General features: G+C 59.2%; 108 protein-coding genes and 9 pseudogenes (1 of these 117 only partly in view). 44 read left to right on the plus strand and 73 right to left on the minus strand.

Going from position 1 to position 113,721, the window contains the following annotated elements; genetic code table 11:
• Positions 1-385: 385 nt before the first annotated feature.
• The 4 genes from C5L10_RS24535 to C5L10_RS24555 form a co-directional block, all read right to left on the minus strand.
• Positions 386-646: a DUF982 domain-containing protein gene (locus C5L10_RS24535; RefSeq protein ID WP_105431790.1), complete on the minus strand. Its 261-nt coding sequence runs from the start codon at positions 644-646 to the stop codon at positions 386-388.
• Between the two features lie 525 nt (positions 647-1,171).
• Entirely contained in the window at positions 1,172-1,588 is a 417-nt protein-coding gene (locus tag C5L10_RS24545) for a hypothetical protein (RefSeq protein WP_105431791.1), read from the minus strand.
• Positions 1,589-1,620: 32 nt separating this feature from the next.
• Positions 1,621-1,788, minus strand: coding sequence for a DUF982 domain-containing protein (locus tag C5L10_RS34970; RefSeq protein ID WP_172717147.1), 168 nt, complete (start codon positions 1,786-1,788; stop codon positions 1,621-1,623).
• 110 nt (positions 1,789-1,898) lie between these two features.
• Positions 1,899-2,726, minus strand: a complete 828-nt coding sequence (locus C5L10_RS24555; RefSeq protein WP_105431793.1) for a manganese catalase family protein — start codon at positions 2,724-2,726, stop codon at positions 1,899-1,901.
• A gap of 152 nt (positions 2,727-2,878) precedes the next feature.
• On the opposite strand from C5L10_RS24555, the gene C5L10_RS24560 reads away from it, so the two are divergent.
• The gene (locus tag C5L10_RS24560) at positions 2,879-3,763 is read left to right on the plus strand and encodes an MBL fold metallo-hydrolase (RefSeq protein ID WP_105431794.1); all 885 of its coding nucleotides are present in this window, start codon (positions 2,879-2,881) and stop codon (positions 3,761-3,763) included.
• 32 nt (positions 3,764-3,795) lie between these two features.
• Positions 3,796-4,008 carry a DUF2934 domain-containing protein gene (locus C5L10_RS34975; RefSeq protein WP_105431795.1) on the plus strand — a complete coding sequence of 71 codons (213 nt, stop codon included), beginning with the start codon at positions 3,796-3,798 and terminating at the stop codon, positions 4,006-4,008.
• A gap of 53 nt (positions 4,009-4,061) precedes the next feature.
• Here the strand turns inward: C5L10_RS34975 and C5L10_RS34445 are convergent, their stop codons facing one another.
• On the minus strand, positions 4,062-4,355 hold the full coding sequence (locus C5L10_RS34445) for an IS110 family transposase (protein WP_245448153.1): 294 nt from the start codon (positions 4,353-4,355) through the stop codon (positions 4,062-4,064).
• A gap of 27 nt (positions 4,356-4,382) precedes the next feature.
• Complete coding sequence (locus tag C5L10_RS34450) at positions 4,383-4,892, minus strand: transposase (RefSeq protein ID WP_371411985.1); 510 nt, start codon at positions 4,890-4,892, stop codon at positions 4,383-4,385.
• 348 nt (positions 4,893-5,240) lie between these two features.
• Between C5L10_RS34450 and C5L10_RS34455 the strand changes: the two genes are divergently transcribed.
• The 3 genes from C5L10_RS34455 (at position 5,241) to C5L10_RS33790 (ending at position 6,257) form a co-directional block, all read left to right on the plus strand.
• Positions 5,241-5,435 carry a hypothetical protein gene (locus C5L10_RS34455; RefSeq protein WP_105431882.1) on the plus strand — a complete coding sequence of 65 codons (195 nt, stop codon included), beginning with the start codon at positions 5,241-5,243 and terminating at the stop codon, positions 5,433-5,435.
• A gap of 1 nt (position 5,436) precedes the next feature.
• A complete protein-coding gene (locus C5L10_RS24580; protein WP_105431796.1) occupies positions 5,437-5,652 on the plus strand; it encodes a hypothetical protein in 216 nt (71 codons plus the stop codon).
• Positions 5,653-5,975: 323 nt separating this feature from the next.
• Positions 5,976-6,257, plus strand: a complete 282-nt coding sequence (locus C5L10_RS33790; protein WP_172717148.1) for a hypothetical protein — start codon at positions 5,976-5,978, stop codon at positions 6,255-6,257.
• A gap of 1,710 nt (positions 6,258-7,967) precedes the next feature.
• Here the strand turns inward: C5L10_RS33790 and C5L10_RS34980 are convergent.
• A complete protein-coding gene (locus tag C5L10_RS34980; protein WP_371411982.1) occupies positions 7,968-8,156 on the minus strand; it encodes a hypothetical protein in 189 nt (62 codons plus the stop codon).
• Positions 8,157-8,305: 149 nt separating this feature from the next.
• Between C5L10_RS34980 and C5L10_RS24595 the strand changes: the two genes are divergently transcribed.
• Positions 8,306-9,151, plus strand: a complete 846-nt coding sequence (locus C5L10_RS24595; RefSeq protein ID WP_105431799.1) for a Crp/Fnr family transcriptional regulator — start codon at positions 8,306-8,308, stop codon at positions 9,149-9,151.
• A gap of 854 nt (positions 9,152-10,005) precedes the next feature.
• Here C5L10_RS24595 and C5L10_RS24600 read toward each other — a convergent pair.
• The 3 genes from C5L10_RS24600 to C5L10_RS24615 all read right to left on the minus strand — a co-directional run bounded on the left by C5L10_RS24600 (position 10,006) and on the right by C5L10_RS24615 (position 12,359).
• Entirely contained in the window at positions 10,006-10,221 is a 216-nt protein-coding gene (locus C5L10_RS24600; protein ID WP_172717149.1) for a hypothetical protein, read from the minus strand.
• A gap of 1,044 nt (positions 10,222-11,265) precedes the next feature.
• Positions 11,266-12,045: an SDR family oxidoreductase gene (locus C5L10_RS24610; RefSeq protein WP_105431801.1), complete on the minus strand. Its 780-nt coding sequence runs from the start codon at positions 12,043-12,045 to the stop codon at positions 11,266-11,268.
• The gene (locus tag C5L10_RS24615) at positions 12,042-12,359 is read right to left on the minus strand and encodes a nuclear transport factor 2 family protein (RefSeq protein ID WP_105431802.1); all 318 of its coding nucleotides are present in this window, start codon (positions 12,357-12,359) and stop codon (positions 12,042-12,044) included. Before C5L10_RS24615 ends, C5L10_RS24610 begins: the two co-directional genes overlap by 4 nt.
• A gap of 94 nt (positions 12,360-12,453) precedes the next feature.
• Between C5L10_RS24615 and C5L10_RS24620 the strand changes: the two genes are divergently transcribed.
• The gene (locus C5L10_RS24620) at positions 12,454-13,359 is read left to right on the plus strand and encodes a LysR family transcriptional regulator (RefSeq protein ID WP_172717150.1); all 906 of its coding nucleotides are present in this window, start codon (positions 12,454-12,456) and stop codon (positions 13,357-13,359) included.
• 223 nt (positions 13,360-13,582) lie between these two features.
• Here C5L10_RS24620 and C5L10_RS24625 read toward each other — a convergent pair whose 3' ends face one another.
• From C5L10_RS24625 to C5L10_RS24635, 3 genes are all read right to left on the minus strand, one after another.
• Positions 13,583-15,184, minus strand: coding sequence for a GMC family oxidoreductase (locus tag C5L10_RS24625; protein ID WP_105431804.1), 1,602 nt, complete (start codon positions 15,182-15,184; stop codon positions 13,583-13,585).
• Positions 15,185-15,251: 67 nt separating this feature from the next.
• Positions 15,252-16,214: a tripartite tricarboxylate transporter substrate binding protein gene (locus C5L10_RS24630; protein ID WP_105431805.1), complete on the minus strand. Its 963-nt coding sequence runs from the start codon at positions 16,212-16,214 to the stop codon at positions 15,252-15,254.
• Between the two features lie 145 nt (positions 16,215-16,359).
• A complete protein-coding gene (locus C5L10_RS24635) occupies positions 16,360-17,856 on the minus strand; it encodes an aldehyde dehydrogenase family protein (protein ID WP_105431806.1) in 1,497 nt (498 codons plus the stop codon).
• 67 nt (positions 17,857-17,923) lie between these two features.
• Here C5L10_RS24635 and C5L10_RS24640 point away from each other — a divergent pair, with 67 nt between their 5' ends.
• The gene (locus C5L10_RS24640) at positions 17,924-18,904 is read left to right on the plus strand and encodes an NAD(P)-dependent oxidoreductase (RefSeq protein ID WP_172717151.1); all 981 of its coding nucleotides are present in this window, start codon (positions 17,924-17,926) and stop codon (positions 18,902-18,904) included.
• Entirely contained in the window at positions 18,885-20,504 is a 1,620-nt protein-coding gene (locus C5L10_RS24645; RefSeq protein ID WP_172717152.1) for a GMC family oxidoreductase, read from the plus strand. The genes C5L10_RS24640 and C5L10_RS24645 overlap by 20 nt, the downstream gene beginning before the upstream one ends.
• A 42-nt stretch (positions 20,505-20,546) precedes the next feature.
• On the opposite strand, the gene C5L10_RS24650 is transcribed toward C5L10_RS24645, so the two are convergent.
• A complete protein-coding gene (locus C5L10_RS24650; RefSeq protein WP_172717153.1) occupies positions 20,547-21,521 on the minus strand; it encodes a tripartite tricarboxylate transporter substrate binding protein in 975 nt (324 codons plus the stop codon).
• Positions 21,522-21,717: 196 nt separating this feature from the next.
• Here C5L10_RS24650 and C5L10_RS24655 point away from each other — a divergent pair, with 196 nt between their 5' ends.
• On the plus strand, positions 21,718-22,818 hold the full coding sequence (locus tag C5L10_RS24655) for an NAD(P)-dependent alcohol dehydrogenase (RefSeq protein ID WP_105431883.1): 1,101 nt from the start codon (positions 21,718-21,720) through the stop codon (positions 22,816-22,818).
• A gap of 364 nt (positions 22,819-23,182) precedes the next feature.
• Here C5L10_RS24655 and C5L10_RS24660 read toward each other — a convergent pair whose 3' ends face one another.
• The 6 genes from C5L10_RS24660 to C5L10_RS24685 all read right to left on the minus strand — a co-directional run bounded on the left by C5L10_RS24660 (position 23,183) and on the right by C5L10_RS24685 (position 29,986).
• Entirely contained in the window at positions 23,183-24,172 is a 990-nt protein-coding gene (locus tag C5L10_RS24660) for an aldo/keto reductase (RefSeq protein ID WP_105431810.1), read from the minus strand.
• A 73-nt stretch (positions 24,173-24,245) separates the two neighbouring features.
• Positions 24,246-25,025: an enoyl-CoA hydratase-related protein gene (locus C5L10_RS24665; RefSeq protein WP_105431811.1), complete on the minus strand. Its 780-nt coding sequence runs from the start codon at positions 25,023-25,025 to the stop codon at positions 24,246-24,248.
• Between the two features lie 42 nt (positions 25,026-25,067).
• Positions 25,068-25,478, minus strand: a complete 411-nt coding sequence (locus C5L10_RS24670; RefSeq protein WP_172717154.1) for a Zn-ribbon domain-containing OB-fold protein — start codon at positions 25,476-25,478, stop codon at positions 25,068-25,070.
• Between the two features lie 16 nt (positions 25,479-25,494).
• Positions 25,495-26,637, minus strand: coding sequence for a thiolase family protein (locus C5L10_RS24675; RefSeq protein WP_105431813.1), 1,143 nt, complete (start codon positions 26,635-26,637; stop codon positions 25,495-25,497).
• Positions 26,638-26,666: 29 nt separating this feature from the next.
• Positions 26,667-28,790 (minus strand): acetate--CoA ligase family protein, encoded by a 2,124-nt coding sequence (locus tag C5L10_RS24680; protein ID WP_172717155.1) that lies wholly within the window; start codon positions 28,788-28,790, stop codon positions 26,667-26,669.
• Positions 28,791-28,948: 158 nt separating this feature from the next.
• Positions 28,949-29,986 (minus strand): LacI family DNA-binding transcriptional regulator, encoded by a 1,038-nt coding sequence (locus C5L10_RS24685; RefSeq protein WP_172717156.1) that lies wholly within the window; start codon positions 29,984-29,986, stop codon positions 28,949-28,951.
• Between the two features lie 245 nt (positions 29,987-30,231).
• On the opposite strand from C5L10_RS24685, the gene C5L10_RS24690 reads away from it, so the two are divergent.
• Genes C5L10_RS24690 through C5L10_RS24705 form a run of 4 tightly spaced genes read left to right on the plus strand, consistent with a single transcriptional unit; the run spans position 30,232 to position 34,153 of the window.
• Complete coding sequence (locus C5L10_RS24690) at positions 30,232-31,209, plus strand: tripartite tricarboxylate transporter substrate binding protein (RefSeq protein WP_105431816.1); 978 nt, start codon at positions 30,232-30,234, stop codon at positions 31,207-31,209.
• 46 nt (positions 31,210-31,255) lie between these two features.
• Positions 31,256-31,741: a tripartite tricarboxylate transporter TctB family protein gene (locus C5L10_RS24695; RefSeq protein ID WP_105431817.1), complete on the plus strand. Its 486-nt coding sequence runs from the start codon at positions 31,256-31,258 to the stop codon at positions 31,739-31,741.
• A gap of 4 nt (positions 31,742-31,745) precedes the next feature.
• Positions 31,746-33,251 (plus strand): tripartite tricarboxylate transporter permease, encoded by a 1,506-nt coding sequence (locus C5L10_RS24700; RefSeq protein WP_105431818.1) that lies wholly within the window; start codon positions 31,746-31,748, stop codon positions 33,249-33,251.
• Positions 33,252-33,307: 56 nt separating this feature from the next.
• Complete coding sequence (locus C5L10_RS24705) at positions 33,308-34,153, plus strand: fumarylacetoacetate hydrolase family protein (RefSeq protein WP_105431819.1); 846 nt, start codon at positions 33,308-33,310, stop codon at positions 34,151-34,153.
• A gap of 376 nt (positions 34,154-34,529) precedes the next feature.
• On the opposite strand, the gene C5L10_RS24710 is transcribed toward C5L10_RS24705, so the two are convergent.
• Positions 34,530-35,297: a transporter substrate-binding domain-containing protein gene (locus C5L10_RS24710; RefSeq protein WP_245448171.1), complete on the minus strand. Its 768-nt coding sequence runs from the start codon at positions 35,295-35,297 to the stop codon at positions 34,530-34,532.
• A gap of 209 nt (positions 35,298-35,506) precedes the next feature.
• Here C5L10_RS24710 and C5L10_RS24715 point away from each other — a divergent pair, with 209 nt between their 5' ends.
• Both C5L10_RS24715 and C5L10_RS24720 read left to right on the plus strand, forming a co-directional pair.
• Positions 35,507-37,855, plus strand: a complete 2,349-nt coding sequence (locus C5L10_RS24715; RefSeq protein ID WP_245448157.1) for a bifunctional diguanylate cyclase/phosphodiesterase — start codon at positions 35,507-35,509, stop codon at positions 37,853-37,855.
• A gap of 94 nt (positions 37,856-37,949) precedes the next feature.
• Entirely contained in the window at positions 37,950-39,179 is a 1,230-nt protein-coding gene (locus C5L10_RS24720) for an MFS transporter (protein WP_245448173.1), read from the plus strand.
• Between the two features lie 431 nt (positions 39,180-39,610).
• On the opposite strand, the pseudogene C5L10_RS34460 reads toward C5L10_RS24720, so the two are convergent.
• Both C5L10_RS34460 and C5L10_RS24730 read right to left on the minus strand, forming a co-directional pair.
• Positions 39,611-39,760: pseudogene (locus C5L10_RS34460) on the minus strand (VOC family protein); the annotation flags it as partial.
• Between the two features lie 131 nt (positions 39,761-39,891).
• On the minus strand, positions 39,892-41,337 hold the full coding sequence (locus tag C5L10_RS24730; RefSeq protein WP_105431823.1) for a phospholipase D-like domain-containing protein: 1,446 nt from the start codon (positions 41,335-41,337) through the stop codon (positions 39,892-39,894).
• Between the two features lie 617 nt (positions 41,338-41,954).
• On the opposite strand from C5L10_RS24730, the gene C5L10_RS24735 reads away from it, so the two are divergent.
• Complete coding sequence (locus C5L10_RS24735; protein ID WP_105431824.1) at positions 41,955-42,215, plus strand: hypothetical protein; 261 nt, start codon at positions 41,955-41,957, stop codon at positions 42,213-42,215.
• On the opposite strand, the gene C5L10_RS24740 is transcribed toward C5L10_RS24735, so the two are convergent.
• From C5L10_RS24740 to nadE, 3 genes are all read right to left on the minus strand, one after another.
• A complete protein-coding gene (locus C5L10_RS24740) occupies positions 42,212-42,823 on the minus strand; it encodes a transglutaminase-like cysteine peptidase (protein WP_105431825.1) in 612 nt (203 codons plus the stop codon). The genes C5L10_RS24735 and C5L10_RS24740 overlap by 4 nt on opposite strands.
• Before the next feature lie 290 nt (positions 42,824-43,113).
• On the minus strand, positions 43,114-44,388 hold the full coding sequence (locus tag C5L10_RS24745) for a cytochrome P450 (protein ID WP_105431826.1): 1,275 nt from the start codon (positions 44,386-44,388) through the stop codon (positions 43,114-43,116).
• Positions 44,389-44,427: 39 nt separating this feature from the next.
• On the minus strand, positions 44,428-45,249 hold the full coding sequence (gene nadE, locus C5L10_RS24750; protein ID WP_105431827.1) for an ammonia-dependent NAD(+) synthetase: 822 nt from the start codon (positions 45,247-45,249) through the stop codon (positions 44,428-44,430).
• A gap of 139 nt (positions 45,250-45,388) precedes the next feature.
• Here nadE and C5L10_RS33795 point away from each other — a divergent pair, with 139 nt between their 5' ends.
• Positions 45,389-45,709 (plus strand): hypothetical protein, encoded by a 321-nt coding sequence (locus C5L10_RS33795; protein ID WP_172717157.1) that lies wholly within the window; start codon positions 45,389-45,391, stop codon positions 45,707-45,709.
• Positions 45,710-46,194: 485 nt separating this feature from the next.
• On the opposite strand, the gene C5L10_RS24755 is transcribed toward C5L10_RS33795, so the two are convergent.
• The 6 genes from C5L10_RS24755 to C5L10_RS24785 all read right to left on the minus strand — a co-directional run bounded on the left by C5L10_RS24755 (position 46,195) and on the right by C5L10_RS24785 (position 54,418).
• A complete protein-coding gene (locus tag C5L10_RS24755) occupies positions 46,195-46,341 on the minus strand; it encodes a DUF1127 domain-containing protein (protein ID WP_105431828.1) in 147 nt (48 codons plus the stop codon).
• Positions 46,342-46,503: 162 nt separating this feature from the next.
• Positions 46,504-47,484, minus strand: coding sequence for a 3'-5' exonuclease (locus C5L10_RS24760; RefSeq protein ID WP_172717165.1), 981 nt, complete (start codon positions 47,482-47,484; stop codon positions 46,504-46,506).
• A gap of 581 nt (positions 47,485-48,065) precedes the next feature.
• Complete coding sequence (locus tag C5L10_RS24765) at positions 48,066-51,320, minus strand: error-prone DNA polymerase (RefSeq protein ID WP_105431829.1); 3,255 nt, start codon at positions 51,318-51,320, stop codon at positions 48,066-48,068.
• Complete coding sequence (locus C5L10_RS24770; protein WP_172717158.1) at positions 51,317-52,828, minus strand: DNA polymerase Y family protein; 1,512 nt, start codon at positions 52,826-52,828, stop codon at positions 51,317-51,319. Before C5L10_RS24770 ends, C5L10_RS24765 begins: the two co-directional genes overlap by 4 nt.
• Entirely contained in the window at positions 52,749-53,501 is a 753-nt protein-coding gene (locus C5L10_RS24775; RefSeq protein ID WP_105431830.1) for an ImuA family protein, read from the minus strand. Before C5L10_RS24775 ends, C5L10_RS24770 begins: the two co-directional genes overlap by 80 nt.
• Positions 53,502-53,908: 407 nt before the next feature.
• Positions 53,909-54,418: an SOS response-associated peptidase family protein gene (locus tag C5L10_RS24785; RefSeq protein WP_172717159.1), complete on the minus strand. Its 510-nt coding sequence runs from the start codon at positions 54,416-54,418 to the stop codon at positions 53,909-53,911.
• A gap of 51 nt (positions 54,419-54,469) precedes the next feature.
• Here C5L10_RS24785 and C5L10_RS24790 point away from each other — a divergent pair, with 51 nt between their 5' ends.
• The 4 genes from C5L10_RS24790 to C5L10_RS24805 all read left to right on the plus strand — a co-directional run bounded on the left by C5L10_RS24790 (position 54,470) and on the right by C5L10_RS24805 (position 59,438).
• The gene (locus C5L10_RS24790; RefSeq protein ID WP_105431831.1) at positions 54,470-55,060 is read left to right on the plus strand and encodes an SOS response-associated peptidase; all 591 of its coding nucleotides are present in this window, start codon (positions 54,470-54,472) and stop codon (positions 55,058-55,060) included.
• A gap of 228 nt (positions 55,061-55,288) precedes the next feature.
• Complete coding sequence (ligD, locus tag C5L10_RS24795; RefSeq protein WP_105431832.1) at positions 55,289-57,961, plus strand: DNA ligase D; 2,673 nt, start codon at positions 55,289-55,291, stop codon at positions 57,959-57,961.
• 57 nt (positions 57,962-58,018) lie between these two features.
• Positions 58,019-58,930, plus strand: coding sequence for a hypothetical protein (locus tag C5L10_RS24800; RefSeq protein WP_105431887.1), 912 nt, complete (start codon positions 58,019-58,021; stop codon positions 58,928-58,930).
• On the plus strand, positions 58,896-59,438 hold the full coding sequence (locus tag C5L10_RS24805; protein ID WP_105431833.1) for a GXWXG domain-containing protein: 543 nt from the start codon (positions 58,896-58,898) through the stop codon (positions 59,436-59,438). The genes C5L10_RS24800 and C5L10_RS24805 overlap by 35 nt, the downstream gene beginning before the upstream one ends.
• Before the next feature lie 145 nt (positions 59,439-59,583).
• Here the strand turns inward: C5L10_RS24805 and ligD (C5L10_RS24815) are convergent, their stop codons facing one another.
• The 3 genes from ligD (C5L10_RS24815) to C5L10_RS24825 are packed head-to-tail and all read right to left on the minus strand — an operon-like array spanning position 59,584 to position 62,339.
• Positions 59,584-60,618, minus strand: a complete 1,035-nt coding sequence (ligD, locus tag C5L10_RS24815; RefSeq protein WP_105431834.1) for a non-homologous end-joining DNA ligase — start codon at positions 60,616-60,618, stop codon at positions 59,584-59,586.
• The gene (locus C5L10_RS24820; protein WP_105431835.1) at positions 60,615-61,427 is read right to left on the minus strand and encodes a Ku protein; all 813 of its coding nucleotides are present in this window, start codon (positions 61,425-61,427) and stop codon (positions 60,615-60,617) included. The genes ligD (C5L10_RS24815) and C5L10_RS24820 overlap by 4 nt, the downstream gene beginning before the upstream one ends.
• Positions 61,428-61,439: 12 nt before the next feature.
• On the minus strand, positions 61,440-62,339 hold the full coding sequence (locus C5L10_RS24825; protein ID WP_105431888.1) for a Ku protein: 900 nt from the start codon (positions 62,337-62,339) through the stop codon (positions 61,440-61,442).
• A gap of 214 nt (positions 62,340-62,553) precedes the next feature.
• Between C5L10_RS24825 and C5L10_RS24830 the strand changes: the two genes are divergently transcribed.
• Both C5L10_RS24830 and C5L10_RS24835 read left to right on the plus strand, forming a co-directional pair.
• Positions 62,554-62,736, plus strand: coding sequence for a hypothetical protein (locus tag C5L10_RS24830; protein ID WP_105431836.1), 183 nt, complete (start codon positions 62,554-62,556; stop codon positions 62,734-62,736).
• A gap of 160 nt (positions 62,737-62,896) precedes the next feature.
• Positions 62,897-63,196 carry a hypothetical protein gene (locus C5L10_RS24835; RefSeq protein ID WP_105431837.1) on the plus strand — a complete coding sequence of 100 codons (300 nt, stop codon included), beginning with the start codon at positions 62,897-62,899 and terminating at the stop codon, positions 63,194-63,196.
• Between the two features lie 84 nt (positions 63,197-63,280).
• Here the strand turns inward: C5L10_RS24835 and C5L10_RS24840 are convergent, their stop codons facing one another.
• From C5L10_RS24840 to C5L10_RS24850, 3 genes and pseudogenes are all read right to left on the minus strand, one after another.
• Positions 63,281-63,649 (minus strand): hypothetical protein, encoded by a 369-nt coding sequence (locus tag C5L10_RS24840; protein WP_105431838.1) that lies wholly within the window; start codon positions 63,647-63,649, stop codon positions 63,281-63,283.
• 2 nt (positions 63,650-63,651) lie between these two features.
• Positions 63,652-64,569, minus strand: a complete 918-nt coding sequence (locus C5L10_RS24845) for an AraC family transcriptional regulator (protein ID WP_105431839.1) — start codon at positions 64,567-64,569, stop codon at positions 63,652-63,654.
• 258 nt (positions 64,570-64,827) lie between these two features.
• Positions 64,828-65,208, minus strand: a pseudogene (locus tag C5L10_RS24850) (transposase family protein); the annotation flags it as partial.
• Between the two features lie 629 nt (positions 65,209-65,837).
• Here C5L10_RS24850 and C5L10_RS24855 point away from each other — a divergent pair.
• Complete coding sequence (locus tag C5L10_RS24855) at positions 65,838-66,356, plus strand: LysE family translocator (RefSeq protein WP_245448175.1); 519 nt, start codon at positions 65,838-65,840, stop codon at positions 66,354-66,356.
• 120 nt (positions 66,357-66,476) lie between these two features.
• On the opposite strand, the gene C5L10_RS34465 is transcribed toward C5L10_RS24855, so the two are convergent.
• The 3 genes from C5L10_RS34465 to C5L10_RS24870 form a co-directional block, all read right to left on the minus strand.
• Positions 66,477-67,076: a hypothetical protein gene (locus tag C5L10_RS34465; RefSeq protein ID WP_245448159.1), complete on the minus strand. Its 600-nt coding sequence runs from the start codon at positions 67,074-67,076 to the stop codon at positions 66,477-66,479.
• Between the two features lie 322 nt (positions 67,077-67,398).
• On the minus strand, positions 67,399-67,653 hold the full coding sequence (locus C5L10_RS24865; RefSeq protein WP_245448161.1) for a hypothetical protein: 255 nt from the start codon (positions 67,651-67,653) through the stop codon (positions 67,399-67,401).
• Positions 67,654-67,848: 195 nt separating this feature from the next.
• A complete protein-coding gene (locus tag C5L10_RS24870) occupies positions 67,849-69,552 on the minus strand; it encodes a BTAD domain-containing putative transcriptional regulator (RefSeq protein ID WP_105431841.1) in 1,704 nt (567 codons plus the stop codon).
• Positions 69,553-69,809: 257 nt separating this feature from the next.
• Between C5L10_RS24870 and C5L10_RS24875 the strand changes: the two genes are divergently transcribed.
• The gene (locus C5L10_RS24875; RefSeq protein ID WP_105431890.1) at positions 69,810-70,265 is read left to right on the plus strand and encodes a hypothetical protein; all 456 of its coding nucleotides are present in this window, start codon (positions 69,810-69,812) and stop codon (positions 70,263-70,265) included.
• Positions 70,266-70,311: 46 nt separating this feature from the next.
• A complete protein-coding gene (locus tag C5L10_RS24880) occupies positions 70,312-70,587 on the plus strand; it encodes a DUF4242 domain-containing protein (RefSeq protein ID WP_105431842.1) in 276 nt (91 codons plus the stop codon).
• A gap of 351 nt (positions 70,588-70,938) precedes the next feature.
• On the opposite strand, the gene C5L10_RS24885 is transcribed toward C5L10_RS24880, so the two are convergent.
• On the minus strand, positions 70,939-71,121 hold the full coding sequence (locus C5L10_RS24885) for a DUF1127 domain-containing protein (protein ID WP_172717160.1): 183 nt from the start codon (positions 71,119-71,121) through the stop codon (positions 70,939-70,941).
• A 283-nt stretch (positions 71,122-71,404) separates the two neighbouring features.
• Here C5L10_RS24885 and C5L10_RS24890 point away from each other — a divergent pair.
• Positions 71,405-71,712: pseudogene (locus C5L10_RS24890) on the plus strand (histidine/lysine/arginine/ornithine ABC transporter ATP-binding protein); the annotation flags it as partial.
• A gap of 23 nt (positions 71,713-71,735) precedes the next feature.
• On the opposite strand, the gene C5L10_RS24895 reads toward C5L10_RS24890, so the two are convergent.
• The 3 genes from C5L10_RS24895 to C5L10_RS24905 are packed head-to-tail and all read right to left on the minus strand — an operon-like array spanning position 71,736 to position 74,521.
• Positions 71,736-72,734, minus strand: coding sequence for a LacI family DNA-binding transcriptional regulator (locus C5L10_RS24895; RefSeq protein WP_245448163.1), 999 nt, complete (start codon positions 72,732-72,734; stop codon positions 71,736-71,738).
• Between the two features lie 44 nt (positions 72,735-72,778).
• Complete coding sequence (locus tag C5L10_RS24900; protein WP_105431844.1) at positions 72,779-73,768, minus strand: ABC transporter permease; 990 nt, start codon at positions 73,766-73,768, stop codon at positions 72,779-72,781.
• Between the two features lie 12 nt (positions 73,769-73,780).
• Positions 73,781-74,521 (minus strand): ATP-binding cassette domain-containing protein, encoded by a 741-nt coding sequence (locus tag C5L10_RS24905; RefSeq protein ID WP_105431845.1) that lies wholly within the window; start codon positions 74,519-74,521, stop codon positions 73,781-73,783.
• Positions 74,522-74,676: 155 nt separating this feature from the next.
• Between C5L10_RS24905 and C5L10_RS24910 the strand changes: the two genes are divergently transcribed.
• From C5L10_RS24910 to C5L10_RS24930, 5 genes are all read left to right on the plus strand, one after another.
• A complete protein-coding gene (locus C5L10_RS24910) occupies positions 74,677-75,657 on the plus strand; it encodes an NAD(P)-dependent oxidoreductase (RefSeq protein ID WP_105431846.1) in 981 nt (326 codons plus the stop codon).
• Positions 75,658-75,697: 40 nt separating this feature from the next.
• Positions 75,698-76,690 carry a substrate-binding domain-containing protein gene (locus tag C5L10_RS24915; protein WP_105431847.1) on the plus strand — a complete coding sequence of 331 codons (993 nt, stop codon included), beginning with the start codon at positions 75,698-75,700 and terminating at the stop codon, positions 76,688-76,690.
• Between the two features lie 142 nt (positions 76,691-76,832).
• A complete protein-coding gene (locus tag C5L10_RS24920; RefSeq protein WP_105431848.1) occupies positions 76,833-77,780 on the plus strand; it encodes a sugar-binding protein in 948 nt (315 codons plus the stop codon).
• 83 nt (positions 77,781-77,863) lie between these two features.
• Entirely contained in the window at positions 77,864-79,369 is a 1,506-nt protein-coding gene (locus C5L10_RS24925) for a sugar ABC transporter ATP-binding protein (protein WP_105431849.1), read from the plus strand.
• A gap of 12 nt (positions 79,370-79,381) precedes the next feature.
• A complete protein-coding gene (locus C5L10_RS24930; RefSeq protein WP_105431850.1) occupies positions 79,382-80,380 on the plus strand; it encodes an ABC transporter permease in 999 nt (332 codons plus the stop codon).
• On the opposite strand, the gene C5L10_RS24935 is transcribed toward C5L10_RS24930, so the two are convergent.
• The 4 genes from C5L10_RS24935 to C5L10_RS24950 all read right to left on the minus strand — a co-directional run bounded on the left by C5L10_RS24935 (position 80,271) and on the right by C5L10_RS24950 (position 82,795).
• Entirely contained in the window at positions 80,271-80,525 is a 255-nt protein-coding gene (locus tag C5L10_RS24935; RefSeq protein ID WP_245448177.1) for a hypothetical protein, read from the minus strand. The two genes, C5L10_RS24930 and C5L10_RS24935, sit on opposite strands and share 110 nt — an antisense overlap.
• Positions 80,526-80,902: 377 nt before the next feature.
• A complete protein-coding gene (locus C5L10_RS24940; protein ID WP_105431851.1) occupies positions 80,903-81,322 on the minus strand; it encodes a type II toxin-antitoxin system VapC family toxin in 420 nt (139 codons plus the stop codon).
• The gene (locus C5L10_RS24945) at positions 81,319-81,573 is read right to left on the minus strand and encodes a plasmid stabilization protein (RefSeq protein WP_105431892.1); all 255 of its coding nucleotides are present in this window, start codon (positions 81,571-81,573) and stop codon (positions 81,319-81,321) included. The genes C5L10_RS24940 and C5L10_RS24945 overlap by 4 nt, the downstream gene beginning before the upstream one ends.
• Before the next feature lie 286 nt (positions 81,574-81,859).
• A complete protein-coding gene (locus C5L10_RS24950; protein ID WP_105431852.1) occupies positions 81,860-82,795 on the minus strand; it encodes an NmrA family NAD(P)-binding protein in 936 nt (311 codons plus the stop codon).
• A gap of 73 nt (positions 82,796-82,868) precedes the next feature.
• Here C5L10_RS24950 and C5L10_RS24955 point away from each other — a divergent pair, with 73 nt between their 5' ends.
• Complete coding sequence (locus C5L10_RS24955; protein ID WP_105431853.1) at positions 82,869-83,693, plus strand: helix-turn-helix transcriptional regulator; 825 nt, start codon at positions 82,869-82,871, stop codon at positions 83,691-83,693.
• Between the two features lie 204 nt (positions 83,694-83,897).
• Here the strand turns inward: C5L10_RS24955 and C5L10_RS24960 are convergent, their stop codons facing one another.
• The 4 genes and pseudogenes from C5L10_RS24960 to C5L10_RS24975 form a co-directional block, all read right to left on the minus strand.
• Positions 83,898-85,067: a M20 aminoacylase family protein gene (locus tag C5L10_RS24960; protein ID WP_105431854.1), complete on the minus strand. Its 1,170-nt coding sequence runs from the start codon at positions 85,065-85,067 to the stop codon at positions 83,898-83,900.
• A 2-nt stretch (positions 85,068-85,069) separates the two neighbouring features.
• Positions 85,070-85,708, minus strand: coding sequence for a GntR family transcriptional regulator (locus C5L10_RS24965; RefSeq protein WP_105431855.1), 639 nt, complete (start codon positions 85,706-85,708; stop codon positions 85,070-85,072).
• A gap of 100 nt (positions 85,709-85,808) precedes the next feature.
• Positions 85,809-86,282, minus strand: a pseudogene (locus C5L10_RS34470) (winged helix-turn-helix domain-containing protein); the annotation flags it as partial.
• A gap of 48 nt (positions 86,283-86,330) precedes the next feature.
• Complete coding sequence (locus tag C5L10_RS24975; RefSeq protein WP_105431857.1) at positions 86,331-87,242, minus strand: NmrA/HSCARG family protein; 912 nt, start codon at positions 87,240-87,242, stop codon at positions 86,331-86,333.
• A 101-nt stretch (positions 87,243-87,343) separates the two neighbouring features.
• On the opposite strand from C5L10_RS24975, the gene C5L10_RS24980 reads away from it, so the two are divergent.
• On the plus strand, positions 87,344-87,793 hold the full coding sequence (locus tag C5L10_RS24980) for a helix-turn-helix domain-containing protein (protein ID WP_245448165.1): 450 nt from the start codon (positions 87,344-87,346) through the stop codon (positions 87,791-87,793).
• Positions 87,794-87,980: 187 nt separating this feature from the next.
• Here C5L10_RS24980 and C5L10_RS24985 read toward each other — a convergent pair whose 3' ends face one another.
• From C5L10_RS24985 to C5L10_RS25005, 5 genes are all read right to left on the minus strand, one after another.
• Entirely contained in the window at positions 87,981-88,721 is a 741-nt protein-coding gene (locus C5L10_RS24985) for a DUF3313 domain-containing protein (protein WP_245448167.1), read from the minus strand.
• A 224-nt stretch (positions 88,722-88,945) separates the two neighbouring features.
• Positions 88,946-90,268 carry an MFS transporter gene (locus tag C5L10_RS24990; protein ID WP_105431859.1) on the minus strand — a complete coding sequence of 441 codons (1,323 nt, stop codon included), beginning with the start codon at positions 90,266-90,268 and terminating at the stop codon, positions 88,946-88,948.
• Between the two features lie 132 nt (positions 90,269-90,400).
• Positions 90,401-91,705, minus strand: coding sequence for a patatin-like phospholipase family protein (locus C5L10_RS24995; RefSeq protein WP_371411983.1), 1,305 nt, complete (start codon positions 91,703-91,705; stop codon positions 90,401-90,403).
• 63 nt (positions 91,706-91,768) lie between these two features.
• Entirely contained in the window at positions 91,769-93,031 is a 1,263-nt protein-coding gene (locus C5L10_RS25000) for an MFS transporter (protein WP_105431860.1), read from the minus strand.
• A gap of 580 nt (positions 93,032-93,611) precedes the next feature.
• Complete coding sequence (locus C5L10_RS25005) at positions 93,612-94,058, minus strand: MarR family winged helix-turn-helix transcriptional regulator (RefSeq protein ID WP_371411986.1); 447 nt, start codon at positions 94,056-94,058, stop codon at positions 93,612-93,614.
• Positions 94,059-94,145: 87 nt separating this feature from the next.
• Between C5L10_RS25005 and C5L10_RS25010 the strand changes: the two genes are divergently transcribed.
• Positions 94,146-95,660 (plus strand): FAD-dependent oxidoreductase, encoded by a 1,515-nt coding sequence (locus C5L10_RS25010; RefSeq protein ID WP_105431861.1) that lies wholly within the window; start codon positions 94,146-94,148, stop codon positions 95,658-95,660.
• A 32-nt stretch (positions 95,661-95,692) separates the two neighbouring features.
• Here the strand turns inward: C5L10_RS25010 and C5L10_RS34475 are convergent.
• Together C5L10_RS34475 and C5L10_RS25020 are read right to left on the minus strand one after the other, a co-directional pair.
• Positions 95,693-95,946 (minus strand): annotated as a pseudogene (locus C5L10_RS34475) (hypothetical protein).
• A gap of 501 nt (positions 95,947-96,447) precedes the next feature.
• Entirely contained in the window at positions 96,448-97,395 is a 948-nt protein-coding gene (locus tag C5L10_RS25020; protein WP_105431862.1) for a DMT family transporter, read from the minus strand.
• Positions 97,396-97,498: 103 nt separating this feature from the next.
• On the opposite strand from C5L10_RS25020, the gene C5L10_RS25025 reads away from it, so the two are divergent.
• Positions 97,499-98,083 (plus strand): ABATE domain-containing protein, encoded by a 585-nt coding sequence (locus tag C5L10_RS25025; protein ID WP_245448179.1) that lies wholly within the window; start codon positions 97,499-97,501, stop codon positions 98,081-98,083.
• 143 nt (positions 98,084-98,226) lie between these two features.
• On the opposite strand, the pseudogene C5L10_RS25030 reads toward C5L10_RS25025, so the two are convergent.
• The 3 genes and pseudogenes from C5L10_RS25030 to C5L10_RS25040 all read right to left on the minus strand — a co-directional run bounded on the left by C5L10_RS25030 (position 98,227) and on the right by C5L10_RS25040 (position 99,527).
• Positions 98,227-98,521: pseudogene (locus C5L10_RS25030) on the minus strand (type II toxin-antitoxin system RelE/ParE family toxin).
• A gap of 24 nt (positions 98,522-98,545) precedes the next feature.
• A complete protein-coding gene (locus C5L10_RS25035) occupies positions 98,546-98,845 on the minus strand; it encodes a hypothetical protein (protein ID WP_105431864.1) in 300 nt (99 codons plus the stop codon).
• Positions 98,846-99,059: 214 nt separating this feature from the next.
• Positions 99,060-99,527 (minus strand): helix-turn-helix domain-containing protein, encoded by a 468-nt coding sequence (locus C5L10_RS25040; protein ID WP_105431865.1) that lies wholly within the window; start codon positions 99,525-99,527, stop codon positions 99,060-99,062.
• 103 nt (positions 99,528-99,630) lie between these two features.
• On the opposite strand from C5L10_RS25040, the gene C5L10_RS25045 reads away from it, so the two are divergent.
• On the plus strand, positions 99,631-100,845 hold the full coding sequence (locus C5L10_RS25045; protein WP_105431866.1) for an MFS transporter: 1,215 nt from the start codon (positions 99,631-99,633) through the stop codon (positions 100,843-100,845).
• Positions 100,846-100,912: 67 nt separating this feature from the next.
• Here the strand turns inward: C5L10_RS25045 and C5L10_RS25050 are convergent, their stop codons facing one another.
• On the minus strand, positions 100,913-101,581 hold the full coding sequence (locus C5L10_RS25050) for a YidB family protein (protein ID WP_245448169.1): 669 nt from the start codon (positions 101,579-101,581) through the stop codon (positions 100,913-100,915).
• A gap of 748 nt (positions 101,582-102,329) precedes the next feature.
• On the opposite strand from C5L10_RS25050, the gene C5L10_RS25060 reads away from it, so the two are divergent.
• Positions 102,330-102,938 carry a J domain-containing protein gene (locus tag C5L10_RS25060; protein WP_105431868.1) on the plus strand — a complete coding sequence of 203 codons (609 nt, stop codon included), beginning with the start codon at positions 102,330-102,332 and terminating at the stop codon, positions 102,936-102,938.
• Positions 102,939-103,013: 75 nt separating this feature from the next.
• On the opposite strand, the pseudogene C5L10_RS25065 reads toward C5L10_RS25060, so the two are convergent.
• Positions 103,014-103,791: pseudogene (locus tag C5L10_RS25065) on the minus strand (GSU2403 family nucleotidyltransferase fold protein); the annotation flags it as partial.
• On the opposite strand from C5L10_RS25065, the pseudogene C5L10_RS25070 reads away from it, so the two are divergent.
• Positions 103,783-104,075, plus strand: a pseudogene (locus tag C5L10_RS25070) (PIN domain-containing protein); the annotation flags it as partial. The pseudogenes C5L10_RS25065 and C5L10_RS25070 overlap by 9 nt on opposite strands.
• Positions 104,076-104,127: 52 nt before the next feature.
• Here C5L10_RS25070 and C5L10_RS25075 read toward each other — a convergent pair.
• Positions 104,128-104,238: pseudogene (locus C5L10_RS25075) on the minus strand (HlyD family type I secretion periplasmic adaptor subunit); the annotation flags it as partial.
• Positions 104,239-104,429: 191 nt separating this feature from the next.
• A complete protein-coding gene (locus C5L10_RS25080; RefSeq protein ID WP_105431869.1) occupies positions 104,430-105,332 on the minus strand; it encodes a LysR substrate-binding domain-containing protein in 903 nt (300 codons plus the stop codon).
• A gap of 89 nt (positions 105,333-105,421) precedes the next feature.
• On the opposite strand from C5L10_RS25080, the gene C5L10_RS25085 reads away from it, so the two are divergent.
• Positions 105,422-106,438, plus strand: a complete 1,017-nt coding sequence (locus tag C5L10_RS25085) for an NADP-dependent oxidoreductase (RefSeq protein WP_105431870.1) — start codon at positions 105,422-105,424, stop codon at positions 106,436-106,438.
• Between the two features lie 305 nt (positions 106,439-106,743).
• Here the strand turns inward: C5L10_RS25085 and C5L10_RS25090 are convergent, their stop codons facing one another.
• Positions 106,744-107,064, minus strand: a complete 321-nt coding sequence (locus C5L10_RS25090; protein WP_105431871.1) for a DoxX family protein — start codon at positions 107,062-107,064, stop codon at positions 106,744-106,746.
• Between the two features lie 134 nt (positions 107,065-107,198).
• Complete coding sequence (locus C5L10_RS25095; RefSeq protein ID WP_105431872.1) at positions 107,199-107,777, minus strand: flavodoxin family protein; 579 nt, start codon at positions 107,775-107,777, stop codon at positions 107,199-107,201.
• Positions 107,778-107,924: 147 nt separating this feature from the next.
• On the opposite strand from C5L10_RS25095, the gene C5L10_RS25100 reads away from it, so the two are divergent.
• From C5L10_RS25100 to C5L10_RS25115, 3 genes are all read left to right on the plus strand, one after another.
• A complete protein-coding gene (locus C5L10_RS25100) occupies positions 107,925-108,836 on the plus strand; it encodes a LysR family transcriptional regulator (protein ID WP_105431896.1) in 912 nt (303 codons plus the stop codon).
• A 266-nt stretch (positions 108,837-109,102) separates the two neighbouring features.
• The gene (locus C5L10_RS25105) at positions 109,103-109,447 is read left to right on the plus strand and encodes a hypothetical protein (RefSeq protein ID WP_105431873.1); all 345 of its coding nucleotides are present in this window, start codon (positions 109,103-109,105) and stop codon (positions 109,445-109,447) included.
• Positions 109,448-110,807: 1,360 nt separating this feature from the next.
• Complete coding sequence (locus tag C5L10_RS25115) at positions 110,808-111,683, plus strand: cytochrome c (RefSeq protein ID WP_105431897.1); 876 nt, start codon at positions 110,808-110,810, stop codon at positions 111,681-111,683.
• On the opposite strand, the gene C5L10_RS25120 is transcribed toward C5L10_RS25115, so the two are convergent.
• The 4 genes in view from C5L10_RS25120 to C5L10_RS25135 are tightly spaced (each overlapping or abutting the next) and all read right to left on the minus strand, a layout consistent with a single transcriptional unit that may run on beyond the window.
• Entirely contained in the window at positions 111,684-112,094 is a 411-nt protein-coding gene (locus C5L10_RS25120) for a cytochrome c family protein (protein ID WP_105431874.1), read from the minus strand. It lies immediately after the preceding gene.
• Positions 112,069-112,962, minus strand: a complete 894-nt coding sequence (locus C5L10_RS25125) for a cytochrome c oxidase assembly protein (protein ID WP_105431875.1) — start codon at positions 112,960-112,962, stop codon at positions 112,069-112,071. Before C5L10_RS25125 ends, C5L10_RS25120 begins: the two co-directional genes overlap by 26 nt.
• A complete protein-coding gene (locus C5L10_RS25130) occupies positions 112,950-113,261 on the minus strand; it encodes a hypothetical protein (protein WP_105431876.1) in 312 nt (103 codons plus the stop codon). Before C5L10_RS25130 ends, C5L10_RS25125 begins: the two co-directional genes overlap by 13 nt.
• A protein-coding gene (locus tag C5L10_RS25135) for a cytochrome c oxidase subunit 3 (RefSeq protein WP_105431877.1) crosses the window boundary here: on the minus strand, positions 113,258-113,721 show its 3' portion. Its footprint extends 139 nt past the window's final position; only the last 464 of its 603 coding nucleotides appear in the window; the start codon falls outside the window, past its right edge; its stop codon occupies positions 113,258-113,260. The genes C5L10_RS25130 and C5L10_RS25135 overlap by 4 nt, the downstream gene beginning before the upstream one ends.

A 113,721-nucleotide genomic window follows, 5' to 3' on the forward strand; every position in this document is an offset into this window, starting at 1 on the left:
AGGAGCATGATATCGGGCCATTCAAAACCAAAGCTGCAGCGATGACTGAAGCAGAGCGCCTTGCTGCCCTGCAGTGACAATGAAACCAGTCAAGCCCTGAATACCCTGGTGTCAGAACAGCGCTTACGAAGCAGCGGCAGGAGGGGCCTCAGAAAATTCGGAAGCGACGAGGTCGGACGACGCTCCGGAACACCAAGATCACGCTGGATTCGGACATATTCGTGCGGCAATGACGATGTGGACCACGATACACCGCACCTCGCGCACACGTAGCCTCTGCTCCGGCTGACAGCCGAACCTCATTCTGCAAATTTCATGAAGTGCTTCCTCGATCACTCGCCGCTAACTAAGGGGGAGTGACAAATGTTCGTGACTACCAAACCGCCTACGCATCCAGATGAGCTTGCCTGGTCGCAGTGATGAACGACTGCCGCGCCGCATCACAGCTTGCTTCTTTCCGGAGAGCGGCAACACAGGTGTGTTTCGCGCGATCGAAAGCCGCGTTATCCACGACGGGCGAGCGGCGCGTGAGATATTGCAGAGCCTGGCGGGGACCGCGTACAGCCTCGGGTGTACCTGCAGCAGTCTTAACCCAGACAGGTTCTCGCCAGCGGACGTCGAATTTTGTTTCGATGACGATAGACATTCAGCTCTCCTATGTGTCGGATGGGACGAACAGGGGAAGCGGAGAGAAGTTTCACGTTCGTACGATACCAGACGTGGAATGGTGAACTAAGGTCCTCGCGACCGGAACCATCATCGCCGCCATCAGTTCGATCGCCTCCAACAGAGGAGAAACGACGACGCCTGACCAGTTCGGCGCCAACAATTCCAGCTTGAAGGATCTTGCGCTGTCCCTCTTCGGGGGCATGGCGACGATGGGACACACATTGGCCGGGAGATCCTCAAGAACTAGTTTGCAAACTTCGCCGTTGAACACTTTGAGATCGACGCGTACAAATCACTGCTGATCCTGGCCGAACTAGCCGGCATGGGAATGCCACTTCAACCTTATTGGCCAACCTCAAAGAAGAGGAGGCCATGGCGCGGCGGCGGGACGAAAACCTCCCAGCCGTCACGACGCGGTTCGCCAGCCTCAAAGAGGAAGGACGGCCTGCGAAAGTCTGATCGACCGTGATGCCCGTCACCGCAAACTTCGGAGATGGGTATTTCAGACAGATCTCAGATGGGAAATCGCCCCACCCTTCACGAATGGCGTTATCTTCTCGATCAACGAGGCCGGAACGGTTATCTCCGCACCGAACTGGCCGGCGAGACGAAGTTTGATGCTCTTGCCCATCTCGATGCCTTCAACCACCGCGGCCAAATTCTCACCGGCGCCAACGACATCCCTCGCATATTCCGAGACCTCCGACGGTTCCATAAAGCCCTGGTCCATCGCGGCCGCGAGGCAGAGCAACATCGCAGCATCCCAGGTTGTGACGGCGCGCTGAGGGAGAATGAAGGGCAACTCCTCGCCCTCGGGAGGCTCGTCGCTGGGAAACAGCAGCTCCGCGCTGAGCAGGAAACTACTGTGGTGAAAGCCCATTTCGTCGGCGAGCATGCCGCAAAACTGTCCGAACTTCATGACTTACAGCAACCTCCAGATTGTTGGGATCATCATGAGCGTCCAGGTCCGACGATCGGAATGTCAGCCTCTCGCGCGGCAGCAAGGAGAGCAAATCGTGCGTGTTCAGGATCTGCTTGTCCTTTGAGTGCAGCCCAGCACACGCAGAGTGCGGCTTCATAGGCTAGGCCACGGTTGCGTGGCCACTCATCGGCAAGCACCTCGCGGCGTCTTTTGCGCTCGAGACCACCCGATAATGCTGCTGCCTTGGTGACCCTTCTTGTCGTTTTCGGCAGCCGTTGCCGTCGGTTGACGTCGTTGGAAACCTGACTTACATCTGTTCTTGTTGCGCTCCGCCACCCGGCTTGGCCGGACCAAGTACCGGTTTCTGCCCCAGAGCCGCCGTCATCGGCATTGGCCGGAACTGGCCCTTGCCATCCATGGAAGATCCCTGCGACCAACGACCGGCTACTGGATCGCTGCCATCCGCCTGGAAGCCCAGGAAGGCGTAGCTGAATTCCTGGTTTTCCTGCTCCTGCGGAAAACTGTTGGGAATCGGGAAGGCGCCGGCCGCGCCGCCAAGCTCTTCGAGCGCGGCCATCCACTGGTTCTGGTGCATCGTGTCGCGGGCGATCAGGAAGGACAGCATGTCCTTCATGCCGGGGTCGCTGGTCATGTTGTAGAGGCGGACGGCAAGTACGCGGCCGGTCGACTCGGCGGCAACGTTGGCCGTCATGTCTGCTGCAATGTTGCCGCTCGCATAGATATGCGACATGTCGAACGGCACGCCATCGGAATCGACCGGCATTGCTGACAAGCCAGCAGACAGAAGATTCTTCAAGTTGATACCGCCCAGCACCGCGCCGCCGACCGGATCGGCGGCGATTTCCTCCTTGAGCTTGAGGGGAGCGCCTTCCAGGTTCATAGCAACTGCCGTCGCCAGCATCTCGATATGGCCCAGCTCCTCAGCCGCTGTATTCATCAACAGATCCCGGAACTTCGGGTTCCCGCGCGCACCACATGCCTGGAAGAAATATTGCATGGCAACTCGGATTTCGCCTTCAATCCCACCGATCGCCTGCTGCAGCGCTCGTGCGAACAAAGGGTCGGGGGTCTCGACGCGAACCGGATACTGCAACTTGCCGTCGGTGTAGAACATGACGCTCTCCTTTTCTTGATGAGGATCCGCTCGAACAGCCGAGGCCGGTCGGAGTTTCGCGAACGTCCCGATTTTTTTGTCGCGACGCGTCGTCCGGGATGAAACTTCACGCAGCCAACACCGTTTGCTGCACTTCGTCGAAGGAGATAATAATGGTTGTCCAACTCTCGCTTCAAGACAGCGATCTGGCCCCCACAACCGAAGCCGGTTCCGGCACACTGGCCGTCGGTCAGGATCTAGCCTATATACGCCTGTCGATCGTCAACGTTGTTTTCTACGGCGACGCCTCCAGGGGGAATCACTGGGTGCTGATCGACACGGGATTGCCGACGTCCGAGAACGCCATTATCGAGGCAGCCGAGCATCGTTTTGGCCGCGACGCCCGCCCCGCGGCCATCCTCATGACCCACGGACATTTCGACCATGCCGGCTCCTTGGAAAAGTTGGCGCGTCGATGGGACGTTCCGGTTTATGCCCATCCGCTGGAATTTCCCTATCTGAACGGGCGTTCGTCCTATCCGCCGGCAGACGCCCTTGTCGGTGGCGGCGCAATGGCTCTCCTTTCGCCCCTGTTTCCGCGATCGCCCGTGAACGTCGCGGCCTGGCTGAAAACGCTCCCGGCCGACCAGAGCGTCCCTCAGATGCCCGGATGGAAATGGCTGCACACGCCTGGCCACGCGCCGGGGCATGTTTCTCTGTGGCGGGAAGAAGACCGCGCGCTGATCGCTGGAGATGCCATTGTGACCACCGGTCAAGAGTCGATTTATGAAACACTCACTCAAAGGCCTGAGATGCACGGCCCGCCCAGCTACCTGACAGCGGATTGGGACGAAGCCGAACGGTCGGTCGCGCTCCTGGCCGCCTTGGAGCCGGAACTTCTGATCAGTGGACACGGACGTCCCATGAAGGGCGAGCATATGCGAAAGCGCCTGCACGAACTATCGATCAATTTTCGAGAAATTGCGGTCCCCAAAGGACGAGCGTATGCGCGCGATCCAGCGAAACCGGGCAAAAGCAGCAATGACGCCTATAGATAGAAACAGCAACAAAGAAAAGGAGGAACGAATGGATGGGCGAGCCGAGGCGACCCGGCTGCGCGCATACCAGGGAAAGCGAGGGGCGGCCCGAAGGTCGCGATGCGGATCACTGGCAGCGGGCTCGGGAGCAGCTTGGCTCCAGTTCCTCGCCGGTTCCAGCACCGGTCGCGATCGTCTTTATCCCAGTTCCTTCAGAAGGGCTGGGAGCGACTCCCGATGCGTCCAAGCATCCGGAAGCAGATTGAGATTTCGATGTTGTTCCACCGGCGCATCCAATCGGCTTCAGTGGCGAAGACTTTTACTTGCGCCTTTGGTTCGCCCATTCTGTGGCGTAATGACCATAGCTCGGCTTCCAAACCTCCGTCACAGCGCGGCGATCGGGGGGCCACCGCCTCGACGAAGGCCAGCGCAGCCATCTATTGCCCTGCTTGATGATCTTGCCGTGATAGGTCTTGCCGCCGCTCGAATAGGTCGAGGGTACCAGACCGGCATAGGCGGCAAGCTTCTTGGCATTGCGGAACGGCGATATGTCGTCGATCTCCGCGTCGATCAGCCGGGCGAAGAACTCGCCGATGCCAGGGATCGTCTTCAACAGCTTCACATTGGCATTTGGCCTTGGTCATCGCCCGGATCGGTCAATTTCCGAGACCTTCACTTGCGCCAGCTGGACACGGCCGGCCTTGCCGAACAGGTCGCCGAGCTTCTTCATTTGAGCCGTCTGCTCCGGATAGCGATCAAACACCGTGACAAGGCGGTTCTTCGTCATCGTGCGCAGCCGCACGTAAAACATCCGCTCGCGCAGGGCGACGCGCAGCTCCCGTGACTTCTCGGTTGGCGCCCAGGCCTCCGGCACCAGGTCGGCCCGCAGCAGATGCGCCAGAACCGTCGCATCGATCTTGTCGGTCTTGATTTTGGCGTCGGCGATCGCCTTGACCTTCAACGGATGAGCGAGACCGACATCATCACAAATGTCGTCGAGCCAGTCGTACATCACCATCCAGTAACGGGTCTCCTCGACAACAGCATGCGAGTTCTCGCGATATCGCTCCAGAAACCCGCCATGCGACTGGCGGTCGTTCTTCACCCGGCGGGATCTCAGCGTCCTGCCGCTGCTGTGCTGGACAACCAGGTGGCTGTAGGATTTGTGTTAGTCCACGCCGATCTGGTATTCATAACAGGCAGTCATGCTTCCAACTCCCTTATTGAGATCTGCCAAACCCGATACGGTAAGCCGAAAGGCTGGAATTGTGACTATCTGTCGATCTTCACCTGCATCTCAGTGATCCGTTCTCTCAGTGGGAGTGGCCTCTTTCATGCCACCTCCTTTCCGCTGAGGGTAACGCTTGGGAAGTTTCCAGAGCTAATGTCTTTCTTGACCGTTAGCGGACCAATTTTATTCTTCCGACCGGTCGCAGAAAGGAACTCCTGGCGGGCTTGCCTGTTGGATTGAAATCAACAGGAGGATGAAAAAATGGGAATGAACTCCCCTAAGGCCGGGCCGGCCGGAACGACGAGCCAGTCTCCACGATGGGAAGGACCGGAGGAAAGTCGTCCACGCGGCTATCTTCCGGCATCGGACAATCCAGACCAAGACCGAGACGCGTTGGGAGAGAACAATGCCGATCCGTCACGGGAAAAATTATCTGATGCGGGCAAGACGAAAGGCGATTGAAATGTCTAGTCCAACGGCAGATGCAAGGGGCCAGTATGCAAAGTCGCAAGCAGATCCCCGGTCTACTGGCGTAGCCAGCGCCAAGCCTACCGCCATTACCGGTTCTGAAGATGCGACAGCGCACAAGACACCGCCGGGCAAGAACCCAGTTAAGGAATGGGAGGTCGGCTATGACCCTTCGGAAATGAACGAAGGTAGCTTCAGGGGCCATCGCTGACGGGCGGCTGCCAGGCGATCCAGCAACGCCCCCGTCCGCCGAGCGTCAAAGTGCCGAGCTCTGCGCCTTGAGATCCGACGATCTGAGCATGCTGGCGCCCTGGTACCCGTTGCGGTGTTCCATGTTCTGATTCGGAAGCCGGCGGATCAAGTGCCTTTGACGAGCTGGCTTCTCCTTGATGGGGAAGGTCCGCTTCGGTGGGCCTTTCTTTTTCGTTTGCGGCCGCTGGTAGAAAGCGGACGCCTTTGTCCGTACGTCACCGTACGGAAACTATCGTCGCAGCCGCGAGTTCGGGCAGCTTCGCGCCGAACAAGGAGCGGCTGATGCAAATGTATTTTCTCCACCTCAACGTCGCGCAGGAACATGTAGTTGATACCGATGGAGTGGAGCTTTCCGATCTGGAGGCTGCCAAAAGTGAAGCGCGCGAGACCATCCGCGAACTCGCAGCTGAGTACATCAAAATGGGCAAGCCACTCACACTGTGGAGCATTCGTGTCTGCGATGCGGATGGCCGCCTTCTGGCCGAAGTCGCCGCCGCAGAGGCGCTTCACGAAGTCATTGCACCTGTATTCGATGGACCGCGTGGCCCTGACGGTCACCTATGATTGGACGTTGGCACAGTCTCATGCGGTTGCGCCGGAACAGCACGTTTCCACGGAAGTCCGGTTGCTCAAATCCAGGAAGAACGCACGCCCCGGCATTACTTCCGCGCCCGAATGCACGGCCTCCATGAGAAAGACCCTGAAGGTAGCGAATTTGCATCGGCGGATCTCGCCTATGATGAGGCCCTCAAAGGTATTCGGTGCCAACGGCGATATTGTCGCCATCCTTGCGATCAAGTCGGTTGTCAGGTTCGAGTGACGCACACACAGCGATTTGAGATGCGGGCGGCACAAATCATCCTTGAGACGCTTGTGAGGCGGCCTGCCCCGTCGGGGCCCAGCGGCTTGCCGCTCCAGGAGGCCAGCCTTGATGCCTGGTTATTTGGAGGGCGGCGTACGGAGCCGACGATCTTGGGTAATGAAGTCGACCTTGTTGTAAGCCCGTGGTCTCCCACGAACTGCGCCAGAAGGCGACGTCGTGGTGTGGACATTCACCGCTTGATAACCAAGACACAATGCGGAGTCGCAGAGACAAACTGCGCCTGATAAAAATCCGCCACCGCAGTGGCCCCTCTGGCCATACCCCCCTGCGGGAGAGGCCTTGCACGGCACCTCTGCCGTTGCGGACCTCCCTGAGACTCTGGGATCGAATTGCGAGCTGTATTCTTCCATGAGCTTCAGGGCCGCGCACGAGAGCTCATGCCCACCGTTCCGGTTGTGCGTATGAACGCCGACAGCAGCCACGATTGGCGGTGGGAGTCCAATAGCATTATCTTGGGCAGGCTTATCGCCGTGGCACAGCTCACGGTAGCTGTCTCGCAGCGGATTGGTCCGATAACGCACTCAACCAGACTCCTTCGCTCACCCGTGTATATTGTGCTTCCACGTACTCCAGAGCCAGGAGAGGCAGCTATGTCGTGTGATCATCCTTTATTTCCGCACGCAATGAACCCGCACGATCTGAGAACGATGCGAGATGCGGTGTGCCGTGCCCTCGAACTCAGCGACGAACCAGACGGCGCGGAGAAAGAACAGCTCGCGAAGATCGTCTACCGCTTCTATAGGCGCGGTCTGGTCGATCCGGAGAAATTGGCAGGCATGGCAGTGTTCTTGTCCAGTTCTCGCACATTTCACCGAGAGACATCGCATACGGATGCCGGGGCCGAGGGTTGCGCCAGGAACCCAACGTTATCGTAGCACTGGCTTATTGGCTGCAGTACACTGTCACCTGGTTCACCCGGTTTTGGCATCTTGGTCTGGTCATGCCCCAGGCACTCCGCCTTCGCCCAAAGCCGGCACCGCAATCCCTGCAACAGTGTCGTTGATACCTTCTTAGTCGGCTGGCGCCGCACCACCAAGGAAAGCGTCAGGAGTAGCGTTTGCCGTTCGAATACTCGAAGCGGACTGGCCTCAAAAAGAAGCCCGCCGAAGCGGGCCAAGTCGAGGGATTGTCTGGAGTAGTCTGGAACGTAGCGGAGCTCGGGGAAGTGCTGATGAGCGGAAGGGCTGTCGCCACGTCGGTTGTTCCAACTGCGACTGAAGCCAAACGTTCCGCCGTCGGCCAACAAGCCGAGGGAGCGCGACGTATATTAGCGGTGCAGGCCCCCGTCTGGCGGTCTCCGATACGATGCCGTATTAAATCCTCCAGGTCGAAGACCTCTTCTAGAGCTTCCATAGTGGTCACCTCAGCGAGTTTGGTTCCTTCTGCATCGCCTATGAGCACGCTGCGCAGAGTGAACGTACGCATTCACGAAGGCGGTGGGCGGCCAGGTCGCGGATTATCTGGCGCGCCTCGTGCTTCGCTGCATCCAGGTCGCAAAGCTCTGAACCTTCGTCATCGGATATAACGTCGTGACCATGATTGAGATTGAAATGAAACTGCAACGTAGTCTCCTCCCGCAACTAATGGAGGGCTCCTTTCGATGTTCCCGTGCGTTAACGTACAGAAGCAACAAAGACCTAGCTATTGTTTGGAGAACGCTTACAGTTGATCTCTCGCCGCCGGATACTGAAACTGTACGAGCACCCGCTCCTACTGCGAGGAGCATGCTATGAAGCAGGATCAGGTCCGCAACAGGCTTCTGAAAGCCCTCCCAAGCTGGGTCTTCGAGCTGCTACAGCCCCACATGGCAGCCGTTGAACTGCCACTTAAGACGGTGCTGGTGGAACCGAACGAGATCACCTCGCACATCTACTTCATAGAGTCAGGGCTTGGATCGATAATCGCGACCAGCCCAGACGGCGAAGTGACTGAGGTTGGGCATGTTGGTTTTGAAGGCATGTCGGGAAGTCACATCGTCTTGATGAGCCAGCGAGTCCCCAGCACCACTTTGATGCAAGTTGCGGGGTCTGCCACGGCCCTTCCCAGTGAGGCGTTTTTCGACATCATCGAGAGAAGCTTTGACGCACGTCGGATCCTACTCCGATATGTCCACGCCTACCAGATCCAACTGGCATACACTGCGCTTGCGAACGTTCGATACGACATGCCGCAGAGGTTGGCCCGATGGCTGCTGATGAGTCACGACCGGCTGCAAGACGATGACATGCCGCTCACCCATCAATTCCTATCGATCATGCTGGGCGTCCGCAGGTCGGGAGTAACTGATCAAATTCACGTTCTTGAAGGACTCCACGCAATCAGGTCTACGCGCGGCGTTGTCCACATTCGCGACAGGGGCAAGCTCCGAGAAATAGCAGGTGGCTGCTATGGCGTGCCTGAGAAAGAATATGAGCGGCTAGTGGGCGAGGCCCTGAAGCCAGCCGACACGGACGATGCGGCACCTCCAAATGGGATAGATGCGCCCCGACAGTCACGAACGCACATGCAAAGCAGGACACCCCCGCTGCGCGACCCCATAGCAGTCCATTACGAGCGGGAAAAGACGTCTCACTAGCGCACGCCTCCGGACGTTGGAAATCCTTATACAGCCGCAACAACCGCGCGAGGGGCCACTGGGAAACCGCGCGTTCTTCTACTTCGATTGCCCGCTCAGTTTTCCGCTGAAATCAAAGCCGCCTGATCCGCAGCCCGATATTCTTTGGGAATTCCTGCTCTGGAGTGCCAAATGATCCGCCGGCGACGTCCATCAGCTTTAGCCGATCCAGCACTTTGAGCGGCGCCGATCCGAAACGCTGGCGAGGCTCGCCATCATGCCGAACCGTGGTTATGCCCCGGCCGCATCGGGGCCGCCGGGCCGGTCGAGGTGTATTGGACGCGATGAAAAAAGAACGGGCTGAGGAACCAGCGGCTCATTCCCGCATTTTTGGGACATCGCGAGCGCGAATCCCCCGTCCCCGATTAGATTGTTCGCCCCAACACGCTCTCACGACGCTCTTCTCTTCGGTGTAAGCCGATATCTTCGTCACCCCGCAATTTGGGTTCCCCGCGCCCTTGGCGACGACACCTATGAGGGTGTTGCTTCTCCGGGGACTATATGGAATCGGTCGTGTTTGGCTACCAGATCACGCCTGGCCAGGACGAGCCCTTAGCATTTGCGTCTCCCCTTGAAGAATGCCAACGGGACACCCTGTCCGAGCGTGAAGAGCTTCGGCGGAGTGACCCGGATCTTGGGCCGCTTGGCGCGATGGCGATCTACCGGTTCACCTTGACCTGGTACCGACGAGCTGCTTGCCGTGTTGAACGAGAACCCGCTGCTCGACGCCATTGTCATCGATCGCACGCATGGAGGCCTGGTGGCGGACTGAATGCCATGCTCTTTGAGTGAGAGCTGGTAGGTAGCATCATTTCTCAGCCAAGATCTGCCAGTAGCCCTGCGGTAAGATCAACATAATTGACCTCGTGGCAAAATATCCCGTGCAGCGATTGATGCTCTGCGAATGCACCGCCCATCGTGGCGAACAGGGTGGCGGGTAGCGCGCAGATCATCATGACAAGCAAGACTAGCCGCAAAGCCCTTTCCGAGCGACTAAGCGTGTGGTGAATTGCCGTTTCCTGTCGCTTCATGCGCCCACTCCCTGTCATTGATCGACTCTTCGGCTGATTCTGCCGATGTGTCGACTACTTCCTGTGGCCGGAGCGGGCCTTGCACAGTGTGACGGTAAACCCGTAATGCTGGAACGCGATACATAAAACCGGGCTAATTGGCTAGGTGACGAACCACGGCCGCGCCTTCGCAAGGTAAAGCCCCCGTCAATCCGCGGAGGCGCGGGCTTTCGCAGCCGGGGCTCTTTTTATGCCCTACCAATTCCTCAACGAAAGACTGGACCCCTGAAGACATCAAATTTCCCGAAAAGGGTACCAACGGTTTAGAAAGAGGGCTCCATGTGAGGTGCTAACGAACGCAATGACAAAAGAGGCCCGCCAAAGCGGGCCCCAATCTTACGATAGGTTCGTTGGTGAACGCGGAAGTTTTTTGGGGAGCAAGGCTTCGAGGAGAAGAACCTCCGCGTTCCTGCATTTAACCGAGGGGGTAACCATTAGTTTCAGGCACAAGAAAAATTGGCGACTTAGTCTGATATCGGACCAAGCGAGAGTTATTCTTGCCAGACCACAAGGACCGGATTAATGCCCAATTGCAGGGAGGCAGCGCCCTGTAGAATATCGCCCATATTAACGAAGCTTCCTCCAGATCTCTCCGCTCGGTGTGAAACGTCGGGACCTCACTATGGGGTTACTCATCAGTTGTGGTCGTCCGCTATGTTGGTCGAGAGCGCGGCGACGGAAGAGCGCATCTCCGACGATATCGCCACCATCAAAGACTCGATCTGCTTGAACCCGAAGCGCATTTCGCTCTCCAACTGGTATTCACGGCGATTGAGATTAGAACCCCGCTCCCCGAGTTGGGCGGTCGTGGCATCCGAATAAACTCTGTGTTCCGCGCCATTGGTCCTGCTGCCCTTTCAATGCGTCAGGGTGAATTTTGGTTGTTCCAGTTCCGGTCTCGTTGACCAGGCGGCCGGCGACTGCATTTGTCGGTCGACAGCGGAGGCGCGATCATGTCCCAACATGGCGGGTGGGACGCACCCGCCTGATATGCAGGAGCTGCGCCTATGCTGTCGGGACAGTTCCTCCATCGATCGTATGCTCGCTACCGGTAATCGATGCAGCCCGGTCCGAGGCGAGGAAGGCAATCAGGTTCGCGACTTCTTCCGGTTTTGCGGGACGACCGAGCGGTATGCCGCCCAACCCGTCCATAATGATCTTTTTGCCCCCCTCAAGGTCTGTTCCGGCCTGCTTCGCCAGGCGCTCTGCAAGGTGGACAGAAGCTTCCGTTTCGATCCAGCCCGGCGACACCCGGACGACACGAACACCTTTGGGCGAAACTTCCTTCGACATCGCCTTGCTGTAAGTGGAAAGCGCTGCCTTGGCCGCAGCATAGGCCGTCGTCGATTCCGGAAGCGGCAGGACTCTCTGGATGGATGTCACATGTACCACCACACCGTTTCCTCGAGCGATCATGTCCGGAACCAGTTGCCGATCCAGGCGAACGGCGGGAAAGAGGTTGAGCGACAGTTCCTTATGCCAGTCGTTTTCCGACAGTGCAGAAAATCCACCTCCGGCCGCTGAAGAGCCACCCAGCATATGGACGATGACGTCGACGCCGCCAAGGCGCCGCCGGGTGGCCTCTGCGACGATGGCACATCCCTCTTCGGTGGTCAGGTCCGCTTCCACGAACTGCTCCTCCGACAGGCTTTCCGGACGGGCCCGAGCGGTTGTCAGCACCTTTGCGCCGAGCTCCCGAAACAGACTGACGGTCGCAGCGCCGGCACCCTTGGTTCCAGCCGTAATGAGTGCACGTTTGCCCCGCAGGTTGAGAAAGTCGGTCACGGACGAATCTCCAGTCTGACGATCCTGTCGTCCTTGATGGTGAAGGCGTGGGTGAGCATCACAGGGGGAAACCGGCCGCTCACCCTCGCCCAGACGAGTGCCTTATCGCCGCCAACCGTGGATTCCACGGGTTCTGCACGATATTGGGTCGCCTTCTTTGCAGCCAACCACCATTCACGGACTGCAATACTTCCCTGATGGCGCACATTTTCGTCCTCGACCACCGCTTCGACCGCAAGGGTTTTCAACAGCGCATCGACATCATTGCGACTGTCGGCAACAAAATACATGTCCACAATAGAGGGCATATCCATCAATTTCTCCTTCTGAGCTGCCCCTAAGTTAGCGCTCGACCATTGCCTGGATAAGTGGGATAAACCGGCATGGGGTATTGACCAGATCGGGATAATGGAACACGCCAGCCTGAAGGAACTCGAAGCGGCTGTTGCGATTGCCCGGCGCGGGACATTCCGCGCAGCGGCCATTGATCTCGGCATGTCGACGACCGCGCTGAGCCACACGATAGGAAGGCTTGAGGCGGGGCTGGGTGTGCGATTGTTCAACCGCACCACGCGCAGCGTGTCCCTGACAGATGCCGGCAGACTCTTTGTGCAGCAGGTCGCGCCATCGCTCCAGGATCTTCATTCCGCCCTGGATCTGGTACGTTCGCAACGCGAGACACCCTCCGGAACGATAAGGATCAACGCGGCCCCGTTTGCGGCGCGCGCTATAATTTCACCGCTCGTGCTTGAGTTCCTGCGCCGCTATCCCGACATGAATATCGATATCGTCACCGAAGGGAAAATGGTGGATATCGTCAAGGATGGTTTCGATTTGGGCCTCAGGGTTGCAGGCCTCGTTCCCAGCGACATGATCGCCGTTTCGCTCGGCCGGCCTCAACGACACGCCGTGGTTGGTTCTCCTGACTATTTCGAGCAGCACGGCAAGCCCATGGTTCCTCCTGATCTTCTCAATCACAGATGCATTCGTGTTCGGTTGCCGGACGGCTCCTTGTTTAGATGGCGTTTTGAGAAGGACGGCGAGCAGGTGCAGATTGATGTGCGGGGACCGATTGCACTCGATGAAGCCAGCCTGACGAGGACTGCAGTGCTTGAAGGTGCCGGCGTCGGTTATATCTTTGAACAAGACATTCTTACGGAGATCGAGGCGGGGCGCGTCATCCGTATTCTGGAAGATTGGACGCCCCCGTATCCGGGGCTTTGCCTGTATTATCCCGGCCGCCGAAACCTCTCGGCCGGAGTCAGAGCGTTCCTGGAACTCGCTCGTGAACTCTCGCGACCGGCAGACGGGTGAACCGCTCACGAAGCGCCGTTAAAACCCAACTGCCTCGCCTTGAACCGTCCCGAACCGTCAGTGGGTCGTTTCGCCCACCGCAGGTAAGTGTCATGAAGACGTTCCTGCCACATCAGTGCTCAGGCTTTTCTCTTGCCGTCGGGGATCCGCTGGCGGGTGTCTTCCCGACCCCGAGCCGCGACAAGACGCGCCATTGGTAACTGGAATTTTGCCCACCGCCGGCTCAAGGACTGCGGATCATATCAGAGGCTTTTTCGGCGATCATGATCGTCGGTATGTTGGTGTTTCCGCCTGGCTCTTCCGGCATGACCGAGGCATCGACGACGCGCAGCCCTTCAACGCCGTGAACCTTAAGCTTGGCGTCGACTACGCTCTCGCCTGTGACGCCGATGGCGCAGGTTCCCAAAGCATGTTGGCGTACAAGTGCCGTATTGCGGATGACAGCCTCGAGCTCAGCGTCGGTCTTCACGTCCTTGCCTGGAAACATCTCGTCTTCGATCAGATCCTTTTGCCGGCCAGAATTGTAGATCTCGCGCGTCAGCCGCATAGCCTTGATCATATCGTCCATGTCGGAACGCTCAGTAAAGAGATTGAACTGAATGCGAGGGGAGGCCTCAGGGTCTGCGGATCCGAGCTTTACCCAGCCTCGCGAACGTGGATAGAGGATTCCGACACGCGCCGTGAAAGAATGGATGGCCGGCGGGGCGACACCCGGGAACCACAGTTTTGCATCATTGGCTACCGAAGAGCAGACAAGCTGCACATCCGGACGGTCGACATGCGGCTCGGTCCTGGCGAAGATCACCGCGGCAGCCCCGTTGTTGGTAAATGGGCCGTTGCGAAAGAGATGCCAGCGCGCGCCTGAGACGACCGCACGGTCGAGCCGGAGCTGCTCCAGGAACGTGCCCCGGCTCTTTGCCTTGAAGATCGCCAGCATGTTTGGATGCTCGGAAAGGTTCTGTCCAACGCCCGGCAGATCGTGGATCACATCTATGCCGACTTGCCGCAGATGGTCTGCCGGCCCTATGCCCGACAGCATCAGCATTTGTGGCGACTTGTAGGGTCCCGCGGACAGTATCACTTCGCGGTCGGCCCAAGCTGTCCGAAGCTCGCCGTCCCGCTTGTATTCGATACCGATCGCGCGGCCATTTTCGATCAGGACCCGGCGCAAGGCGGCCGCGGTCTCGACCGTCAGGTTGGCACGGGAAAGGGCCGGCAGGAGATAGGTCTTGGCGGTGCTCTGGCGTACGCCGTCGCCGACCGCGAGCTCGATCTTGCTGATACCTTCCGTATCCGCGCCGTTGTAATCGTCCCGTTCGGGAAGACCATGCGTGACCGCGGCGTCGCGCAAGGCGTCATAGAGCATCTGGGGGTGTCGGGTCTGGCAGACCTTGACGGGGCCTTCCGCGCCGTGGAATTCGCCTGCCCCGCGCCAACTGTTTTCGAGCCGCTTGAAATAGGGGAGCACATCCCGATAGCTCCATCCCTCGGCGCCGCTCTGGCGCCAAGTATCGTAATCGCGTGGATTGCCGCGGGCGAAGATCATCCCATTGATCATCGAGGTCCCGCCCAGCGCACGGCCGCGGCGCAGGAGGATACGACGACCGTTCAGGCCCGGCTCCGGCTCGGTTTGGAACTGCCACGTATATCGCTTGTTGAACGACATCATGTAAAAGGCGATCGGCATCTGAAGCCAGGGATGGCGAGCTCGCCGTCCCGCCTCGATAAGCAGGACGCGTGTCGTGCCGTCTTCGGTAAGCCGGTTGGCAAGCACGCAGCCTGCGGAGCCCGCGCCGACGATGATATAATCATAGGTGGCGGTCATGCTTGTGTTCCGGCGCTTCGAGGAAATTGGCTCCCGTCCCGAGGGCGGGAGCCGGGCGCAAGGCCGGTCAGCCGGCCTGCGGAATATTGGCGATGCGGATGAATTCACGCCACTCGTCGATCGCCTTGATCAGCATCTGCTGGGAGTTTTCGGGAGAATTCGCCCATGGATCGCCACCGGAATCGTTGAGAAACTTGATCGTATCGGGCTGCTTCAAAGCGCTTCCGAACCAGCTGTTGATCTTGTCCACGACGGATTTCGGCGTGCCAGCCGGAACGGCTGCCGAGAACCAGGTGGTGACATCGATCGGCAGCCCTTTTTCCTTCAACGTCGGAATATCGGGAATGGATGCCAGTCGTTCGGCGCTGGCAACGGCGAGCACGCGCAGGCGACCTTCGCGCTGCTGTGCCAGCGAGAATACCGGGTCCAGCGCTCCGAACAGGAGCCGGCCGGACAGGAGATCGTTCAGCGACGCCGCAGCGGATTCGTATTTCACTTGGACGGTTTCAAGTTTGGCGGCCTGCTTGTAGAGTTCCCCGAGAACCATGCCGGAATTGGCGGCAGCCGCATAGGACGCCTTGGCGCCCTCGGCCTTCAGCTTTTCCGTCAGTTGCTCCAGCGTTTTGAGGTCGGTCCTGGCATCCACGACGATCATGAATGCCTGGCGATTGATGGTCGCGACCATCTGCAGGTCCTTGGCGACGTCGATTGGCGGCTGCTTGAAACGCGACATGATCGAGGCGATCGTGGTGCCTGCATCCATCAGGATGGTATGGCCGTCGGCCGCCGAGCGCGCCACGAATTGGGTGCCGATGCTGCCGGCCGCGCCCGGCTTGTTTTCCACAATAATCGTGGTGCCTGGAGCCTGAGCCTTGATCTTTTCGGCCATGAAGCGCACGAGAATATCCGCGCCGCTTCCCGCCGGGAAAGTGCAGATGATACGAATGTCCTTGCTTGGATAATCCTGCGCCTGGGTTCCAAGCGGCATTGCCGCGGCGAACGCCAGCGCCATGAAAGTTCTGCGAAACATCGTCCTCTCCTCCCTTTTGTCGGCCGTCAGACCGACATGCCACTCTGACTGCAGTCTCATTGCAGCTCACCGGCACGACCTCCTCTGCCGTACCGAAGCCGAGGGGTTTCATGCCCCCCGCGCGCATGCGTCCAAGCCTCGTCGCTCAGAGCGCCATGGCCACCGACTTCAACTCCGTATAGGCTTCGATACCTTCGCGCCCAAGTTCGCGACCCCAGCCCGATTGCTTAAATCCGCCGAAGGGCAAGGCCGGGTCCAGCCCACCGCCATTGACGCGAACCGTGCCGGCCTTGAGTTTCTTCGCCATTTTGTGTGCAGTCGAAAGGTTTTGAGTCCAGAGGACCGCACCGAGGCCGTAATTCGTCGCGTTCGCCTCGCGCGCGATGCGGTCGAGATCAGCTTCGTCATAAGACATGGCGCAAAGTACCGGTCCGAAGATTTCCTGCTGCACGACATCCATGTCCCGCCGCGTTCCCGTCAGAACCGTCGGCTGAATGAAATAGCCCTCGCTGCCTATCCGGCTTCCGCCGGCGCGGATTTCCGCCCCCTGGTTCTGCCCTGACGCGATAAACCCGGAAATCCGCTCAAGTTGCTCCTGTGAAACGACCGGCCCCATCTGCGTCGAATCCGCAAGACCGGCGCCGACACGAATTTCGCTTGCCCGGCGCGACACGCCGTCCACCAGTTTCTCGAAAACGTCCCGATGTGCGTAAAGCCTGGAGCCTGCATTGCAGATCTGGCCAGCGTTGGAAAAGATCGATCGGGCTGCGCCCTCGATCGCCCGGTCGATATCGGCGTCCGGAAAAACGATAACCGGCGTCTTGCCGCCAAGTTCGAGCGTAACGCGCTTGAAGTCGGTGGCGGCGGCCCTGATGATGAGGCGCCCGACCTCCGTCGAACCAGTGAACGTCACTTTGTCAATACCCGGATGCGCCGTCATGGCCGCGCCTGCGGTCTCGCCGAAGCCGGTCAGGATATTGACCACGCCATCCGGAAAACCGACATCGAGGATCAACTGGCCGAGCTTCAAGGCCGTCAAGGGCGTCTGTTCAGCCGGCTTCAGGACGACGGTGCACCCAGCCGCAAGTGCAGGCGCAATCTTGGACACCGCCATCATCAACGGTGCATTCCAGGGTGTGATCGACCCGACGACGCCGACAGGCTCCCGTGTCGTATACGCATGCCATGTGCCGGGGTTCGAAATCGAGATGGATTCACCGTTCAGCTTGGTGCACCAACCCGCGAAATAACGCAGGACCTCGATCGCGTGCGGCAGATCGACCACTTTCGCATCGTTCAGCGGCTTGCCGTTATCCAGCGTCTCGATGAATGCGAACTCCTCGGCCTGTGCTTCCAGCGCGTCCGCAAGCTTCCAGATGAGCTTCGCCCGCGCCGCTGGCGCCATCCGCGACCAGGGGCCATCGTCGACGGCGCGGCGCGCTGCCATTACAGCCAGATCGACATCAACTGCCTCAGCCGCGGCGATGTCCGCTAGCGGGCTACCATCGGCGGGGTTGTGGGTGGAAAAAGTCCTTTGCGACGCGGCAGAAACCCACTTGCCGTCGATCAGCAACCTGTGAGGCCCGCGGATGAATTCGCTTACGGCAGCAGGGATCGCCGCCATTGAAACGTTGACGCTCATGCTTCCTCCTCCTCGCCACTCCATCCGGGTGCTCCTTCGCGAGTATCAGGCAACCTTAGTATTCATTATGGACAAACACAATCCATCATCGTACAAATCCTCACACGCTGAGGCATCATCGCGACGGGAGGAAAACGTGGCAGATCGCATTATCGGATTCATCGGGCTCGGCAACATGGGCTCGCATATGGCCAGGCATCTGGTGAAGGCTGGATACGAAGTTCTGGCCTATGATATCGACCCGGAAAAACGAACAGCCTTTGCCCGGGAGAATGGAACGGTGGCCCCCGGGACGCCGGCAGACCTCGCTCCCGCCTCGGTCATCCTGACCATGGTGCCGACCGGTGCCGTCGTGCGCGCGGTGCTGAACGAAGGTGGCGAAAAAAGTCTCCTCACAGGCCTTAGGCCCGGCAGCCTCGTCATCGACACGACGTCTTCGCCACCGGAAAGCACGCGCGAACTGGGCGCCGATCTCGCGCGCCACGGCCTCCTTCTGATCGATGCGCCGGTCTCCGGCGGCGGGATGGGCGCACGCGATGCCAATCTGGTATTCATGATGGGTGGCGATAGCGAAGCGGCGGTCGATCGTGCAGCGGCCGTGCTTTCCCATCTCGGCAACAAGATATTCCGGCTTGGCAAACTCGGTTCCGGCCACGTGATGAAATCAATGAACAACTATGTCTCCGCAGCTGCCTATGTCGGCGCCTGCGAGGCGCTGATCATCGGCCAGCAGTATGGGCTGGATCCTGCTATGATGGTGGACGTTTTCAACGTCTCAACCGCACGCAGCTTCGCCACGGAAACCTCCATCCGCCGCATCATCGCGGGAAACGAGAGCCGCAACTTTGCGCTCGACCTCTTCACCAAGGATTTAAAGATCGCCGTCGACCTTGCCGACGCCAAAGCAGTGAAGGCGACGCTGACGCATGCAGTTCACGACCGCATGGTCGAGGCACGCGATGCGATCGGCGGCTATGGCGATCACACCAAGGCTTATGCCTTCTGGGCATCCGAGGTCGGAGACGACGATGGTCGACGAAACGCATGAGGTCGACATCGTCGTCGTTGGGGCAGGCAGCGCCGGATGCGTTGCCGCAGCGCGGTTAAGCGAAGTCAGCGGGTTGAAGGTGGCGCTTGTCGATGCGGGTACGAAAGACAGCCTGCGCCTGACGAAGATACCGGCTGCCGTGCTAAAAACCCTCGGCCATCCCCGCTACGACTATCGCTTCAAGACGGAGCCGGACCCGACCCGCAATGGCCGTGTCGACCAGATCGCCCGCGGCAGGGTGCTCGGCGGCTCGTCGGCCATCAACGGCCTGATTTTCGCGCGTGGCGCACCGGTGGATTTCGATCGCTGGTCCGCAATGGGCAACGACGGCTGGGATTGGCAGAGCGTGCTGCCGCTGTTTCGGCGCCTGGAGAATTCCGATCTTTCGAACAACTCTCTGCGTGGTGGGCTCGGGCCACAGAATGTGACGCTGCCGACCTACCGGCATCCCCTGACGGACCCCTTCATCGCCGCGGCCCAGAAGTGCGGCATACCATTCAATCCGGATTACAACGGCGAAACGCAGGAGGGCATCGGCTATGTGCAGGGCACGATCCGGCGCGGCGTGCGCGTGTCTGCCTATGACGGCTACGTCGCACCCAATCTGCGCCGATCCAATCTGCACGTCTTTGAAGGTTGCCGCGCCGAGCGGCTGACGTTTGATGGCAATCGCGCAGACGGGCTTATCGCGAGGCGGGGCGACCGGCGCCTGCAGTTCAAGGCGCGGCGTGGCGTCGTCGTCTCGCTCGGCACCTTCAACAGCCCGCAGCTGCTGATGCTGTCGGGCATCGGCCCAGCTGCGCGATTGCAGCATTGCGGTATCGACATCCGCCGGGACTTGCCCCGCGTCGGCCAGGATATGCTCGACCATACCGGCTTCCGGATGATCATGGCGGTCGATACGCCGACCGCCAACAATCAGTCTCGCGGCTTTCATGCGCCCTATCATATTGCCCGGTGGCTGTTCGGCGGCCATGGCCCGGTCGGTGCAGCTTCGGCAGAAGTGGTCGGTTTTTTCCGGTCCGAGAAAAGTGTCGCGACACCGGATCTTCAGGTGACTTTTTTCCCCTATGCCAGCGAATTCACGCCGGCTGGTCGGGCGAGATTGGAGCCCAGACCGCTCATTTCCGTCGGCGTCAACATCAACTATCCCAAGAGCCGCAGCCACGTATCGATCCGTTCGGCGGACCCGGCCGACCCAGTTGAAATCCACTACCGGCTGTTCGAAAACGAGGACGATCTGGAGACGCTGATGCGCGGCCTGAAGATCATACGCACATTGGTCGCGGAGAAGCCGTTCGACAGCCATGTCGTTGATCGGTCGCTTTATCCTTCGCGCGAGGCAGGCGACGCGGCAGACAGGGACTTCGTGCGTGCCAACTCCCGCAGCTACATGCACCCGATCAGCACCTGCCGCATGGGGACCGACGCCAATGCTGTTGTTACACCCGATCTGAAGGTGCGCGGCTTCGATGGCCTCTGGGTCGCAGATGCATCGGTGTTCCCGGATCATATCAGCGGCAACATCAACGCGACGACGCTGATGATCGGGGAAAAACTGGCCGATCTGGTCAAGTGCGACCTTCGGCAATCTTCATGATGCGGCAAGGGCCGGCCATCCGCCAACGCTTGCCGCAAGCTTTCATTGCGGCTCGATATTGCCGACCTTGACGTAGCCCGCCCAGTCGTTGATCTCCCGTTCGACCATCTTATAAGTCGCGTCGGCGGAAGCCGCGGTCAAAGGTTCGCCGCCGTTCTTGCCGACGAATTCGCGGGTGACATCGGAGGTCGCGATCTTGGTCAGAAGCGCGTTCAGCTTGTCGACGACCGGCTGCGGCGTCTTTGCCGGGGCGGCCACCAGCCACCAGATGTTCAGGTCCACATCGACGCCCTGATCCTTGAACGGCGGCACATCTGATATGCTGGAGATGCGCTTGGCGGTACTGACGGCCAGCAACCGGCCGCTACCGTCTCGCACCCGGGCCAGCCCGAACACCGGGTCGGACACGATGAAGTCGATTGAGCCGCTATTGAGATCGTTCAGGACATCGGCCGTCGCCTTGTAGCGAACCTGGACCGTCTCCAGCCCAGCGCTCTGCTTGTAGACTTCAGCCAGAATGGTCGAGACATTGTTGGACGTTGCGTAGGAGGCCTTTGTCCCCTTCTGCTTCATTGCGGTGGTGAGGTCGGCAAGCGATTTGTAAGGTGACTTCGCGCCGACGAGCATCGTGAAGCCCTGGCCGAAGATCGGCGCGACGTAGACGAAGTCCTTGCGGGGGTCAAAGGGCGACTGCTTGAAGACGTAAGGTGTGGCGCTGAACGTATCTGCGCCGCCGATGAACAGCGTGTAGCCATCTGGAGTGGCCCTTGCTGCGGCCACCGCCGCGATGCTGCCGAAACCGCCCGGTTTGTTCTCGACGACAACCGTCTGCTTGGTCGCTTCTTCCAGCTGTTTTGCAAAATAGCGGGCGTAAATATCAGCGCCGCTGCCGGCGACAAAACCGGTGATGATCGTCACCTGCCGACTTGGATAGTCAGCATCCGAGGCATATGCACCGCCAGTCATCAGGCATGCAAGAACCACCAGCGCCAAGCCGCGGGTTACAAAGCGTCTCATCGATTTCCTCCCAAACCAGGCCCAGTCGCTCAGGCGATACCGGACGATCACGGTGCGAAAGTCTCCTCCATTCGCATCAATGAAGCTATCCAGATATTGTATTTTGGTCAAATGGCATTTTATATTGACGAATGAGGCGCGCCGCCGGTCTTGCTGGAGCAGCGGGATAATGGGCGAAATAATATCGGGAGGAAGCATGAGGATCAGAGCCGCCGTCGTTGGCAAGGACAATGCCATCACCATTCGCTCCCTGGATCTGGCCGGGCCGGCATCGCACGAGGTTCTGGTGAAGATTGTCGCCGCCGGCGTCTGTCATACGGATCTGAAATGCGCGGGGTCCAATGTCCTGGTGAAAGCCCGCCCCGTGGTGCTTGGGCATGAAGGAGCCGGCGTCGTAGAGGCAGTCGGCACCGCGGTCACCGAACTGAAGGCCGGCGACCATGTGGTGATGACCTTTGCCTATTGCGGGACCTGCCGGAGCTGCCGGGAGGCCGAACCCGCCTATTGTTATGAGCAGTTTCCGCTCAATTTCAGCTGTGCGAGGCCGGGGGGTGGAGGTAGCTATCTGTGCGATAATGGGGAGGATGTGCACGGTGACTTCTTCGGCCAATCGTCCTTCGCGACCTATGCCATCGGCACGGAACGCAACGTCATCAAGGTTCCTGACGACGTGGCCCTGGAAATCCTGGGTCCGCTCGGCTGCGGCATTCAGACCGGCGCGGGAGCGGCTCTCAATGACCTGAAGGTCGGTCCGGGCGATCGCTTTGCGGTCTTCGGCGCGGGCAGCCTCGGCCTGAGCGCCATCATGGCCGCCCGTTATGCCGGAGCAAGGACGGTGATCGCCGTCGACCGCATCAGGGCACGGCTGGATCTGGCACTCGAACTTGGCGCCGACCACGCTATTCTCGCAGGTGATACCGATGTGGTCGCGGATATTATGCGACTGACCGGCGATGGCGTCGACCAGTCGCTCGATACGACAGCGGTGGCCGCGGTCATGCGACAGGCGATCGACGTCCTCGCCCCTCGAGGCATTTGCGGCTTCGTAACCGCGCCAAGCGATGGCTCGGAGCTTCCGATCCCTGTTCGCAGCATGCTGCTCGGCAAGAAGGTGCGTGGCATCGTCGAGGGCAACAGCAACCCCAAACTCTTCATTCCCTTCCTGATCGATCTTTATCGACGCGGACAGTTCCCGTTCGACCGGCTGATCCAGTTCTTTGATTTCGAGAACATCAATGATGCCTTCCACGCTCAGCACAGTGGCGAAGCGATCAAACCGGTCTTGAGGATCGGCTAACGTCTCTCAAAGGATCTTCGCCGTCGGAGCGGTTTGCGGGAGGACTATGTGTTCCTCCGCCCTTGGATGCTTGGATTGGCCTGTCTTTGCCGCAAAACGGGAGCAAAACCGCAGGGCTGGCATGGCTCACCAGGCATGCGATCTGCGAAAATGCTCAGAATTTTCCCGATGAGGCCTTTCCGGCGGGGCCGCGCGGTGGTTGCCGCAGGGGCAATCGAGGCTCTCTGCGGGCGCACCAGTGCTCGGTAGGTACGCCAAAGAACCAGCCTGCTCGCCGAACGCGACATAGGAGTGGAGCCGCCAGGAGCGGTGACCGGGCGTGGCGATGTTCAAGACCGTCAATCAGGCCAATTGCTCAAGCGAGCTATTGAGGCATCTGCGAGACGGATGCGACTTCTATGTCTCCGGTTGCAGATCGGACGCTGCCGAAAACCGATGACAATCGCTGAAGGATGTTCTCCGGCAATGGCTCGCTGTTGATGGCTGCGATATTGTCGTCAAGATGGCCGAGGTTTCCGGTGCCCGTCAGGACGACGTCGACACCTGAACTGTGGCGACAAAAGCGGTAGGCAGCTTCTGTCAACGACCCCGAGATCCCCGGCTCAAGAAGAAGATCGCACAGATCGTTCGTGTCGACGGCTTGGGGATCAATTTCACCGATGCTGATGAGTTTGGCGACAAGATTGTCAAGCCGGTCCTTTCGAGCAAGCGCTCCGCGGACTGCGTACATTGCCATCACACCGAGATTGGCTTGCATGGCGCGAGGTAACAGATGTTGCATCGCTGATTGATTGACGAAGTTATGGCCCAGCATAATCACGTCCCAAACCCCATCGCCAATCGCGCGTTGCATGACTTGACGGGAAGGATCTGTGCCAAATGCTTCGGTAATCCCGAGAAAGCGGACTTTCCCTGCATCACGAACTCGCAGCAGTTCAGGCAGTAACTCGTTCAAGCAGAACTCATAATGATGAGGGCGCACACCATGGAGATGAATGAGATCTATATGGTCCGTCGCGAGAACCCGGAGACTTTTCTCCACGCTTCTCGTGATGTCACCGCGTTTGACGAAGTCGGCACCTTCATAGCTTGCGCCGGGCAGAGTTGCTTTGACTTTGGTCGAGACGATGATCTTGTCGCGGCAATTGCGAATAGCCTGCCCAACCACGCTTTCCGTGCCATAAGCAGGTGCGGTGTCAATAAAATTGATACCTCGATCGATCCCCGCGCGAACCAGATTGACTGCTTCCGTCTCGCTGGCTCCGGTGCGCAAACCCAGCCTGCTGCTTCCCCCCGCCCCAAGCGCTGCCACGCTGACTTTCAGACCCGTCCGGCCGAGGATCGCTGTATCCATGTTACCGTCTCCTGACCAACAAGAATTGGCCCAATGTTACAATAGGGCTGGGCGCGCAATAACCTGCTTCGCGTCAGCGGTTCTTCCAGACCGGCTTGCGTTTTTCACTGAACGCCTTAGGGCCCTCGATGAAATCCTCGGTCTCGGCGAGTGTGGAATGGATGGGATAACTTGCCCGCAACGCATCTTCCAGGGTCGGCTTATCGAGACTGCTGTAGACAGCTTCCTTGGCGGCTCTGACCGAGAGCGGGGCGAGTTCCAGGATCTGGTCTGCCCAGACCATTGCCGCCTCGAGGGCTTTCGAAGGCGGCACCACCTCATTGACAAACCCGAGACGCCGGCCCTCTTGCGCCGTTACGCGGCGGCCGGTGAGAATGATGCCAAGCGCCTCTTTTTGCGGAATGATGCGCGGAAGCCGCTGGACGCCGCCGCCGGATGCCATCATGCCGACCTTTCCCTCCGGCAAGCTGAAATAAGCATTTTCAGACGCAATCACCAGATCGCAAGCCAGAGCCAGTTCGAAGCCTCCACCGACCGCCAGCCCGTTGACGGCGGCGATGATTGGCTTTGTCAGGTCGCAGCGCATCGCCAGCCCTCCGAAGCCCGTATGTGGGCGCGGCCCCCGCTTGCCAGCGGCCTGGGCCTTGAGGTCATTGCCAGCCGAGAAGGCGCGATCGCCCGCCCCCGTCACGATGCCGATCCACAGATCGTCATTGGCAGCAAAGTCATTCCACACAGCCTCCATTTCGTGGCTGGCTTCGCGGTTGAGCGCGTTCGCCACCTCCGGTCGATTGATCGTCACGATTCGGATCCGTCCCCGGTCCTCCACTTTGCAGTAAAGTAGTCCGTCCATGGTCTGTCCTCCCAGCCATCAAGGTTCAGGCACTCACGATCGTTAGGCGCCGATCGACGTCGGCGACCAGTGGATCAGGGTCATCTCCTCGTTGGGCCCGGCCGCGACAAAGCGACCGGTGAGAGACATCCCAATCGTCACCGCAGAAGGGTCGACATCAACGACGTTGCCGATGATCCGCACGTTCGGAACCACGTCGAGTGCAACAAAACCGACCGTGTACGGCGTGGACGAAAATCCTTTCGCGGTCGGGCGGCCGACGATCGTGTAGGTGAACAGGGTGCCGCGCGGTTCGACAGCCACCCATTCGACCTCGGCCGACCGGCAGGCCCGGCAGGTCATGCGCGGCGGCCAGCGATGGGTTTCGCAAACGCCACATTTCTGGATCATCAATTTGTGAATATGCGTACCTTCCCAGAACGGCGCAAAATTTGGATCGGTAAGATCCGGCACAGGGATCTGTTTGAGATCACACATCTTTTCCTCCCAGAACGGCGAAGCTTCCGTCGCCCAGTTGCCCCCATCCGGTCACCGCGATAAGTCGGGCATTCTCGACCTGACGGCCACCGCATTCCTGCCGCAACTGGCGAACGGATTCGATCACGTGGTTGAGGCCGGCCTGGTGGGCTTCCGACAACATCCCTCCATGCGTATTGATCGGCAATTTCCCACCCAGACGAATGCCGCCATCGGCAATCAGCGCGGCCGCCTCCCCGTGCGCGGCAAAACCCGCCTCTTCGATCTGGTGCAGTACCTCGAAAGTAAAACAGTCGTAGATCATTGCGGCGTCCATATCTCCAGGTCCCATGCCCAGATCGTTCCAGACCTGATTTGCCGCTTGTGTCAGTCCGATATCGAGGAATGGATCGCGGTTGGACGTATCGTCGGGCGAGACGCCCTGGGCTTCGGCAACCGACAGGATGCGAATATCGCGCGCCCCGTTGCGCGCCGAGACGATAACGGCGCTTGCTCCGTCCGTTTCCAGGCAGCAATCGAACAGGGTATAGGGGTCGGCAATCATCCGCCCCGCCAGATAGTCCTCCATCGTCAGTTCGCGGCCGTGCATCTGGGCGTTCGGGTTGAGGTTCGCATGGGCGCGCGCGGCCAGGGCAATCTCGCCTAGCGTGCGTCGATCGAGCCCGTATTCGTGCCTGTAGCGCTGGCAGAGAACCGCATAACGCTGGGCCGGCGTGTTCATGCCATACACATGTTCGAGATGCCGACGGAACGGCTGGCCAGGCAAGAAAGACGGGCGATCCGCCTTGCGCGTTCCGGAACTCCCCTTCAATCCGCGAAACAGCAATACATGATCGGCCGCACCGCTGAGAACCGCCATCGACGCAAGCCGAAGTGCCGACACTGCGCCGCAGCCGCCCATGTCGATCGTCGCCCGGAAGCGCGGATTGAGCGATAACTCCGCTTGGATAACGTCATCGCCCACATGACCGGGATAGGGTATGATCCCGTCGATCTGCCGCGCATCGATCCCGGCATCGGCAGCTGCCGCCAGCACGGCCTCTATTGCCAGCACTTCGGCAGGACGGTCGATCTTCTTGCGGTATTCGGTATTGCCCACCCCGATTATGCGGGCCTCGTTCTTACTGCCGACCACAGTCTTCCTCCCCGTATCACTGATATTGGCTAGTTCCACACGGCGCGGCCATCGACGATCGATACCACCCCGCCCGAGACCATCACCGGATTGAGATCAACCTCCGCCAGCGCCTCCCTTTGGCCGAGGGCCCAATCGCCGAAATCCGCAAGGAATGCCACCAGTGCGTCCCGGTCGGCAGCAGGTTGGCCGCGATAGCCCTCGAGCAGCATGTTCAAACGAGCGTTTCGCGACAAAAGTCTGCGGAGCATAGGAGGTGTGGTAGGTAGAACAACGGCTGCGACCTCCGCATGCAGTTCCGCCAGCGTGCCGCCGAGCCCAACGACAAGCACCAACCCGAAAGACGGGTCCCGCTTGATGCCGACCAGGATTTCCACACCCTGCGACATCTTCTGGACCAGCACTGATGTTGCGGCGAGCTTCTTTCGCGCGGCTATTCCCTTGAACATTTCGGCCGCAACCTCAACCGCCGCCCTGTCCCCAAGCCGGATGGCGACGCCACCGTCATCAGACTTGTGATTCATATCAGGCGAGCTGAGCTTGAGGGCAACCGGAAAGCCAATCTGTTCGGCGCGGGCACCGATTTCGGCGGTATCGAGGGCCGGAACGATGTCGAACGCCGCACACGGCAGTCCTGCCCGCCTCAGGTTTTCAAGCGTTTCCGTAACGGTCCAGATGGATTGAGCCCCGTCTGCCGGGACGGCCGATACGTAGATCTGCGCTCCATCCAGGAGGCTCATCAGCTCGACCGCTCCGTCCTTATCCGCCTGGCTCTCCGAAAACTTCGCACAGGCCTCCGCGGCGCGGGCCGCCAGCGGAAAATCGCCGAACGCGGGAATGCCAGCTTCATCGAAAATCGCCTGTACTTCCGCGGAAAGTCCCACCCAGGCGACGAACACGTCCTGCGCAAGGTCCTCCACGGCCGCCACGACCGCCCGTGCAACCGCCTCAGCAAAGGTACCCCCGGCGCCCAGCGACAGAAAGATCGTGTCGATGCTGGCGTCCTGAGCGATGGTATTTATCGCCCGCCTGACCTTTTCCGGGTTGCGCCAGACGCCGCCGATATCGGCCGGATTACGAATGCCGCCCTGCCCGGTCGATTCCGCAATCGCTGCGACCATCGCTGGCGAAAATTGCGCCAGATCCCAGCCGATCGCCTCAATATGATCGGCGCTTAACGACGCAGCACCGCCCGACACTGTGACGACCGCCGCACGCCGCCTGCGCGGCAGATGATCGCGACGCCGCGCCCGTTGCGCCATCGTGCGACCGACACTGAAAAACTCGACGAAACTGTCGGTCTCGATGATGCCGGTTTCCTGCGCGATTGCGGCAAAGACCTCTCGCGTACCTGCCACACGACCGGTATGGGATTGGACGGCCTCGCGCCCTTTTATAGATCTGCCAACCTGCAGCATCGTTACAGGTTTTCCAGCCAGCCGCGCCGACAGCGCCGCGCGCCGGAACGCGGCACCGTCTCCGATGCCCTCTAAAAACAGCATAATCGAATCCACGCTTGGATCGTCCACCATGGCCTGCATCAGTTCTTCTATGCCGGTCGCGCTTTCGTCCCCGGTGCTGACTAACCAAGAAAAGCCGACCGGCGTTTGGCCGAACCACTGCAACATGGCTGAAATCGTCGCCCCGCTCTGTGAGAGGCAAGCGATCCCGCCCGGAGGAACCCGACCGCCAGGTGTTCCAGATGCGAAGCTTCCATTCAGGCTGAGGTTGCCGTTCATAATTCCCATGGAATTCGGCCCGATAATCCGCATTCGGGAAACTTTGGCGAGTTGCGAAATCCGCGCGCGGAACATCAGACGCTCGTTCTCGTCGCCGCTTTCCGCTGTCACGACCACACAGCTGTTCACGCCAAGCTTGGCGGCCTCTTCCAGCGTGGGAATGACGAACTTTATCGGCGTGACCACAAACACCATGTCGGGCGTCGAGGGCAGATCCGAAAGTGACCCGTAGACTGGAAGGCCCAGCAAGGTCGTGCCGGCCAGTCGCGGGTTGACCGGATAGATGGCCGCACGCGCGCCACCTTCGACAAGATTGGCGAGCACCCGGGCGCCATAATAGTTGCCACCTTCGAGGTCTGAAGCACCCGCGACGGCGACAATTTTTGGAGATGGCAGCATCGTATTCGCGCCCATGACCGACGTCCTATCTCTACTTGAGGCCGTTTGGTAAAACGCTGCTTTAGACAACGTTGTCTTTTCACTAACTGGAGATATCTGACGTGTCAATGCCGGGAACATTGCGATGGCTGTGAAGACCGAAAGGGATCTAGCGGGGTGCGACGCGCGCTATTTTAAAGAGATGCAAAGGTTTCGCCGACGACGATGGAATGCTCGATTACCTCCCCGTTCGAGCCAGACGAGGACGCATCGTCCGACATGATGAAGTCCAGTGCTGCTTCGCCTGCGCGGTTGAAATTCATTTCAACTGTCGTCAGACGCGGCGTGGATAGCGTCGCTAGCCGTGTATTGCCCAAGCCCATAACAGAAATCTGCGCGGGAATTTCGATCCTTTCGGATCGGAGATAGCTGATCGCTCCAAACGCGATTGCGTCGGACCCGCAGATCAGCGCAGTGAAATCCGGGTTTCGTACCAGCATCTCGGCTGCGCCCCGTGCCCCGGCTTCAGGGGTGGAATCAATATTGGCAATCGCATAATCCACCATGTGTCCCGACATATAGCTCGTCATTGCCTGCATGCGCTGCTTCGTCATATCATTGCGCGCCGGGCCAAGCAGGATGCCGATTTTCTTGTGCCCGTTCTCGACGATGAATTTTGCCTTGGAAATTCCAATCGCTTCACTATCGGCTGCAAAGACAGGCACTTGTATGTTCCTCGGCATGAGCGAGACGACAACTGTACCCGAGCGCTTCAACTCCTCGATCGTCTCCACGAGTTCCCCATGATGGGTCCACTGATCGAAGCCACCGCCAGCAATGATGATGCCGTCGACTCGATATTCGAGAAGTTTGCGCAGGTATTTGATTTCCAGCAACGGGTCGCGTTGCATGTTGCAGACGATGGCAAACGTTGAATGTGCCGTCTCCGCCCGTTTCGTCACGCTTTCCGCGATCATGCCGTAATGCGCATCGAGCATGTCCCCAATTACCAGTCCGACGACACCCTGGCGGCCTCCGCGCAACCGCCGAGCCACGAGATTGGGGACATATCCCACGGCTTTCGCGGCAACGTTGACCTTTTCCTTGAGTTTGGCATCAACTGCATAATCAGAATTGCGCAGGACGCGCGCTGCGGTGCTGAGAGAAACGCCAGCTTTCTTCGCCACGTCAACCAGTGTGGGGTTCTTTATGTCTCTCGGGTCCATACCCATACTCGTCTCTATCATTGCTATTCGTCGGGCACCTGAGCAGCGTCGCGATCACAAGCGTCGAGTGTCTCTACACCATGCCGTTTGGACCGTCAAAATAGTATAGACAACGTTGTCTTCATTCGCTACTGTTTCTTTTGGGGCGACAGCTAGCGTAACTCGCCTGGCCATTTTGTCAGCACGGATCGCGTTGGGAGGCGGCGTGTCTGCTGGCTCACACAATATCAGACCATTCAAGGAGGAGAAGAATGGGACAGGTTATCCGAACTTTGGCGCTCGTTGCGACAATGGCCGCTTTCTCGGGTCTGACGATTAGAGACGTAGTTGCCCAAAGCGCGCCCTATCCGACCAAACCGATCAAGCTTATCATTCCCTATGCTCCTGGCGGCGGCACGGACGCGGTTGCGGCCGTATTCTCAGACAGGCTCTCTCAAAAATTTGGGCAACCGGTCGTCAAGGAAAATCGCGCAGGCAGCAATTCCGTCATCGGCACCGCTCTGCTCGCAGAGGCGCCGCCGGATGGCCAGACATTGCTGGTCGTCACTGCCGCCATCGCCAACAATCCGTTTCTGTATTCCAAGCTGCCATACAAGACCGAAACCTTCGTGCCCGTGTCGATCCTGACTGCCTATCCTTTCGTTTTGGGGGTGCGTGCCGATCTGCCGTTCAAGTCCATGCAGGAGCTTGTCGCCTACGCAAAGGCCAATCCCGGCAAGCTGACCGCCGGGACATCGGGCCGAGGCGCGAGCGCACAGCTGGCTCTCGGGCTTCTCAACAAGAGCGCCGGCATCCAGATCCGCGACATCCCGTTCAAGGGAGCGGGTGAAAGTCTCAACAATGTGGCGGGTGGCTTTGTCGACATGGTATTTTCTGGGTATGAGACGGTACGCCCGTTTGTGGAAAGCGGAAAGATGAAAGCTTTCGCTCACACGGGCACCGAGCCTTTGGGCACTGAAAATATTCCGCCGATCGCAGACGCAGTTCCGGGTTTCGAGTACCTGAACTGGCTTGCGCTGATTGCACCAGCCGGGACACCTCCCGCCATTACCGAAAAGCTCAACGCTGAACTCAAGACAATCTTCGCCCAGCAGGACGTCAAGGACCGTCTGGCAGCCCAGAACATCACGCCGATCGCCAGCACCTCCGCGGAGGCAAAGACCTATCTCGCCAAAGAGATGGAAAAGAGCAAGTCCATCATCGAGAGCATCGGACTGAAACCCGAGTAACCCCCTATGCCAGATCGTCTGATCCGGAGAGCCCACGCCGGATCAGATGAAGCAGATCATCACGACACTGGAGGTTAGTCAGGTGTCTTCGACGTCCAATGGAAAAGCCGATATAGAGGCGGGGCTGTTCTTTACCCTTTTCGGGGGGCTGACGGCTGGTTTATCGCTACAATACCAGATGGGGACGATCGCCGCTATGGGACCGGGCCTCTTCCCGTTCATGCTCGGTATTCTGCTCGCAGTCATCGGCCTTGTCATCTTCGCCAAGGGTCTGCTGGGCAATGGCGAAAACGCAAGAAATTTGCCGCTTTGGCCCGTGATCTTGATCACGGCCTCGCTGCTCGTCTTCGCATTCCTGGTTCTAACGGCGGGACTAGCCGTTGCTGTCACTGCGCAGGTTGTGATTGCTTTGCGCGCGTCCGAACACTTCACATGGAAACGGGCCGTGGCGCTCAGCGCCGGGCTGCTGATCTTCTGCTACGTCGTCTTCGTTTATTTCCTCGGCATATCTTTGCCCATGATCGTGGTTTGATTCAATGGACCTGTTCCACAATCTTGGCGTCGGTTTCGACGCTGCGCTGTCACTCAATAATCTCACATTCTGCTTTATCGGTGTGCTGGTTGGAACAGCGATCGGCATATTGCCGGGGTTGGGGCCGCTTGCCACAATCGCGATGCTTCTGCCGCTCACCTATTCGCTGGAGCCGGTCACTGGCCTGATTATGATCGCGGGTATCTATTACGGCGCCCAATATGGCGGCTCGACGACGGCTATCCTCGTCAATCTGCCCGGGGAATCGTCGGCGATCGTATCGTGTCTCGACGGACATCAGATGGCACGCAAGGGACGCGCCGGCGCAGCCCTGGCGATCGCCGCGATCGGGTCCTTCTTTGCCGGTACAATCGCAACGCTTTTGATTGCGGGTTTTTCTCCCATCCTTGCCGAAGTGGCCTTTCTGTTCGGACCTGTGGAATATTTCGCGATGATGGTACTTGGATTGACCGCCGCAACCCTGCTGGCGCACGGGTCTTTCATCAAAGGCGTTGCAATGGTGCTGACCGGCCTGATCCTGGGTCTTGTCGGCGCTGACGTAAACAGCGGCACTTACCGCTTTACCTTCGATTCCTTTTCGCTGACGGAGGGGATTGAATTCGTTGCTGTCGCCATGGGATTGTTCGCGTTCACCGACATCGTCACAAATATTCGCAGTGATACCGCGCGCGAGGTAACGGCTCCGACGCTTGGTAATCTCTGGATGAGCCGAAAGGAGGCAAAGCAGGCAGCCTTTCCCGTTTTGCGAGGCACGATGATCGGGTCGGTGCTCGGGCTTCTGCCAGGCGGTGGTGCGATGATTTCCTCTTTTGCATCCTATGCCATGGAAAAGCGCCTGTCACGACACCCGGAGGAGTTCGGCCATGGCGCAGTGGCGGGGCTGGCAGGCCCGGAAGCCGCCAACAACGCCGGAGCACAGACCTCCTTCATTCCCATGTTGACGCTTGGAATACCCAGCAACGGCGTGATGGCGCTGATGATCGGAGCGCTTATGGTGCATAATATTGCGCCAGGTCCGTTCGTCATGGTTTCCAACCCGGATATTTTCTGGGGCCTGATTGCCTCCATGTGGATCGGCAATGCAATCCTGGTCGTGCTGAACCTGCCCCTCATCCCTCTCTGGGTGCGGCTCATCCGCGTAAATTACTGGATCTTGTTCCCGATCATCCTGACGGTGTGTTGCGTCGGTCTCTACAGTATCGAAAACCGGGCACTGCCGATCTTTTTCGCAGCGGGCTTCACTCTGCTGGGGTGCCTGTTCTGGCGGATGCGCGCCGAGGCAGCGCCCCTTCTTCTAGGGTTTATTCTCGGTCCACTTATGGAGGAGCATTTCCGCCGGGCGCTGCTTCTTTCGAATGGCGACGTGGCGATTTTCTATCAAAGCCCTCTGTCGGTCGTCATGTTGAGCGCCGCTGCAATCATCTGTGTGATCGTCCTTCTTCCGCAAATCCGCCGTGGACGCAGCGCCGCGTTCGTAGAAGAGGCTTGAAGCGGGTAGCGCCAAACGTTGTCGAAACCATCAACCCTATTCAATGTGAGATCCGCATGAAATTTGTGAGCTTCGAGTACGACGGGCACGACGGATTCGGCTTTTGGTCCGGAGAGATTGTTTTCGACCTGACCGGTCGTCTGGCACCTCAGGTGACGACACTCAAGCACGCGCTTGCAAGAGGATTGCTGAGCCAGGCGCCCGATCGTCTTGGGCAAGCACCGCAGCTCCCGCTCCACGATCTCAAACTGCTTCCCGTGATTCCGGATCCGGACAAGATAATCTGTGTGGGCCTCAATTACGACGATCACCGCAAGGAAACGAAGCGGCCCGACTCCGAGCACCCGACGATCTTCACCCGTTTTGCGGATTCGCAAGTCGGCCACGGTCAACCAATGCTCAAGCCTTCTTTTTCGGAGCGCTTCGACTATGAAGCGGAGCTTGCCATCATCATAGGCAGGTCCGGCCGCAATATTTCCGAGGGAAATGCTATGGATTATGTTGCCGGTTACGCCTGCTATAACGACGGGTCCGTGCGCGACTGGCAGAGGCACACCAGTCAGTTCACTCCCGGCAAGAACTTTCCCGCCACCGGCGGGTTTGGCCCGGCTTTGGTCACGCCGGACGAGGTAGGCGATTACCCGTTGCTGCCGATCCAGCTTCGGCTGAATGGTACCGTGATGCAGGATTCACATTTGGCAAATCTCATCTTTCCGATCGAAAAACTGATCGCCTATTGCTCGACATTCACTCCGCTGTCGCCGGGCGACGTGATCGTTACCGGCACGCCGGGCGGAGTCGGAGACCGTCGTGAGCCGCCTATCTATATGCGGGAAGGCGACGTCGTCGAAGTTGAGATAGGCACTGTTGGCACCCTGAGAAACCCCATTGCAATCGGGTAAGGTTGCGGGGCCATAACGGCAGGCGCCCGTCGCCCTTTGCGGGCGCGCGCTCCTTCACCCTGAGGGATCAGACCGTCGACATCCAGCCTAGCTTGGCTAAGCCGCCGTTCCTCGAGGTCGAGGACGAGTTCGTCACTCCACATCGGTCGTTCTGGCGACCTGATGAACCTCCATTCTACAAGCCACTCCGAAGTTTGATCTCGGCACCTCGCGCCGAATGTTGCTTAGCTTGGGGAGGGAACTTCCGAGGCCTCGGCTGAGCCTTATTCCGTGCTGAAGTTGCCAATGGACAGGCTCACCTCTCACCTTGGAAGAGAACCATGCAATCCGTTACGATGATCGTGGTAATAGTGGAAGCCGGACTTGCTTCGATGGGCTATCGAATGCTGAAAGGAAAATATTTCGCGTTGATCGTGTCGTAGACGTCGTTGGACTGGATTGTGTCCAGTGCCGCGTTCAGCCGCGCCAGCAAATGACTGTCTGACGGACGTACGGCGATTCCTGCACCGTCACCGAAGTACTCGGCGTTTTTGATGTCACTACTTTTGAACTCGCAACAGCTGCCGGCTTTAGTATTCGCGAGCCAGTCGTAAACTGCGAGCTTGTCTTCCAAAATGATGTCTACGCTTCCGTCTGCTAGACCCTTGTAGAGATCTGGAGACGCCTGAAACACTCGTGTGGAAACGGAGCCATAGAACTTCTTCACGTAGGCTTCTTGAGAGGTTGCTGATGTCACGCCGAGCTTCACGGCCTTCAGATCCTCCGGTGATGTGCCGGCGAGGTTGGATCCCTTGCGGACAATGAACACCGAGGGACTGTCGTAATATCTCTTGGTGAATGCAACTTTCTCGCGCCGCTCTGAACTCATCGACATTGATGAGATGATTGCATCGTAACGTTTTGCAAGGAGGCTCGGAATCATGCCCGTCCACTCCTGGATGACGAACTCGCATTTCAAACTTGCCGCCTGGCAAAGCGCTTTGGCAACATCCACGTCAAAACCTTGAAGCTGGTTCGCGGAGTCCAAGTAATTGAATGGCGGGAACGCGCCCTCGACGGCAATCTTGATCCTGTCATCCTCGGACGCAGCACTCGAAGCGTTGCCACAAATGACAGCGATGGATGAAAGACAAGCCAGGACCATGGCTTTCATTGCGTATGCAGATCTCGCTCTCAGCATCAGGTTTCCAATCTTGAAGACGCGTCGACAACTACGATTTCGTGATGTCGCCTCTCAATAAGCCAACCACAAAACGTTTAAGATGCCCATTATTTCCAAGGTTAAATTTCGGAGTGCTTGAAAAGCATTTCGTAAACAATGGCGGGCACTATTGGGAAGTTGGGGAGAAGAGCGTGCCTGCTGAAACACGATCAAGGACATCCGTCCGCAAATCCACCTGGAGTTCGTCCGGGTCGTTGTTGCTCTTGCTCGCGATAAGTGGCCTCGCGATCCTCGGTCTGGTCTTTCTTGCGGCAATATGGGCCGGCACAGAGAGCGACGCGGCTGCCCTTGACCGCCAACGACACCTCGTCAACGGCCGCCTTCAGGATCAGGTGCAACGCGTTTCGCAGGAGATTCAGTTGATAGGCGCTGGATACGCATCGTTGTTGCGGACAGAGCCTGGGGCGAACAGCGATCGCGCCCTGGAGCACAATACGCGCGCCGGCAACCGCTCCCTTGAGACGTTCGGGCAAATTGCGACCACTGTGTTTGGATACAACGCGGCCTTCCTCGTCAAATCAAACGGCGAACTCGCGCTACCAGCGGATCCCGAAACAAGCCGGAGGCTCAGGTGGGTGAGACCGTTGCTGCAACCACTGCTTCGCGAACTTGAGACGAGCCGGACGAATGCGATCGACCAGCCGAGTTCGTCCTCGGAGCCGAGTCGGGTCGAACTCATGCGACTGGAAGGCCGCCCCTCGGTCGCTGCAATCGTAGCGATTTCAAACCGACCACCGAGCGGGCTCCAGGATCAGCGCGAGCGGTACTACCTGATCGTGTTCCGTTTCCTCGACGGTGCCACTTTGGACACGATCAGTCGCGAACAGGGTCTAGCCGGGGCCAGATATGCTCGAACTTCCGACCAGGAGCAAAATGAAGTTGCCTACCAAATGGAAGCCACGGCAACGGGCGAGCCGATCGGTTTCATCATCTGGGAACCGGATCTGCCGGGATCGCGTGTCATTGGCCGTCTGGTTCCGGTGCTTTCTGTGGCGGGCCTGGTGATCGCCGGATTGTTCCTCACGCTCGTGGGCCGGCTTCGTCGAAGTCTACAAGAATTAAGTGCGAGCGAACACCATGCCCGGCACCTTTCGGTCCACGACGTTCTGACAGGGCTTCCAAACCGGGCCTTGTTCACAGCTTCCTTCGAGAAATGCGTGGAAAATATCGCCAGGAGCGGCGACCGCGGAGCCATTGCGCTAATCGATCTAGACCGATTCAAGGAGGTCAACGACCGTTACGGACACGCAGCTGGCGACGAGCTGCTCCGTGCCGTCGTCGCCCGGGTCAACACAGTTATCAGCCCGAGGGAGACCTTTGCCAGACTTGGCGGCGATGAGTTTGCCCTTCTTATTCCATCCAACAACAAATTGGGTGAACGATACATCAAGACCTGCCAAGACATCGTTGAGAGCCTGACCAAGCCATTTGAGCTTCGCACAGGGGATGCTGTCGTCCGCATCGGATGTTCTATCGGGGTCGCCATTTTTTATGACGCCAGCGATGCGACAAACGAAATCATGCGGCGCGCCGACGTCGCTCTTTACGAAGCGAAGAACAGCGGGCGCGGACGAATGGTCGTCTATGATCCGGCCGTCGACCATCGGGTCGAGGCACGGGAGAACCTCAAGAACGATCTTCGCCTGATGCTGGACGATCTAGGGGAGAACTCTCCTGACCCCAACGACCTGCACCTTGGCGGTAGGGGCCGACTGGAAGTTTTCTATCAGGGCGTCCATCGCGGGAACGAGGGTGGCCGGCTGTCGGGTGCAGAGGCGCTTGTACGCTGGCGCCACCCAACCCTTGGTCTGCTTTCACCAGACAAGTTCATCCCGCTTGCCGAAGAAGCCGGGTTGATCGATCGAATCGGGGAATGGGTGCTACGATCAGCGGCGAGTGCCGCCACGAACTGGCCGGTCGAACTATCGCTTGCCGTCAACGTTTCGCCGTCTCAGGTAAGACATCGTGGTTTTGACAATCTTGTCTTGTCAATCCTATCCGAAACAGGTTTCCCTCCCTCGAGACTCGAGTTGGAGTTAACAGAAGCCGCTCTGTTCAATATCGATGCAACGGTGCAGGCTACTCTGGGCAGACTTCGGGCGCACGGGGTCACGATTGCACTGGATGATTTCGGTACAGGCTTTTCCTCGTTAAGCCATCTACTTCAGCTGAATATCGACCGCATCAAGATCGATCGATCATTCGTCAATCTGCTTGGAGCCAAAGCGGAAGGGGCTGCGATTGTATCTGCAATCCTGGGGCTGAGTCAGACACTTGGAAAGGCGACGACGGCAGAAGGCGTCGAAACCGAAGGCCAAAGGGACTTTCTCATCGCGGCTGGCTGCAGCGATTTGCAAGGCTTTCTTTTCTCACGCCCCGTGCCCATTGCTGACTTTATGGGGAAACACCTGCACTCAAATTCTGGCGTTGAGGGTCGAGAATTGCCGGTGGGCGCGACTGAAAAGAACGTTCGGATGTGAGCGGTAGGCCGAAGCACGAGTTAGATAAATGGGCGGCAGGGCAAGCCGGGGAAGAAAAAAGCGCCAGTAGATGACGATGTCTGAGCGGCCCTCCATGCTATCGCCCTTTGAAGTTCGCAATTACCGTTTCCAATGGTCCTCCGATCTGTTGACCTCTTGTGCGACGGAGATGGAAACGATCGTTCTGGGGTGGTTCATCTTCCTCGAAACAGGCTCAGTCGCGTTGCTCACGCTCTTTGCCTCCCTACAGTACTTCGGAACCCTGATTGCGCCTGGTCTCGGCTCTGCGGGCGACCGGCTCGGGCATCGCAATGTCATGCTTTACATGCGAACGATATACGCAATGCTTGCCGCGGCAATTGCCGTTCTGGCCCTGAGCGGAACTCTTACGCCTCTGTCAGCGCTGGTCATAGCCGGACTTGCTGGCCTTCTACGGCCTTCGGATATGGGCATGAGGAACGTACTGACCAGCCGGATGGTCGCCCCCGACTACCTTATGAGCGCGATCAGCTTGTCACGGGTCACAACCGACTCTGCCCGTATCGTCGGCGCACTAACTGGCGCAAGTATCGTTGCTATCCTCGGTATCGAAGGAGCCTACCCATTCATCGTGGCATTCTATCTCGCCAGCGGCATCCTGATCGCGAAAATAGATCAGCACCTAACAACGCAGGCGACTGAACGGTCCTTGCCGCCGTTCGCACCACTGAAGGATTTCATGGTCGCCCTCAGGGCGCTGCAGGACTCTCCACCCCACCTCGCGGCGATGACATTGGCTTTTCTGGTGAACCTAATGGCCTTCCCGTTCACTCTTGGCCTTCTGCCCTATATCGCTCGTGAGGTATACCACACGGGGCAGGCCGGATTGGGCTACATGACGGCCGCAACTGGTGTCGGGGCATTGGCAGCTTCATTGCTGCTTGGCCACCTCGGCCGCTCGGTGCGACCAGCCCGAATGATGCTGATCTTCGGCTCCTTGTGGCATTGCCTGATAATATTGCTTGGTCAGACGGAAAACCTGCTCCCTGGGCTCGCTGTGCTCGCGATGATCGGCGCAGCCTCCATCCTGTGTCTCCTGCCGTTATCCGTCCTGTTGCTGCGTGGGGTGCATCCTGATATTCTGGGCCCGATCATGGGAATTCGAATGCAGGCTGTGTACGGTCTACCGGTCGGTCTCTTGATATCGGGGCCGTTGATCGAAAGCTTTGGGTTCGCCTCGACGGCAGTACTTTATGGCACAGCCGGTCTCCTCCTCACGGTGATCATCGGCAAGCATTGGTTCCGAGATCTCTGGCCGTCCCAGGCTTTGAGTAACCAGGGATGAGAGACGGGTCCGTAAGGCCTCCTGGTCGGAGGTCCCGTGGTGGCACAGGGAAACCGGATTTCTTGCCTTTGCAGCGGAATTTGCTGGTTGGCAGGAAGACGCCCTCGTTGGCTTTTGGTCACAGTGCTGTTGCGGAGCCTTTTGGTGATCCTCACGGCAGGATCGGTCGTTCATAAGGTTTGAACGGGAACGAAGATCGGTTCGCAAATCCCCCCGCTTGACAGGCGCCACGGCGGACGGATCCGCTCCCGACAGAGTGCTCGAGCGACGTCCGGCAGGGCACAAATGCCGATGTGGTACTACGGAGCCTGACTGATCCTTCAACGACTCGTTGTGTGTCGACGCTTGCTTTCGCAAGTGCATGTTGGTCAGGAATCGTACCGACCCCCGTATCCAATAGCCTCCGCTCTCAGCATATTGATGATAGTGACGAATGGAAGAAAAATTGTCGGGCCTGCCTGCTGCCGCCCAGCGGACTTGTGCAGGTCGGCGATCCCGAGATGCCCCTCCTACCATTGGGCAAGGCCTGCCGGGTCGGCTGCCCTGAAGTGCAGTCCACCGATTCCGGTCACCTTCGGCATCAACTACCCCTCAAACCACGACAGGATCATGCACTTCACGAGCCGGAGAGCAAGCGAGGGTCGAAGTATACGGTTCCTCCGCGAACGAAACTGCCGTTTCCTGCCGCTACGGAGATGCGAAGCATTCATGCTCACCCGTGACGATACTGACGTTTCCTGCCGTAGCTATAAACCCGCTTCGCGACAGCGACAGGGCGTTCGGGATCGGCAAAATCAGATTCGGCTATTACCTCCTCGTCAGGTGTGAGTTCACGGTCCGGTATTTCCCTTAGGCACCGTCTTTCGACCCGCGTTAGTTGCTGTATGGTCTCAATCATCGAACCGGTTTCCTCAAGGAGGTCGGCGACGTCCGACGTCTGGCATCCTAAATGCTCCGCCAGCAGCGAATTCCGATGGCGGGCGATGGCTTCCCTGACGTCGTTCCGCCCTTCATCGGCTTCGATGATGACATCGCACTCCGAGTCATATCCCATCGAACGGTTGTTGAGGTTCGCCGAACCGAGCTTGAGGATGGAGTCGTCGGCGATCATTATCTTGGCGTGGACGTAGATGGGGGTTCCCTTATCGTTGACAGGATAGAGTATCCGGAAGCGTTTCCGGAGATCGGCCTCCCTGACGAGTTTCATGAGCCGTATTCGAGCCGTGTCCATGGCCTTCGCCTCCAACCATCCCTCGGCGCCCTCTGGATTGATCACGACGATTTCCGGGCCATCGACTTCCTGCAACCTCGCGGCGATTGCTTCGGCTATTGGGCGGGATGCGAAGTACTGGCTCTCGATATAAAGGTGCCGACGTGCGGCGCGGATGATCGCGAACTTGGCCGCCTTGATCTCGCCCACCTGCTCCTGCTCTTTGAATTCCGGCAACGTTCTGGCGATGCCGATATCAATGTTATGGAAGTCGACATCGAGCTCTCCCGGCCACGGATCGGCATGTGTTTCGCAGGCCTCCAGTTTCTCTCCCGTTGCGCGTTCCCATCTTGCCCGCGCCAGGCCGCCAAGTGCGGCGGCCGCAGGTCCTGATATACAAGTCGTCGCGTCGTGCCACGGCCCCTGTGAAAAGCCCATGGGAGACCTTCGTCTGTTGTCATCGTCCAGATGCTCGCGCGTGTCCCATCGCCCAACGGTCATGTCGATTCCCCCACAGAACGCCACGCTGTCATCGACTACCAATAGCTTCATGTGATGGGCCGACATTGGGGGATGCGCCCCGTCGAGCTTGAGATGGACCTGTCGCGAGAACATCCAACTCAAGATGTAGAACGGCGTTTCCCCGCGAGTAATCGAGTTCAGCAAGCCGATATCCCATTTGAGAATGCGGATGTCGAGTTCGGGCTGCCTTTTCGCGAGCCAGTTCAGAAACTTCCCCAATTTTTCAGGAGCCCCGTCGTTGGATTTGCCCGGCACTAGGTCAATGCGGGTATCGAAGTCCCATCCGATCATGAAAATCGACCGGCGCGCTTTCAACATGGCGCTGCGACCATGCCGGAAGAAGCTGTCGGCGTCCACAATCACGGAGGCCCGATCCGCCTGCCGGATCCGCCAGCACGTTTCGCCTTCACGCAGGATTGTAGTCATCGACTGGCCCTTTTTTGTTTCCGAGATGCGATATAGGGGACCAACGAAACTTGATCGAGGCCTTGCACGGTGAAAGTGCGGGGGCAAGCAGATGACCTTGCTGTGCCGCGGTAAATTGCCGGATTGGGTAATCGACCCCGCATAGCAAATGGAAGCCAGTGAGAGTTCGCCGTACCAAGGCAGCTACCCCTCCTGCGCCCGCGTCTCGCCACCTCAGGTGTCTGCGAATGGTTGAAGCCGAACGTTGAGTTAGGGCATTCGCGCAAGCGCCTTAGCTGACCACGACGCATGCTTTGGTGCCTCCTCAGTGGAAGTTCAGTCGCAGCCGACGGCGAACGCTGGCGACACCAAGGCGAAACTCCTCGCTTTCGCGGGTCCGATGTCCCGAAGCAGTGCATGTAGATGCGATGTCCGATCAGGAAGCCGCCCGTGATAGGTAGCCTGTTGTGCTGGCCGTGAGCTTGCCGCGCCGCTAACGGCTATTGTAGCAGCAGTGTGCTCAATCATGTCGCCGTCCAGTTGCGTGCAGCGGCCGATCGTGCCGGAATCGTGGTGGATGACATGTGGACCTTTGATAGGCATGATCAGTTTCCTGGACCGGCTGCGAGGAGCCTGCCATGACCGTCCAACCATCTGCTAACTTGCGCCAGCTAGCCGAGCCGAATGAAGCGCTTTCGCCACGAGGCTTTCGCGCTAAAGGGCAGAACGGCGATCAAACCTTTTCTATCGCAACATGCCGCGGCTTTCGGTTGACATCGAACTGGACCCGCCTGCCTTGGGCGTTGTCCGGTAAGGGCGACGGCGGCATAGATTACAAGAAGGGGCAGATCATCGGTCCCGAGGTCGGGGCGGATTCCGGTGTCGAGACCGGATACTAGCGGACCGAGCCGACGGGAACGTCTCGGGCGCTCTCGATGCTGACCCAGCGGCCGGTGTCCAACGAGGACTGACGCTTTACGAAGACGTATGCCGTTTCGTTCCAAGCTCTGACTTTGGCGTCCAGGTTGTCGAGCACGAAGTCACCGTCGGCAGTGCGCACGGTGAGGACGGCATGGCCCTCCCCATCCGTCTTCCGGACCACGGTGAGCAGGAGGTCAGCCAGAGAGAACCCCCTGTCAGCGAGTTCCTTGCGCTTGAGCAGCGCGAAGTCTTCGCAGTCCCCCTCGATGTCGGGATAGGTCCAGAGCTCTTCGCGGCCGAACATCTGCCTGTCGGTCTTGGGGACGATCCTTGCGTTGACGGAGGTGTTGACGGCCTCGATCGCAGCCCAGCCCTTTTCCGAAAGCTCGGGAGCGGGAGATGACGGAAGGCGAACGCTGCATTCCACAGGATACTTCTGGCAGAGATCGTAGTGGCCGATTGGCTGGCTGGTAAGTTCGCCGACGATCATGTTGGTCGCCGCCCTTGGTCCACCGAAAGCGACCCCGGTGGAGAGAACCACCGCCGCGACGGCTATGGCTGCTCCCGTCCAAGAAGAAAGGTTCATTCGTTCGTCCCCTGATTCTTAATCCGAGGTTAAGTTTCGAGGAGGGGATCGGTCAATCAATGAACTTTCACCCGTGATCTGTGGTGATCGGGTTGTTCGACTGTGAAGGCAGTGGCGCGTATTGAAGGATCCTCTCTACAACGTGCGCCGCATCGTCTCCCACCCAGCAATCAGACGTGACGTATGGTTTCACTGCCACGGCCCAGCCACGAAGACCAAGCCTGGCACCGGAGATATCCCCGCGTGATGCAGGATCCTGCGTCGACACCGAACGGCAGTATCGATTCACGCTAAGCCGTCGCAGTAGCCCATGGCGCCGGGCGGGTTATGACATTGCTGATCACGAAGCGGCTTCGCGGCAGCGCAGGCATCCGCGACCATTCGATCTGCAGATCCTGTTCGGGAACGTCATACGCCATCTGTTGGGTCAGCATTTCCGTTGCCTGCTTCATGAGCGCAATTGTGATCCACTCACCCGGACAGCGATGGTTGGCGTAGTGGTCTCCCCCGCCCTGCGGAATGAAGTTGAACTGGCCACCGTCCCATCGACGAAATCGCTCGGGCTCGAACTCCTCCGGCTTCTCCCACGTTCGTCGATCCTGATTGCTCCCGTATAAATCCAAAATCACACGACGGCCTTCAGGAATTTTGTAACCGTTCATTTCGAACGTCCGTCGCGCACGGGCGGCGACGGCAGGGAAGAATGGATAGAATCGGCGCACTTCCTGAACGAAGAGGTTGGCGTAATCGTCATCACCGGAGCGGAGTTTGTCCCGGACATCCGGATGCAGATGCAACGCGTGCGCCACGAAGACCATGTAGACCGAGACCGCGACGATCGGCCGGATGAGGTTGAGCAGCTCGACGGCGGCGACCTGGGGTGCCAGCAACTCCCCATCAGGATCACGATGCCAAGCAATGGCATGGGCGGCGGCAGGTCCTGGCGGATGGAGCCGGCCGAATCGGACTTCTTCGACTACGTTCGCAAGCCACCGATCGGCCCTTTTCCGTGCCGATCGCGACCATAGATGCCGAACTCCCACCGACCCCGCGTGGTCGTAGAGGGCCACTATATCCTCCGTTCGCGCATCGACTTCCGGGTCGGCCAGAGGAATGCCGACCCAGGCACAGCTTGCGCGAGTCAGAAGCCGCTGGAATTCCGGATAGAGCACAACGTTGGGTATCGACGTCCACGCCCGCATGCGCATCCGCCATTCCACTGCCGTCAGGCGAATGAGCTCCCCAATTTGCTCCGGGCTCATCAGCGACATGAACAACTGCTTGCGGCGTCGGTGTGGTCCGCCGTCGAGACCCTGTACGCCGCCCTCGCCGAGTAACGTCTTCTGGATCGCCTTAGGCATGGCACCTTTACGCACAAAGAGGTCCGGATCGTAGAACAGCCGGGCCGCTTCCGGACCTGTCATGCAGATTGTCCTCTGCAGCAGGAGCCGTGTCTCGAACAGGTCGGAGCGGTGGCGCCGACATCTGTCGGAAATGAACCTGTAAGGGTCGCCGACGAGGGCCAGCGTCGAGTCCAGGTTTTTCTCAAATGGGATTTCAGCCATTGCTACCTCGTTTGAGCGTCTCGCATACAATCAGCTATCTCAGCCGATCGGCGCCGCAGGCACTGCACGTTTGTGGGCGGTGGACCGGTACGCCGTCAGGATCCGTTGCAGCGCGTTCTCGCCGATCGCCCTGCCCTCGAGGAAGTCATCGATTTCGTCGTAGGTGAGGCCGTAGACATCCTCGTCGGGCTTGAGCGGCGCGTCGGATTCAAGATCCGCCGTCGGCACCTTGAAGACGAGATCCTCCGGAGCGCCGAGATGCTGCGCGACCGCCCTCACCCGCCGCTTGTTGAGACCCGAAAGCGGCAGGATGTCGGCGGCGCCGTCACCGAACTTCGTGAAGAACCCCATCAGCGCCTCGGCCGCATGATCGGTGCCGATGACGAGGCCTCGCGTTGCGCCTGCGAGTGCGTATTGGGCAATCATCCGCTGGCGGGCCTTGATGTTTCCGAGATGGAAGTGCAGGCGTTCGCCTGAAACGAGATCGTCGGCATCGCGCCGGATCTCGGCCATCATGGCGTCGGCTGCCGGCTTTATGTCGATGGTGACCGTCCGATCCGGGCGGATGACATCGAGCGACTTCCGTGCGTCATCCTCGTCGGCCTGCTCGCCGTATGGAAGCCGTACCGCGATGAACTCGGCACTGTAGCCGCCGTCTCGCAGCCGTTGCACCGCCCGCTGCGCGAGCATTCCTGCCGTGAGCGAATCCACGCCGCCGCTGATGCCGAGGACGAGCGCCCGCATCGATGATGCCTGGGCATAGTCTGCAAGGAAGGCCGAGCGGCGATCGGCTTCGGCCGCTGCATCGAAGTCTCTGGCGACTCCAAGTTCCTCGATGATCCGAGCGTGTTCGTCGAGCATGTCTGTCCTCCGATGGAAATCAAGTAAGCGACAACGCATACCTGGCGCTCCCGTTGCAGACTTCCACGTGAGGCATCCGTCATCGCTCATTTCGGCGAAGCAGCACGCAACGGATATATGACGGCGGCGGAAAAATTCGTTGGTGAAAAGCCGGCGTTTGCCGTCGAACTTAATCTTCTCGACATCGGCGACCGGCTATGATTGCGCTGCGATCGTCAGGGCATACGCCACCGGACAGATATTGCGTGCTCTGCGATATACAGTTGCAGGCGGGGAGACGGGGAGGCAACCGTCCGGACGCAAGGGTGTCGAATCGAGCGCTGCGGAGATCGCCGCAGCAATCTGGGACACGCTTGCCTATCCCCATAGCCACCGCGCTGGTGCTGCACATCCTCGCCACAATGATGCTCAACTGGTCAACAAGGATGGAACGCTGCTGCGGATGCTGGCGGCACAGTGAAATCTTAGCAGGAGGCTTAGGCCTTACCGCGGCCAAGGCGTGACGCCCGGTTGGGTGAGACCGTTCAGTCGTCGAACTTGCATCGGGGCTCGACACTCCACGATGTATGGTGAGCCGCCCTTTGATGCAGCCAGGCGTGAAAACGAAAAAGCCTGCCGCGGGAGGAGGTGCGGCAGGCTTTCCGAAAAAAACCGAACAACAGCTACGAGGAGGAGTGCCGCTGTTCCAACAGACGTCCCTTGGGAGGAGGAGTGGGCCGCCTGAAATCGAAGCTCTGCGGGAGGAGGTGCATTGCTTCGATGAAAACCAGGATACTCATTCTCGCTGCACATTAAATAGACTTTGCTGCAGTGCAGCTATGCCAGAAACGCACGACCGAATACTGATGAGAGTGAGTTCCAGCGTAGCGCTTCGCGGCGGCCGGACACAGAACGCCCGCGTCATTAGCGGGCGTAGTGTCAGTCAGGTGGGCAGAAAAAAGCCGGTTAGCGAGCAACCGACTGGCGAGCAACGCTGTGGATATCGGCACGATCGATGCCGAGATCCTGCAGTTCGCGAGAGCTCATACGGCCAAGTTCGGTAACGGTCTGACAATACTTGCGCCAGTTATTGAAAGAGCGCGCTACCTTCATGATGATCCCCTTTCATGAGGTCTCTGACGCCAGCAACCATGCTTTGGTTCCAACGTCGTTCGAATTGGAATATAGGCTCTTGAACGCGCGCCTATAAGACACAAGGTCTCAGGTCGGCCATGTACTCAAACATGGGCCAACGGAGGTGGGATAAAGGGGCTATCAGGCCCGGAACCGCTCGAAGGCAGTGAGGCGTTTGATTAGAGGATCGGCGTCTGGATAGCGGTAGATTTCGCCCTTGAGATAGCGCAGTTCATCATTGAGCGCTTCTTCCCCAACCTCGATCCACCAGGATTTGGGACGGCCGTCGCTTCCGTCGGACCAGCGATAGCCTCGCGCCTTCAGGTGGTCCTTCATGTCGAAGGGGCTGTTCTCGGCAAAGATCCGGACACGCGACCTCTGGCTTGCATCATAGAGTTCGGCAAAAGCGGTAGACACCGATCCTTCGACTTCCCGAGCGAGAACCTCCAAAAGCGCGAAGCAATCATCGACAGCCCTATGACCGTCATGGAAGTAACCCGCCTGCCCGATCAGGTAACCGAGCTTGGTGCCCTCATATCCGCGCGAAGCCCAGTCGATCTCGGAGTTAGAGCAAGCCCAGGCCTTGCCGGAAAACAGGTGAGAAAATGCCTCGCAAAATGGCCGGTCGAAACCGGCATTGTGGGCGATCACCAGATCAGCCGGTTCAATCAGCGCCCCTAGCGCTGCCATGTCGATCGTTTGCCCGGCCACCATATCATCTGTGATCCCGGTGAGCCTGGTGATCTCGGGAGGAATGGAAACGCTCGGCTGCTGAAGTCCACCGTAGATGCCGGTCACGTCACCGATACTTCCTGCCGCATCGAAGGTGAAAGCGATCACGCCAATCTCGATTATCTCATCCTTGCGAGCATTGAGGCCCGTGGTCTCGGTGTCGAGAATGATGCCCTTGAGGGGGTACCCCGGGCGTGGGAATGGTGAGATTGGGCGCGGCATAAGTTTCGTGAGGATGCGGTAGCGGCCCGTCTGTGAGAGATAACGGACCATCTCCTCATCGCTCACGGGGATGGCATGCTTGTCGGGTTCTGCGGATTTGGAAGCGCTACGCGGGACCACATGGTCGCGCGAAATCTGCTCCAAAAACATGTCAAACTGTTCTGCCATTCCTGTTGTCAAAGCCCCGCCGCCGATCTTCCACCTTCAAAACACGGCACGATCGGCAGATCAACCTTGTCGGTCGGAGTGCGATGTCAGCTAACTTGGCCAGCAAGGTTTGCAATCGCGAAGTTTCAAGCAGTGACAGCCCTTTTGTCGTTGGGTAGAAGCGTTCAAAGCAGGAAGGTTATACCAGCTTCAGCAGGAACTGCGAAAGCCGTCGTCTCCCGCAAGGCCGGTTAAAAGGGTTGCACAGGCAGGTTGTCTAGTCGCATTGCTACCGTCAAGGTGGTTTTTACAGGCAACATCGTCGCCGTATTGAAAGCAGGCGAGACGGGTAAATCGATTTTTGGATCGAGCTGTTCGGCCCTGGGGAGCAGGGTTGTCTCCGCAGTCGACAAATAGTCGCCGCATAATGGTCCTTCGCAGGCAGGACCTTCCTCTTTAGCGCGCAGTACAGCCCCCGGCGCGCGGGTCCGCTCTTAAACCAGCAACCGCTCTAGCACCGCTTTTTGGGCCGTTGAATGTGGAAGCCTTGAGCGGAATCGAACCCGACGACCTTATTTGGGACAGCAACCAAGCTGGATTTCTTAGTGAAAATTCCTGCTCTTCACCTTCAGCGTATCGATATGAAGGTCAGGCACGAACATGTCGCGCGGGGCTACAACAGGCTTCGGCTTGTCCCGCGGATCCGGCCCACCTCCCCGCGCAAACTCATCGCCACGGCCGGCCGGCAGCTTGAACTCTTCATCGCGATCGGCAAGGTCGGCAACGTCGCCTGACAGGTCGAACAGCTGCAGGGCGACAAGATGCACGACCTCCCCTTCCCGCTGAATCCGGCCATTGACGGCCATCATCGAGGATCCGAGAACGACCCGCCGGCGCTTTTCAAACAGCGTCGGCCAGACAACGAGATTGGCAGGCCCGGTCTCGTCCTCGATGGTAATGAACATGACGCCCTTGGCCGATCCGGGCTTTTGCCGCACCAGGACAAGTCCGGCGGTATAGACCCACCGCCCCTCCCTCGAATTCATCGCCTCCGCACAGGTGATGATGTTGCGCACTGATAAATCCTTGCGCAGGAAGGCGATCGGATGCTGCCGCAATGTCAGCCCGGTATGGCTGTAGTCCTCGATGACGTTATGCCCGTCCGTCATCTGCCGAAGCGCCACCTCCGGCTCCTGCTGCTCGGCAATCGCAGCCATTTCCCGTTCGGCAGCCGCGGCAAACAGCGGCAATGGTTCATCGCGCAGCGCCTTGATCGCCCAGAGCGCATCCCGACGCTCAAGCTTCAGCGACGGCAGAAAGGCATCGGCCTTGGCCAGCTGGACGAGCGCTTCCGATGGGACGCCGGATCGACGCCACATATCATCAACCGAGGCAAAGGCATTGTCCATGCGTGCCGCGACGATACGCGCAGCGTCAGCGACAGCCAGTCCTTTCACCTGCCGAAAACCGAGCCGGACGGCATGGCGCCCAGAATTGCCGAGCCGCTCCAGCGTGCAGTCCCATCGGGACAGATTGATGCAGACCGGCCGCACCTCGACGCCGTGGGCTCTCGCGTCGCCGACAATCTGCGCCGGCGCGTAAAAACCCATGGGTTGCGAATTGATGAGCGCCGCGCAGAAGGCTTCCGGATAATGGCATTTGATGTAGCTCGACGCATAGGCGATCAGCGCGAATGAAGCCGCATGGCTCTCCGGAAAGCCGTAGCTTCCGAATCCTTCAAGCTGCGAAAAAGTCTTCTCGGCGAATTCCTGAGCGTAGCCGTTCCTCACCATGCCCGATACGAGTTTGTCCTTGAACCGCGAGACGCCGCCGGTGAACTTGAAGGTCGCCATCGACTTGCGCAGCTGATCGGCCTCGCCGCCGGTAAAGCCGGCGCAGACCATCGCCACCCTCATCGCCGACTCTTGAAACAGCGGCACGCCGAGCGTCTTGCCTAGGACCGCCTCAAGCTCGGGCGTCGGATATTCGACTGCCTCCTTGCCTTCGCGCCGGCGCAGATAGGGATGCACCATGTCCCCTTGGATCGGACCGGGCCGGACAATGGCGACCTGCACCACGAGGTCGTAGAAGGTTCGGGGTTTCAGCCGCGGCAGCATCGCCATCTGCGCGCGGCTTTCGATCTGGAACGTGCCGAGCGTATCGGCCTTGCGGATCATCGCATAGGTTGCCTGATCTTCTTGTTCGACAGCGAGATCAAGTTTTCGACCATTATGTTCTTCGATGAGCTTGAACGCTTTCGCCATGCAGGTCAGCATGCCGAGAGCCAAGACATCGACTTTCATAAACTTGAGGGCTTCGACGTCGTCCTTGTCCCATTCGATGATCTGGCGGTCCTTCATTGTTGCCGGCTCGATCGGCACGAGGTCGTCGAGCCGGTCATGGGTGAGGACGAACCCGCCCGGATGCTGGCCAAGATGGCGCGGGGCGCCCATCAATTGCTGCGCCAGCTTCAGGGTCAGCACCAGCCGGCGATCGTCGGGATTGAGGTTGAGTTCGCGGACGTTGCGGTCGCAGACTTCCTCCGACCAGGACCACATGCCCGACGACAGCGCCTTGATCACATCCTCCGGCAGGCCGAGTGCCTTGCCGACATCGCGGATCGCGCCGCGGGCGCGGTAGCGGGTCACGGTCGCGCAGAGTGCTGCCTTCTCTCGACCGTATGTGCGATAAATCCACTGAATGACCTCTTCGCGCCGCTCGTGCTCGAAATCCACATCGATATCCGGCGGCTCGTCGCGCTCTTGGCTGACGAAGCGTTCGAACAGAAGATCATTCGTCGAGGGATCGATGCTGGTGATGCCGAGAATGTAGCAGACGGCGCTGTTGGCGGCAGAACCCCTCCCCTGGCAGAGAATGCCTTGGGACCTTGCATAGCCCACGATCGAGAAAACGGTCAGAAAATAGGGCGCGTATTTCATGGTACGGATGAGATCGAGCTCGTGGCGCACGACCTTCAACACATCGGGCGGCAGACCTTCGGGATAGCGATCGGGCACGCATTGCCAGACATAATGCTCCAGCGAAGCCTGGGCATCCTTGCCCGGTACGATCGCCTCCTCCGGATATTGGTAGGTGAGTTCCTCGAGCGAGAAAGTGCACCGACGGACGACCTCCATGGTTCGCGCGAGGGCTTGCCGGTATCGCGGAAACAAACGCTCCATTTCTTCCGGCGGCTTCAGATAACGATCAGCGTGGCGCTCGCGCTCGAAGCCGACTTCGTCGATCGTCGTGCGGGTGCGGATGCAGGTGACAATGTCCTGCAACTGCCGACGGCCTGGCTCATGGAAGAGGACATCATTGGTGACGACCGTCCGCACCTTGGACCACGCCGCAAGATTGGAAATCTCATGCAGGCGCAGCTGGTCGTTCTGCCGACGCCGCAGACAAAGCGACACATAGGCGCGATCACCAAACACCTCGGCCATCTTGCGCAGCTGGATCCCGCAGCTGTCATCCGGCAGGTCCGGCACAAGAATGCCGATCATGCCGTCATTGTAGGCGACGACGTCGTCCCAGTGCAGGATACAGTTGTTCTTGCCGCCGCGCGACTTGCCAAGCGTGATCAGGCGGGTCAGCCGGGAATAGGCAGCCCGGTCGGTCGGGTAGGCCAGCACCGACATGCCGTCGGCCAGATCGAGCCGGCAACCGACAACGAGGCGTAATCCCGTGGCGCGCGATGCTTCAAGCGCCCGGACGATTCCGGCAAGCGAATTGCGGTCGACAACGCCGAGGGCTTCGATGCCAAGAGCCTTGGCGGTTTCGAACAGTTCCTGCGCCGAGCTTGCACCGCGCAGGAAGGAAAAATGGGTCGTGACCTGCAGCTCGGCATAACTCATGCGAAGATCCCATGGCAGAACCAGCGGTGGCTTCCGGTTTCCGGATCGATGCCATCACCGGAGCGAAACACCCAGAGACGCTCGCCAGCCTCGTCTTCAATGACGAAGTAGTCCCGCACCGCCTCCATCTCCGCGTCGCGCTGCCACCACTCGCCGAAAATCCGCTCAGGCCCATCGGACCGCTTGACCTTCCGGCGCTTGCCACGCCAGGTGATCGAGACCGGTGGACGGTCCGGCAGTAAGGCGATGGCCTCGATCAGCTCGGGACGGGCCAGCAGCCGGACAGGCCGGCGCCAATGGCTGACCCAGGTAACCTCGATCGGGTCGGCCGCGGCGCTGATGCGCTGGACGGAGCGCTCGGGCACGTCGGAGGCAACGGGTGCCACTCGATACACACGCTGGCCGCGGTTGCCGTAGATATCGATCAGCGGCGTGACGTCCTTCACTTCCTCCTCGACCAGCGAGGAGCATTTCTGGCGCTCCTCCAGCGGCTCGACTATCACCGCAACCAAGGTGAGCTTCTCGATCCCGAAACCGGGCTCGATCTTTTCCGTCCGGTCGCGAAACAGCTTCGTCAGCCAGGCGACATCGCGCACCGGCTTCACCGTGCCGGCGCGGATTGCCTGCCGCGTACCGTCAACCTTTTCGACGATCAAGTCGGCGCGCCGAACACCAAGGCCGCGCCTTTGCAGCTCCTCGATCAGTTGCACGACCAGCCGGCCGACATATTTGTCGATGGTTTCGGCAGCACCGATCGGCTCCGCAAAGGCTCTGGAGACCTCGACGAGCTCAGGGGTACGGAGCGGATCGATTGGTTCGGAAGCGCGGCCGAACATCTGGTCGAGCCGCCGGCCGATCTCCGGGCCGAAACGAAGCGTCAGCGGCGCACATGGAGTATTGGCCAATTCGCCGATGGTCTGGAATCCGAGCGTGCGCAGATCGCTGACGACTTTCCTGGGAAGGCGCAGCAACAATATCGGCAGCTTTTCGACCGCGCGGACGGTCTCACCGGTCGGCACGATGACCGTTTCGCGGCTGATGGCGCGGGCGCAGGCGTGGGCCGCACCCCAGGTGTCGGCGATCGCGACACGGGCGGTGAGTTTTTTTGCCAGGAACTGATTGGCGATCTTCGTCACCATGGCGAGCTCGCCGCCCTGCAGGTGATCGGCACCCTCTGTGTCCATGACGATCCCATCGATCCCATCGACCGCGACGATCGGCGAATAGAGCGTCAGCGCCCAGCGGGTAATGCGTTCGAGTGCTGCGGCATCCATCTCAGGATCCGCATCGACCAGCATCAGGCCGCGAAATAGCGCCTGTGCTTTGGCCGCCGGCATGCCGACATGCACGCCGGCTTTTCGGGCGGCGGCGTCGGCGGCCGACACCCAGCGTTTCGAGCCGCTCTTGGCGATCACGGCTATCGCCTGTTCAGGAAGAATAGACGGATCGGCGCGACGAATGCGATCCGTCGGCAGATCCGGAAGATAGATCGAGACGACCCTTGTCATCGCACGCCCTCACGAGAAACTCAGCACATTCACCCGCTTTTACGCGCATCAGTTCCAGCAGCCATTGGGCCCTCCCCACACCCGGCACCGGCAATTCCTCCGACGGCATGACGCTCACCCGCCACCGCGTGGTCGACGCCGTCGGCTGCCCGAAATCATTGGCCTCCGTCTGCCGTCGCCAGCGTCGGACGGCAAGCGCCATCGTGCCCGTTTGCTCGGCCGCCAGCTGCAGCCGGCGCGAGCTGACCATCGGCAGGCGAACGAGTTCACCGACGACGGCGCCGAGCCCACCGAAGGACAGCCCTTCCTCCATGTTTGCCAGAACGTCTTCCTCCTTGTCGGACTCGACAAAGACCACCCGGTCGGGATGGAGACCGACCTGGGCGAGCGCGGGAAAGAACAGGTCTGGCCGCGTCAGGCACCAGACGATCGGGCCTTTGGTGCGGGCCGCGATCCCTGCGGCACAGAGCGCTGCCGCTGCACCATCCACCGTGCCCGACCCGCCGCCGGCAAATTCGTGCAGGGCGCCATAGGCTAGGCCACCTCCCGGCAGGACCGCATCGATTTCCGGCACCCCAAAGGACAGACAGCCAGCCTTTCTGGCTGACACGCCCTCCAGCGAGGCAATGCGCTCGCGCAGATCGGAAATCACCCTTTCGCGGGCAGCAGTCATCGTTCACGGCTCCCTTCAAGGTCGCGTTGGCGGCCGACATCATGTCAGACAAAATGCGGATGTTCTCTTTCTGTTCCGGCCGAATAAAAGAGTCAAGCAACCGGAGGAATGGGAATATTATCCTGAACATTAGAAATCCGCAGAATACCCATGGGAATCAGCCCAATAGCGGCCGGCAGATTTTTTTGAAGCGGTGCGAGCGCTCGCTATCCTTGGTGTGAATTGCAGGGGACAAGTCGGGATGGTCGTAGTGTCTGCAAATTTCTTCTCGATCCCCGCGCATGAGGGCACCCCGCCGACAAAACGTCGCGGATCAAGCGGCCGGACGGTCATGGCCCCCCGCCCGACATGTTGCTGTCCTCACTGGCGCAACGCAGTTGATAAGCGCCGCAGTTGCGGCTCGCGCTTTAGACCGCCAATCTTGACTGGAACGAAGCGTTCGAAAGAGGCTTGACGCGGAATGTACCTGCCGGGAGTGGCCGCAGGATTTCCTCTTCCGGTAGAAGCCCATCGAGCCAGTCCATCCGCTGATCCCGTGTCAGCACCGCCATCTGCCGGTCATGATAGGGCGCAATGTCGGCATTCGCCTCGACGGTCAGGATGGCATAGGCCTCGGGCCAGCCGATGGACGCCTGTCGCCAGATACCCGCGAAATAGAACCAGTCACCGTTCTTGAGCGAGAAACAGAAGTTCCTCGCCCCACTGCGATGGCGAAACTCGGATGCCGGCACCAGGCAGCGGTGGGTTGGAAACGTCCTTTCTTCAGAGCGGACGACATTGGCCGCGCGTGGGCCGCCATCGAGCGGACATAAACCCCAGGGCAGCTCCACCATCTCCACATCGCCGTCATGCCGTCTTATGATGACGCGGCGCTCGTCGAGCGGGGCGTCGGACTGGAAAACCTTCGCGTTCATCATATGTAGAACATAGCAAGAACCACGCTTCACAACAAGAACTGCGAGGAAAGCATGTGCAATGATTATCGGCTGATGGTGGACGTGGCGTCGATTGTGGAGGACTTCGCCCATCTCAAGATCAAGATCCGCTTTGGTGAAGGTGCACCGAACGTTGAGGCACGCGAAGACATCAAGATCACAGATATGGCGCCGATCATCCGCACAATCGAGGGAACGCGCGACGAGGCGGACCTCGTCCAGCGCCGATGGAGTTGGCCTGGCCAGAACAAGCGGCCGGTCTATAATTTCCGCTCCGATGGACGCGAGTTCGATTCCAACCGATGCCTGATCGTCGCCGATGGTTTCTACGAGTTCACCGAACCAACCGAAAAAGGCAAAAAGCGCAAGGACAAGTGGCTGTTCACCAAGAAGGACGAACCAATTTTCTGCATCGCCGGCATCTGGCGCGAGACGGATGACGTGGGGCAAGCCTTCACCATGCTGACGATGGAGCCTGGCCCGGATATCGCGCCTTACCACGACCGGCAGATCGTCATCCTCGAACGGGACGCCTGGGGCGACTGGCTCGATCCATCTGTCTCGGCGAAGTCTCTGATCAGGCCGCTTCCCGCCGGCACCCTCAATGTCGAGCAGGTCGGCTGACGCGCTTTCTGTTTCCATCACCGCATCTCAACGGGGCTGAATTGGAACAAAATGCGGGCTGGATGCTTCTCAGTTCCGAGGCCCGTGCCGTGTCAACCGGACGTGACAGGGATGATGAACGCGCTGCCTGCGGCCAACCAAATGGCAGTCGAGCGTCCCACCTGTCCAGCCCGCGCCTCAGTTCCGTCGTCATTCGACGCGGATGGCGGAAGTGTACCGGGGACCGCAATGGCCAGCGACAAGCTCTCAAAATACAAGCAAAAACGTGATTTTCAGAAGACGCAGGAGCCGAGCGGAAAGGCGAAGCTGAAGGCGTCGAACCGCCGTCGCTTCGTCATCCAGAAACATGACGCGACGCGGCTGCACTACGATCTTCGCCTGGAACTAGATGGGGTATTCAAGTCCTGGGCGGTGACCAAGGGACCGTCGCTCGATCCACACGACAAGCGTCTTGCCGTCGAGGTCGAGGATCATCCACTCGACTATGGCGACTTCGAAGGCACGATCCCGAAAGGCCAGTATGGCGGTGGCACGGTCATGCTCTGGGACCGTGGCTATTGGGAGCCGGAGGGTAACAAAAGCCCGGAACAGGCATTGGCCAAAGGAGATTTCAAATTCAGGCTGGAGGGCGAGCGTCTGCATGGCAGCTTTGTGCTGGTGCGGATGCGCAACGATCGCGATGGCGGCAAGCGCACCAATTGGCTGCTGATCAAGCATCACGACGAATTTTCCGTCGAGGAAGACGGCGCGGCTGTTCTTGAGGACAACGCCACCTCTGTCGCCTCCGGGCGGACGATGGAGGCGATCGCTGCCGGCAAGGGCAAGAAGCCGAAACCGTTCATGGTCGAGAGGGGTGACGTTCACGCGAATGCCGTCTGGGACAGCAACCACGGCCTTGCCGCCGAAGAACGCAAAGCCGAAACCAAAACCAAAAGGAAAGCCGCGCCGGCCAAAGCTTCCAAGTCAGCAAAGTCAACAATGCCGGGGTTCATCGCTCCGCAGCTCTGCGAAACGCTCGAGCGTCCACCCACGGCGGACGGCTGGATCCATGAGATCAAGTTCGACGGCTATCGCATCCAGATGCGCATCGAAAACGGCGAAGTGACGCTCAAGACGCGCAAAGGCCTCGACTGGACAGCAAAATATCCGGCAATAGCCGCATCTGGTTCCGCCCTCCCTGACGCGATCATCGATGGCGAGATCTGCGCTCTCGACGAACACGGCGCGCCGGACTTTGCCGCGCTGCAGGCGGCGCTGTCGGAAGGCAAGACCGATGCGCTGGTGTATTTCGCCTTCGACCTGCTGTTTGAAGGCAATGAGGACCTCCGACAACTGCCGCTGACCGAGCGCAAGGATCGTCTGCAGACCCTGCTCAACGACGCAGGCGACGATCCACGCCTGCGTTTCGTCGAGCATTTCGAAACCGGTGGCGACGCCGTCCTGAAATCGGCCTGCCGCCTGTCGCTCGAAGGCATCGTTTCGAAACAGGCCGATGCGCCTTATCAATCCGGCCGCACTGAAACGTGGGCCAAGTCCAAATGCCGGGCCGGCCATGAAGTGGTGATCGGCGCCTATGCCCAAACGAACGGCAAGTTCCGCTCGCTGCTCGTCGGCGTCAACCGGGGTGATCATTTCGTTTATGTCGGCCGGGTCGGGACGGGTTACGGCGCAAAAGTCGTTGATACGATTTTGCCGAAGCTCCGCCAGCTGGAAACCACCAAGTCGCCATTTACGGGGATCGGCGCGCCGAACAAGGATCCTAACATCGTCTGGCTGAAACCGGAACTCGTCGCCGAGATCCAGTTCGCCGGCTGGACGGCCGATGGCCTGGTTCGGCAGGCGGCATTCAAAGGCCTGCGCGAGGATAAGCCGGCGAGGGAAGTCGTCGCTGAGAAGCCTGTCTCACCCGTAGCAGCCGATGTGCCTGATCCGGAGGCAGAGGCCGAAAAGCCAACTCCCGCTAAATCTTTCCGGAAGGGCGGCAAGGCGAACGTCATGGGCGTGTTGATCTCCAATCCGGAGAAGCCGCTGTGGCCCGACGCTGGCGACGACAAGCCGGTGACCAAGCTCGATCTCGCCACCTACTACGAAGCCGTCGGCCCCTGGCTTATCGACCACATCAAGGGCCGGCCGTGCTCGATCATCCGAACCCCCGATGGCATCGGCGGCGAGCAGTTCTTCCAGCGCCATGCCATGCCCGGAACGTCGAACCTGCTCGAGCTGGTGCAGGTGTTCGGCGACAAGAAACCCTATCTGCAGATCGATCGCGTCGAGGGCCTCGCCGCGATCGCGCAGATTGGCGGCGTCGAGCTGCATCCCTGGAATTGCGAACCGGAACTACCCGAAGTGCCGGGTCGTCTGGTGTTCGACCTCGATCCCGGTCCGGACGTCCCCTTCTCCACCGTCGTCGAAGCCGCTCGGGAGATGCGTGACCGGCTGGAGGAACTCGGCCTTGTCAGCTTCTGCAAGACGACGGGTGGCAAGGGCTTGCATGTGGTCACGCCGCTTGCGGTAGCGAAGGGCAAGAAGCTCGCTTGGCCGGAAGCCAAAGGTTTTGCCCATGACGTCTGCCAGCAGATGGCACGCGAAAACCCCGAGCTCTACCTGATCAAGATGGCCAAGAACCAGCGCAACGGCCGCATCTTCCTCGATTACCTGCGCAACGACCGCATGGCGACCGCGGTCGCACCACTATCACCGCGCGCCCGGCCCGGCGCCACGGTGTCAATGCCGCTGACCTGGGCCCAGGTGAAGACGGATCTCGATCCGAAGCGGTACACCATCCGCACCGTGCCGGCGCTGCTGGCGAAATCGAGCGCCTGGCAGGACTATTGCGACGGGCAGCGATCGCTCCAGCAGGCGATCAAGCGGCTCGCCAAGTCGATGAAGCAGGCGGCCTGAGTGATCGGCCGCAGCATGGCGAGTGAACCCGAATTCGTAATTCCGCGTTACAGCACAATGGAACCGGAACCGGATAGCGATGCTCCCTCAACGCCGCGGGCTGGCGCGACGACAGAGCTGCCTCATGATCGCATCACGGTGCAGCGCTTTCGCGAAGCGTTTCCGCGCGCGCGATGGAGCGATCGTCTCAATGCCTGGTTCGTGCCGGGACGGACCGCCCAGAGACGTATCGGCCGCTGGCTCGCCGAGATGGAAGCGGAAGCCGAGGCTTTCGCCGACGAGAAGGGCAGAGATGCCTTCGCATTCGATCCGATCGAAAGCCACTATCTGGACGCGGGGACCTCTTCCCTTCTAATTCGGACGCCCTATTCCCGCACCATCGTCAACGAGATCCGGGACATTCCCTTCGCGCGCTGGGATGCCGACCGACGGCTGTGGACGGTGCCTTACCGGTCGTTGGACGAACTCCGCCGGCGGTGGCCGGCAATTGAGACGGCCGCCGAACGCAACGAGCCTGAGATGCGAAAGGCGCGGCGTGAAGCAATCAAGGGTACAGAGGAAGACGAGGCGTCGAAGGCACGGGCCAGGGAGCGTCGACGGAAACGATATCCCGTCCCGGCCAATGATGGCCCGCCGCTGGAGCGCGCTGTCAGCACCCATGTCGGAGTCCTTTTCTTTACTGGCACGCACGGCGAATTGGCAGATACGGCGACTGTCGATACGTTCTACTTCCCGGCAAATCGCGACGAGGAGTATGTCTGGGCGTCGTGGCGTTCAGGCTCGCTGGAAGAATTGGTGACCACCTGGCCGGCGCGGACACCTCCGGGACCACAAGAACTCGATCGCGGCTGGTGGCTTCCGACGCTGGAGGAACTGCGGACCGCGCGGCGTGACGCAAAATCCAGGAGGCGGACGCGGGAGCGCAGGGAAAAGGATGCGTCCTCTGAGCGAACAGCAGAAAACCCTTGAGAAGTTTCTAAGCTTACCGCCGATCAGGCCCAGCGAGATGATCGGGCTATGGCAGGGTCGCGGCATCCCGTCCGGCCATCCATTCGACGGCGTGCTGGAAAATCTCGGCTGGTTTGGCAAACGGTTTACATCGGAATTGCGCGCGGACGCGCTCTTGTTTCGATCCGGTCAGCACAGGCTGACACCAATCGATCCCGCGAGGATCCCGCTGCGCCTGGCGCTTCGCTTCCATAAGGCCGGAAGAACACGTCCCGTGAAAAACTTGTTTTCGTACCTTCAGCGCGGGCTGCGGGCAAAAGGGCCGGTTGCGTCGCTGCAGACGATGTCGTTTCACGGAGTGACAAGCGCTGCGATCACCTATGACGAGCAACCGGTCGTAGACCACCTTCGCAGGATTGACGAGCACAGGATGATGGGGGCGATGGTGATTGAAGGCGACGAGCGCATCTACTTCTTCGAACTTGAACGGGTCGAGCCGCCATCAGGCTCGGCACGAGCAGACCCTTGAATTCTCCGGCTCGGACCATCATCTATCTGCTGCCACCCGTCTTCGATGATCGCCTGCGCAGCAGCTTGTCTGTCTGCGCGATCGTCCGGGTGTGGCAGGGCGCTCCCCGCAAGGGTCGAGCTCCCTGCCCGTTTCAGCGATCCGGTCAGCCATTCATTTCGAATACAGCCGCATTGTCCTGGATTTCCCGAAGGCCTTTGTAAGATGCATGCCGCAGATTGCCGTCGTCCGTCCAGCCGCGGAATTCGATCTCCGCGATCAACGTCGGCTGCGCAAACACGTAGTTCTTGCCTTTGATCGGAACGGCCGGCGTCCGCGTCTTCAGCTGATCCAGCGTCTTCTTCAGATAGATCGCATCCTTTTCCTTGAAGCCGGTGCCCACGGCGCCGACATAGACCCAGTCATGGCCGCGACGGCCAGCAAGCAGCAAACTGCCGATACCGCCGCGCGCAGCGGCGGATTGCTCGTAGCCGACGATCATGAAGCTCTCGCTCTGGACGCATTTGATCTTCAGCCAGTCCCCGGTCCGACCGGAGCGGTACGGGCTGTCGCGGTGCTTGGCGATAATGCCTTCCATTCCAAGAGAGCAAGCGTTGGCCAACAACCCTGTTCCGTCGCCTTCGACTTCCTCAGAAAGCTGAATGGCGCCGACGGTGCCTTCCAGCAGATCTTCGAGAAGATGCCGCCGGACAGACAGCTCGGTTTTCGTCAGATCGTGCCCGTCGAAATACAGAAGGTCGAAGGCAAACAGGATCGACTCCGTCGAGGATCGTTTGCCGCCGCGTCCGCCGAGCGAACGCTGCAGCGCTCCGAAGTCGGATTGGCCCTCAGCGTTGAGGACGACAGCCTCCCCGTCGAGGATCGCTGTTCCGACCCCGAGTTTCTTGGCGGCCGCGGCAATCGCGGGAAAACGGTGTGTCCAGTCATGGCCGCCACGGGTGATGATCCGCACGCCCTTCGGCTCGATATGGATCGCGAGCCGGTAGCCGTCCCATTTGATTTCGAAGGCCCAGTCCGGCCCGACAGGCGGAGCTGTCTTCAGCAAAGCCAGGCATGGCTCAACGCGATCGGGCATCGGGTCGAATGGGAGGTTGGGTTGGGCCGGATCGCGCTTGCGCCTCGGCTTGGATTTGGCGGTGAACGCCTCGTCTTGAAGCAGAGGCTTGGCGCGTTTGCTCATTTGCTTGTCCGGGTTTCGGCTGCGACCGACTTCTTCAAGGCATCCATGATGTTGATGACGTTGCTCGGTGCGGGCGCTGAGGCCGGCGTTTTGGCCTTGGCTTTTGACGGCTTTTTCAGGGCCTTCTTCTTCGCTGCGATGATATCGAGGAGCCGGTCCTGAACCGGGTCGACGACCATCTTCGGGTTCCAGTGCTGGGTCTGCTTTTTGATCAGCTGCTGGATCAGCGGCATCATGTCGGAATCTGCTGTCTCATCACCGATGCCCTCGAAATAGGTCTCTTCATCCCGCACCTCGTCACCATAGCGCAAAGTCCACAGCACGATACCCTTGCCGCGTGGCTCCAACATGACGGCGCGCTCCCGCCGCGTAATAACCAGCCGCGAAATACCGATCATGTCCTGCGATTCCATTGCGTCGCGTATGACCGAGAACGCCTCCTGGCCGACCGGATCGTTCGGTGACAGATAATAGGGGGTGTCTAGCCAGATCCATTCAATGCTGTCGCGCGGGGTAAAGGTGGATATGTCGATGGTCTTGGTACTGTCCAAAGCGACATTTTCAAGCTCATCATCTTCCAGGATGATGTATTCGTCCTCACCACGCTGATAGCCCTTTACTTCGTCCTCTTGCCCGACCTCTTTCCCCGTGACCGAGTCCACATAGTGACTGACGACGCGGTTCTGAGTCTCGCGGTTCAGCGTGTGGAAGCGAACCTTCTCGTTCTCGGAGGTCGCGGGCATCATCTGCACCGGGCAGGTGACCAATGACAGCTTAAGATAACCTTTCCAGTAAGGACGAAGAGCCATGATGTCCTCCGATCAACCGGCGCGGCGGGATGGCGTCGCCGCGGCCTTCGACTTCGCTGCACTGGCGGGTTTGGCGACCTTTTGGCGACCGGTGCCTTTGTTGGCGTTGGCGGCTGTGCGTTTCGGCTCGGCCTTGGCTCCGACCCCCGCGCTTTCGCGCAGTGCCTGCAGCAGATCGCTCGGTTTCGATGCGACCGGCGCCTTCTTCTTCGGCAGCGACCGGCCTTCGATCTTGGCCTTCACCAATTCGGCGACCGCGGCTTCATATCGGTCGTCGAAGGTGCTGGCATCGAAACTGCCCTTCTTCTTCCCGATGATATGTTCGGCGAGATCGAGCATCTCGCCCTCGATCTTCAGGTCAGGCAGCTCCTCGAACGCTTTCTCGGATGAACGGACTTCGTAGTCGAAGTTCAGCGTCGAGGCGATCAGGCCCTTGCCGTGTGCGCGGATCAGGACCGTGCGCATCCGGCGAAAGAGGACGGTGCGAGCGATGGCGGCGACCTTCGCCGTCTTCATCCCGTCGCGCAGAAGGACGAAAGCATCCTTGCCCATTCGGTCGGGTGCAAGGTAATAGGGCTTGTCGAAATAGACGTCGTCGATTTCGTGGCAGGGAATAAAGGCGTCGATCTTCAGGGTTTTGTCGCTCTCGGGGACGGCGGCGGCGACTTCGTCAGGTTCCAGAACGATGTACTGTCCGTTTTCGATCTCGTAGCCTTTGACCTGATCATCGCGTTCGACGGGATCGCCGGTTTCGCTATCAACGAATTCTCGCTTCACCCGGTTGCCGGTCTTTCGGTTCAGCGTGTTGAAGGCAATTCGCTCCGACGAGGAGGCTGCGGTGTAGAGCGCCACTGGACAGGACACTTCTCCGAACTTGATGAAGCCTTTCCAATTGGCTCTTGGGGCAACCATGACGCTGAACTCCTGATGCAACTCAGGCGATTCAAGCGAATCGGCGAGCAATTGTTCCGAGTCGAAACGAATCATTTTTCAGTGACTTAGCCGCTCGGCAGCGCCCATTTTACGAGTCCCGCTTAGGCCGCTGATTCGCATGCATCTTTTAGGTGTGAGGTGCGTCTATGGATAGCAGCAACCCTGAAGGAGTCTCGCCGTAACCAAACGCGAACTGATCGACACCGGAACGGATAAGCGGTCTCTCCGCAGGGACGAGGATGGCAAGTTCACGGAGAGCGTTGACGTGTCCCGCTCACTCTCGGCCGACGCTCGTCACGACGCCAAACATGACGCCAAGCCGGGTCTGGGTGACAAGGGCGATCACAAGCGCCGACAATCCGGTGAGGCTTCCTGAATCGGACGAGCAAGTGATCGAGTGCCTTGACTGAATCACGTCGCTTCAGATAGCTCGCGGCACTGTACCAGCGGGCAAACGCAAATGGAGGGAAGGGAACCAGGCACTAAGCGGCAGGGTTATCCTTCAACGACGCAGTTGTCTCGTCTCAGGAGAGCTCATGCACCTGATCCAGATATTGCTGCCTCTGAACACCGGCGACGGTACGTCTCGTGCGCGCATCAACCAAGTGCGCGAGGACCTGTCATCACGCTTCGGCGGCCTCACCTTATACCGCAACGCCCCTGCAGAAGGCCTGTGGGAAGACGGTGACATGGTGGAAGAAGACGCCATCATTGGAGCTGAAGTTATGACCGATGAACTGGATCCGGACTGGTGGAGCAACTACCGAGCCGAACTTGAGCGGCGCTTCCAGCAGGACGAGATCGTTATTCGGGCCTTGGCGGTGACGCGCCTCTGAAGGGATCGCAAGACACGGCGGTAAGCCTGCCTCGAAATTAACTTTCGGCCAAAGGCATACCATGCCTCTATGTCCATTCTGCGTCTAGGTTTCGCCCAAACCTTTGCTCTTGGCTGATGCATCCAATAGCAGCTTTGCGTCCAAAATGGCGAGCACGATTGAGGGCGCTGCGTGCATGATGGCACGGGGATCGAATATGTTGCCGACTGCTGATCCGAAGCCAAGTGCCAAGGCTGCCCATGCCGCAGCGGAGGCCATGCCTGCGGCAAGCAAGACCCTCTCGCCCGAGCGCGCCAGCAGATTGAATGTCACGACCGCGAACGTGAAGGCAGTTGCCGATAAAGACCAGACGAAGAGCTCCGAGCCCAACGGATAGCCGTCGAAGGTGCCATAGAGATGGCCGAGCGCGCCGAGAGTCAACAGAGCGCACATGACATAGCGGATGACGTTCATTTTCATTCCCCGTATGATGGGTTGACGTATTCATTCCTGAACATCCGCGGCGTAGTCCCGGTCGCGCGGCGGAAAGAACGGCAAAATGCTGAAAAGTTCGTGTATCCCGCCCGATCGGCCACGACCTTCACCGATAGACGAGAGCTCACCAGGAGTTCTCGAGCGCGTTCGATCCGCAGTTGCTCGAGGTATCTCGAGGGCGGCACTCCGAAGGCCTCGGCGAAGCACCGCAACAGGTGGAACTCCGACATGCAAGCTTCCGACGCAAGCTCGGCCAAGGTAAGTTCGCGGCCGAGATCATCGTGAAGCATCTCTCTGGCGCGCATCAGTCTGCGGAGCCGATCGGCCTTCCGAACGCCTATCCGCATGCTGATGCGTGCGTAGTTTTTCACCACATCTTCGACATGCCCCCCGATTGCCATCTGCAGTTGGGCCACGAGTTCCCCGAGAAGAAGTTTGGAGTCGGTGGCTTCCAGTTCCGTGGCAATCCTACGCAGTAAGCTCGAGAACTCCGAATTGACAGGCAGGCTCACGCTTGATGCTGCACTGTCCAGAAATCTGTGGAGGGTCTGGCTTCGCCCTTCGGCGATCACTTGCCTATAGAACTCGAATGGAAAGAAGAGGGAAAAGCTGTCGGTCTCGACCGGCGTGGCGATCGAGCTGCTGTAGACTTCGTTCTGCCTCACCAGCAAAACTTCGCCAGGCACGACCAACGCCGCCCTGTCCTTCAACTCGTAAGCTTCCGAGCCCGAGAAGACGGTTTTGAGGCTGAAGCCGCCGGAATGCGGTTCGACCTCCAGCTTTCGTGTCCGTAGCCGGAATGCGACGATGCTTGATTGGAATAGGTCCCAAAGACGCTTCCGCTCTGCCTCCGTTGCGCTTTCCGCCTGATATGCCTGCTCAATCAATACTGCCCGCATCCGTGCCTCCGAACTAATTGATAGCGGGCTCGGTTACAACGGTGAAGGCCGTCCCAACCGAAAAGAATGTGCCGGGATTGCCAATGTGGAAGTCCGCGTGAAACAGGAGGGCGGATCGTCCGTTCATTGTGCCTAACGTCAAGAGGAGATGGCATGTGAATGCACGTATTCTAGTTGCAGTTGGGACCCTCGTGGCACGGGCACGCCTGTGGCAGCGAAAGATGTTCCTGTCCATCAGATGTCGTTGCGAGACGGCGTCTCGGAACTGCGTTGAGCCGCCGCAGCATCCCGCTTCAACTGCCACATGCCGAGCCGCTCCATCAATCGCCCGCCAGGATGGCCGCCGGCGCTGTGGCCGAGCAAGCCGACAATCTCCACGACCAATCTCGTCCGGCGCGCATAAGGAGCAGCGATCGTCGGCAGTCGGTCGGTGAACGTTCGTCGTGCGCATTCCCCATGTGCACATCGCCAGCGGCTAACCAGGAGTTTCACTGTCACCGACTGACCCTGGACCGGCAGATCCTGGAGATTACGGCGGGACCAGCCATGCCTACTTCGGCTTCGCCGTCCACAATCGGCGCAGATGCCGATCGCGGATCCAGCGGCGGAAACAACCGACCTGTCGTCAACAGTGAGCACGACAGCCAGTTTCTTGACCCCTGGGTCGGGCGACCATACATGACGCCATTCCTTAAAGACCCTGGAGGCCGCATCGACGGCTCGATCGAGATCTTCGGCGGAACCGCTCACGCTGACGGTCCAACCGGTGGAATTCAACGAAATCCTTGGACTTGCGGTCGCGCACCACGTGACCGCTGTTTGGAAACGGCGAAAATAATGACCTACAAAGCATGAAGTCGTTCCATTTGACGGCCGTTTCACGCTCGATTGACGGCAAGATTGTTATGTGAACTTGCCAACAGACTGCTTGGTGGCTCGAACGGGAAAAACGGTCGAGCCACCTCTTTTGTGGGCAATACGGGTGGGTATGGGGATGGGGCTCGCGCTCGTGCGGACCAGCGCGAGCCTTATCGTTCGAGATTGGGCAACCGCAATTGGCGGTGCGGGAGACTTTGATTTTATTCACCTGCGGTTCGCGCTCTTTTCCTTCAACCGCTTCTGGACATGCAGTGTCGATCAGCCTCAATCGCCCTGTCAAGAAAGCGCCTTGAACAATCATGGTAACATTATTCACCTCACTGGTCTTGCCATACGCCCTCATGCTGATGACGCCGGGACCAAACCTTCTGATCGTCCTTCGCATTGCCATGAAGCCCTCATGGCATCGCGTGATGAGCGCCGCTGCAGGCATCGCATGCGGAGCAACGGTTGCTTGCTTCCTCGCAGCCATCGGCGCCTCGACTTTCGAGAAGTTCGACAAGCTCGAGACCGTGGGTCGAATCCTGCTGGCCGGAATCTTGATCCATTCGGCTTTCCGACTGATCAGGCCATATCCAGCGTCCTCGCCTTCCGAAGCATCCACACCTGAAAGCCTGGCCATCAGGCTCTTTGCCCTTGGTCTGGCGACGGCTCTCTCCAATCCCCTATCCGTCCCGTTCTTCGTAAGCTTCTATCTGGCCGCCCCATCCTTGCGAACATCAGGGGGGGTAACAGTTGCCTGTTGCTTGATATTTTCGATGGCGTTCGCGTGGTTCGTCTTGGCTGGACGGCTATTTTCGCTCTCTGCCATCCGGCGCAGGGGCGGCCGGTGGCGTGAGCTCGTGCGTTTCTTACTAGCAGGTTCGATGAGCGTTTATGCCCTATGGCTGCTGGGAAAAGGGTTTTGACGCCCGAAAGTCAGCATGGTGTGGAATCGATGCCGTCCATCTCGCGGCGCTGATTGGAATGCCAATCTCGTGTGATTGGAGGAGCTCCGCATGGTCCATGATTGGCACGCATCGTAGCTTTCAGTGGAAGACCTGATGATCCGCGCGAGAGCGACTTGGGATCTCGCACCCGCCTTGTCGAAACAGCGGCGAAGCCCGCGATCTGGTCTTCGGTGGTGGCGCCAAAGAGAGAGGCAGCAGGGACGAAGGAGCGTCTCCTAGAGACCAAGTCGGATAGATCAGCCATTGTCTACAGCCGGCCGGCAATCGGTTCCGGTGTGGCGCGGTCGAGAAATCGAGCATCAGCTTCCTAAACAAGTGGTATCCCTTTGAGCCTGCGAAAATGCGGCAGGTCCATCGCCCGGCGCTCGATGGACAAGATCGTCCCTCAACAGTCGCAGGCAGCGGTACGCCGGTCGCCGTGATGACGCCCCAATAAAATGGAATGTCGAAGGCGAGCGGCAGGATCACCACATCCTTGATCGAAAGGCCCGTAAGCGTAACAGACTCGACGATCGCCACGCCAAGTTCGGATCGAGCCAGTGCGAGCGAGACATAAGTCGCATCGCTTTCGATAATTCCACCCGTTTCGATCGACTGTTCCGCAAGCGCCTTGTCGATCCTCATCCTCAGCCGATAGGGGATGCCGATATCGGCAGTTCGCGCCACGATCGCCAACACGACGTTCTCGGCCGACGTGCTTCGAAGGTGGACATGATCCGGAAACTGGTCCGCGGGTAAGTCGCTGAGGGCGATCTGGACGATGCTCGCAGCGATGACCGGGATCGACGCCACCTTGATCGGCGTCGCCCGCGCTGTCGCGATCGAGCGGCACGTTCGCTGATCGGGCGTAGTCCGCTCCAGAACAGTTCCGCCTGCGCAAAGAAGGCCACGCCATGCTCCGTCGGCCACCCTATCCGCGGCCCGTTGCGATGCAGGATTGGAAATTCGAGTTCCTGCTCCACATCTTGTATGAGCCGGGTAATCACCGGCTGCGACACGGTCATCTAGCGATCTTCTGTTGCTCGTTGAAGCGATGCCGAACCTGCGGAAAGCGGCTTTCCCCCAAAGCCATAAGGGCTTTGCGAATTTCAGTCGTCAGACTGAACGTTACCTTCGAGCTGATCGGCCGATCCAGAAAGCGATAGTTCACATCGACGACAAGGATCGGGTCCCCGTCAAAATCGCGATCCGGCAGCCGAATTTCTGCACCCGCGAAACCGTCAGATGACAGACGGTCACGCAGAACCTTCTCCACCGTCTTCTCTACCTTGCTCGAAATGATCTGTTTGGACCTGCGTGCCAGTTCCCGTAACGCCTCCTCGCTTAATCGGCTGGCGCCTGGAATAGTTCGCTCAACAATGTATCGTGGCATTGACAGTGAGCCCCGACGTGAGAATTCTAGCCTCTTAGCAGTGGTTGCTGTTTCGATTTTAGGATCATCATCGTCTGGTCAAAGTGCCAGGACCGCGGTTGCAAGCCGGACTTCCCGGTCCATGTGGGCCCGCGCGGCGCAGGGGATGAGCTCACGGGCAAATCCGCGTGCGTCTTTTAATAAACCCGTTTTGACACTCATGTTCATCTGGTCTGAGATAATCGCGACGAGCAGCGCGGCAAATCTGTCCGTTTGCTTGAGACAGCGCGCACGCGCTTGCGAAAGCCACTCGGTGGCCACATCGTAATGATCTTCGGCCAAATGGGTAAGGCCAATCACTCGTGCCGTCGCCGCTTCCCAGCATGGATCTCCGATCTGGCAGCTCAAGGCGAAGGCCCCTTCCAGCGTTTCCCTTATGGCAGAGGGATCGACTTGCTGTCTGAGCCTGACTTCGGCCTGGACCGCCGTTGGCCAGGGCTTGAAGGCAATCCAGTTTTGTTCATCCACCAATTCGAGACAATTTGCGAGCCAATGTTCGGCATCGCCAAGCCGATCTGCCTTGAGCAGGCCCCATGCACCTAGCCCAAGCGACCAGATCTCGCGGCGACGGCTTCGTGTCTGCCTGGCATGGGACAAGGATATTTCGTAGTGCGCAAGGCCTTCTTTCACCCGCCCCCAATCGACCAGATTAAATCCTTTGACGGCATAAATTCCCGCCAGCGTCTCAAGGTCCTCGGCGAGCTTGAGCGCCTCGTCAAGGAAGTGCTCCGCCGACGGACGTCGTCCTGCCAGCGCTTCGACATAGCCGAGTTCACGAAGCGCCTTTGCCGCAGTTGCCTGCGCGCCACACTCCAAGGCTATCGTCGTCGCTCGTTGGAGAAGGACCGCGCCCTCATCGTCATAACCTCGTAATGAGTGCACCAGAGCCGCGCCAAGTTCGAATGTCGTGCTCGCCACGAGTTCCCGACTGGAGGAGCTTTCCGCGACGGCGATAGAACGGCGCAGGCAGTCGATGCCGGCTTCCACCGAACCTGCTGCAACTGCCGCTAGCCCGGATTCCAGCAGCGATACCGCGACTGCCTCGGACCTTACGCCAACGGGAGGAGCAGATACGGCCCGGCGGCCGGCACTCCAGAGGGCCGCCGATGGTTTTTCGCCGAGCTCGGCCGTAAATACTCTCTGCGTATTGTCGATATGTTGCGCCGCAGCCTCGTGTCGTCCTGCCTCGGCAAGGCTCTTAACCAGCAAAATATGCGCGCCCTCGTCATAGGGCCGGAGCCTGGCTCCGAGTTCTGCAAATTTGATAGCGCCCCGGGCATTTCCGGATGACAGATTTGCAAGCACTCGATTCCGGATATGCCCCTCAACCAAGCCCGCAATGCGCTCCCGCTCGACCAGAAGCCATGTCGACAATTCCGGACTGCATCGAGGCTCCACACCTTCGAGGAATTCTCCGGCCTCGCTAATATCGAAATCGGGCTCGTTAATCCGCCAGACATCGACTTCCGTGTCTGGCGGAAAATTGAGTTGTACAGGATCTCCGCGCAGTGTTTCGGGTGCGCCGAGCGTTTTTCGGATAGCGCCCAAGCACCATCTCAGCGCTCCCAGCGGGTCCCGCGTCTCAGGGAACAATTCTCCCGCAAGACGCCGGCGATCGATTGGGCGTTTTTGTAGTACGAGCCTTCCCAGCAAGGCCCACGCCTGATGGCTCCGCAGGAACTGTTCCCCGCCGCTGTCGGCCACGATCGCCGGCCGGCCGATGAGGCATATCTTGAGAGCCATCGAGTACCCTTCAGGCGAGGTGTCGTCGCTCGGAATATGGTTGTCGAGCGTGAGAGGAAGCGTGAGAAAGAACCTCGCGAACTTTCGCCACCCTCTCACGATCGATCCAACGGCGCCGGGTTTGTCTTTGGCCGGGTGTATGGCCGGATTGGCGCCATCCCCGGGCTAGAAACTTCCCTGCGCAACCACCAGGGCCTATATCACGGAGGACGTGCTTGAAAAACACACTCAGAACATTTGCGACAGGTGCATTTTGCCTGGCCGCTGTCCTTGCCCATGCAGAAAGCCACGCGACGCTGCGTGACCAGGTGCGAGCAGCCAATAGCCGCTTTGCGGATGTCGCGGTCGCTTTGAAAGAAGGCTACGCGCCCATACCCTGCGCCAGCGGTGCCGATGGGGGTGCTATGGGGATCCACTACGTCAATGCAGCTCTGATCGGCGACGAGAAGGTAGAGATCGGCCGGCCCGAAGCCGTTATGTATGAGCCGACGGCGAAGGGCAAGATGAAGCTTGTCGCGGTTGAATATATCACGACGAAAGGGCCGGCCAATCTCGCCGGCCAACTGTTCAACTTCACCAGTGCTCCCAACCGCTACGGCCTGCCGTCGTTCTATGAGCTTCATGTCTGGGCCTGGCGAGACAATCCCAAAGGGGTCTTCGCTGACATGAATCCCAATGTTTCATGTGAGCATATCCACCCGACGACATACTGACCCTGTCGTAGAGTTCAAGAAAGATCTCAATCCGAAAGAGAAGAACATGCCTAGATTTATCATCGAGAGAAATATTCCCGGCGCCAGCGATCTGAGCTGGGAAACGCTGCAGGACATCGCTGCAAAGTCCAACGATGCCATTACCACACTCGGCGAACCTTACAACTGGATCACCAGCTACGTGGCGGGCGATAAACTTTATTGCGTTCATGAAGCCGAGAGCGCGGAAGCGGTCTACAGCCATGCGAGAGCGGGTGGTTTCCCCGCCGATAAGGTCACTGAGGTCACAACCAACCTTGGGCCCGGTAACGCGAAACGTTAGTCTAGTCATTTGACCAGCCGGCCGAAACATCAATTCGCTCCCCGGACCCTTTACACCGGGGGGCGCAACACCGCGCAACCACACTGCTGCACTTTAGCCGACAACCGTCTGCGTGAAAGACGAGCAATCTGAAGATTATATGATCTTCAGATGCCACCACTTCACCGACCGCAACGGTGCGATTTGGCTCGGCATCATCGATCGCCGGTGCGTGGCCAGCTAGGACGGCAGGCCATTAGTATTGTTCAGTCGACGCTACAACACAATCGCTCACGGCGCGGCTGCACGAGCGTAGCATTCGGGCAGTACGAGCCCCGAACAGACGTCCGTTCGGGGCTTTACTACATCAACTCAGCGCTTGCGCTCATCCTGGAGCAGGCAGTTGTCGGGCTGGAGTGTGTAGAAGTCGATAGACCCTCGCCCCAGGCCGATGTCCTTCAGAAAGCTATCGGGCATCTTGGAGAGAGCATGTCGATCTCGACGGAGTTGCCGCCTATGCAAAAATCGCTTCAATAATCTTTTGAGGGCTTCCATGCAAATCTCCATTTGAATAGCGGCTATTCCGCTGGAGAGACATCGCATCCGTGTGTGAGAAGGACTGTATGACACCCTCACGCAGGAGGTTGGAGGGTTGAGATGCGAGCATCTTCGAAGGTTCTCAGGTTATCTTCAGTCCAGGCAAATAGCCGACGTGACCGCCTTTATAAGGATGCGAACCGCCGATCTCTTCCTCAGAGAGGAGCTAACACTCTGCATCTATTAGTCCTGTCGCCAGTAAGCCTTGCATTTCCATAGTCGCTGTCCTGCTCTGCCGTAGCGCGCTCCAATTGCCCGCGCACTCGCCAACGCCCGAAGGTTATGCTGTTCGACGAGCCGACGTCGGCGCTTGATCCGGAGCTGCTCGAAGAGGGCCTCAAGGTCATGCGATCGCTGGCCGAGGAGGGACTAGCGATGCTGGTCGTCACCCATGAAATGGCATTCGCCCGCGACGTCTCAAATAAAGTTGTTCTTCTTCACAACGGAGCCGTGGAAGAGGAAGGCTCTCCCGCGGAGCTTTTTCAGTCTCCGAAGTCACCTAGGTTCAGCAGTTTCTTGCAAGCGTCCGGCAATAAAAGCATTCTCTAAATCGTGCTGCACCCCGCGGCCGACTACACGGATTCACGCTCGACGAGGGCGCATTCGACCTTCAGCTGGTCATGGCTGCTTTTCAGGCCGCCGGCGATGTCGTGGATCATTTCCACGGCCATGGCGCCCATCTCGAACAGCGGCAGGTGCAGGGTCGTCAGCGGCGGACGGATGAACTGGGCGATGTCGCGATTGTCGAACCCGATCACGGAGACGTCTTTCGGGACGGACTTTCCCCGCTCCTTGAGCGCCTCGACGCACCCGAGCGCCATCAGATCGTTGGCGCAGAAGATGGCGTCAGGGGGATTGGGCAGGTCCATCAGGAGATGGGTTTCGCTATAGCCTGATGACGGCTCCCAATTTCCGTAGCGCACCAGTTGCGGGTCGAAAGTGAAGTCGTTGCTGGCCAGCGCCTGCTTGTAGCCACGCAACCGGTCACGCGGATTGTCGAGACCCTCCTGGCCGTTGATCAAGGCGACCCGGCTGCGGCCGGCACGGATCAGCCGCTCCGTGGCGGCGCGGCCACCGGCGACGTCTCCCGGCACGATGGAGGGCAGTCGCCTGTCCTGGTCGTAGCAGTTAACCAGCACCGAAGGCACGGTGAACAGCGCCGCAGGCGGGTCAATCTTGCGGGTCAGGATGGTGCCGAAGATATAACCCATCAATGGCTGCTGCTGGCACAGCGAAAACACGTCCTCCTCGGGGTCCTCGCCCGCGCGAAAAATGCCAAGCGTCACGATAATGCCGAATTCGAGCGCCTTTTCCCGCGCGCCCTCGAAAGCGAGCGCCATCCAGGGATCGGTCGTCAGCTCGTCCGTGATGAAGCAGATGACCCTGTTGTCGGACAGGTCGCCCGACTGCGACCTGTTGGGGAGCCTGTAGCCGAGCTCCTGAACCGCATCCATCACCTTCCTGCGCGTGGCTTCGCTGAAGCGGGCGCCGGCACTGCCGTTGAGGATCAGGGAAACCGTTGCCTGTGACACGCTTGCTCGCGCCGCGACATCCATCATGGTTGGTTTCAAGGCATTCTCCATGTCGCTTGCCACAACACCGCAAGGTTTTCCACCTATCGCCGCATATTGCGGAATCGGTCGAATGCCACAGCAACGATTATGAACGTACCTATGAACATTCCTTGCCAGAAAGTCGAGATGCCCAACAGGATCAGGGAGTTGCGAATCACCTCTATCAACAGTGCGCCAACCACCGCGCCAAGCGCATTGCCCTCCCCGCCCGCCAGATTGGCGCCGCCGATCACGGCGGCGGCAATCACGGTCAGTTCCATTCCCTGTCCGAGATTGGTCGTGACGCTTCCCAGCCAGCCGGCCATCAGGATGCCGGCGAGCCCCGCGGTCATGGCCGAGAACATGTAGATGCTGACTTTCAGCCGCCGCACCGGAATGCCGGCTAGCACAGCCGCATTCTCATTGCCGCCGATGGCGAAAAGATGCTGGCCCCACCTCGTCCAGCGAAACACCAGCGACATGACCACGGCCAGCACGCACAGCACATATAATGGATGGGGAAGCCCGAGTGTGGAGCCGCCGCCGATCCACAGCAGCAGGTCGTGATCGGGACCGAACTCCCATATCATCTTGTTGTCCGAAAGCACCATCGCCAGGGACCGGGCGGCCGACAGGCTCCCGAGCGTCACGACAAAGGCCGGCATACCGGCATAGGCGATCAGGATGCCGTTGAACAGGCCGATCAGCAGGGCGGCACCCAACGCAAGACCGGCAGACAGCCAGAAGCCCATGCCGCTGGCCATGGCCACACTTATCACCATGGCGCTCAGCACCACGCTCGACCCGACGGACAGGTCGATGCCGCCCGATGCGATCACGGCCGTCATGCCGATGGCAATGACCGCCACGAAGGCGAAATTTCGGGCGACATTGAAGAGATTGCGGTCGCTGGTGAACGCATCGGTCATCAGCGACAGGGCCAGGCATGCCAGCACGGCCGCTATGAAGACCCAGAAGACCTGCAGGTTCTTCAGCCGGGCAAACCAGCCGTCGTGCTGGGAATTGTTGATGATGTCGTCGAGTGTCGTCATGGCGATTTTCTCCTAAGCGGCATCGATGGCGCCGGTGATCAGTCCGGTCACTTCCTCGGGCGACGAGGCGCCCACCGGTTTGCGGCAGACCAAGCGCCCGCGGCGCAGGACGGCAATATTGTCGGACACGCTGAAGATGTCCGGCATCCGGTGGCTGATCAGGATCACGCTGATGCCGCGGTCGCGCAGGCGGCGGATCAGGTCGAGCACTTCGGCCACCTGGCGTACCGAGATGGCCGCTGTCGGTTCGTCCATCATCACGATCTTCGGTTCCGACAGCAGCGTGCGGGCGATCGCGACCGCCTGGCGCTGCCCCCCGGACATGCGCCGCACGAGCTGCCGCGGGCGGGTTTCGGACTTGAGCTGCTTGAACAGGTCGGCAGAGACCGTGTTCATCCGCTTGAAATCGATGTATCGGATCGGCCCGAACCGGCGCAGTGGCTCCCTGCCCAAGAAGACGTTTGAGGCGGCCGAGAGATTGTCGGCAAGCGCGAGGTCCTGGTAGACCATCTCCACCCCCTCGCGCTGCGCATCGATCGGCTTGTGAAAGACGACAGATTTTCCATCGATGCTGAGTTCGCCGGTAGACGGGCGGAAATTGCCGGCGATGATCTTGACCAGCGTGGACTTGCCCGCGCCGTTGTCACCCATCAGTCCCAGCACTTCTCCCGGTTCGATGGACAGCGACACGTCGCTGAGGGCCTGGATCGCCCCGAAGTTTTTCGAAATTCCTGAAAAGACAAGTCGCGACACGTGGTTCTCCTCCCCCGCGATGGTTTCCTGGCGCGCCGGCAGGCGGCTCTTTACCCCGCCGGCGCTCCGTTTTGCGCATTTAATAACTAATTACTTGACTTAATATTATTAGTAAACAAAATCCACCACACAAGGATGTTGCAGGGGAGTGCGACATGAAACTGCTGGTTACAGGCGGCACAGGGAAGGTAGGACAGGCTTTCCTGCCGGCGTTCCTGTCTGATCTCCGTTTCGAGGATTGGGAGGTGGCGGCGCTTTGCAACAACAGGACCGTCATGCCTGCAGACCGCCTGTCCGTCGTCGCCGGTTCCATGTCGAATCCCGCCGTGATCGCCGGGGCCATGCAGGGCGTGAGCCATGTGATCCACATGGCCGCCGTCAAGGAAACGCCGGAACAGATCTTCGATGTTGCGCTGAAGGGCCTTTTCCTGCTGCTCGACGCATTCCGCAAATCCGATACCGCCCGGCAGTTCATCCTTCTCAGCGGCGATTGCACCGTGGGCCATATCTTCCAGCGCTACGACGAGCCGATCACGGAAGCCTCGGCGCGCCGCGCCTACAAGGGCTGTTATGCCCTGACCAAGACCCTGGAGGAAGTGATGCTGGAACAGTTCGGCATCCAGTATGGGGTGAATTGGACGACCCTGCGGGCGCCCTGGATCATGGAAAAGGATGACTTCCGCTTCGCGCTTGCCCTGGACGACGACCAGTTCGGCGGTCCGAGCTGGGCGGAACTGATCGACGCAGATGCGCTCGAAGAGTGCCGCAAGGGCGGCTATGCGCCCGTCATGCGCGATGCTGGGGGCGGCTACCTCAGACGCAATTTCGTCCATATCGACGATCTGGTCGGCGCGATCCTGGCTGCCATCGACAACCCGCACGCCACCGGCCAGCTCTTCAACATTTCAATGGACCAGCCAGTGGATTACGGCGATCTTGGCGCCCGTTTGGCGGCGCGGCATGGCTTACGGCCGATCGAGATCGACACCCCGTTTCACAGCAACTGGCTCGATAATTCCAAAGCAAGAATGCTGCTTGGCTGGGCACCGCAGGTCGATCTCGAGCAGATGATCGATCGCGCATGGCGCTACGAGCGCGCGGACAACGACCCGCGCATTGTCTGGTATCCCGGCTGAGGCATGAGCCTCGATCGGTGTAAGAGGAGGAGGAAAGAAAATGAAACTCAATATATTGGCAATGGCGGCCATGGCAGTTGCCGCGCTTGCTGCGGCGCCGGCCGCAGCGCAAGGCAAAAAGACCTTGGCGATCGTCGTCAAGGGTCTCGACAATCCGTTCTTCGAGCAGATCAATCTCGGCTGCAAGAAGTGGAAGTCGGAGAATGCGAGTAGCGAATATGAATGCCTCTATACCGGCCCGGCCTCATCGGCGGACGAGGCCGGCGAGGTCCAGATCGTCGATGACCTGCTGACGAAAGGCGTTGCGGCCATCGCCATTTCGCCCTCGAACGCGCCGGCCATGGCGACCCGCATCAAGGCCATCGCCCCGTCCGTTCCGGTCATGACTGTCGATGCGGACTTTCTCGAGAAGGACCATGCTCTGCGCAAGACCTATCTGGGCACCGACAACTACCTGATGGGCGTGAAGATGGCAGAGCAGACCATGAAGCTGAAGCCCAAGGGCGGATCGGTCTGCCTGCAACTCGGCAACGTGGCCGCCGCCAATATCAATGCCCGCGCCCAGGGCTTCCGCGACACCATCGGCGGCGCCAAGAACATCGATCGCCTGACCGGACAGGGCGGTTGGAAGGAAATCGCGGGGTGCCCGGTTTACACCAATGACCAGGCCGACCTTGCTAACCAGCAGATGTCGGATGTGTTCACTGCAAATCCCACACTGGACGCCTTCATCCTTGTTGGCGGCTGGGCGCAGTTTGCCCCGCAGGCCTATGCGCAGGTCACGGACCAGGTGATGCCCAAGCTCAAGAGCAAGGAGTTGATCATCATCGCCGGCGATACGCTGCCGCCACAGACCAAGGCCTTCCGCGAAGGTCGCAGCCATTCGCAGGTCGGCCAGCGCCCCTTCGAGATGGGCTACAAGGCGCCTGACGTCATGATCAAGCTGATCAAGGGCGAGAAAGTGGCCGATCCGCTGTTTACCGGCCTTGACGTCTGCAACCTAGACGATCCGGGTTTCTGCGCCAAGAACTAGTGGGGATCCCTGCCAGGGAGTGCCGGTTCGTCTCCCGGCCCCTTTGGCGGGATGCACGTATCAGTAATAATATTACTGAGTAACCAGATGTGAAACCGTGTTTAGCGCGACCTTTGAGGAATGGGTCGCGGGGAGGAGCAACATGAAACGTCTCAATTCGCTGATGCTTGCCGCAGGCCTGGTGCTTGGCGCCAGTCCGTCACTTGCCGCGGACAAGCCGACGCTCGCCTTTGTCGTCAACGCCGCGTCCGATTTCTGGAAACTGGCTGAGGCTGGCGTGAAGGCGGCCCAGGCTGAATTGCCGGGTTACGACCTGCAGTTCCGTTACCCGGCCCAGGGGACCGCCGCCCTGCAGAATGCCCTGATGGACGACCTGGTCGCCGCCGGGGCGGATGCGATCATGATCTCGTCGGCCGATCCGAAAAACTCGATCGGCGCCTTCAACAGGATCGCGGCCCAGGTGCCGCTGTTCACCACCGATAGCGATGCGCCCGCCAGCAAGCGCATCGCCTATCTCGGTTCGTCCAATACGGATGCCGGGGTCCAGGCCGGCGAGATCGCGCGGGCGGCCATGCCCAAGGGCGGAAAATGCATGGGCTTCGTCGGCTTCCTGGGGGCCGACAATGCCGTCGAACGGATCGCAGGCTTCCGCAAGGCGGTTAAAGGATCCGGCATAGAGCTGGTCGATGTGCGTGGCGACGATGTCGATTTCGCCCGCGCCCGGTCGAATGTCGATGACGTGCTGGCCGCCAGCCCTGACATCACCTGCATGGTCGGCTTCTATTCCTATAATCCGCCCAAGATCTACGAAGCGCTGCAGGCGGCCGACAAGTTGGGAAAAATCCAGGTCATTGCCTTCGACGAAGATCCCGTCACCCTCGGCGCGGTGAGGGAGGGCAAATTCGCCGGAACAGTGGTCCAGGACCCCTACCAATGGGGATACCAGGGCATGAAGCTGATGGCCGCCTACCTTAAAGGCGACAAGTCGCAGGTACCGGCAAACGGCCTGATCATCGTGCCGACCAAGAAGATCGACAAGGGCAATGTCGATGCCTTCGCCGCCGAGTTGAAGGCACGCGTGGGGAAATAGAAGTCGCCTCCAAAAAGGTGCCTGCTGCACGAACTCCCATGGTTCGTGCAGCACCTCTACGTTCCTGCCATCCGGGAGTTTCGATGACGGCCTATCGGCAAAAGGACATATCGCTCGACCTTCTGGGGATTACCAAGGTCTATCCGGGAGCAATCGCCCTCAACAATGTCTCGCTGAGCATTCGCGGCGGCGAGGTGGTCGGCCTGGTTGGAGAAAACGGTGCGGGAAAATCCACGCTGATGAAAGTGCTAAGCGGTGCCATCGCACCTGACGAGGGCCACATCGTCATCGATGGCGAGGAAGTGACATCGCTGACATCGGCGCGCGTGCATGAGCGCGGCATCGCCCTTGTCCACCAGGAACTCAATCCGTTTTCCAATCTCGATGTAACGGCAAACGTGCTTCTGGGGCGGGAGATCAGGCGCGGGATGTTCGGATTTCTCGATCAGGCCGCCATGGAGCGCAAGGTCGCGCCGATCCTCGCCAGGCTGGATACTCGTTTCGGCCCGAATGACGCTGTCTCCGGCCTGTCCCTGGCCGACCAGCAATTGCTTGAAATCGCCCGTGCGCTTTCGATCGATCCGCGCCTGCTCATTCTCGACGAACCCACGTCCAGCCTGACCCTGTCCGAGACCAAGCGTCTTCTTGACGTAATCAGGCAGTTGAGCGCCGACGGCGTGGCGGTGCTGTTCATCACCCACCGCCTGGCTGAAATCGAGGAGGTGGCGAGCCGCGTCGTGGTGCTGCGTGACGGCCGCAATGCCGGAGCCCTCGGTTGCGGCGAGATCACCAAGGACGCCATGATCCGGTTGATGATCGGCCGCGATGTCGGCCAGTTCTATGAAAAGGCAGAGCATGACCCCGGCAGGCCGGTGCTGGAATTGAAGGGACTGCGCACAAAGGCCTATCCGCAGCATCCGCTCGACCTTTGCCTGCGCGCGGGGGAGATCCTGTGCCTGACGGGCCTGGTCGGCGCGGGGCGTACGGAGCTTGCCCGCACGCTTTTTGGCATAGATCGCATCGAAGGAGGCGTGCTGGAGATCGAGGGCCAGCGGCTCGTCGGCCATTCCGTTCCAGCCGCCATCGCCGCCGGCCTCTGCCTGGTGCCCGAGGATCGCAAGACGGAAGGCCTTTTTCTCGATTTCTCGATCACCGAGAACATCGCCATGCCGAGCCATGCCGCGTTGTCGCGAGTAGGATTTGTCGATACAGGCGCCGAGACCGCCCTGGCTGAGGCATCGCGGCGCAAGCTGAACATCAAGACGGCAGGCCTCGGTCGCGCGGCGGCAGAAATGTCCGGTGGCAACCAGCAGAAGGTGGTCCTGGCCAAATGGCTGGCAATGAAGCCCAGGATCATCATTCTGGACGAGCCCACACGCGGTATCGATGTCGGCGCCAAGGCGGAAGTCTACCGCCTGATGCAGGCGCTCGCCGCCGATGGCGTAGCGCTGCTGATGATCTCGTCGGACATGGAAGAGGTGATCGGGATATCCGATCGGGTCGCCGTCATGTGCCGCGGTCGCATCGCCGGTATGCTCGCGCGCGATCAACTGACCGAGGAGACCATTCTCCAACTGGCCGTGGAATAGGGACTCCGTAGCATGCATAAAAAAGATATCGGATTAGCCACGCTTGTGATGACCGTCGGCGCAATCGTCGCCGTGATGAATCCACGGTTCCTGTCGCCGATCAACCTTGCCAACACGGCAAACCTGATCGGCCTGTTCGGGCTGTTCTCCATTGCCGAGGCCTTCGTCATCGTCACGGCGGGTATCGAACTGTCCATCGGCTCGGTGATCGCGTTGATAGGCGTCATTTTTGTCGATCTGATCGCCAGCTTCGGCGTTCCCTGGCCAGTTGCACTTGCAATCGTGATGGTGCTGTCAGTCACCATCGGCCTTCTGCATGGCTGGCTGATTACCCGCCTCAAGCTTCAGCCTTTCGTGGTCACGCTCTGCGGGCTTCTGATCTATCGCGGCATTGCTCGCTTCTACACCAGGGATGGCACGGCCGGCTTCACCTTCGGGTCCGACTTTCCGATGCTGGAATATCTGATCGCGGGCCGCACAGCCGGTGTGCCGCATTCCGTCGTCGCGTTCCTGCTGGTAGCTGTTGCAGCCTGGTTGCTCCTGCACCGGACCGTGCTCGGCCGGCATCTCTTTGCCGTCGGCAAAAATCCCGAGGCTGCGAGTTTTTCAGGTATCGACACCACCAGGGTCATCATCCAGGCCTATATGCTTTGCGCTTTCCTGACGGGCATTTCGGCGGTGTTTTTCGCCATGTATACCCGCTCCGTCCAGCCTTCATCCCATGGGAATTTTTACGAACTGTACGGCATAGCCGCCGCTGTCCTGGGCGGCTTCTCCCTGCGGGGTGGCGAGGGGTCGATCATCGGCGTGGTGCTGGGCGTGATCCTGCTTCAGGTCCTGCAAAATCTCGTCAATCTCCTGGGCATCCCCTCTTCACTGAATTTCGCCGTCATGGGCAGCGTCATCCTTGCCGGCGTGATCGCCGACACGCGGTTTTCCCGCTACCGCGACGCCCGCAGGCAGGCCATTGCCCTGGCCGCCTTGGAAGATGGTGGCAAGCCTCAAGCGTGAGCTGGGAGCTTGCGACGGGAGGAAGCACAGTGGGCATCGCCCACGGGCCTTGCCGGGAGGGAATGGCTGACCCGCTCGAACAGGATTGACACAGGATATTGTTCTTGAGATAGCGGCCACTCAAGGGGTGATGCCGATCTATCACCTCGCCGGTCCAAGGATCAACCCGCCCCAAAGCTCAGCTCCAGATCACTTGCAACTACATTGCCCAAGGCCTCGCCGTGAACGTACGCAGGGCCCGAGAAAGTCTGCCCGTCGACAAGGTTGACCATCAGTGAGCATTTCAAGGTAGGTGAATGAGCGCGCAGTTCGAGTGGTTCATACATTGGGGCGACATCATCATCCTGGGTCGTTCCTCGAAAACAACTACATGACGAGACTATTGGCGATCGAAAATCAGGAAGTCATTTTTGAGACTTGGGGTCTTGAGGTTCAGCAGCGTTTGAACCTAAGACTGGGTCATGCTGAGAGGATCACAGGTCTTGAAGGGACACGAACTCACAGCACCTACATGCACTGTCGTTACCTGGACCAGGGATTGATCACTTTCAGCCCAGCAGCCTCGAAAGGGCTTGTGTCGCGGGTTGCGATCGCGAGGCCGGTTGCTGCCGCTGTGGCTGCAATGTAGCCATCAGCTGTGCCGATCGCTTTTCCAAGTCCTCGAGCGCGTGCCATCAGTTCGGAATAGAAATGAGAAGTAGCCAGATGGAAGGGCAGGATGCGCTCGGAAAAGTGGGGCAGCACTTCGCCCTCAAGGCGGTCGCGAAGGATAGTTTGCCGTTTCCCTGAAGGCATAGCAGCGATCCCGAAGCGAAGTTCAGCAATCGTTATTGCGGAGAGGAACAGCGTTTCGATAGCTTGGGCGTCCAACCAGGCAATGACTGCCTCATCAGGAGCCGGTTTCCAAGGCTCGGATATTAGGTTGGTGTCCAGCAAGATCATTCGAAGGTCATCGGTTCAGCAGGTGTCTCGTCGCGACTTTTCTGCAAGGCTTCAACGTCGCTGTCGGAAAGCTCGGCATCGCGCCCAATCGCCGTCAGCAAGGAACCGAGCTTAACACGGCCCGGAGGACGAACAGCGGCTTCGATAATATCACGAATCTCGGCCTCGGTGCTCCGGCCGTGATGAGCCGCTCGCACCCGCAGAGCACGATGTGTTTCATCAGAAAGGTTTCGGACGGTGACTGCTGGCATGATATCATATCCAATAAGTGATGGCATTGATATCAAAATATCCAGAGTGTCGCCAAACTTCAAGAGGTTCATTAACGAGGACGAACATCGTGTGTAGATCGAGCCTGCGCAATTAGGTCTAACGTGGGCGGCGACTCATTGAAAATACCAAACCTTCATCGGATGATTCCAGCCGCTTGATCGGCAGCCAATTATCGATCAGGCTCTCGAACGCGCCGAGAGCGCCATCGTTGTCATTGACTCAGCCACCACCGCCCAGTCGCCTGCTGCGGAATATCTGACAGCTCTAGCTATGTGAGCTCCACGTTAGGAAGGTCTCTGGCTTGCCGCCATCCGTCCGCGCCTTCTCGATAAGCGGCCTGAGGGTGTCTTTGACGAATTCTTCCATTGTCGTGCGCAGCTCAGGACGATGGTCGTGAAACTTTACACGCCCATCGTTAAGAGCAGCCAAGGTGTCGTTATCGTAGACCCACCGTCCGAGAGTTCCGAACCTCTCCCGGAATACCGTCTCGACCTCGCGATCGCTCCTATCGATGAAGCGATAGTCCACCTCTCGACCGAGTGCCTGGCTGAAAATCGCGGCGATCTCGGTCATCGTGTAATCGATGCCCAGTTGCTTTACGGATCGGGGCTGGTCAGTCGGCATGTCGAACTCCTTGGCCGCGAGATCCGCGATATCCTGAATGGCAACCCAAGGGGTTTTGACGTTTCGGTCAAGCGACCAGCCGATCCTATCGTGCTGCGCGATGGAGTCGACCCATCCGGCGAGGTCCTGCATGAACCAGCCGCCCTGCAGGTGCACCAATTTGATGTCGCGTAGCCGGTTGAGGATCTGATCCAGAATATAGAAGCCCTGGAAATGGCCGGTGTTTCCGCTGACCTCGGATCCCATCCCGGTCAGGTTCACGGCCAATTTCACTGGGGAATCCCGAAGTGCGTCGAAAAACCGAAGTGCTACCATAGGGTAGTGCCCATGGAGGTCCGCCGACCCCCAAATGGTTTTGACCATTAGGAACGCAGCGTCAACGTCCTTGAAAAACGCGTTAAGCTCACCAGCACCTGTGTCGAAGCTGCCAAGGAACGGCTCTGCTCCTTTCGCGACAAGTGCATCGAGGGCGGGTCCGCCTCTCGAAAGAGCTTTGACTGAATGGCCTTTGGCCAAGAGGTTCGCGGTAAGTTTGGCACCGATCCTGCCGGTCGCGCCAACCACGGCTATACGCATGGGTGATCTCCTAAAGTTGATGGGCCCAATTCCTAAAGGATTGCGTCGCGAGCAAAAGTGGAGATAATGCCATATGATCTCGAAATCGGGCCAGACTTCGAATAAGCCACCCTGTAGTACCGCGATAGATCTAAGCCTCTCCCATCGGCCGGCGATGGCGATCAGGATGGACTTTGCCGACTATGAAGCCGAGGGGGTGCAGCACCAGCACCCGCAGGGTCAACTGATCTTGGCCTTACATGGCGCGGTTACCTGCAGAGCGGAAAGTGGGGTCTGGATCGTTCCGCCCGACTGCGGCGTTTGGATACCCGGAGGCGTTCCTCACAGCAATCAGGTCACGTCCAATGCTCGTCTAACATACCTGTTTGTCGAGCCCGGCGCTGCCATGCTTCCGGATGAATGCTGTACGCTTTCGGTATCGCCGATGCTTCGGGAGATGATACACCGGGTAGCGGAAGTATCAGAAACTAATGCGCGCGACTTTCATGTCGATCGCCTCGTGCGGGTCATGCTCGATGAGCTCGCGCTGATGCCGCGGGAGAGGCTGGAGCTACCCGTATCTGACCACCCAAAGATCGCCCTGATCGCTGCGGCTCTTTTGGCAGACCCGAGCGACCGCCGAACCCTCGGCCAATGGGCTGAGCATGTCGCCGTCAGTGAGCGATCGTTGAAGAGGCTTATGGTCGAGGAGACAGGATTGAGCTTCGGTCGTTGGCGGCGTCAGCTGCATCTGGTGATTGCGCTGAGGGAACTTGCGGGCGGCGCGACAGTCCAGCGGGTAGCAGGCGACCTAGGGTATGAATCCACGACGGCCTTCATCGTCATGTTCAAGAAGTCCCTCGGGACCACACCATCGCGTTACTTTGCCGATCGCTTATTGATCACGAAGCACGCGTGAGACACTGAATATCCAAGTTTGGCAGCGATAGACTAAGTTTGGTGTGAACGCCTCGGGCTGGGCCGCGGGCCACGGAAAACCGATACACTCTGCGGGCCTCAATCGGCGAAGGCTCATGAAGTCACGGAGTCCATATCGACGGTGATCTGCCACTGAACTTTCATCGAGCGGCGACTAAAGCCCCGTCCGTTCAGACCATAGAACCTATTGCCTCCTGTCCTCAACGAGTGAGGCAAAGTAAGAGGCCCCAAACGGAAGCGCTTCGTCGTTGAAATCGAACCACGCGCTATGAAGGAGGCGACCGTTGCTATCAGAGCCGTTGCCGATCCACCCGTAGCAACCGGGTCGGTCTTCGAGCATGAAGGCGAAGTCTTCGACGATCATCGTCTGCGGTGGATTCGTCTCGACCTTGTTGAACACCGACGATCCGACCGCTTCTGCGGACAGGGTGGCTGCCGTCGAATTGATGAGCGTTGGATACTGTTGGGCATAAGTAACCTTGCATTCAGCGCCAGTCGACAGTGCAATGCCTTTGACGATGCGGCGAACCGCCGATTCCGCAGCGGCTCGCGCAGCGGGAGAGAACGCTCTGACGGTGCCCCGAATCGTGATCATGTTCGGCAAAACGTTGTAGGCATCGCCACCGTGAATTTGAGTGGCGCTGACGACGACCGCGTCGATAGGATCGATGTTTCGTGCCGTAATCTGCTGAAGCGCGACGAGGATGTGTCCAGCCGTCAGGACAACATCGACTCCTTTGTGCGGCTGTGCCGCATGCATTCCCGTGGATGTCACCTCGATCTCGAAGGCATCGCCAGACGCCATCATCGGCCCGGCCTTCACCGCGAAAGTCCCGACGTCCATTCCGGGCCAGTTGTGCAATCCATAAATCTCGTCACAGCGAAAATTCTCGAAAAGCCCTTCACGGATCATGCGCGCTGCACCGCCATCTTCCCCGCCCATCTCCTCGGCTGGCTGGAAGATGAACACGACGCGGCCTGAGAAATCCCGGGTCTCGGCAAGATAGCGGGCAGCGCCTAGAAGCATCGTCGTGTGCCCGTCATGACCGCAGGCATGCATGACACCGCTGTTCGTCGACCGATGCGCGAAGTCATTGCGCTCCTCGATCGCAAGCGCATCCATGTCAGCCCTGAGCCCGATGGAACGTCCACTTTGACGGTTGCCATGAAGCACGCCGACAACGCCTGTACCACCCACGCCTTCGGTCACGTCGATCCCGTAGGAGCGCAGCTGCACTGCAACGAAGCTGGCGGTTTCATATTCTTGGTAGGAAAGCTCCGGGTTGGCGTGAAGATGTTGCCGCCACCGGGTCATCTCGTGGTGGAATTCTGCGATCCTGTTCTTGACGGGCATCTTCACTCTCTCCCTGTTCGTATATCGTGGTGAGCAAGCCGCAAATGCTCGCCCAGCGCCGCAATCGCACTTGTCTCGTTACCATCGCGGCAGGCCTGAAGTAACTTTCGGTGCTCGGCAGCCGATTTTTTGGGTCGGGCGACAATGGAACTCGCAATCACCTCGGCCAGAGCCGATGCCTTGTTCAATTGCTCGATGGTCCGCAGCAGCATCTGCCGGTTTGACGGACGATAGAGAGCATAATGAAAATCCCAGTTCAGTGCCGAAAGCCTCGAAGGCTCCTCTTCTGCGTCCGCGGCGTCGAGTGCCATCTCGGCTCTGGCAAGATCAAGCTTCGTGATCTGTGGAAGGGCGGACCGGAGTGCCAGCGGTTCCAAGACAAGCCGCATCTCGAACAGGTCGTCGACCATTCCCTGGTCCAGCTCTGCGACCCGCGCCCCCTTATAGCCGATGGTCTCCACCAGCCCCTCTTCGGCAAGCGATTGGAGGGCGTGCCGAAGCGGTGTGCGGCTTACGCCCAGCTGTTCGGAAAGGGCTTCCTGGCGCAGCGGCTGGCCGGGCCGGAGCGCACCGTTCAGGATCAACGTCCTGATCTTGACGGCAATCGTTTCTGCCTGCGGTTTGCTAGTATCCGAAATCATTATTGTATCCAGTACGAGATCTAGCTCACATTGTCAATTCGGAATGGGCATAAGCGTCGAACTGGTTATACCAGCGGTCACGATGATTGATCCACATGGGCTGGCCGATACGCGCCTCGTCCCGCCACCAAATCTCCACCGGCGTGCCGTCTGGCAGATCGGCCAGATGCGCCCTCGGCGTGCGGGAGAGGTTTTTTATATGCCTCGATGATCTCGCCATTCTGGCGGGTGGCGCGGTCGGGCGCTCATGTGGGAGAAGCCAAGGTCCTTCAGAAGCTTCCCGACATGGCGCTCGTTATAATCAACGCCGAATCGCCCCTTGATGACGCGCTGCAGATCGACGCGCCGCCAGCGGACCACGCCATCGACGAGCGGTCTGGCCCCGTCTCCACGATTCCAGCCAACGCCACCTTCTGAGCCGCAGACAAGCGCGCCTCTGGGCCAGCATACCACACGTCCTTCAGCCCCTCTGGACCGGCTGCGTTGAAACGGTGGACCCAGTCGCGCAGGCTTTGCCAGTCCGTGCGATCCGGGCGGCGTCGGAACGGCTTATTCCATCCAGAACCGCCGCCAGCGTGGCACGGACTTAGGCGCCCGCAGCCGCAGTCTGACGTCCGTCCATCTAACGGAGCGCCACGTCAGCTGTACCGTCAGTAAGGGCCGCTTCGAACAGCGGCTTCCCGTGACCGCCCAACCACTCCTCGATTGACATCAAAGGACCAAATTCCCGCGCGAGCGCCGGGATATCGGCTGCCCCGACGAGCAGACCGGTCTCTAAGAGTTCGGTCAGACGGTTGAGGAAAGGGTTTTGGGCAAGCAAATCATCGGAAAAGCGCGTGTAGGTGATCACGCGGCCGGCAGCTGCCGTAAATGCCCGCTCCAGGTCCCTGCCGGTCACAGACGCACCGGCCAGCTCGATGGTCTTGCCATCGAACCGATCCGCGGCCACCAGGATGTCGGCGTTAATTCGGCCCAAGTCGTCTACGGCGATCATTTGCATGGACCGCTCTGGCCGCATGAAGAAGGTAAACTCGCCCTGAGGCAGTCCCAGGCCGGGCAGAAGCATCATCTCCATGAAGCTTGCCGGACGGGTGATCGTACTCATAATCGGAAGGCTTCGCACATAGGTTTCAATCTCAGATTTGCTATCGAAATGTCCCATTCCCGTCGGGCCTTTCCCCGCTGCCCCGCCGGAAGAATAGACGAGATGTCGAACGCCCTGCCGAAGCGCGCTGTCCGCTATCGCCTTGCCTTGCCAAACTTCCTGTTCGTCCGTGATTTCACCTGCCGGTGAACTGGTCTGGACACTGAAAACGCCGGCGATGCCGGCCATCGCCCGGTTGATCGAATCAGCATCGAAAAGATCGCCGACTATCAAGGCGATGCCTTCGGCAGCCAAAGCCTTCGCCTTGCGGCTTTCCGGATCGCGGACAAAAGCTCGTACCTTTCTCCCCTTCGCTTTCAGTGCGCGCGCAACAGCCCCTCCTTGTTGTCCGGTCGCGCCGAACACGAGGAATTCTGCACTCTCATCCATATTGGTTACCTTTCGTAATTATTGAGGGTTACCAAGTGGAACCAATTGCAAGTCCTCGCAAGACGGCACATTTCTGATCGTCGGTTACATCATGATAACCATTGAAGGAGTTCATCGTGCAGCGTGAAATTAATGGTCGCCCCGTTATTGAAACCCCGCATGGACCGGTCCTGACGCCATGCGCGCCTGGAAGCGTGCTGGCCCGTCTCGGCGACAAATGGACTATCCTGGTCGTGTCTATGCTCGCCCTGGCGCCTCATGCGCCCATGCGGTTCGGCGCAATCCGACGCGGCATTCCAGACATCTCGCAAAGGATGCTTACCCTCACTCTCCGTAGCCTCGAACGCGACGGTCTGGTGGCACGTCACTACTATCCCGAAGTGCCACCGCGGGTAGAGTACGAACTGACGACGCGCGGCAAATCCATGCTGCAGCCCTTGGCCGCGTTCACGAACTGGATCAAGGATACTTGGCAGGACATAGAAGCGTCGCGGCAAGAATTCGACCAGAGTGAGCGAAGCGGAACGAGCGCTGTCATGCCTTGGAAGTAAAGACGTCAGCTCGAGGATAACGATGGCGAGATCGGAATTTTTTTCAAGCCAGTAGAGGTCATTTGGGCAACGCTGTCGCGCTTCACCTTAACTGCCTCCCGGCCTCGTGACTGCTCCGTCGGAAACTGCCGCGCAACCTTCAGACATGATTTCAAGCGGGAGGGCCATGCGATGCCATCGATGCTTTCTATTGGTCCCCTGCCAGACGCTGTTTATCAGTCCAGGATGGCGGCATCCCGACCTGTGAGGCTGCGAGGCCTATCAGACCAGGCGACCGGCCGAAATTCTCACAGGCGGGAAACCTCGGTTTCCCGCCAAGACCTGACTTAATCCTCTGCCCGGACGGGATTTTGGGCAGCGCCTTGAACGGTGACTTTCCGGTGACGAGCATCTTGGAAAAATCACCTCCGAAGCTCGCTCCAAGTGAATAGGCGTCGCCGATCTGCGAAACTCGCGCGCTGGTGGTCATGAAGTTCGCTCCTTTAGCCCATACCATCGCTCCCACCTGCTTGCCTTCTCTCGTCTTGGCTTCGGCCTCCACGGAAAGGCCTCCAAGCCCCATGGGCAACCTCGGAACGGGTACAGGTGAGAAAATACTGGCTCCGAGCGACGTCGCTGTAGACAGACCGGCCATTGTGGCGTTGGTCGGCACGATTTGGGTAATGGTTGCGTGAACAATAAGGTCGGCATCCTCCTTCCTGCCTACAACCTCGAAACGATCGCTGACACCGACGCAGAGGGCACGGCTGATCACATTCGCCACCAGCGCTCGATCGGAAGATTTCTTGATGGAATGCACTGCTGCGCCTGAAACCAATGTTGGCTCGATGTAGATTGTTTTAATGGCGCCGAGTTCTTTCAAAGAGACCTTGAAATCTGCTTTGGTGGATCGTCCACGATTTGATGTCAAACCGTCGTAAGACTCCAAGGAGCTCGCCCTTTCAAGTGGCACAGCGGCGCATCCTCCAAGAGTTGAGAAAAGCGACCACGAAAGGAGAGCCGATGCAGTCGGTCGATAACATGGACGGATAGCTGCCAAGCCAAGGCGGGAATATGACATTTCGTTCTCCTGTGGGGGGTGAGGGAAAGCCGATGCGGCTCGTCGTGCCAAGCGCACAGATCAGCACGACCGCTTTGAGCTGGTCGCGCGCCTCATCTTTCTTTTGGATCGGATATTTTTGGGAAAATGGAGAGCAGCCCGACTGCAGCGAAACCCGTCAACGCGAGCGCGCTTAGAATTGCGGCCCATCCGACAAAGTTTTCCTGCTGGATCAAAAGCCCGCCGGCGATCGGCCCGATGATGTTGATGAGAGAAGCAAGCGATTGGGCCATACCCATTGCGACACCTTGGGAGCCGGCGGGCACGATGAGGGTCAATGCGGCAACGAGTGTCGGCCTTGCCAAAGCCAAGCCCGAGGCAACCGTAAGGACGCCAACCGCCAGACCGGGGATCGTATCTCCGAAACCGATGAGCGCGAAACCGGCTGCGAGCAACGCGAACGAGGCTGCGGCGAGCGTCCGCTCTTGGAACGTCGTCCTGATGGCGCGCATTACCACAACCTGAATCAAGATGTTTGTTGCGCCAGCCGCAGTGAACAGGAGCCCTACCTCGGTGGGACCAAATGGCTCACCACCCCACTGGTATCGCGCATGAACCACGAGCGCGAGTTGTGAAGCGAACAGACTGAACGCCAGATACAATATGGCAAGAGCCGTTAGAATCGCCTTGACGTTCGGTAGGGCGATGAGATCGGCCATCTCACGAACAAATCTCCTCAATGATAGAGATGCGGTTGCGCTGTCGTCCACGGCTCGTTCGTCACTATTCGATTGATCGCTCGGCCGTTGCCTCTTCCTGAAGACACGGCTGCAGGACCGAAGGGGGAGCCCCGCCCGATCATCCTTAGGAAGGAGCGTCGAGGTCGCTATGATGCTGGTTAGGGAGAACACCGCAGCAACCAGGAATGGCACGGCCAGACCTTTTGGCGCGAGTGCACCACCAAGGGCTGGACCGAGCATGGTGCCCAAACCCATTGCCGCGCTCGCGAACCCGATCGCTTGCCTTCGGGTCTTGGCTTCGCTCCTATCTGCGACGTAAGCGATCGCTATCGCAACGTTAGCTGCGGACAGGCCACCGAGGATGCGGGCCACGAAAACAACGACGAGGTTGGGCGCCACGGCGAGCAGAAGCAAACTTACGCAGGTTCCCATCTGATTGATCAAAAGCAACCGCTTGCGCCCCAACCTGTCGGAGGCATTCCCCAGGATCGGCCCAGCGAAAAATTCGCAGATGGCAAAGCTCGCGAATAGAAAGCCGATCGTCAGCGGCGCGGCACCGAAATCGCGTGCGTAAAATGGTAGAAGAGGCAGGATGAGACCTGCGCCGGCGGTGTCGACGACGACGATCGCGAAAATCGGTAGGAGGGCGTTTCCATTCGCTTCTTCCGATCGCAACTTACCAACTTCATCAGACATTTCAGGCCTTTCTTAGTGTGCATTATACACGTAATCTAGAAAGGTCACCTCATGTCAACTGAAAAAGGTGTAAAATGCACATTCTTTTAATTTATCGCGCTATTCGATGGACTGACGGCGCCCTTAAAGAAATCACTGCGCAACGGGCTGCAATAGTTTCAACGGAAAGACTGGTGTGTCCTTCCACAATGCCCCGGACGTCGTCTGCTCGTAGCCAAGTCTGTACACGGCGTCCATGTAAGTCCTGTCGAGCGGATGAAGCATTGAATAGGGAAGCTGAACCTCGATCGATGCTACATGGAAATTGGCTCCCGTGCGGCGGGCATGATTGTAAAGCGCGGTCAGTTCGCTCTGCGCCTGAGACTTCAGGAAGGTCGAGTATGCTCGGCCCAGGGAGGACACCGTCCTGTTCGGCGTGACATCGAACTCGGGGATGAGCGCGTTGTTGACGATCACGTACAGATTGACCTTTTGCTGAACGGGCCTCTCGGAGAAAAGCGCGTTTTCAACGAGAAGAGGTGGCGTCAGGATCTGAGAAGTTGATCTTCCGTCGGAGTGGAACTCCTGAAACTGCCTTGCGTTTGACGTCGCCTGGATCATGACTGGAGGGAAGACGCCCGGGACACTCGCCGAAGCGACGATAACATCCCGGAACAGCTTCAGGGCATCCGGATTTCCGCTCGCAGCAATGGCGCCCATGTTCCAGATCACGCCACGTTGGGCATCGAGGTTTGTCGTGAGAACAAGCAGCCGTCGACCGTTGCGGTGTTCGGCGGCAATTTGGTTGAGGACATCGGGCGTGATGGAGCGTTCGACATGTCTTTTGAGCGGCCCGGGGTTGAGCAGACTTGAACCAAGTACCCCGAAGGGACCGTTGATCGCGACAAGCTCCTCCGCGACACCGCTGGTAAACAGATGCACCAGGGTCTTGTCATAAGCAGGACCCAGGAAGGCGTATGGCGCAATCAAGGCGCCTGTGCTGACGCCGGTTACGAGATCAAAACGCGGGCGCGTGTTCGTGGCAGTCCAGCCAGCGAGTACACCGACACCGAAAGCGCCGCTGCCGCCACCACCGGAGAGCATCAGTATATTTTTGCTGTCGGAACGGGTCTTAACCATCCAGTCGCGATGCCTTGCAAGGGCTTCATTGCGTGGGGAATAGCGGTAGGCGCGGATTTCACCATACCCCGCGATCAAGGCATTGTCGGCCTCACGGGCGTCGAAAGCGCGCTCTGGCGTCTGTGTGCAGGCGGAAAGAACCAACGTGGTGGACAAAAGGAGTATCAATGTTCGCATCGATTGCCTGATCACGAAGCAAATCGCCAGCGCCCTTGAATAGGTGTGAAAGAGCACATCATGCGCGGCGGCGGAAGTCGTCACCATGTCTCCCAGCGACCGAATACTGATTCTGTTTTCCAAGATGTTCTGGCCTGTCATTGAGTGGGTTCTCTCGAGCCGAGTTTGATGAGGAACGCTGCCATGGTCACGGCCATCGTATGTCTACTGGTTCGCCCGCAGCTCTGCCTCCGGGTCGGTGAGCGGCAGTCTTGTCCAGGCGATTGCTGCGGCAGTCGCAACGAACGCGATGATCGCGCCGGTCCAAATACCATAGAGAGCCTGGCCAATGAGAAAGCCGGCAATTACGGGAGAGACTGCCTCCGTGGCAGCAAGGAGCGATTGTGCAGTTCCCAGCACGATCCCTTGACGTTCGCGGGGAGCATGGACGGAGAGCGCCGAAATGAAGGTGGGGCGCGCCAGGGCATCACCGACACTGACGCAAAGGATGGCAAAGACAAGAACCGGAAGCGTCATCGCAAAGCCGACGGTGATGTAGCCGACGGCCGCGATCGCACATATGAGAACGATCAGCAGGCGTTCAGTGAAGTATCGCCCGAGCCATTGCAGCAGGAACAACTGGACAATGATGTTGATCGCACCATCGGCAGCCATGATGTATCCAAGTTCGCGCGGTCCGAACGAATTGCCTTCACTGATAAAGGTCGCTTGAAGATAGTTGGCGATCTGAGAGCCATACAGACCATAGGCAAAGAAGTAGCAGAGCAGCACGATCACAAGCACTCGGATCAAGGGAGAGCTTACGATTGACCTGATTGAGACCTTATCGAGGGAAACCTCGCTTTGGTCGGACTTATCGAAGCCGAGGGGTGCTGCGTAGCTGCCCTTGATCCACACAGTCGTCACGACGAGGCTGGCCGCGGAGAGAGCCATTGCGGCGTAAATCGGTACAGCCAGCGAGATGCCCGACAGATAACCTGTTAGGCCCGCTCCGACAACACCTCCAAGTCCGACAGCGGCATTCAAGACGCCTATGGCCTGCCGGCGGTTGTCTGGGGAACTGTGGTCTGCGGCATAGGCGGCGGCGGCAGTGAAGGTCGCCCCAGTAAGTCCGAACAGCATGCGCGCCAACAGAACCGGAAACACCGCCTTTGCCAGAGCGAGCAAGAGGAAGCTGGCAAAAGCAGCCGCCTGCGTTGCCAGCAGGATTTTCTTGCGTCCCAAGCGGTCGGAAAGCTGACCGACAAGTGGTCCTGCGACAAACTGAGTGAGCGCTTCAGTGGCGATCACGATACCGAAAATGAGCGGCGTTCCGCCCATCTCCTTGAAGTAAAATGGCAAAATTGGTAAGACTGCGGCCGCACTTGCCGCATAGAGGCTGACGCTGAGAAAGACCGGCAGCATCACGCGCCAGTCAAGCCTCGGCGCTGCCTTATCGTTACCTGCTATAGATGCGTCGGGGTTCATCTCGCGACTCCCTGCTGTTGACCGCACATGCGTCGCGGATGCCCAAATTCGCTGCGCAGGGATTTGCCGTCACCTGTTGAATGTGTATTATGCACATAATCCAGATATGCGAGGCCCGTCAACATAAAAGTGTAACATACACATTTATGTCGACACTTTTCTGGCTACATGCGTGCATTCTACACGGTTCTGGTAAGGGCCGCTTGGAGGCCTTACCTATCCCACGAATTCCGGCGTCGCCGGTTTACATTGATTTCCCGGATCCGATCATCAAACCGAACGAGATGCGGGCGCCGTCAACGCCGCCCAGATGAGCGAAGTGGTCAAGAGCCGCCGGTCAGGCAGACACTACAGCTTGTCGGCCAGCCACCGCGCTGGATGCTCTACTGAGAGCGGCGCGTCGGGGAACCTCCGGATCGCGTTCAGGACAGTCGGGCTCGCCGACGGTAATCATGCCTGGAATGAGGGCGGCATCCGATCGGTCTTCACCGTTTTACGTTCCGCCGACGTCACGTCTGGTTCATTCGCTGGCGACCTGCGCTTGACGGCAATAGTCCTCCAACAGTTCCACTTCAGCCACCTATCTTTCGGTGCCAGGCTGACCGCTCATGCCGTCGGCGAACATCCGCATGAGCCGGATCAACTCGTCGAAGTCTTGGCGGGGCCAATCCCGGAACAGGGAAAACGCCATCGTTTCACGCGCCACATCGAGGGCATCGGTCGCTTCCTTTCCCCTCGGCGTGATGACCGCCTCACGCACCCGCTTGTCGACCGAGCTCGAGCGGCGCTCGACGAGTTCAAGCGCCTCAAGACGCGCAACCTGACGGCTGACGGTCGTGTAGTCGCGTCCGACACCCTCTGCCAATTCTACAACGCCGATCGGCCCCCGCCGCTCGATCGTGACGAGAAGAGGAAAAAGCGCTCGTTCGAGTGTCAATCCGGCCATTTCCAGCAACTGCGCGTCACGTTCAGGACGGTTCATAAGGCTGCCGATGTCGACAAGCGAGCGGTGCAGCTCAGGCAGCATTTTCTTAATATGTGTATTTTGCACTTTTTTTGTTGACACGCCAACACCTCCTGATGATATGTGCATCATACACACTTGGAGGCGACAATGGAAGACGAAAACACCCTCGCAGTTCTGATCTGTGGTGCTGGCGCAGCCGGCCTCACACTAGCTATCGACCTTGCACGGCGTGGCGTGCCGTTCCGCCTTATCGAGAAGATCGATCAAGCCTTTCCCGGCTCGCGCGGGAAGGGCATCCAGCCGCGGACCCAGGAAGTGTTCGAGGATTTGGGTATCATCGACCGGGTCGTCGCCGCAGGCGGCACCTATCCCCGGATGCGCGAGTATTGGGGCGATGGTACCCATACCGAAAGGGACATCGCCGAACGTGACGATCCAACGCCGGCGGAGCCTTATCACATCGCGCTGATGATCCCGCAGTTCCTGACGGAGGAGTTAATGCGCGAGCGGCTCGCGGAGTTCGGCCATCGGGTTGAATTTGGATACGAACTTGTCGACTTTGAGCAGGATGAGCAGAGTGTCACCGCGCGTCTGATCGGCCCCGCCGGCGAAGAGTTCGTGCAGTGCCGCTACCTCATTGGAGCTGACGGCGGCCGCAGCTTCGTTCGGGATGCCCTCGGCGTCGATTTTCCAGGCAAGACGCTGGGCGTGCGGGCAATGGTGGCGGATGCCAACTTGATCGGCCTCGACCGCGAGGTCTGGCACCAGTTCAACAACGGCAGTATGGAGCGCATGCTCTCGGTTTGCCCGCTCGCCGGAACTGACCTTTTCCAGATCCAGGCAGTCATTCCCTTAGAAGGCGAAGTGGACCTCACCCAAGAGGGGATCGTGGGAATGATCCGCGAAAGGACGGGGCGCAATGACGTTAAGGTCCGATTGGTGAGCTGGGCTTCCGCTTATTCCATGAACGCCCGGCTTGCCGATCGTTACCGGAGTGGTCGCGTACTCCTCGTCGGTGACGCTGCCCACATCCATCCGCCGACCGGCGGCCAGGGCCTCAACACCAGCGTCCAGGATGCCTATAACCTGGGGTGGAAGCTGGCCGCGGTGCTCGACGGCGCTCCGGATCGTCTGCTCGACAGCTATGAAAGCGAGCGGCGCCCGGTCGCGGAAGCGATGCTCGGGCTTGCAGCTGGCCTTCTCGATGCAGCAAAGCGCGGGGAGATGCGGCGCGGTCGTGAGCTGCGCCAGCTCGGCATCGGATATACGGAATCCCCGCTCACGCTCAATCGATCCGGACGCATGAGCCCCTTGCTTGCCGGAGATCGCGCGCCCGATGCTCCGCTTCGTGGTGCGGCCGGATGTTTCCGGCGCCTCTTCGACTTGTTCACCGGCTCGCACTGGACGCTCGTCGGTTTCGAGGCTGAGCGTGATATCACCAGTGGACGAAAGGGCCTGCACATCCATCGGGTCGGGCCGGGGTGCGAATTGCAGGACATGGCTGGTCATTTCCGCAATGCCTATGGACTGTTGCCCGGCGAATGGGTGCTGGTTCGACCTGACGGATATGTAGCCGCGATCGTAAGCCCGGATGAGACCTCCATGCTCCAAACCTTCTTTTCGGAGGTGGGACTGACGGAAACGGACCGATTACGCCACTGAGTTGATCGAAAGACAATGGTAGATTCCGGCCACTATGGTTGAGACGCGGCTTTCGCTGTGCTGGGCTCGAAACCGAGAGCGAATTCGATTACCCGGAGGACATTTCGCACGGCTTGAGTGTCGGCCCAGGCCCAGCCAATCGATAGAGGTTGAAGCTGACGAAATAGGTTCCGCTAAGCTCCTCGCTATAAAGCCATATCCGTTGGCCATCCTGCGGCCGCTTGACGGTCACGCCCGATGATCGATTACCAAGCTTTCCGCTGCCTCCGTAGCCCCGTTTCGGCATCGCGGCGGGGCTTTTCCGCAAGGCAGGACTAACGTCTCACCAGCATTCCGCTGCCCACGCGACGCCGACCTGCAGGAGGAGAATGAACTCTGCATCAACAAAGCAGCAGCTTCGCGCATCAGGACTTCAGGACACAGACACGTCCGGAAGATTGGTGGGGAAGCGTTGAAGGCTCAAACCGGCGGTCAAGAGATCATATGCTCTAGTTCCTTTTGTTGGGTTGGTGGCCCTCATCAGACCGGTTACCATCGTCGGATCCCTAAGCCGAGCATAGAAGAGTCTCAGGCTTAGGAAGAGCCCGCGCAGGGGGTACGCGCGGGCTCTTTCGTGTGAGCAAAGGGCATAGGTGATCCCGTTCCCGGCTTCGCGCGAGCCATTGGCTGACTCCGGTTCAGGATGTTCCTCGTCCTTAATCTGATCGCTTCTCTTCTTTGCGAAGTGCTACAGCTTTCGTGGCGCCGACGTCCGAAATAGCGGCTACGAGTGCGTTCGGTGGTTCCTTCAGGGACGCGCGCTGCACGCTTTTGCTTTCTGTGGCGCTGACAGGAGGTTGGTGAGCTGGTCGGCGAACAGACAGCCTCCTGCCGCCAGAAGCATCAAGACCATTCCCGCGACACCTAGAACGGTTATTGTCTCGCCCGCCAACAATGCACCAACGCTGACCGCTATCGCAGGAGAGACAAAGGCGAAACTGCCGGCTCTTGCGGGACCGATGTCGCGCAGCAGCTGCATGTAGATACTGTATCCGATCAGGGAGCCGAAGATGACAAGAAACAGCCATCCGGTAATAACCTGCCAACTCCACATGGACGACAAAGACCCTGTTGCATGCGGCTCAATCAACAGCGAAGCTGCAAAAAGGGCAATGCCGCCGATCAACGTGGTTGAACCAGATAAAAAGCTGCTGCCAAATTCCGATACCAGCGGCCGCGCCAGAACTGATCCCGCCGCCGAGGAGATCGCTGCCCAGGCCACGGCAACCAGGCCAAGCATGGTCGAGGAACTGGTATTCGATGCCATGATCTCCGGAGCGAAGAGAACAGCCAGGCCAAAGACGCCGAGCCCCATTGCGCAGAACCGAACCAGGCTCCACCTTTCCTCACCCATTGCGATTCCAAATGCCAGCAACGCCAGGGGCGTCAAGGACATCTCCAGGACGGCGGCCGTGCCGGATGGGATAAACTTCATCCCCCAGAACAGAGGTCCGTAGCAAAGGGTGATCATCAACAAGCTGGCAACCAAAAGCCGCAGCATATTACCACCCTGAGGAAGGACGATTGTGCCTCTGGCTGCACCCCAACCAAGCAGAACAGAGCCGGCTGCAATGAATCGAGTGGCGGCAAACAGCATCGGCGGCATAGTGTTGACGCCGACCTTTACGGCGATCCACGTCAATCCCCAGACGAGGCATAGAACAAGGAATTTGGTCAGGTTGCGTACCGAAGACATGAGGCCTATCCTATCTTGTAACGGTCTATGTATGCTATTACCGTTACAAACTGCACGATACACAACTTGTTCCTAAGGTGACATGGCAACGTCGACATCCGATATGCCGCTAAGCGGCGGACATCCGGCCCTGGATCTCGTGAATACGGTCGAAAGTCGAGGGGAAGGATGGAGGCCTGATCTCCTGAGATCGTATGATGACGTCGTGGTCCTCGCGCAACGAACGGGCCTCCTCGATGAGGTACAAGCTGGCGAACTCGGCGTGCTTGCCAAGAGCAATCCCGAGAGAGCCGCGGCCGCTTTGGAGGACGTGGTGCGTCTACGCGAGGCGATCTACGCTATCTTTGCGTCGGAAGACGCTGACCAGCCGTATCCGGTTGAGGCGTTCGAAATCGCTCACCACATCGCCAAACGGGCTCGCGCTCGGCAGGTCCTGACAGAAACAGCGGATGGTTTCCGCTGGCGGCTGCCGCTCACCGACCTAAACGATCTCGCTGGCCTGTTCGCCGCGGCAGCGGCAGATTTGATCACCGGCCGCAATCACCGCCGCCTCGTTCGGGAATGCAAAGGAGACAATTGCGGCTGGTTGTTTCTTGATACATCGAAAAGCGGGCGGCGGCTTTGGTGCTCAGAGGCCACCTGCGGCACGCACGCACGCGTAAAGCGATTTCGAAAAAAGCAACGATAAGACCCGAAATTGAAGCTCTTGAGAATCGAACCGTCGATAGTTCGTCTATTACCTAACCCAGGGTTAAATCAACGTTCTTGCATTTACCAATGCGATTTCCCAAGTGTTCCCAAGATGAACGACTAAATTGCTGGCCTGAGGAGTCAATCTTCCGGAAGAGCATCCGGCCATTGCTGCGCCCCATGAAGGACACGCAGTACGCGGACTGTCATCTGTCACTGTATAGGCGGCGACACAAGGCGTACCGGAAACGACCAGTTCGCGTGTCCCCCCAATGCGGCCGGGACGACCGATCTCAGGGAAGTCCTGAAGTCGACGGACCGCAGCCACGATCCGTTCATCGACCGTGATCGCGGCGACAGGATTATCGGCCTCAATGTGCGTAAATATACCGTCGCGAACAGAGAGCGGGAAGACGGACGGCCACTCCATGTGCATATAGTGGCCGGGAGACGGCAATACTCAGATCGGATTCGGACCTGCGCAAATCCGCACAAGATCGGCCAGGATCGTCCGAAGCTCCGGCCACGGCGCTTCCTGGAGGGAAGAGCCCGGACCCTCCATTTCCAAGAGGGAATGCAGCTTCACCGCGACGCCGGCGACAGATCGAGGCGCCGCGCTCCACAATTCCTTTGCCATCGCCTCCTCGACATCCGCGATTTCCTCCTCGGCTTTTTTCGCCCTGGTATATCCGACCCGCTCGTCCGCCGCCTTCCATTCGCTCCGGCTTGCGGCCAGTGGGACCGTTGCTTTCCGCCGCATTTCATCCTGATCAGCGTTGTCGAAAGAAGGTCGATCTCCCGACCGGACTAGGCCCACATTAAACCACAGCCTTCCGAGAGCGGACTTTCGTGCGAGGGAGATGCATCATCTGCGTCTATGGCTGACAAGGAGGCCCAACGCAGCCGTTCCCCAACGCGAACCTGGATGTCCGTTTTGGCCGAAAGTCGTCATGGCAGGATAGCGCTGTAGGCGATCATCGGCTTGCCCGCAAACAACTGCCTTCCGCCAGCACCTGAGTGTCGAACCAAGCAAGCGTGCGACCATCCCGCGATCGAACGTCAAGCTGTGCGATCGGTGCGCCTTTCTCCCTGTCCACAAGTAAAGACCGCTTTTCGCCGGGACCGAACAGGTGGTCCTCACCCCATTGACGGAGCGATACGATCACCGGGAACAAGCCGCGCCCTTTCGCCGTAAGGACGTATTCCCGATAGGCGGTTCCATCTGAGGCTGGCGCGGTTTCGAAGATCCCTCGTTCCACGAGGTCGCGCAATCGCGTCGCCAGCACCCCTTTGCCTATGCCCAGTCCTGACTGAAACTCGCCGAACCGGCGCGAGCCGTCGAAGGCGTCACGGATGATCAGCAGGGACCACCAGTCGCCGATTACATCGAGGGAACGGGCTACGGGGCATCCAGCATTCCATTGGCTGACACGTTTCACCATCGACAGTCTCCCATTGCGCGAACTGGTTCTAACTTAGAACTAGAATCAAACTAGGCCAAGTGGTCTCAACAGGGACGAGAACGAGATTGCGAGGAACTTCCAAATGGATGCTAGGTCAACCCGATTTACTCAAGAGGCGCAAAGAGACGGCTTGTCAGGAATGCATTCGCTCATCATGGCGGTGGCGGCGGGCCTCAGCGTGGCCAACGTGTATTATGCCCAGCCATTGCTTGACCTCATGGCGAAGGACCTTGCAATTTCGCCAGCCGCCATCGGTCTCATCGTGACGCTGACCCAGGTCGGCTACGGGTTGGGCTTGATCTTCATCGTGCCGATCAGCGACCTTGTGGATCGGCGAAGTCTCATCAAGGTCCAAGGACTGCTGGCGGCTATCGCTCTCGTGGTCGTGGCGACTGCTGGGACGAAAATAATCCTTCTCCTCGGCATGGCCGTTTTGGGGCTGCTGGCGGTCCTGGTGCAGATACTTGTTGCCCATGCGGCGGCCTTGGCTACGGCGGCCCAGCGGGGGAGGATCGTCGGCATGGTCACCAGCGGCGTCGTCACAGGCATCCTTGCTGCGCGTTTGGTAGCCGGTGTGGTTGCTGATTTCGGCGGGTGGCGGGCGGTGTATATGGCATCTGCCCTATCCATGGTCGTCATGGTCGGAGTCCTGAATTCGGTGCTGCCCAGGCGTTCCGCAGGACCACGTTCCGGAACCTATGTCAACGCGCTGATCTCTATTCCGCGCACGTTCCTGCGCGAACCGGTCCTGCTTCTTAGAGGGGTCCTCGCGCTCCTCATCTTCGCGTCCTTCAGCACGTTCTGGACAGCGCTGGTCCTGCCGCTCAGTGCTTCTCCGTTTTCCTATTCGCATACCAGGATCGGTTTATTCGGTCTTGTCGGACTGGCCGGAGCGATTGCCGCGACCTATGCCGGAAGACGTGCTGATCGCGGCCATGGCAATTGGACGATGGGGGTCTCTCTGGTGCTCCTGCTGGCATCCTGGGGGCTGATCGCTCTCCTTCCGTCTTCCATTCCGCTGATGCTGGCAGGCGTGCTGTTGCTCGACTTGGGAGTCCAGGCCGTCCACGTCGCCAATCTGAGCGTCGTCGTGGCCCTGCATCCACAACGCAGCGGTCAGTTGATCGGCGGCTATATGATGTTCTACTCCGTCGGAAGCGCCATCGGGGCGATCGCGGGAACGTCCGCCTACGGCTTGTTCGGCTGGCCGGGAGTCTGCTTGATGGGAGGAGCCTTCAGCTTCTGTGCACTCGCCTTGTGGGTTGCCACGCGGCTGCCGGCAGCTGCCGATCGATAACCTGTTCTCGCTCCTGCCTCTTGAGGAAGTCGCTGACGAGGACCGTTTGGCTGAACCTATGTCAGGGTCAGGCGACTGATGCAGGCGGAACCGTTCCGTCAGGCGTGAGGCCGTCGACTGCATTGGGCAGGTTCTCGGAGAGGCGCTTTAGGATTTCCTCTTCCGACATGCCGGTTCGCGTGGCTATGTCTCGCAGGACATCTGGTCCCAGCGCTGACGCGAGCTCGCTATCATTGATCGGATCGTTCGCCCCGGGCTTGACCCATGACTCGGCTTTTTTCTCCTGCCCGGCCTGTCGGAATTGGTCGAGGAGGTCGCTCAAGCCGCCGTTGAGTATCGACCCGATGCTGCCGCCGCTGACCAAGCTTCCAAGTCCGCCTGTCCGCAACCTGTTAAGAATGTCGTCGATACCGCCATCCGATCCGGGGGCTGCATTCGCCGCAGCTCCTTGTGTCGCTTCACCCGATGACGTCCGTTGGCGCTCGGTCACGCCTTTTAGGATTTCGGCGATCCGGTCGCGGTTCTGATATCCCGCGACTGCTAGGACGGCGAGAAGCGCTTTGAGTGGTCCGCTGGGCATGTCTGGTCTCCTTGATCTCGGCGATAAACGAGCCATCTTGGCTGTGGTTCCGCATGAGGCATCCTGATGAACGAGAAACCATCTCGCTCCAGGGCGTACATCACGTCCTCGACCGTCTTGTAGATGGCCGAGGATGGTTGATGTGATCGAAATCATGGCACGGCCCCAATAAGTTACTTCGACGCCAGTCCGTCATATGCCCCACCTGAGAATCGTTGATTCCGAGCCGATAGCGGAAGGGCGGCTTTCGAGGCTTTTTTTTGCCAAAAGCCATCCCGCTAACTCGCTCTTGTGAAAGAAGCACGACGCTAACCAAATCCTATATGGCACCTGCGGAGCCGAATGCTCGTAGTGAGAACCTCTCGACCCTCAATGCAAAAGCGCAGAACGCTGATAAAAACATCGCCCAGAAAGAGCCACACTCGCCTGAGCGGATACCGGAGCTTTCAGGGGGACCGGAACCTCCCTATTCGATCGGCCTTAGCGAATAGCTTGTGCTGCGTCCGCCTGCCTTGTCCCGTACCAAGATGCCACGCCGAACAAGATCGGTGATCTCGCGAAGCGCTGTATCGGGTGAAGACTTGGTGAGCGGCCGCTTCCTCTAGGGCAGAGCCCGGATCCTCCATTTCCAGGAGGGAATGCAGCTTCACCGCGACGCTGGCGACAGATCATGCGCCGCGCTCCACAATTCCTTTGCAATCGCCTCCTCGGCATCTGCGATTTCCGCCTCGGTTTTTTTGCCCTCGTATAGGTGTACGTTTCGCGCGGGCGACCGAGCACGAGAAGTAGCACCACTGTCCGAGACGCCCCCGACGGCCGTTAGATCCCGCCACCGGACAAGAGCCGGGCCTTCGGTCTCTTTCCTATCTTGCCCCGTGAAGCGGGGTCGCCCTATAAAGGCGCCATGACCTCTGACTCAAAGATTTTTGTGAGCCTGCGGCCAATCCGCAAAAGCCCGCCTAAACATCAGGAACCAAGGGGGCCAAAGTGCCAATGGGACGGATGCGAAGTGAGCGGCACGCACCGTGCTCCGGTGGGGCGTGAAGCAGAAGGGCTATTTCTGCTATTCTGTCCCACGCATTTGGCGGCGTATACCAAGGGCTACAACTTCTCACCGAGCCTGTCCGACCCTGTGACCGCCCGTTATCAGCGAGAGGCCGCCAGCGGTCTTCGGGCAACCATTGGCGTAAAGATCAATCAAGTTACAGAACCCCCTCTCCCATCCAAGGCCCGATCAGGCTCAGCAAAAGCGATCAATGCGCGAAAGAGTGCAGCCGAGCGGCAAGCGGCAAGCGTCGCGAAACGGGCTCGCAAGCTCAAGGTTCTTGAAGCAAAAGCGTTCGAGACGCTCGGTATTTCACCCGACGCGACACCTGAAGAGATCAGGAGGCGCTACAAGGAGAAACTCAAGATGCACCACCCGGACGCCAATCAAGGCGATCGCAAGTCGGAAGACGAGCTCCGGGCGGCCATAGAAGCTCATAAGATCCTCAAGCTCAACGGCTTCTGTTGAAACTGGCGACGGTGCTTTCTTCTGTTGACGCCCCGGAGTCCCGGCACTCCGTTTGTCTGCGACTTCCAATCAACCTTATGCCGGCAGCATCCCAGCCCCGGCTCGAATGCTTTCCTGCCACACAGGCCCGCGTTCCCATGCTTCGTTGTAGACGAGCGCCAATTCAGCGGACCGCCTTGACTGCAGCAGGGCCTCAAAAAGCAGCGCAGCTTGGCGGACGTCCTTCTCCCGCTTCGCGGCCCCCTGCCCGTCAATGTGCCGGCGGCTGGCGACGATGAGCTTGTGGATCGCGTACCGGGACGGATCGGGGACAACGACCGGGACACCGCTCCGGTGGAGCAGCATTGTCCTGACGGGTTCCCTGATGAGGAAGTCGAGAAAGCGTAGTGGATCCGCGCTGGCGCCATCAAGGGCGGGCATCTTCGCCGGCTGGTCAATGTAATCATCCGAACCACGGTTCGACGTCAGGAATTCGACCCGGTAGCCGTTGGCATTTTGGGATGACGACGAGGCCGCAGTTCCCGATCGATGGGGAACCGGCCGGAAGCTGGCGTCTACGCCCTGCAGCAGCGCGACGATCGGAGGCAGGTTGTCTTCAACCTCCCGGCTGATGGCATAATCCTGGGCGATATCCGCATCGCCGGTCAGGATCGCAGCCATGGGAAGGCGCACGCCCAGCAGTCCTCAATAGCACTGAAAGGCCACGGTTTCGATGAGAACGCCCCGGAGCCGAAAGAGACCGCCGTCTGCAAGGGCCTCGACGATGTCGCCCAACATGGCGTCAGGGGCGATCATCCCACCTTCGCGGATCAAAGTGTTGACCAAGTCGCCTGCGACCACGGAAGGCATCTTGGAGAAGCCCGCCGGCAAGAAGCGAACTTCTCTCGAGAGCTGGTTTGTCGGTGATGAGGGGCCGCAGCGTCTTTTTGCTAATCGCATCCTTCCCTTCGACGAAACGGCGGCTCTCATATGGGCGCGATTGATGGCTGAAGCGAAAGCAAGCGGGCGATCGCGTAGTGGCCTTGATACCATCATCGCGGCCACTGCGCAGGCGAACGGATGCACGTCGTGACTGACAATGAGAAGGACTTTCACGGTATAGAGCTAATCAATCTGCTCCGTGCCAGCGATGGCTGAGCCGCAACTACCCGCCTTGAAGGGATTGGGACAGCCGACACCGGCAAGGATTTCACTCCTCGCGCATCGCCCGAGACACCTGATCGACAAGCGGCTTGATGAGATAAGAAAGCGCGCTGCGTTCGCCGGTCTGGATGAACGCTTCGACCGGCATGCGAGCCAGCAGCCAGCGAGCTGCACATCTGCTATCAATCGACGGTTCATGCGAAGAACTCGCTCAACCCGTCCGCGCCAAGATCTCAGACGCAGCAACTCTGAAATCGATCATTGCGCTCGTGAAGGCGGTTGTCTCTGAAGCCAACCCCACCTGGGTGCAACCTCACTGAACTGAGAGGGCGGGCCGCCGGCCCACGGCTAGAAGAGCTTCATCAGTTCGGTCAGAAACGCGCGAACAGCCGGGTTGGTGCGGCGGCTTTCGGGCCAGACTGCTGTGATGTTGTTACGCTCCACGGCGAAATCGGACAGGACCGGTACCAATTGCCCGCGCTTGACCAAAGGGCCCGCCATGAAGCCCGCGCCCATTCCAATCCCCCCACCCGCAGCGATCGTCGCAAGGACTGCCTCACTCGCATCAACGATGATGCTGGAGGAGGGTACGATCTCGATGTCCCGATCCCCAATCCTGAACGGCCAGCGAAACGTCTGACCCGTGCTCTGGTAACGGAGGTTTACAGTGTCGTGCGCCTCCAGTTCGTCGGGGTGCTTCGGGTTGCCGCGCGCGGCCAAATACTCAGGCGACGCATAGCAACAGAGCCTATGCGGAGAGAGCCGCCGCGAAAGAAGACGCGAGTCGGCAAGGTCGGCGATACGGATAGCCAGATCGATCCCCTCCCCGACGAGATCCACAAGGTGGTCGCTCAATCGCAGATCAATCGTCACTTTCGGATGGAGCTTTCGAAACTGCGGAAGGGCCGGCGCAATTATATGAAGGCCGATCGCTAATGAAGCTGCAATCCGCAAAGTCCCAGCGGGTTCGCCACGAGCCCTCTTGGCCACCTGCTCAATGTCTTCGGCATCGCGCAGCAATCGCAGCGCGCGCCCATGGATCTCTCGCCCTTCTGCCGTAAGGGTCAGCGAGCGTGTCGTGCGCGTGAACAGCGTCACGCCGAGGTGCGCCTCCAGCCGTTGGATGCTCTTGCTGATTGCCGACGGCGAGACGGACAGCGAACGAGCGGCTGCCGTGTAGCTCCCCAAAGAGCCCGCTCGAGCGAATGCCATTAGCCCGGTTAGTCGCTCCAAACCGATCTGTTCCTTCATGGCACTATTAAACGGACCCGAGACACGATTATCAACAGGTGCGCTCTCTCCTATCTCCTGGTGGTAAACACAATCACAGCGAGGCTATGATGACTGAGATGATGAGAGCAGTACGGTTGCACGAATTCGGTGGTCCGGAGGTCCTGCTTTACGAAGACGCGCCCCGCCCGGTCGCCGCACGTGGCGAAGTGCTCGTCCGCGTACATGCGGCCAGCATCAACCCGCCAGACCTCTATCTGCGTGACGGCTACCGCGCGCTGCCGTCCGAATGGCAGCCTCATCCGACCTTTCCACTGATCCTGGGCACCGATGTGTCAGGCATCGTGGCCGCGATCGGCGACGGTGTTTCGGAGTTACACCTCGGAGACGAAGTGTATGCGATGGTGCGCTTCCCCCAAGACGTGATGAAGGGCAGCAGCGCCTATGCCGAATACGTCTGCGTGCCCGCATCGGAACTGGCGCTGAAACCCGTGGGTATCGACCACGTCCAGGCAGCAGGCGCACCGATGTCGTTGCTCACGGCCTGGCAGTTTCTGGTCGATCTTGGCCATGACGCGGCCAACCCGTTCCAGTCATTTCCCCATGTACCGGTCCCGCTCGAAGGCAAAACCGTTCTGGTCAATGGCGCAGGCGGCGGCGTAGGCCACCTGGCGGTTCAGGTTGCGAAGTGGAAAGGCGCGCGGGTAATTGCTGTCGCCTCAGGCAAGCACGAGGCGCTTCTGCACGACCTGGGCGCGGATCAGTTCATCGACTACACCAAGATATCGCCTGAAACGGCCGCACAGGATGTGGACCTCGTGATCGACGCCGTCGGCGGCTCGAACATGGAGCGTTTCCTGAACGTCATCAAGCCGGGCGGAGCCCTGTTCTTGGTCAACCCCGTTGGCTTCTCGGGCCAGGACGACGCCGCCGCGTGCGGCATCACGGTATCATCAACACAGGTTCGCTCGAACGGTGCACAACTCGCGGAGGCTGGCCGACTGCTCGAAGACGGCACTATCCGTGTCGTCATCGACAGCACCTTCCCGTTGACTGACGCATCTGCTGCGCACGAACGCGCTTCCCGAGGCGGTCTCCAGGGCAAAATCGTTCTCATCGCCGGCTGATCGCCCGGAGCTCCCGGCCAACAAAGAAGCAGCGTTCGAGGGCCCACAGCACAAGGAGGTGGCATGAAAGAGGCCACGCCCGCTGAGAGAACGGATCACTGTGATGCAGGTGATGATCGAGGGACAGTCACAACTTCCAGCCTTTCGGCTTACCTTATTGGGGTCTGGCAGATCTCAATAAGGGAGTTAACAATAAGACCCTAGTGGAGGACAACTGCCTACTCTTTGGACGTCGCCCGGCTTGACAGCTCTGCGGCAACTCGAAGCCGGCGTCAACCTTCGCCAACCCCTTCGGGACCTGAGGCTCACGACGTGACACTTGCTGCCACGAGGCCAACCGCAAAGACACCGATCGGCACCAAATGCGAAAATTCCCGGTGGTGCACGACGGTGAACGCCGCTGCTGCCAGGATGATGGCACCGATAAACAGGCCTGCGGTCTGAGTAGCGGGAAAGGCAACCAGCGCGGCGCTTGCCAGTTCGAGCATGCCGGTCGTCCGGCACCAGCATCGGGGATAACCCCAGCGAACAAAGGTTTCCTGTTGGGCCGCCGGCCCGATAGCATTGAACAGCCCGGCACCAGCGAATCCAGCGACGACAAGCCAGATGAAAATCGTGTGCAGCATAAGCGCTTTCCCAATTGGTTCTTGGGCATCACGGTGACCGTTACGCCGTCGAGCTATCAAAGCTGGTTCTGGGAGATCAGATATCATGAGGCCTGTAGACATTGATCGAACCTTCGGTATCGATCGTTTGGCGCTCAGGCTGTCTGAGCCGTTGCAAATCGGCTGGCAATTTCGGCAACACGAACGCCGTAGAGCCGGGCTGTCTCAAGATCGCCGTCCGACATTTCGCCTGGGGAGGCATCTGCGTCGGACTGTGCCATCGGCGCGATATACGAGCCCATTCGGTTCAGATCATCGCGTTTGGAGGCCTTGACGTTCGCGGGCTTCATAGCGAGGCTGACCCACAGGCCACCGTGCTGGCCTGCCAGGAGGAGGAAATATTGCAGGGTGTTGAGCTTGTCGCCGTTGATACTGGCGCTGTTGGTAAAGCCGCCGAATACCTTGTTCTTCCACTTTTCTTGGAACCACGGTTTTGAAGAGGTGTCGGCAAACTTTTTAAACTGCCAGGTCGGGCCGCCCATGTAGGTTGGTGAGCCGAAGATGATGGCATCCGCATCATCAAGAGCTTCCCACGCGTCCTGCGAGATGTTGCCTTCGGCATCGATGGCGATCAGCAACGCGGATGCGCCTTTGGCGACGACCTCTGCAAGCCGTTTCGTGTGTCCGTAGCCGGAGTGGTAGACGACGGCGGTCTTAGTGCTTGATTGGGTCATTGTATGTCCTTGGCGCTTGGGCGTTCCTCGTACCGACGGTGCATTGTTCGTGCCCATGCCAAAATTTACTGTTTTGCCATTCGATGATAAACCACGCAAAAAGGAACAGATTGTTCTCCCTAAATGGTCCAATCGGGACGTATCAAGATGCATAACCTCGAGCCGATCCTCATCTTTATCCGGGTTGCCGAGACGGGGAGCTTCACCCGCGCGGCGGATAGCCTTGGCATACAGAAGGGGCGCGCCTCCATGGCCGTGCGCAAGCTCGAAGAGGATGTCGGCGTTCGATTGCTGCACCGGACGACGCGAAGTGTGCAACTCACGGAAGACGGACGGGCATACCATGCGCGCGCTCGCGATCTCCTTGCCAACGTAGACGATCTACAATCGATGTTTGCGAAGGATCGCGTTGCGCTCCGAGGTCGCCTGCGGGTCGATCTGCCGACAGAACTCGCGCGTACGACGATCATACCAGCCCTGCCGGAATTCATGGCCTCCCATCCAGAGCTGGAGCTGGAGATATCGAGCACGGATCGGCAGGTCGATCTTGTTCAGGAGGGCTTCGACTGCGTTCTCAGGATCGGACCGATTGGGCATGAGACGCTGATCGCCCGTCGGCTCGGTCGGCTGCGCATGGTGAATGCGGCGAGCCCAATCTACATGGCACGCCATGGCATCCCTCAAGCTCTGGAAGACCTGCAACTGCAGAAGCACCGTGCAATCCATTACAGCAGGACACTCGGCGCCAAGCCTTATGGCTGGGAGTATCCGGAAGGGAGTGACGGCGGTTACGCGACACTTCCGCTTCCTGGTGCACTGCATGTAAATAGTGTGCAGACATACGAGGCTGCAGGTCTCGCAGGCATGGGACTGATCCAGGCAGCCTATTCCGGGATACGCCACCACCTGGAAAGCGGAACACTGGTTGAAGTCCTGCCGGATTTCCGCCCGGAGCCGTTGGACGTGTCACTTGTGGTCGCTCATCGCCAAAACCTGTCACGCCGTGTCCGAGCGTTCATGGGATGGATCGAAGAGGTGCTCCGGCCCTATCTGGAGTAGCTTGGGACGGACGACGGCAACCTGCGGGAGGCATCTTACAAAGGCCTTCCGGATACCCAGGACATTCGTCATCAGCCAGCTTCACGACAACAGATACGGCACCAGCGGCATTGACTGAGTCGTCGCCTTCGGCATCGAAGCTATTGGTAATCTGCCTAACGCGACAGTCACTACTCGCTCGGTGCAGTTGTTTTATTCCCATGGACTCGGTGCAAATAGAGTGCAAGAAGGATCAGCTCCCATCTCACAACCCCCGAGGACAGAATATGAAATTCAATGGCCTACGCCTGGCTCTTGCTACCGCTGCTTATACTATCGCGTCGACTGCGCTTGTGCCTACTGGCGCACATGCAGCAGAGTACTCGTTCACAGCTACCAACGGCACCAAATCTCCCGTTACCAAAGTACTCGTGTCAGAAAACAAGAAGGACTGGGGATACTTCGATATTGGCAGCGGCATCAAGCCAGGTACCACCGTAGATCTCGTATGGGACAAAAGCACGAATAGCGAAAGCTGCACTCAATGGGTCAAGGCAAACTTTGCAGACGGCAGCGAGTCTGAACCCGCCAAGTTCGATTTCTGCGAAGATGGACTCGAGATCGAGTTCTAAATTCACATAGACCACGGCGACGGGTGACCGCCTCAAGGGCGGTCACGATCCACTTCTAATTCAGGGTCATGAGCGCTTTTGCCTCCGCCTCAATTGCAGCATTAGTTTCCTCGCCACTGCCGATTGGTTTGTCGCCGAGCTTTGACGCGAGGTAGAGGCGCTCCTGTCGTGTGACATCGCGCCAGCCGCCGGGGATTGTCACGCCATCCGCTGGCATCGAATGCACTTGCACCACCTGTCTCACCGCCCACGATCAGGTCAGCAATGACCTTCTGCATGCCGATCTTGTCGGCCTGAATCTGGGCAGACGGTATCCCGATCGTGTCCCTCATAGCTCGGGTTGTCATCACTGCGAGCGCCAACAGACGCTGTCGTTCAAACCTGCTCAGGCTCTCAATCGTTGGCGGCTCGCACCAATTCGGAAAAGAAGTCGGTCGCCTTCCGCGCACCGCCTTCGCGGCACGCAACTTTGTTTTTGGCGTCAAATGCAAGTTCGTTGGCAGCCTTCCCCAATGAAAGGTTTCAATGCCACGGGCTCAGAGAATCTATACGCCGATTTCGGGATGGTCGTGCAGAAGGTGTCCTCGAAGCCAGGTTGGCCAGAGATCCCAGGGGATCGTGCGCCGGGATGTGCTGCAGATCGCGGCCGAAGGCCGTGCTTTCCGACACAGAGCCGGAGAGATATCAGCGGCCGCAGAGGCTCCCAGGATGGCTCACGAACGTTATAAAGGCTGAAGCTGGCATCGCGCCCTCGATGCTATCGGCATTCGAAGATGGAACTGGACTTCGGTGCCCTCCCTTCTCCGTGATAAAGACCGTCTCGAGGATATTGCTGTTCTCCCGATACTGGCGTTCGATCTTGAATTGCTCCACCGGTGTAATCGAAAAACGCACATCACGGCAGCCTTGCATCCGGTTGAACAGTGGCGGCGAATCCATTTCCGGCGCGCAACCCTCAGTCGATGGAACCGTCCGCGCCGACGAGAGCAACCGAGTTGCCCATCTCCGATAGCCCCATAGCCTCCAAGCGGGAGAAAACCCGCGCCACGTCCGAGTATGAGGTGATGAAGCATTGACTTCCGATACGGCCTGGCCCCGCAAACACGGGTTGAGACGGACGTGAATACCGCCCGCGAGCAGTGGCCTTAAGTGATGTTCCCATCCTCGCGAGTAACCTCTTCGTGGAACCCTGTGCGCGATTCACGGTTTACCGCGCTGTGTCCCACGAAGGAGAGATGGATGGAATGCACTCATCGCCGCGGGCGATAGGAGCCTCAGCATGACCTCACGGGTCGAAACGGTTTCGCCGACCAAATCTTTTGCACCGACCCTGGGTTGGCTCTTGCCATTCGGAGCGGTGATGGCGGCGCTCGCGGCTTGGCTGGTGTGGAAAGAAATCGAAGGTATTCCAAGCTTCAAACCCGGCGACCCTCGGCTGGAAATCGGCAATCCTGCTCGTGGTGCGCAAGTCTTCGCCGCAGGACAGTGTTCCTCATGCCATGCGAGCCCCGGCCAAGCTGACCGGCTGAAACTCGGCGGGGGGCTAGCGCTTGCGTCCCCGTTCGGAACGTTTCGCGTTCCCAATCTTTCGCCCCACCCGACCGACGGGATTGGCTCTTGGTCGGTAGCAGACCTGGCAAACGCCTTGATTGCCGGGATATCGCCCCATGACCAGCATTATTATCCCGCCTTTCCCTATTCTCATTACACCGGCATGACGCTTAGCGATCTGAGCGATCTTTTCGCCTACATCAAGACGCTCGAACCGGTGGCAGGTCGGCCACCGCCCCACGACCTGCCTCTGCTTTTCCGCATTCGCAGGGGGATCGGCCTCTGGAAGCTGCTGTTCTTCAAGGAAGGTCATTCGGAAGCGATGTTGACAGGCGATCCGGTGCACGACCGTGGAGCATATCTCGTGGAAACGCTTGGCCACTGCGCGGAATGCCATTCGAGCCGCAACCTGCTTGGCGCCATCAAGCCTTCCACTCGCTTTGCCGGCGGGTCCGACCCAGAAGGGACCGGCTTCGTGCCCAACATCACGCCCACCCGGATCGGCAATTGGACGGAAGCGGACATCGCCCGGATGCTGAAAACCGGCGAAACGCCTAACCATGGGCAAGTGGGCTCATCCATGACCGATGTCGTAACCAACATGGCGCTCCTGCCCCAGAGCGACCGGGAAGCCATTGCTCGCTACATCAAGTCGCTCCCTGGAAGACCGACGCCGCAACCCTGATCAGAGAGCGTAGAGATAGGCTGCCAGATGTCGTGCCTCAGCTTCCGTGATGCCGGTTGCGGGCATGGCCGAATTGGCCGAGAAGCGCTGGGGCGACACGATCCAGGTCACGAGATTGTCGGCCGAATTGTTGGCGACGCCGCCGATATAGACCTGCTGCGAAAGCCCGCCGAGCTGACCACCCACCTTGCCGTCGGCGCCAGGCACGCCCGGAATGGTGTGGCATCCAACGCAGCCATAGCGGCGGAAGATCGGTGGCGCGAGCGCCGGATCACCGCCCGTCAGGGCTTGCGCCACCGCATCCTGCTTCAGCTTCGACTTGACCAAGGTGACGGCCAATCCTGTAAGGAGTGGGGCACCGAGAAGGAGGCCTACGACGATGATCCTAGGCCAAGCGCACGCGCTCTGCATTGGCCCCTCCTTTGCTGGCTTCCTGGATCCAGGTCTTGAGGAACCACAATGCTGCTCCTGCATAGATGATGCCGCCCGGCACCCACATGATGATGCCGGCGAGTTGCTGATCCTCGAGCGGCGTCATATCCCATTCGAATGCGTAACGGGTCTGGGCCCGATAAAGTACCGTCGGCACCAGAGCGATCAGGGCGCCGAGAATGGTGGTATGGAGCATGGTGACGAACTGGTGCCAGGCGGCGGCACCGCGCCTCGCGCGCCAGATCATCGCCCACCAGAACAGGATCGCGGTGCCGAGGAAGCTCAGATGCTGAAGCCGGTGCATCAGGACATCGCTCACGGTTGCGTCGAACAGCGGCGGGTAGTGCCAGATCCAGATGGCGAGCCCATGCAACGAAGTGGCCACCACCGGCGCGGTGAGCCTCCGCCATAGCGCCCGCGACGCAGTCCTCCCCATTGCGGCGCCCGCGGCTTGGCGCAGTGGCTCCGGCAGGCCCCAGAGCATCATCGCAGCCGGTTTGGCGAGAACAAGAAGCGGCGCTGCAATCCCGATAACCAGCTCGTGCTCGATCATGTGGGCGGTGAACAGGTGCTCACCGAGTTCATGGACGGGTGACACAAGCGCCAGAACGAGGACAGCAAGCCCGCTCCAGAAGAACCACAGCGACCGCCGCACCGCCTCGACAGTCCGGCGTCGCCGCAGCCGGAGCCGCATGGCGCCGGACGCGTACAGCAGCGCCATGGCGAGCAGCGGGGAAACGATCCATGGGTCGAAGGTCCAGCTCAGGGCATTGTGGCTTTCGCTGCCATGGGCGTAGGCTTTGGCGGTCAGGAGAACAAAAAGGAGGCTGGTGATCAATGCAGGCATGGGCTCAACAGCAGCGTAGCTGCTCCCTGCAGGATCAAGGCAAAGGCGAAGCTGAGGCCTGAGAAGGTGGCCACATATGTCATGGCGCGATGGGTGCGCGAAATGACGTGGCTCTTCTGCTGCCAGGACAGGAAGGCCGCGCCCGCGGCAATGGCTGCGGCGGCGGCGACCACAAAGGCGGTCCAGCCCGCATCCGAAACGCAATCACCGTAAGGCAGAATCTGGGCGAGTTGGGTGCTTATCGCCCAGGCGGTCGGCGAGATGATCAACCCTGCGTATCGCGCGACAACCCAGGTCATAGTCGTGCCAGCCAGTAGATGCAGCCGTAAAGCGGAAGCCAAGCGATGACAACAAAGTTCCAGTACAAGGAATTGTCCTGCACATCGCCGTAGCGTCGTGGGTTGTCCGCGTGGCGTGAAAACATCAGGCAAGCGAGAACGACCGTGTCCACCACGTCGGTCAGGATATGCGTGGTGTGCAGCCCCAGGAGCATCCAGACGATGGAGCCGTAGGCGTTGTCGTCCCAGCGGATGTGGAGGGTGGTGAATTCGAAAGCGCGTAAGATCAGCGGGACGATCCCGAGGATCGTCATTACCACGAGCCCGACCTGCACCTTGCGCAGTTCTCTGTTATGCGCCCATCGCGATACCATAACGTTTGGAACGACGCTGGCGGCAAGGCTGACGGTCAGCCAAGTGCCGGCCCAAAGGTCCGGCGGCGGCGCTTCCATCGGCCATGAGGGAGAGAGGCTCATCAGGT

It is taken from the genome of Neorhizobium sp. T6_25 (assembly GCF_002968555.1).
Lineage (GTDB): Bacteria > Pseudomonadota > Alphaproteobacteria > Rhizobiales > Rhizobiaceae > Neorhizobium.

Coding starts and splice junctions, on each gene's coding strand:
- C5L10_RS24820 (WP_105431835.1), bottom strand. CDS start 61,427: ATGGCTCTTCGTCCTTACTGGAAAGGTTATCTTAAGCTGTCATTGGTC.
- C5L10_RS25085 (WP_105431870.1), top strand. CDS start 105,422: ATGACTGAGATGATGAGAGCAGTACGGTTGCACGAATTCGGTGGTCCG.
- C5L10_RS24595 (WP_105431799.1), top strand. CDS start 8,306: ATGAAGCAGGATCAGGTCCGCAACAGGCTTCTGAAAGCCCTCCCAAGC.
- C5L10_RS24720 (WP_245448173.1), top strand. CDS start 37,950: ATGCTATCGCCCTTTGAAGTTCGCAATTACCGTTTCCAATGGTCCTCC.
- C5L10_RS24685 (WP_172717156.1), bottom strand. CDS start 29,986: ATGGGTATGGACCCGAGAGACATAAAGAACCCCACACTGGTTGACGTG.
- C5L10_RS25080 (WP_105431869.1), bottom strand. CDS start 105,332: ATGAAGGAACAGATCGGTTTGGAGCGACTAACCGGGCTAATGGCATTC.
- C5L10_RS25125 (WP_105431875.1), bottom strand. CDS start 112,962: ATGCCTGCATTGATCACCAGCCTCCTTTTTGTTCTCCTGACCGCCAAA.
- C5L10_RS25130 (WP_105431876.1), bottom strand. CDS start 113,261: ATGACCTGGGTTGTCGCGCGATACGCAGGGTTGATCATCTCGCCGACC.
- C5L10_RS24555 (WP_105431793.1), bottom strand. CDS start 2,726: ATGTTCTACACCGACGGCAAGTTGCAGTATCCGGTTCGCGTCGAGACC.
- C5L10_RS24620 (WP_172717150.1), top strand. CDS start 12,454: ATGGAACACGCCAGCCTGAAGGAACTCGAAGCGGCTGTTGCGATTGCC.
- C5L10_RS25005 (WP_371411986.1), bottom strand. CDS start 94,058: ATGCTGCCTGAGCTGCACCGCTCGCTTGTCGACATCGGCAGCCTTATG.
- C5L10_RS24635 (WP_105431806.1), bottom strand. CDS start 17,856: ATGAGCGTCAACGTTTCAATGGCGGCGATCCCTGCTGCCGTAAGCGAA.
- C5L10_RS24765 (WP_105431829.1), bottom strand. CDS start 51,320: ATGAGTTATGCCGAGCTGCAGGTCACGACCCATTTTTCCTTCCTGCGC.
- C5L10_RS24640 (WP_172717151.1), top strand. CDS start 17,924: ATGGACAAACACAATCCATCATCGTACAAATCCTCACACGCTGAGGCA.
- C5L10_RS24690 (WP_105431816.1), top strand. CDS start 30,232: ATGGGACAGGTTATCCGAACTTTGGCGCTCGTTGCGACAATGGCCGCT.
- C5L10_RS24740 (WP_105431825.1), bottom strand. CDS start 42,823: ATGAACCTTTCTTCTTGGACGGGAGCAGCCATAGCCGTCGCGGCGGTG.
- C5L10_RS25020 (WP_105431862.1), bottom strand. CDS start 97,395: ATGTCTTCGGTACGCAACCTGACCAAATTCCTTGTTCTATGCCTCGTC.
- C5L10_RS24630 (WP_105431805.1), bottom strand. CDS start 16,214: ATGTTTCGCAGAACTTTCATGGCGCTGGCGTTCGCCGCGGCAATGCCG.
- C5L10_RS25100 (WP_105431896.1), top strand. CDS start 107,925: ATGCATAACCTCGAGCCGATCCTCATCTTTATCCGGGTTGCCGAGACG.
- C5L10_RS24745 (WP_105431826.1), bottom strand. CDS start 44,388: ATGGCTGAAATCCCATTTGAGAAAAACCTGGACTCGACGCTGGCCCTC.
- C5L10_RS24785 (WP_172717159.1), bottom strand. CDS start 54,418: ATGATGAACGCGAAGGTTTTCCAGTCCGACGCCCCGCTCGACGAGCGC.
- C5L10_RS25105 (WP_105431873.1), top strand. CDS start 109,103: ATGAAATTCAATGGCCTACGCCTGGCTCTTGCTACCGCTGCTTATACT.
- ligD (WP_105431834.1), bottom strand. CDS start 60,618: ATGAGCAAACGCGCCAAGCCTCTGCTTCAAGACGAGGCGTTCACCGCC.
- C5L10_RS24600 (WP_172717149.1), bottom strand. CDS start 10,221: ATGAAGCGACAGGAAACGGCAATTCACCACACGCTTAGTCGCTCGGAA.
- C5L10_RS34975 (WP_105431795.1), top strand. CDS start 3,796: ATGGGCGAGCCGAGGCGACCCGGCTGCGCGCATACCAGGGAAAGCGAG.
- C5L10_RS34455 (WP_105431882.1), top strand. CDS start 5,241: ATGAACTCCCCTAAGGCCGGGCCGGCCGGAACGACGAGCCAGTCTCCA.
- C5L10_RS24735 (WP_105431824.1), top strand. CDS start 41,955: ATGACCGTCCAACCATCTGCTAACTTGCGCCAGCTAGCCGAGCCGAAT.
- C5L10_RS24730 (WP_105431823.1), bottom strand. CDS start 41,337: ATGACTACAATCCTGCGTGAAGGCGAAACGTGCTGGCGGATCCGGCAG.
- C5L10_RS24560 (WP_105431794.1), top strand. CDS start 2,879: ATGGTTGTCCAACTCTCGCTTCAAGACAGCGATCTGGCCCCCACAACC.
- C5L10_RS25090 (WP_105431871.1), bottom strand. CDS start 107,064: ATGCTGCACACGATTTTCATCTGGCTTGTCGTCGCTGGATTCGCTGGT.
- C5L10_RS24645 (WP_172717152.1), top strand. CDS start 18,885: ATGGTCGACGAAACGCATGAGGTCGACATCGTCGTCGTTGGGGCAGGC.
- C5L10_RS24965 (WP_105431855.1), bottom strand. CDS start 85,708: ATGATTTCGGATACTAGCAAACCGCAGGCAGAAACGATTGCCGTCAAG.
- C5L10_RS24840 (WP_105431838.1), bottom strand. CDS start 63,649: ATGAACGTCATCCGCTATGTCATGTGCGCTCTGTTGACTCTCGGCGCG.
- C5L10_RS24950 (WP_105431852.1), bottom strand. CDS start 82,795: ATGCGTATAGCCGTGGTTGGCGCGACCGGCAGGATCGGTGCCAAACTT.
- C5L10_RS24775 (WP_105431830.1), bottom strand. CDS start 53,501: ATGACTGCTGCCCGCGAAAGGGTGATTTCCGATCTGCGCGAGCGCATT.
- C5L10_RS24655 (WP_105431883.1), top strand. CDS start 21,718: ATGAGGATCAGAGCCGCCGTCGTTGGCAAGGACAATGCCATCACCATT.
- C5L10_RS24650 (WP_172717153.1), bottom strand. CDS start 21,521: ATGAGACGCTTTGTAACCCGCGGCTTGGCGCTGGTGGTTCTTGCATGC.
- C5L10_RS24990 (WP_105431859.1), bottom strand. CDS start 90,268: ATGTCTGATGAAGTTGGTAAGTTGCGATCGGAAGAAGCGAATGGAAAC.
- C5L10_RS24535 (WP_105431790.1), bottom strand. CDS start 646: ATGTCTATCGTCATCGAAACAAAATTCGACGTCCGCTGGCGAGAACCT.
- C5L10_RS25045 (WP_105431866.1), top strand. CDS start 99,631: ATGGATGCTAGGTCAACCCGATTTACTCAAGAGGCGCAAAGAGACGGC.
- C5L10_RS24665 (WP_105431811.1), bottom strand. CDS start 25,025: ATGGACGGACTACTTTACTGCAAAGTGGAGGACCGGGGACGGATCCGA.
- C5L10_RS24625 (WP_105431804.1), bottom strand. CDS start 15,184: ATGACCGCCACCTATGATTATATCATCGTCGGCGCGGGCTCCGCAGGC.
- C5L10_RS25120 (WP_105431874.1), bottom strand. CDS start 112,094: ATGCAGAGCGCGTGCGCTTGGCCTAGGATCATCGTCGTAGGCCTCCTT.
- C5L10_RS24975 (WP_105431857.1), bottom strand. CDS start 87,242: ATGGATGAGAGTGCAGAATTCCTCGTGTTCGGCGCGACCGGACAACAA.
- C5L10_RS24705 (WP_105431819.1), top strand. CDS start 33,308: ATGAAATTTGTGAGCTTCGAGTACGACGGGCACGACGGATTCGGCTTT.
- C5L10_RS25115 (WP_105431897.1), top strand. CDS start 110,808: ATGGCGGCGCTCGCGGCTTGGCTGGTGTGGAAAGAAATCGAAGGTATT.
- C5L10_RS25000 (WP_105431860.1), bottom strand. CDS start 93,031: ATGAACCCCGACGCATCTATAGCAGGTAACGATAAGGCAGCGCCGAGG.
- nadE (WP_105431827.1), bottom strand. CDS start 45,249: ATGCTCGACGAACACGCTCGGATCATCGAGGAACTTGGAGTCGCCAGA.
- C5L10_RS24660 (WP_105431810.1), bottom strand. CDS start 24,172: ATGGATACAGCGATCCTCGGCCGGACGGGTCTGAAAGTCAGCGTGGCA.
- C5L10_RS24835 (WP_105431837.1), top strand. CDS start 62,897: ATGCACCTGATCCAGATATTGCTGCCTCTGAACACCGGCGACGGTACG.
- C5L10_RS24880 (WP_105431842.1), top strand. CDS start 70,312: ATGCCTAGATTTATCATCGAGAGAAATATTCCCGGCGCCAGCGATCTG.
- C5L10_RS24760 (WP_172717165.1), bottom strand. CDS start 47,484: ATGGCAGAACAGTTTGACATGTTTTTGGAGCAGATTTCGCGCGACCAT.
- C5L10_RS24825 (WP_105431888.1), bottom strand. CDS start 62,339: ATGGTTGCCCCAAGAGCCAATTGGAAAGGCTTCATCAAGTTCGGAGAA.
- C5L10_RS24940 (WP_105431851.1), bottom strand. CDS start 81,322: ATGATCTTGCTGGACACCAACCTAATATCCGAGCCTTGGAAACCGGCT.
- C5L10_RS24695 (WP_105431817.1), top strand. CDS start 31,256: ATGAAGCAGATCATCACGACACTGGAGGTTAGTCAGGTGTCTTCGACG.
- C5L10_RS25050 (WP_245448169.1), bottom strand. CDS start 101,581: ATGATTTCGATCACATCAACCATCCTCGGCCATCTACAAGACGGTCGA.
- C5L10_RS25060 (WP_105431868.1), top strand. CDS start 102,330: ATGACCTCTGACTCAAAGATTTTTGTGAGCCTGCGGCCAATCCGCAAA.
- C5L10_RS24925 (WP_105431849.1), top strand. CDS start 77,864: ATGACGGCCTATCGGCAAAAGGACATATCGCTCGACCTTCTGGGGATT.
- C5L10_RS24710 (WP_245448171.1), bottom strand. CDS start 35,297: ATGGTCCTGGCTTGTCTTTCATCCATCGCTGTCATTTGTGGCAACGCT.
- C5L10_RS24615 (WP_105431802.1), bottom strand. CDS start 12,359: ATGGATATGCCCTCTATTGTGGACATGTATTTTGTTGCCGACAGTCGC.
- C5L10_RS24900 (WP_105431844.1), bottom strand. CDS start 73,768: ATGACGACACTCGACGACATCATCAACAATTCCCAGCACGACGGCTGG.
- C5L10_RS24770 (WP_172717158.1), bottom strand. CDS start 52,828: ATGACAAGGGTCGTCTCGATCTATCTTCCGGATCTGCCGACGGATCGC.
- C5L10_RS24790 (WP_105431831.1), top strand. CDS start 54,470: ATGTGCAATGATTATCGGCTGATGGTGGACGTGGCGTCGATTGTGGAG.
- C5L10_RS24805 (WP_105431833.1), top strand. CDS start 58,896: ATGCGTCCTCTGAGCGAACAGCAGAAAACCCTTGAGAAGTTTCTAAGC.
- C5L10_RS24870 (WP_105431841.1), bottom strand. CDS start 69,552: ATGGCTCTCAAGATATGCCTCATCGGCCGGCCGGCGATCGTGGCCGAC.
- C5L10_RS24855 (WP_245448175.1), top strand. CDS start 65,838: ATGAAGCCCTCATGGCATCGCGTGATGAGCGCCGCTGCAGGCATCGCA.
- C5L10_RS25025 (WP_245448179.1), top strand. CDS start 97,499: ATGCCGCTAAGCGGCGGACATCCGGCCCTGGATCTCGTGAATACGGTC.
- C5L10_RS24800 (WP_105431887.1), top strand. CDS start 58,019: ATGGAACCGGAACCGGATAGCGATGCTCCCTCAACGCCGCGGGCTGGC.
- C5L10_RS24545 (WP_105431791.1), bottom strand. CDS start 1,588: ATGAAGTTCGGACAGTTTTGCGGCATGCTCGCCGACGAAATGGGCTTT.
- C5L10_RS24915 (WP_105431847.1), top strand. CDS start 75,698: ATGAAACTCAATATATTGGCAATGGCGGCCATGGCAGTTGCCGCGCTT.
- C5L10_RS24920 (WP_105431848.1), top strand. CDS start 76,833: ATGAAACGTCTCAATTCGCTGATGCTTGCCGCAGGCCTGGTGCTTGGC.
- ligD (WP_105431832.1), top strand. CDS start 55,289: ATGGCCAGCGACAAGCTCTCAAAATACAAGCAAAAACGTGATTTTCAG.
- C5L10_RS25095 (WP_105431872.1), bottom strand. CDS start 107,777: ATGACCCAATCAAGCACTAAGACCGCCGTCGTCTACCACTCCGGCTAC.
- C5L10_RS24755 (WP_105431828.1), bottom strand. CDS start 46,341: ATGAAGGTAGCGCGCTCTTTCAATAACTGGCGCAAGTATTGTCAGACC.
- C5L10_RS25010 (WP_105431861.1), top strand. CDS start 94,146: ATGGAAGACGAAAACACCCTCGCAGTTCTGATCTGTGGTGCTGGCGCA.
- C5L10_RS24580 (WP_105431796.1), top strand. CDS start 5,437: ATGTCTAGTCCAACGGCAGATGCAAGGGGCCAGTATGCAAAGTCGCAA.
- C5L10_RS33790 (WP_172717148.1), top strand. CDS start 5,976: ATGCAAATGTATTTTCTCCACCTCAACGTCGCGCAGGAACATGTAGTT.
- C5L10_RS24910 (WP_105431846.1), top strand. CDS start 74,677: ATGAAACTGCTGGTTACAGGCGGCACAGGGAAGGTAGGACAGGCTTTC.
- C5L10_RS24680 (WP_172717155.1), bottom strand. CDS start 28,790: ATGGGCGCGAATACGATGCTGCCATCTCCAAAAATTGTCGCCGTCGCG.
- C5L10_RS24995 (WP_371411983.1), bottom strand. CDS start 91,705: ATGACAGGCCAGAACATCTTGGAAAACAGAATCAGTATTCGGTCGCTG.
- C5L10_RS24960 (WP_105431854.1), bottom strand. CDS start 85,067: ATGCCCGTCAAGAACAGGATCGCAGAATTCCACCACGAGATGACCCGG.
- C5L10_RS25035 (WP_105431864.1), bottom strand. CDS start 98,845: ATGCGGCGGAAAGCAACGGTCCCACTGGCCGCAAGCCGGAGCGAATGG.
- C5L10_RS24945 (WP_105431892.1), bottom strand. CDS start 81,573: ATGCCAGCAGTCACCGTCCGAAACCTTTCTGATGAAACACATCGTGCT.
- C5L10_RS24955 (WP_105431853.1), top strand. CDS start 82,869: ATGATCTCGAAATCGGGCCAGACTTCGAATAAGCCACCCTGTAGTACC.
- C5L10_RS24885 (WP_172717160.1), bottom strand. CDS start 71,121: ATGGAAGCCCTCAAAAGATTATTGAAGCGATTTTTGCATAGGCGGCAA.
- C5L10_RS24700 (WP_105431818.1), top strand. CDS start 31,746: ATGGACCTGTTCCACAATCTTGGCGTCGGTTTCGACGCTGCGCTGTCA.
- C5L10_RS24930 (WP_105431850.1), top strand. CDS start 79,382: ATGCATAAAAAAGATATCGGATTAGCCACGCTTGTGATGACCGTCGGC.
- C5L10_RS24845 (WP_105431839.1), bottom strand. CDS start 64,569: ATGCGGGCAGTATTGATTGAGCAGGCATATCAGGCGGAAAGCGCAACG.
- C5L10_RS25040 (WP_105431865.1), bottom strand. CDS start 99,527: ATGGTGAAACGTGTCAGCCAATGGAATGCTGGATGCCCCGTAGCCCGT.